This is a genomic window from Billgrantia gudaonensis, from assembly GCF_900100195.1.
GTDB classification, from domain to species: domain Bacteria; phylum Pseudomonadota; class Gammaproteobacteria; order Pseudomonadales; family Halomonadaceae; genus Halomonas; species Halomonas gudaonensis.
Genome location: NZ_FNES01000006.1, coordinates 1 through 114,229, shown reverse-complemented (window position 1 = coordinate 114,229; position 114,229 = coordinate 1). Strand labels below are relative to the sequence as shown.

The following is a 114,229-nucleotide window of genomic DNA, read 5'->3' as shown; positions in this document are numbered from 1 at the left end:
GCCAGCAGATCGTGACGGCTGCCGAACCACACCTTGCCGGTGTCGGGGCGCGTCTTGCCGGTGATGATGTCCATCATGGTGGTCTTGCCGGCACCGTTGGGGCCGATGATGCAGCGCAGCTCACCGTCGTCGATGGTCAGGTCGAGGCCGTCGATGGCCTTGAAGCCATCGAAGCTGACGGTCACGTCCTCCAGATAGAGGATCGGCCCATGGCGCACGTCCACGGGAGACGCCGCCGGCACCAGGAAGTCGAACACCCGGTCACGGTCGGCCAGAGAGCGTAGAAGACTCATGCGCTTGCCTCCTGGGGAGTCGCGGTATCGTCGGATGAGCGGCGCTGGCGCTTGAAGCGATAGGCGAGCAGCCCCGCCACACCCCTGGGAAGGAACACGGTGACCAGCACGAACAGGGCCCCCAAGGCGAACAGCCAGGCATCGGGCATCACCCCGGTGAACACCGTCTTGGCATAGTTGACGAGAATCGCCCCAATCACGGCGCCATAGAGGGTCGCCCGACCGCCCAGCGCCACCCACAGCACGATCTCGATGGAGAAGATCGGCTCGAACTCGCTGGGATTGATGATGCCCACCTGAGGCACGTAGAGCGCCCCGGCCACCCCGGCCAGCATCGCCGAGATCACGAAGACGAAGAGCTGGAAGCGTTCGACGCGGTAGCCGAGAAAGCGCGTGCGCGCCTCGGCATCGCGGGTCGCCACGCATACCCGTCCGAGCTTGCTGACGACGATGGCCCGGCAGATCACGTAGCCCAGCGCCAGGGCCACGCCAGTGGCGATGAACAAGCCCAGACGCGTGGCATCGTTGCGCAGGCTGAAACCGAGGATATCGCGGAAGTCGGTCAGACCGTTGTTGCCGCCAAAGCCCATTTCGTTGCGAAAGAAAGCCAGCATCAGAGCGAAGGTCATCGCCTGGGTGATGATGGAGAGATACACCCCGGTGACTCGCGAACGGAAGGCCAGCCAACCGAATACCAGTGCCAACGCCCCCGGAGCCAGCAGCACCATGGCGAACGCGAACCAAGCCATGTCGAAGCCCTGCCAGTACCAGGGCAGGCTCTCCCAGTTCAAGAACACCATGAAATCCGGCAGGACCGGATCGCCGTAGGTGCCCCGATCGCCGATCTGACGCATCAGGTACATGCCCATGGCATAGCCGCCCAGGGCGAAGAAGGCACCATGGCCCAGGCTGAGTATCCCCAGATAGCCCCACACCAGGTCCACCGCCACCGCCAGCAGCGCATAGCTCAGATACTTGCCGAACAGATTGACGGTATAGGCCGTGACATTCAGGGGATGACCGGCCGGTACGGCCAGGTGCAGCACGGTGACCAGCGCCAGAGCCGCGAGCAGCACTCCGATGAACAGCTGCGTCGAGCGCTCGCTGAATGGCCTCAGCAGCCAGGATCGCGATTGCATGATCAGCCCTCCGCCGCGCGGCCCTTCTGCGGAAAGAGTCCGCGGGGGCGTTTCTGGATGAACAGGATGATGAAGACCAGCACGATGATCTTGGCGAGCACGGCGCCGGCCCAGGGTTCGAGCACCTGATTGATCACCCCCAGTGACAGCCCCGCCACCAGGGTGCCCCACAGGTTCCCCACGCCACCGAAGACCACCACCATGAAGGAGTCGATGATGTAGTTCTGGCCGAGGTTGGGCCCCACGTTGGTGAGCTGAGAGAGCGCAACGCCAGCAAGCCCCGCAACCCCGGATCCCAGCGCGAAGGTCAGGATATCCACCCGGGTGGCGCGAATGCCCATCGAGCGCGCCATGGCACGGTTCTGGGTCACGGCGCGCACCTCCAGGCCGAGCCGCGTGCGACGCATCACCAGCATCAGGCCGACGAACACCAGCAGGGCGAAGCCGAGCACGGCCATCCGATTGAGAGTCAGTGACAGGGCATCGTTGACCGCCAGCGAACCGCTCATCCACTCCGGCGTCACCACGGTACGGTTCTGCGGCGAGATGACCGTGCGCACCAGTTGCTGAAGGATCAGGCTGACGCCGAAGGTGGCCAGCAGCGTTTCGAGTGGGCGCCCCTTGAGGAACTGGATCACCCCCCGCTCGATGGCCACGCCGGCCAGCGCCGACACCAGGAAACCGGCGGGAATCGAGAGGATCAACGCCAGCCCGGGCTGGCCGGGCAGCAGTTGCTGCACCGCCCAGGTGGTATAGGCGCCCAGCATGATCAGCTCACCGTGGGCCATGTTGATCACGCCCATGACCCCGAAGGTAATGGCCAGGCCGATGGCGGCGAGCACCAGCACCGAGCCCATGGAGAGGCCGAAGTAGAGGGTTTCGGCCGCGCGGTTGAGCTTGAGCGTCTGTTCGATGCCGCGCAACGCCTCACCGGCTGAGGTCGCCAGCACGGGGTCATCGCCTTGGGCAGCCCGGTTGAGTGCGACCCGCACCTCCGGATGCAGGCTGCCCTCGAGTTCGGCGACGGCTTCCAGCTCGCCCTGCTCGAGGCGATGGATCGCCAACGCCAGGCTAAGGCGCTCACGCACCCGGTCGTCAGTGGCCTCCTCGATCACCTCGGCCAACGGCCCCGACAGGTCGTCATCCACTTCGCCCAGCAAACGCTCGGCGGAGGCCCGTCGTCGCTCGAGATCCGGCGAATAGAGATCGACCACGGCCAATGCACTGCGCAGCTGGTTGCGCAATGCATTGTTGATGCCGATGCGCTCCAGCTCGCGACGCGACATCTCGCCCAGCGCCTCGCCCGTCAGGGCATTCTCCACTGGCCAGTCGCGGCCACGGTTGTCGAGCACCACCACGAAGCGGCCATCATCGGTGCGTTGCAGGCGCCCGTCGAGCAAGGCCTGCAGCCAGTCGCGGGCGCGTTCGTCGTCGCTGCTCACGATGGCGTCGATGGCCTCGCCCTTGGCGGCGTAATCGTCCACGTCCAGCGCCTCGAGCAACACGACGGCCTCGGCATCCTGAGCCAGGGTCGAAGGCGCATGGGCAAGGCCGAGCAACGACACGGCCAGGGCCATGAGCAGCACCCAGGGCGTACGAATCCGGACTTCATCGGCATGCACGGCACCGCCCTGGGCCGTGGTCGACCATGGCAAGGGGAAATTCCTCATCGGGCTTTCCTCTGAAATCGTCAGGAAGGCGTGCTCCCCCGCATCCCTGGCGGGATGCGGAGGCAGGCGTCACTCGGCCAGGGCAGCTTCGGCTTCTTCGGCCGCTGTACTGCCACCGCAGGAGCCTTCGGTGACGTCGAAATTGCCGCAGCGCATCGGCGCGCGCCAATCGGCGATGAGGTCGCGCGATCCGGGCAGGTAGTCCGACCAGGCATCGCCGGCCACCGTGGAAGGGGTCTGCCAGACGATGTCGAACTGGCCGTTGTCCTGGATCTCGCCGATCAGTACCGGCTTGGTGATGTGGTGATTGGGCATCATCGCCGCATAGCCACCGGACAGGTTGGGTACCGTCACGCCGATGATGGCATCCTTGACCGCATCGACATCGGTGGTACCCGCCTTGCGCGCCGCCTCGGCCCACATGTTGAAGCCGATGTAATGGGCTTCCATGGGATCGTTGGTCACCGCCATCTCGTCATCGGTGTACTCGATCCAGGCATCGATGAAATCGTAGTTGGCGTCGGTGTCGACGCTCATGAAGTAATTCCAGGCAGCCAAGTGACCCACCAGCGGGCCGGTGTCGATCCCCGTGAGCTCCTGTTCGCCCACCGAGAAGGCGACGACCGGAATGTCGGCGGCATCCACGCCCTGGTTGGCCAGTTCGGTGTAGAACGGCACGTTGGCATCGCCATTGATGGTGGAAACCACCGCGGTCTTCTTGCCTTCGCTGCCGAAGCGGCGAATGTCGGAAACGATGTTCTGCCAGTCCGAGTGGCCGAAGGGCGTGTAGTTGACCATGATGTCCTCTTCCGCCACGCCGAACTCATCCTGTAGATAGGCGGAGAGAATGCGATTGGTGGTCCGCGGGAACACATAGTCCGTGCCGGCCAGCACCCAGCGCTCCACGCCCACCTGGTCGTGGAGGTAGTTGACCGCAGGGATCGACTGCTGGTTGGGAGCGGCACCGGTGTAGAAGACGTTCTCGGAGGACTCCTCGCCCTCGTACTGCACCGGGTAGAAGAGCAGGCCGTTGAGCTCCTCAACCACCGGCAGCACCGACTTGCGCGACACCGAGGTCCAGTTGCCGAAGATGACGTCGACCTCTTCCTGGGCCAGCAGCTCGCGGGCCCGCTCGGCGAACAGCGGCCAGTCGGAAGCCGGATCGACCACTACCGCTTCCAACTGACGACCCAGCAGACCACCCTCGGCATTCTGCTGTTCGATCAGCATCTCCACGGTGTCCTTCAAGACCGTTTCGCTGATTGCCATGGTCCCGGACAGGGAGTGAAGAACGCCGACCTTGATCGGGTCGTCCTCCTGTGCCAGCGCAGGAGAAGCGACGCCGAGGCTCAGCAGGGAAGCGGCAAACCAGAGAGAAGGGTGTGTCTTGCGTTGGGAAGTGATCACTTGGACCTCCTTGCTCCCTCTCGAGTGAGGGCTTGTTGTAACGTGGCGGTGCCGCCCGCATGGACCGAGCGGCACTCAACCGTTTGCAACGACCGCGCCACTCACGTCGGAGGACGACTTTCGCTCGACATTTCATCGGCTTGAAAAAACGCCGTCGGTGAAAAAAGCGACGTCCTGCACCGCTGCGGTGCGGACGGCAGCGAAACCCCGCCCTCCACGCACCACCGCACTGCACCGCCGCCGGTCGTTGCACCGGGCTGGCAAGGCGGCCACGAACGACGACGGGGCGTCGATGGTTCGACGCCCCGTCGGGAAGGTCGGAATGAATGGATTTCGAGCGGTTCAGTCGCCCTCGGAGCCGGCAGCAGCCTCGGCCGCCCTCATGCGTCGACGCAGGATCGGACCGACGATATAGGGCAGGATCAGACCCAGTGCCGCAAAGACCCACAGACCAACGGCCAGGCCGCTGTTCCACAGGATGGTCCAGTCGCCGTCGGCGATGTCCAGGGCGTGACGCAGGTTCTTCTCCATCTCCGGCCCCAACAGCAGGCCGAGGATGATCGGCACCAGCGGGATCTCCAGCTTGCGCAGGATGTAACCGGCAATGCCGAAGGCCACCATGAAGTAGAGATCGAACGTCGTGTTGCTGATCGAATAGATGCCCACGAAGGCGATCATGGTGACGATCGGCAGCAGGTACATCGGCGGCACCGAGAGCAGCTTGACGAAGATGCCCACCAGCGGAATGTTGAGCACCAGCAGCAGGAAGTTGCCGATCAGCAGCGCTGCGATCACTCCCCACACCATGTCGGCGTTCTGGGTGAACATCAACGGGCCGGGCGTGATGTTGAGCGAGATGAGCAGCGCCAGCAGCACCGCCGTGGTGCCGCTGCCCGGCACGCCCAGCGTCAGCATGGGCACCAGGGCACCACTGGAGGCACCGTTGTTGCCCGCTTCGGGGCCCGCCACGCCGCGCGGGTCGCCCTTGCCGAAGTAGCCCTTCTTGCCGACCACCTTCTTCTCGAGGGTATAGCCGATGAAACTGCCCAGCGACGCTCCGGCTCCGGGCAGCACCCCGGCGATGAAACCGAGAATGCCGCCGCGAATGCTCGAGGGCATGATGCCGCGAATGTCGGCCCAGCTCAGCTCGAGCTTGTTGACGCTCATCTTCTCCTTGCCGCCGCCGGCCTTCTCCTCGATGAAGAACAGCAGTTCCGAGATGGCGAAGAGGCCCACGATGGCGAGGATGAAGTCGACCCCCTCATAGAGCTCGAGCACGCCGAAGGTGAAACGCTGCACACCGGTGTTGTCGATGCCCACGGTGGAGATCATCAGGCCGAGGCACGCCGCTACCACCGTCTTCATGGGATTCTTGCCGGTGATGCCGCCCAGGGTGGCAAAGGCCAGCAGAAAGAGCGCGAAGTACTCGGCCGGGCCGAAGGTGAGCGCGAAATCCGCCAGCAGCGGCGCCAGCAGGATCAGACCGATGGTGGCGATCAGGCTGCCCATGAAAGAGGCCACGGCGGAAATCGCCAGCGCCTCGGCGGCCTTGCCCTGCTGCGCCATGGGGTAGCCGTCCAGGCAGGTCATCATCGCCGGCTCGTCGCCGGGAATGTTGAGCAGGATCGACGAGATCCGCCCTCCGTACATGGCGCCGGCATATACCGCGGTCAGCATGATCAGCGCGGTTTCCGGGGCGAGCCCCAGGGTGAAGGCGAGCGGGATCAGGATCGCCACGCCGTTGGCCGGGCCCAGCCCCGGCAAGGCGCCGATGAGAGTGCCCAGAAAGGCCCCCATCAAGCCGAACATCAGGTTGTGTGGCGCCAGCGCAACGCCGAAGCCGTCGATCAGAAAGCCCAGGGTTTCCATCAGCTCACCTCCAGGAACGAGAGCAGGCCCAACGGCAACGACAGGTCGAGGGCGTAGCTGAACAACAGGAACACCACCACGCCGGATATCGCCCCGGTGGCGAAGGCCCTGAGCGGAGCCGCTCCCATTCGCCAGCACAAGGTTCCGACGGCGAGAGCGGTGCTGACGATGAAGCCCAGGGGTTCGAGCAGCGCGGCATAGAACACCAGCACCACCATGGCGATGAGCAGCTCGACGCCGGTGCGACTCCATGGCCAGGCATTATCGGGATCGGGACGCACGATCAGATAGAGGCTGGAGAGTCCCAGTACCGCGGCCAGCAGGTAGGGAAAGGTTTCGGGGCCGATGGCCTCGGCCCCACCGAACGGTTCCGGAAACTGGCTGGCGCCCCAGCCGTATGCAACGGCCAGGACGAGCAGCAGTATCCCGAAGATGCGATCATTGAAGGTCATCACTGGATCAGCCCGATGTCCTTGGAGAGAGTTTCGATATCGTCGATCTGGTTCTTGACGAAGGTCTCGAACTCACCGGCGCTCATGTGGAACGGCATCAGGCCGTTGTTGGTCATCACCTGCTGCCACTCATCGCTGGCGTAGATGGTGTCCATGGCGTCGACCCAGTAGTCGCGGGCGTCGTCGGAGATGTCCGCCGGCATGTAGAAACCGCGCCAGTTGGGCCCCAGCGCATCGATGCCCTGCTCGCGGGCAGTGGGAATGTCGTCGAACTCACCCGGCAGGCGCTCTTCGGAAAGCACGGCGAGCACGCGCAGATCGCCGGACTCCATGAAACCCTGCGCTTCCGAGATGTCGCCGGTGAAGGCATCCACATGGCCCCCCACCACCTGGGTCATGGCCTCGCCACCGTTGTTGTAGGAGAGATAGGGAATGCGCGGCAGGTTCTCGACACCGGCGGCGTCAGCGGCGATCAATACCTTGAGGTGATCCCAGCCACCCTTGGCACTTCCCCCGCCGAACTTGACGCTGCGCGGATCCTCTTCCAGCGCTGCCATGAGGTCGGGCAGATCTTCGTATTCGGAATCGTCGGCCACGGCGATGACGCCATAGTCGGCGCCGAGCGCCCCGATCCAGTTGACCATGTCGGCATCCATGCCCTGGAACTGGCCCTGCGCCAGTCGGGTGGTGGTGGCAGTCGAAGCGGCTACCAGCAGCTGTTCGTCCCCGGCACGCTTGCTCACGGTGTGAGCGTAGGCCACACCGCCGCCGGCACCGGCCATGTTGATGGTCTGCACGCTGCGCGGAACGATATCCAGATCCTCCATCACCTTGCCCACGCTGCGACAGGTGAAGTCCCAGCCGCCACCCGGATCGGCGGGCGCCAGGCACTCCACCTTGCCTTCCGGCTCGAAGCCCGCGGCCGTGCCGGCGGTGACGGAAAAGGCGGCGATGGCGAACAGTTTGAGCGGCGTTCTCGTGGACATTGTTGTTGTCCTCCTGATCGGACAGTGACTGGTGTCTTGAGTGGCTTGCAGAACGCTATCGACTCGCTTACAATTCTGTAAGGCAGAACAACGTTCTTCAGAATGGAAAGCTAGGCACCCGTCAGGGCGGCGTCAACGCTTCGCACGTGAATTGCGACGAAAGTTCAACGCCCCAGCCACCGGAGACACGACACCCATGGCACAGGACCGCGTCGAAGCCGTAGAGCGAGCACTGACGGTGCTCGAAACTTTCGACTCCTCCCAGGAGGCCTTCAGCCTGGCCGAGCTCGCCCAGACCACCGGTTTCTACAAGAGCACCCTGCTACGTCTGCTCGGCTCGCTCGCCCGCTTCGGCTACGTGCAGCGCTCCGCTGATGGCCGCTGGCAACTTGGCCCCACCCCACTGCGCTTGGCGCGCCGTCACCCACCCAGTCGTCACCTCGCTGCCCGCGTGCAGCCGCTGCTCAAGCAGTTGACCATCGAGACCGGCGAAACCGCCGCGCTGCTCGAGGCGCAAGGCAACCGCGTCGAGGTCCGCCTGGCCGCCCTGCCCGACACGGCCCTGCGCCACGACCTCCACCCAGGCAGCCGCTGGTGGCTGCGTGACGCAGAGAACCCCTGCCCCGAACTGCTCGGCGGCACCATGATCGTGCGGCGGCTCGCTTCGTCTCCCGGCGAGCCGCTGCGCTGGCTGGCACTCTCCGGCCCGGCCGGTCGTCTCTCCCCCGAGCGCGCCAGCGTGGCGCTGGCCGCCGCCGAACAGGCGCTGGCCGCTCGCCCGACCGAGACGCCGACTGCGGAGACCGCATCATGAACCTGCTGCTGGTGGAAGACGACCGGCTGCTCGCCGAAACGCTGGTCGACGCTCTGGCACTGGCCGGCTACGCCGTGACCCACCTGGCAGACGGCGACACGGCACGCACCCGACTGGCCATGCCCGATCACGACCACGCCCTGGTGCTGCTCGACCTCAACCTGCCCGGCGCCGGGGGCCTCGAGATTCTCGAGACGCTGCGCAGCCACGACCGCGACACCCCGGTGCTGATCCTCACCGCCCGCGGTGCCGTGGAAGACCGCGTGCGCGGTCTCGATCTGGGCGCCGACGACTACCTGGCCAAGCCTTTCGCCCTGGACGAACTGGAAGCCCGGGTGCGCGCCCTGCTGCGCCGTCGCGGCCGCGGTCAGACGCTGCAGGTCGGCCCGCTGGCCTTCGACGGCCTGGCCCAGCGCTTCACCCTCGACGGCAACGCCCTCGCCCTGCCGCCCCGCGAGCAGCGCTTGCTGGCCTGCTTGATGCGCCATGCCGGCGAGCCGGTGGACAAGGCACGCCTCGCCGAGGAAGCCTTTCAAGGCGAGCCCATGGGCGACAACGCCATCGAGGTCTACGTGCACCGCCTGCGCAAACGTCTGGCCGACAGCGCCGTGGCGCTGCGCACGGTGCGCGGTCTCGGCTACCTGCTGGAGGGCGTGTGAAGCACGGCGACAGCCTCTACCGCCGGCTGCTAACCTGGCTGCTGCTGCCCGCGCTGATCCTGGCCGGCCTGATGGTGGTACAGGCCTGGCTGGAGGCGCGGCGTACCGCCGACCGCGCCTTCGACCGACTGCTCGAAGCCGCCAGCCTGGCCATTGCCGAACAGGTGCAGTGGCAGGATGACCGGCTATGGCTGGACCTGCCCCCCGCCGCCCTGGAAATGCTCGCCACCGACGCCGAAGAACGGGTCTTCTACAGTCTGGTGGACCGCGAAGGACGTTTCATCACCGGCAATGCCGAATTGCCTGGCGACTCGCGCAGCAGCCGCGAGAGTGGCGACACCCTGTTCTTTCGCAACCTGGAGTGGCAAGGCCTGGCCCTGCGTCAGGGCGTACGGCGCTCGCAGTTGGAGGACTGGCGGCAAAGCGAACCTTACGAGGTTCGCGTGGCACACAGCCGTGAAGGTCGCGATGCCCTCGCCCGCGAGCTGCTGCGCGGCAATCTCGCCTACATCCTGGTCATGGCCGCCCTGACCGTGACGGTGCTGCTGCTGGCCATTCGCGCCGCCCTGGCACCGCTCACGCGGCTGCGGCGTGCCATCCGGGCGCGTGACCCACGCACGCTGGCCCCTCTGGAACTGCCCCTGCCCCGCGAGCTCGCCGAACTGCGCGAGACGCTCAACGACCTCCTGGCACGCATGCGTCGGGTGCGCGCCAACCAGGAGCGCTTCATCGGCGATGCCTCCCATCAACTGCGCACGCCACTGGCCGGGCTCTCGGCCCATGCCGAGTTGGCGCTACGCCACGACGATCCGCAACGCTGGCGTGACGCGCTCGTCGCCATGCAGGCCACCAGCGCACGAACCGCGCGGCTCGCCATGCAGCTGCTGTCATTGACACGCCTCGACAATCCCGAGTACGCCCCGGAATTCGACGAACTCGACCTCGCTGCCGTGGCCCGTCAGGCGGTACGCGACCATTGGGCGCACTGCCACCGCGACGGCATCGACCTGGGCGTGGAAGACCCCGGCTCGCCGGCGACGATCCGCGGCGTGACGTGGCAACTCGACGAAGCCCTCGGCAACCTGATCGACAACGCGCGGCGCTACGGCGCCCGACGCATCACCGTTCGGGCCCGGGCCCAGCCGCCCGCACTGGAGGTCGAGGACGATGGACCGGGCATCCCCGAATCGCGCCACCTGCTGGTGCTACGTCCGTTCCATCGCGGCCAGGACGACGGCGAAGGTTCAGGCCTGGGCCTGGCCATCGTCGACGGCATCGCACGCACCCATGGTGCCCGGCTGCGGCTCGGCGAAGGCACCGGCGGGCGGGGGCTGATCGTATCGCTGACCTTTCCCCGGGAGGACCCATGATGCCAACGGCCCTGAAACGCCTGACGAGCGCTCTGTTGCTGGCCTTGTGGAGTCTCGCTGCCAGCGGTGAGGAAACGCTGCACCTGCACGCCGAGTCCGGGACGGGGCAGACCCCGCTGGTCATCGGTGCAGCCCTGGATTTGCACCAGGCGCGACCGCTGCTGGAGGATTTCCACCGTCGGCACCCACATCTCGACATCACCTATCGCAACCTGACCACACTCGAGCTTCACCAGCGCTTCCTCGACGCACCGGATGCCGCCGACGTGGTGCTATCTTCGGCCATGCCCTGGCAGTATCGCCTGGCCAACGACGGCCACGCCCAGCCGCTCGACAGCGACATCGCCCACGCCTGGCCAGCCTGGGCGCGCTGGCGGCACGAGCTCTTCGCCTTCACCTTCGAACCCATCGTCATGGTGGTACACCGTGACTTCACCGAACGCTTCGGCGAGCTCGAAAGCCATGGCGACCTGCTCGAGCGCCTCGCCGACCATCCACGCGCCCTGGCCGGCCGCGTGGTCACCTACGACCCACAGCGCAGCGGAGCGGGCTACACCTACGCCATCGAGGAATCGCGCCTTTCGCCGCGCTACTGGGATCTCGTGGCCGTGCTGGGCCAGGCGCGCACGGCGCTCGCCGAGACCACCGGCGAAATGCTCGAAGGGCTCGCATCGGGACGCTACCTGGTGGGCTACAATCTGCTGGGCAGCTACGTGCGCGATGCGGTCGCCGACCACCCCGAGCTGACCATTGTGGTGCCCGAAGATTATGCGCTGGTCGTACAACGGCTGGCATTCATTCCCCGCCAGGCGCCCCACCCCGAAGCGGCCCGGCTGTTTCTCGACTATCTTCTCGGCGAGACCGGTCAGCGCACCATCGCCGAGCGCACCCAACTGGGCGCAGTGCATCCCGACCTAGAGGGACCCGGCACAGCCGCCGCCCTGCGCGAAAAGCTGGGCGACGCCCTGCGTCCCATCGCTCTCGGCCCGGGCCTGCTCGCCACCCTGGACGACCTCAAGCGAGAGGCACTGCTCACACGCTGGCAGCGTGAGTTCGACCGCGAAGGACCGGCGTTTCGCTGAACCGCATCTCGCAACGGGAAACGCCTCGCCCCGCGCATCGACAAGGGCGAAGCTGCCGGACATGGAGAAATCAGCCAGCCAAGGCGCGACGCAAACCGGGGCTGGCCCACTCGCCGACCACGACGACCGCCACCAACAGTGACGCCAGCCCCGGCCACTGCACCGCGAAATCGATGCGCGCCATGCCCAGCGCATCGACGAAGATCACCAGGATCCCGAGCGGGCTCACGTAACGCACCATGAACAGCCACAGGGCATGCCAGCGCGGCGAGAGCCCCAGCTCCCCGCGAAGATTCTCGGCGTTGAGCACGAAACCGGCCAGCAGCACCATGCCCAGGCCGCCGAGCGGCATCATCCAGCGCGAGGTGAGGTAGTCGAGCCAGTCGAAGAAGTGGCGCCCGGCCAGCGTCCAGTCGGCGCCGACGTTGAACGAGAGCATCGCCAAGCTGCTGACCAGCCACAGCACCACACCGGTTCCCCAGGCCGCGGCAGGCCGCGAGAAGCCCTTGTTGTCGACGAGCCAGGAGACGGTGGCCTCGACCATAGAGATCGAGGAAGTGAGCGCTGCCATGGAGAGCATGGCGAAGAACAGGATCGCGAAGAGAAAGCCCAGCGGCATCGCCTGAAAGGCCAGCGGCAGGCTCATGAAGAGCAACCCCGGCCCCCCCTCGGGGCTCATGCCGTTGGCGAAGATCACCGGAAAGATGGCCAACCCCGCCATCAGCGCCACCAGGGTGTCGGCCACGGCGACCATCAGCGTGGTCCGCGCGATGGAGGCCCGCGCCGGCAGATAACTGCCATAGGTGAGGATCGCCCCCGAGGCGAGCGACAAGGTGAAGAAGGCGTGGCCCAGCGCCGCCAGCATGCCCTCGCTGGAGAGGCTGCCGGCATCGAACACGAACAGGAAGCGCAGCGCCTCGACGAAACCGCCGGAGAACGCCCCGTAACCGATCAGGATCGCCAGCATGACCACCATACCCGGCATCATCCAACTGACGCTTCTCTCGATGCCAGCCTGCACCCCCTTGCCGACGATCAGCATGGTGGCCAGCGTCACCAGGGTGCTCCAGAAACCCAGATTCAGCGGGTTCTCGTTGTTGGCGGCGAAGATCGCCGCCATGTCGTCGACGCCGGCGCCGACCAACCCCCCACTGAGCGCTTTCCATAGATAAGCGAAGGACCAGCCGGCCACCACCACGTAGAACGACAGGATCAAAAAGCCGCACAGCATCGCCATCCAGCCCAGCAGCGACCAGATGCCGCTACGCCCCGACTCGATGGTCACCCGGCGCACTGCGTCGATGGGGCTGCCACGCCCGCGACGTCCCAGGGCGATCTCGGTCATCATCACCGGCACCCCCACCATCAGGATGCAGGCCAGGTAGACCAGCACGAAGGCGCCACCGCCGTGCTCGCCCGTCATGTAGGGAAACTTCCAGATGTTGCCCAGGCCGACGGCGGAGCCGGTGGCCGCCAGCACGAAGCCCCAGCGGCCGAGCCACTGGGTGCGCGGGGAATGGGGAGTCATCATGTATCACCGTGAAAATGCTGTTGGATAGCCAAAAGACGTGCGATCCGACCACAAAAGAGTGCGTAGTGTGCCGGATTTCTCCGTCGAATGGCAGCAGCACGATATGCCCGGCATTCACTGCGAGTCGCGCAGCTTCGCTTCGACGCTTTCCACCTTGTCGTCCATGGACTGCTCGCGGTCGGTGCGCGTACCCAGCTTGATCGTGGTGGTGATGCGCGGTGCGCCCATCTCGTGCACGACTTCATGGCAACGCTTGACCACCGCCATGACGTCGTCCCAGGGCCCTTCGATGTTGGTGCCGTAGGCGTGCATCCGGTGCTCGAGACCGGACGCCTCGATCACCCGCTGGCAGGCGGCGATCTCCTTGGAGACCGAGACGCCGATGCCCAGCGGCACCACGCAGAGATCGATGATGACGTGCATGCTTTAACCCTCTCGGTTGGACACTGCTCTCGACTTGGCCGCATCATCCCTGCAAGCGGGACGACAACGCCTCCTGCATGGTGGGCTCGAGCGATTTTCCTGCCAGAAGCATGAGTTGGCTCTCCTCGAGCCACTCCTGGTCGAGCCCATGCTGCCAATCCCCGCTGGTGCGCAGCCCACCTTGCCGGTCAATGCATCGAGGGAGTGACGGGCACCCATCTCGAAGGCCGTTTGCATGGGACCGAACGAGGCGGAAAGCGTCGAGTCTCGGCCGGCTGGAAGCCAGACCAAGGCTTTCCCGTCCGCCTCGCTCAGCATGAGAGCCGGATCGCTCATGGCCTACTCCTGAGTCGCCGGCTCGCTGACATGAATGCCGAACAGGCTAGCCTCGCCCTGGCTGCGGCCAAGGCTCTCCGGCGACGCAACGCGACCGTCGCGCACCATGACATGGCCGCCCTGCCCCTGCACGCCGCCGATCACGCTGCCCACCAGGTAGGTGGGGAAGATCTCCGGGTCGTTCTCGTAGTTGGGATTGTGGATCAGGCCGATCATCTGGAAGCGCCCACGGGTGTTGCGCAGCGACTCCAGCGAGTCCTGGATCAGGCGGCGGTGCGAAAGCTTGGAGAAGAGCCCGTCGAGCAGGATCACGCTCTCGCGACTCGCGCGAGCGCGGCGCTTGTGATGTCCCGGAAGCTCGCGCAGCTCGCGTTCGATGGCGAATTCCGAGAGCTTGACCAGCCACATCAGCGACACCGCCTCACGCTGGCCCTCCGACATCTCCTCGTTGAGCGAGAAGAGCCGACCATGGGGACGAATGGCGTCGTGCTTGAGGCGGATCGAGACGTCATGGAAGAGGCCACGGTAGATGCGGCGGCGGATTTGGCGCAGTAGATCGTCGTCGCGCCGGCGCACCTCACCGTCAGCCACTCCACCGTCGCGTTCGGCACGTCGGCGCATCGCCGCCTGATGCTCGTCGATGTCGGCCAGCAGAGTGGCGATGAGTTCGCGCAGTTGCTCGGTGCCGATCAGCGCGGCCTTGACCTCGAAGAAGGCCCCGCCGGCACCATGGCTCTTCGCCACCCGCTTGAGAATGTCGAGATTGCCGGCGGCGTCCGAGATGATCGAACTCAGACGCTCCACCAGGGTGCCCTCTATCTGCTCGCGGGTGGCCTGCAATCGCCCGACCCGCTCGCGGTGTGCCTCGAGTTGGCCGGCCAGTTGGGAATGCAGGGCAGCGAGATCGTCGAGACCGGCCTGGCTGACCCCGGCCAGCGCCCCCAGACGGGCCCGTTCGGTATCGCTGAACAGGCGGCTGTGAGCGGCCTCCTCCAGCGATGCCGTCAGCTGCCGCTCGGCCTCCGCCACGCGCTTCGCCAGGCGTTCGCGATGGCGGGCCCGCTCGCCGAGGTTGAGCTCGGCCAGAGCGTCCAGCAGGGTCTGCTGGCACGCCTCCAGAGCCTCCAGATCGAGGGCGCCATCGGCCACCAACTCGCCAGCCAGCCGCTGCCACTCGGTCAGGGCCTGGGTGCGCGGGGCGTCTTCGTCGTCATCGCCGGGCCAGATTGCCGGTGCCGACTCGGCCAGCCGCCGATCCCAGCCGGCCGGCAACTCGCGTAGGGCGCGCAGCCACTCCACGGCCAACTGGTCCACCCACTCCAGAGCACGCCGATGATCGGCAAGACGCTGCGCCACGGCATCGCGTTCGCGCTGCTTTGCCTTGCGCGCCTCACGCAACGCCGCAATCTCGCGCTTGACCCGCGCGATCTCGCGCTCGAGCTGCTGGCTACCGCCGCTGGCATCGCGCACGTCGAGATAGGCGCGTATGCGTGAGAAGTCGAAATCCGCACGCTTGGTGGCCAACGCCAGTTCCGCCTCGCGTGTCTCCTGGACCTCCGTGGCCGTGGCCATGAATGCCTCGCCGCCCTGAGCCTCGAAGTCGGCCAGGGCGCGCAGACGTTCACGCTCGCCCTCGGCGAAGAGCTGGCGCAGACGTACCTCGACCTCAGCATGCTGGCGGGTCAAGGCCTCGCGGCGCCGCTCCGCTTCGCCAAGCCGCTCATCCGCTTCGCCAAGCCACCTCTCCAGTTCGGTGAGGCGTTCATCCAGGGCTGCGAGGCGCTCGACGCCGCCGGCATCGTTGAACTGCTCGGCAGCCAGCCAAGTACTGCCGTGGGCCTCGAGTTCCCGAGCCGCCTGCTCGCGCTGCGGCCTCAGCTCGGCCAGGGTCTCGTCCGCCTCGGCGCGGGTCTCGGCCGCTCGTTCCAGGGCCAGGTCGCCGCCCTCCTGCAGATAGCGCTGATAGTCGTCGATGCAGGCCAGCGCCGCCTCGCTCAAGCGCGGCGCGAGTCTCTCCTGCTGCTCGCCCAGGCGCGACTGCGTCTCGGCCAAGCGTTCCAGCGCACGCTCCACGTCGCTGTCATCGGCTTCGCGGGCCTCCAGAGCCAAGGCGAAGGTTTCGCCATGAGGGTCGAGGTGCTGGCACTCGGCTTCCAGCGCCTGCTGACGTGCGCGATCCGCGGCCAGACGCGTCTCGGTCGCCTCGCGCAGAGCCTCCAGATAGCTCGGATCCAGGGCCGCCTTCACCGCCAGCGTCTCCACGCCCTGCACGGCGCCCAGGGGCGGCTCGCCGCGCTCCAGGAGTGCCTCCAGCCGCTGTGCCTCGAACACCGGCACGGCCAGGCCCGCATCGATCAGTACCTCAGCGGCATGTCGCGCCGCCTCGCTCCCCGCTACCACCGGTGCGAAGAGCAGACCGGCTGCCTGGGCCAACCGCTCACGGCGCCGGGCCTCGGCCACGTCCTTGGCATTGAGCACGACGTGCAGCGGCTGCCAGGCAATGCCAGCTTCCTCGAGGAGACGATGCGCCTCGGCTTCCGCAGCGCGGCGTTCCAGCGGGTCGCCGGCCAACTGCGCCAGGTAGGCCTCACGGGCGGCGATGTCCGCCGCCAGCGTTTCGGCTTCGCGCAGCAGCCGCGGATAGCGACGCCGTGCATCGGCCAGCCACGCCTCGGGGGAGAGCTCTCTAGCGCCATTCAGTTCCGCAAAGGAGAGCCGGGCCGCATGCAGTTGGCGCAAGTGCGCCTCTTCGGTCTCCAGTCGATGCGACTCGTCGGCCAGCTCACGCTCCCGGTCGCGCAAGCGCACCCGCAGGTGCACCGGGTCATCGTCGCCGTGCAGTTCGGCGTAGCGGGCCGCCGCTTCGGCCAGCGGAGCGAGACGGGCCTGTGTACGCTCGGCCTCCTGGCGGCGCTGTTCGGCCTCGCGACAGCGGCTCTCGAGCTCGGCCAGCGCCGTCTTGCGCCGCCCCCAGAAGCCCTGCACCGACTCGCCGGGCCAGCCCTCGAGGAAGGCACGCCACGGCGCCTGGCCGTGGGCCAGAGGGCCGCGTTCCCCGGTCAGACGCTCGCGCTCGGCATTGAGCCGCTCGCGCTCGGCACGCGCCTGCTCGTAGGCGGTGATGCTCTCGTCGCGCTCGCCGCTAAGACGGTCGAGGGTTTCACTCAGTTCGGCTTCGGTTGCCTGCTTCTCGGCCAGCCGTTCGGCCGGCCTCTCGTCGGGGCGTTCTCGCCGAAAATCCGCATGCCAGCCGGCCACCTGTTTGAGTTCGCCGACACGTCCCAGGTGCTCGTTGAGCGCAGTGCGCGCCGCAGCGGCCTCGTCACGGGCCACGGCGGCAGTGGTCTCTGGCGACTCCAGCTCCGCCTCGCTGAACAGACCATCGGCGATGGCCTGGGTGTAGAAACTCTGGTTGTCGACGAAGTCGCGCTGCTGGGACTCGAGGCGCTCGCGCTCCTGATCGAGCGCTTCCTGGCGCGCCTCCTGATCGCTCAGTTCGTGCTTCAATTCATCCAGGTAGACCGTATCGCCGATCACCTCTTCGCGGAAACGGTTGCCGTCCTGCGCCTCGAACGCTTCGGCGCCCTCGTCCAGTGCCGCTAGAGCGCGATAGCGCGCCGCATCGTCGTCGAAGGCCAAGCTCTCGGCTAGCCACTGGCGGGCCGCGGCAAAGCTCACGTGGCCCACCTCGCGCGCCGCCGGCCAGTCTGCCCCGGGCAGGTGAACGAGCCGCCGATGGCTCTCGACCCGGTCGCCGCGCTCGACCAGGGCGCCGCGCACGGCGCGCTCCTTCACCCCTGCCAGCCGGGCCAACAGCCAGGTGGAGACCCGTGGCCGGTCGGTGTCGCCCACCGCCCAGGCCAGACCTGCGGCGGCGTCGCCAGCGGCTTGATCCGACAATCGGGGGACGCCGGGCAAACCGGCCAGCGCCTGTCCGCCCAGCAGCGCCTCGCTCTGGGCCAGCTCGCGGTCGCTCTCGGCGAGTTCATGACGAGCGGCGAGCAGGGCCTCGCCTTCGCCCTCGAGCGCCGCCAGACGTTCGACCTTGTCCCGGGCGCGGCGCTGGTCGTGCTCTGCCTCTTCGAGCCGATGACGCAGTTCGGTGATGTTGGTGCCCGAGTTGAGGATCACCTCCTCGATCAGTTCCTCGCTCTCGTCGGTCTCGCCGCGCGTGGCGCCAGAGAGGATCTCCGGCGCCAGCACCTCGAAGAAGAACGCCTGGTCGGCCTTCTCGCCGGGACGCGGCTTGATGGCGTTGAAGATCTGGCTCTTGTCGGCGCCCCCCTCCTTCTGGAAGGCGGCAAGTTGAACGAGTTCGCGCCGCGATACGTGAGCCCCCACGGCCTCCAGCCACTCGTCGCGATTGTGGGTCAATCGCACCCCGCGTTCGGCCATCATCGCCTTGACGTCGCTATTGGCGTAGAGCGCCAGCTTGCCGTCCCGCGTCAGGTGGTGGACCGGAATGTCCTCGAGCCGCCCGGGATAGTGGTAGAAGGAGAGCCCGCTGCCGTCGCTGTAGCCGTAGAAGCCGAACACGAATGTCTCGCCGGCCACCTCCTCGCCGGCTGCGGCCAGCATGTCGTCCTGCCCGGGCGCGGCACTGCGCGAGCGGAACTCGACGCGCAAGTGGCTCCAACTGCGCCCTTCCCCCGACACCGTGGAGGGGGAACACTTGCGCCGCGTGCGCGAGAGCAGGCTGCGATCCCGCGACAGCAAGCCGATCAATGCCTCGGCCAGGGTGGTCTTGCCGAAACCGTTTTCCATGCTGATGGCACTCGACTGGCCGCGCAGATCGAGCAGCAGGTGGCGCATCTTGGCATCCCAGGGCGAGGCCACGTCGCCGTGCTTGTTGAGCAGGTTGGCGACCTCGATGCGGTGGATCACGCTCATGGGGCGACCTCCTCGTCTCCTTCGCCGGCGGACATCCCACCGAACGTATCATCGCCGGCCTCAGCGGCTGTCTGGCCGACGCCACCTTGGGCCAGGACCTGGAGATGGGCGAGCTGGTGCACGCCCACCTGCTCGCTCTCCAGGGCGCCGAGCAGCGTCTGCTGCCAGATCTCTCCCTCCGCTTCGCGGTCGTCGCTACGCACGGCCTCGAGCAGACCGGCCCGCGCCTGCAGATCGATGAAGGCACGAACCCGGCGACTGACGTCCTCGCCACGCTCCTCACACAGGGCGCGGCTCGTCTCTGGCGCCGCCTCACCCAGCTCGCGCAGCGCCTCGAGCTGCTCGCGCAGCAGCTCGGCGAGCTCCGCCGTGGTGAAGGTGGCTTCCTGATAGCGGCTGACATCGGAGAGCGCCCGGTTGTAGCGGGTGTAAAGCAGGGTATGCATCAGCAGCCACAGCTGCAGGTACCACTGGGCCAGCTCCGCGCGGCTCTCCTGGCGCAGCTTGAGGGCCTCGAACACCGGGTCGCGGGTATAGAGTGGCGGTTGCTCGAGCTCGGGGTCCGGCAGCAGGGCATAGTAGCGCGAGCCAGGCGCGATCCCCGGATAGTCCCCGGCCTCGAAGACCTTGAGGCGTAGCCCCTGACCGGCCAGGAAATCGCGCAGCGCCTCTCGTTCGAGGTCGCTGGCATCGTCGATCAGTGCGCAGACATCGCGCTCGGCGAGCTGTCCCTCGCGGGCGGCGCGGCGCTTGCGTCCACTGCCAGGCGCCCGTTCGGCGCTGCGGTAACGCAGCAGGTAGGCGACGACCTCGCCCATTTCGGTCATGTTCATGCGCGTTCTTCCTCAAAGAAGCCGAGTGACGGGGTCACGGCCCCTTCGACACGTCGCCCGTCGTCGAGACGTAGCGCGAACGGCTGGGGCTCGATGCCCACGGTCAACCCAGGAGCGAGCAGCTCGGTGTCGACGAACGTATTGAGCAGTTGGGCCAGGCAGTCGCCGTCCTCGAAGCGGTGCCAGCCCTCGGCGAGCGCCTCGGGCAACGGCAGCGGACCGCCACGCAGGCGCTCGCGCAGCGCCGGACCGCGCGCCTCCAGGAAACGGGCCAGCAGCGGATCCTCGGGGTCGGCATCGTTCGTCTCGTCGAACACCAGAGCGGCGTGACTGGCCTCGGCGCGACGGCTTTCCAGCAGCGGAATCAGCGGCACGACTCGCGGGAAGGCGGGCTGAGCGTACAGCGGCATCAGTCGAGCCACCACGGCCTGCTGTAGACTCGACTCGCCGGGCGCTTCGAGCAGGTGGCGTGCCAGAGCCTGGAAGTCGACCACGCCCATGGACTGGATGCGACCCTCGGCGATGTCGGCCAGCAGCTCGGAGAGGCGCCGCGACAGGTTCTCGATGGCAGTGAGCACCCGGCCAATGGCGCTGGAGAGCATGCGCAGATCCCACTCCTCGGTCTGCATCTCCCGCCAGGCATCGAAGCGCTCCATCAGCCGCGCCGTCGACAGCTGTGCCCGGGCATCCAGCAGGGTCTGCTGGATGCTGGTCAAGGCATTGTGGTAGTGACGTTCGTTGTCGAGCAGCGCCGAGAGCTTGCCTTCTCGGGTGGGATTCTCGCGCACTCGACGCAGCTCCTGGGTCAGGGCGCGGATCGCCAACAGGATCTGGTTGGTGATGTCGGGAATGCACGCGAAGTCGCCCCGTGCCAGGGCTGCCAACACCTTGGCAGCATCGTATTCGGAATAGAGCAGATCCTCCACCTGGCCGGCGAGCGTCACCGCCTGGCGGCCGCTGGGGGTGAGACGCACCTGCCCTGTCTGGCCCTGCTTCTCGATCAGTGCCGTACGCTTGGTGCTGCGCGCAGCGCGGCCCGCCGCTTCACCGTCCTGGTCCCCCCGGGGCTGGCGAAAGTGGATCTCACTGGGGGTGGCCAGCAGATTGATGACGTAGACGAGGTCGTCATGGGGCAGCGCGGCATAGGACTCGGGGTAGCTCTCGCGCAGGTGTGTCAGGCAGCGAGTCTGGGAAACGAAAGCGCTGTTGGTGGCAAAGTCGACGTCGAGCAGGTAGTCGAGCAGCAGGCAGCCGAGGTCCAGCCAGTAGCCGTCGCGCCAGCCACGACGCTGCTCCTGGCTGACCTGCACGAAGGGCGAGCCCGGCTCGTGGCCGCTGTCGTGCAGGTCGATCAGCCGCGTGGTGGCGACGAGCAGCTTGCTCCAGGCGGTCATGGGTCTTCCCTGTGGGCAAAAGGCGCATTATGCCAAGGGGAATCCCAGCCGTCATGGAACGCGACTCACAGGTGCGCAAGGAAGAAACGCGCGGCGCGCTCCTGGACTTCCTCCAGCTTGCCGGGTTCCTCGAAGAGGTGGGTGGCCCCGGGCACGATGGCAAGCTCGCAAGGCGCGGACATCTGTGCCCGGGCCTGCTCGTTGAGCTCGATCACCGGGCCGTCCTGGCCGCCCACCAGCAGCAGCGTCGGGGCCGCCACTCGGGCGAGCGCCTCGCCGGCGAGGTCCGGGCGTCCGCCACGCGACACCACGGCGACCACCGTATCGGGACGTTCGGCGGCGGCGATCAGCGCGGCCGCCGCCCCGGTGCTGGCACCGAACAGCCCGATGTGCAGCGCGCAGGTCGGCTCGGCGCGGGCCACCCAATCCACCGCCCCGGTCATGCGTCGCCCGATCAGCGGGATGTCGAAGCGCAGCTCGCGAGTGCGCTCGTCGATGACGTTCTCCTCGGGCGTGAGCAGGTCGAAGAGCAGCGTGGCGAGCCCCTGCTCGCTGAGATAGCGGGCCACCTGCCGGTTGCGGGTGCTGAAACGGCTGCTGCCACTGCCATGGGCGAAGACCACGATGCCGCTTGCCCCTTCGGGCAGCAGCAGGTCGCCTTCCAGCGTCGCTTCGGCCACCTCGATGGCGACGCCGCGCTCGGCGATTGCCATGTCGTACCTCCCGATCGCCCGTGCGATCTTTCTCTCTACACCAGTGTAGAGACCCGGCGGCGTGCCTCTCCAGTTCAGGTGCGTCCGCGGCTCTCGCCGGTGGCCAGGGCGCCGGCGATCAGGTGGGCCGTGCGCAAGGGCTCGGGAATGGCGCCGTGGATCGCGGTCTCGCGCAACACCCTGAACGCTTCGTCACGGGAGAGCCCGCAGCGCTGCACGTAAACCCCGCCCAGCGGCTCCATGGGCCCCAGCGCCTCGATCGACGCCCACTTGCGCTCACCATCGGCGATGTGGGCCAGCAGCGCCGCACGCAGGGCCTCGCGGCGCGGCGCCCGGCGCGCCACCACCAGCACCGGCAGGCCCAGCGCAGCGGCGAGCCTCGGCACGTCGATGACGTTGAAGCCGGCCAGCGCGATGCCCTGCAGCAGCACCAGCTGCAGGTGGGCGGCGAACTTCGAATCGCGCACCAGCCGCACCAGTTCCCCCGTGCCGTCGTCGCCGTCGCGGCACACTCGCCCGGTGAGCACGCCCTCCAGGCGCCGCCCCGAATAGACCGCGCCGACTACGGACACCCCGCCACGGTGGTCGCGGGGGAAGGGAGCGTCGTCGAAGCCGACGATATGCGAGAATGTGCGGGAAAGGGAGTTCCATTTCATGATTCAACAGACACTACAGCAGGTCTTCGGGGGTATCCGGATTAAATGGTTGATGGAGCCTCCCTGCTCCCTGAACCCTTAATCCTTCCAGAAGGTTGATAGATCGACACCGTAGTTCTTCTCGGCCTCGCGCCGGCTGGTGCAGTCCCAGATGTGGAAGAACCGCTCTTTGTGCTCATAGGCCTCCAGGTGAAGAATGAAAATAAAACCTGATTACTCATGTTGATCAGCCACCACCCCGTCAGTCTCCCCTATACTGATGTTATGTCCAGTAGATGAGGTGACCTCATGGCACGCAATCCTATCCAGTTCCAGCCCGGCCTGTCGTTGCCGGCGTTTCTCGAGCAGTACGGCACGGAAGCGCAATGCCAGGCAGCCCTCTTCCAGCATCGCTGGCCCAAGGGGTTCGTGTGCCCCGACTGTCGCGGGGGCTCTACCAGTGCCATCGCTGCTATCATCAGACCTCGCTGACTGCCGGTACCATCTTCCATGCCACGCACCTGCCGTTGACCATCTGGTTTCTGGCCATCTATTTGCTGACCCAGCGCAAGAGCGGTATCTCAGCGCTGCAGCTGTCCCGGGAGCTCGGCGTCAGCTACAACACCGCCTGGAAGCTCAAGCACAAGCTGCTGCAGGTCATGCACGAGCGCAACCAAGGAGAGCGGCTCTCCGGCCGCATCGAGCTGGATGATGCCTACCTGGGAGGTGAACGACCGGGAAAGCGCGGGCGCGGCGCTGAGCACAAGTTCCCATTCGTGGCGGCCGATGAGGAAGGCCACCCACTGCGTGTTCAGCTTCTCCGCGTGAGCGGCTTCACCCTCACCGAGATCCGTCGCTACGCCCACCAGGCTATTGCCCCTGGGAGCCATGTCATCAGCGACGGCCTCGGGTGTTTCCGAGCCTTCGACACACCCCTCTACGTCCATGACTGCCACATCACCGGGGGTGGGCGTGCCAGTGTGGAGAACCCCGAGTTCAACTGGGGTCAACACCCTGCTGGGCAACGTCAAGAACGCGATCACCGGCACTTACCATGCCATCCGCGGGCAGCATGCCCATGCTACCTGGCCGAGTTCGAGTACCGATTCAATAGACGCTATGACCCCTGAATTCAAGCAATAAGCGCAGCACCTGCGGTATCCAGGGCTCCTGAGTATTCCCCCAGAAACACCTGTGCCAGTGTTCGATAGCCGAGCCGTTTTCGCGGGCGGTCATTCAGCTTCTTGACCACCCGGCGCAACTCGACATCGGTGACCTGGCGGAAGTCTGTTCCCTTGGGAAAGTACTGCCGTATCAGGCCATTCGTGTTCTCGTTGGTCCCACGCTGCCCGGAACAATAGGGCTTACAGAAGAACGTCGCTGCCGTCACTGCCTTGGCTACGGCTTGGTGCTCGGCGAATTCAGAGCCATTGTCCAGCGTGATGGTCTGGACCGCTCCCCGACGAGGCTTCAGTAGGCGGATCATGGCCGCTTTCGTCAGCCCCGCCGAGACCTTGGGCAGCCGTGCCGCCAGAAGATAGCCGCTACGCCGCTCCACCAGCGTGACCAGGCCTGATTGCTTGTGCCCCTGAATCACGGTGTCGCCCTCCCAGTGACCGATGAAGCGCCGGTCATCGACCTCAGCCGGTCGGTGCTCGATGCCAACCCGGTTAGGGATCTTGCCCAGACCAGCGCTCTTGGCCTGGGCACGGTGCTTGCTGCGACGCTTGGGCTGACGAAGATGGCGCCAGAGGTCGCCACCCAGTGCCTTGTCGTCCCAGATCAAGGAATAGATCCACTGATGACTGACGCCTACGCCCGCCAGGGGCGCGATGAAGCCGCTGATCTGCTGTGGGCTCCACTCTTCACGCAGCCGGCCGACAACGGCGGTGATCATGCTCGGTAAGCGCTTCGTCCACTTCCAAGAGGTACGGCGCCGGTGATCACTGACGGCCTGGGCCTGCTCGGGATCGTAGCCACCGGAGGTGGCGTTGCGGCGCAGCTCACGACTGATCGTGCTGCTGTGGATACCCAGCTCCCTGCCGATCTGTCGCTGGCTGATGCCCAGGTCATAGCGGGCGTGTGGATCTGGTATCGTTGGGTCTGGGTCAGCTGTCGGTATCCCATGCTCTGCATCACTTTGGCCGGTGAGCCGAGAAGGGTACCGGCGCTGGCCCTCCTGCTTCCACCGTGGTGACCAAAGTGCTGCGGTTATTCTATGAATCCAGGACCCTCAAGGCCATGATACCGCGTTTTTCACGGTGGCGTCGAAAACACCGCCAATGCCGTATCGGTTCCTGAAGATAGCTGACTGTTATGCGTAATCAGGAAATAAAATATCATCCTAAATCCATGCAAAAGCATGCAGATTTTTTTCACTTTCTGACCAACTCTCTCAATAAAGAATCATCCTAATTCAAAGGAAACTAACTCGATAATCACCAATTAATGAAAATAAAGTTTCATCCCAAAACCCTCTCAACGATTCAATGCTAGGGAAACGGTGCATAAACCCTGCTGTAGCTGTATGGCAGCCGTCGGCGAGGAAAAAACTGGTCTCCCTCTTATCCATTGACTAGGCCACCCTATGAAGCAGATCTCGTATTGCTGAGACTGATGGTCTTCGACTGCGCCATCGGGGGTGGTCTCCAGTCGCAAGATTCAGCGAGCTATCTATGACTCGGCGGCCTTACGCTAACAGGCCGCCAACACCCACCCGGCCCATGACATACTGGCTACCTTTCGCCGCCGCTTACTACCGGAACTGGAACAGCTTTTCGTACAGGTGCTGCTGGCCCGCGAAATGAAGCGACTCAAGTTCGGCACCATCGCCTTGGACGGGACTGAGTTCAAGGCTGACGCCAGCAAGCACAAGGGGCTAACGTATGGTCACACCAAGAAGCTGGAGGCGCAGTTCAGGGCGGAGGTGAAAGCGCTGACAGAGAAGGCCGCGTTAGCGGACAGGGAAGACACAGCGACGGCATGCTTGCTGGCCTGGCGATCAGCCCCAAACTGATTGTAGCGTCCGCCGTACCGCACCTGCTGTTTGTAACTGGAACACTGAGGAGGGCGCTTGCCCATGCGCGACTGGATGGAACGGCAGCAATCCTGGATTTATCTGATCTTCATCCTGGCGGGTCTGGCCATCGGGTTGGATCAGCCTGATGTGACATCCCGGCTGGAAGCCTTCCTCTGGCCACTGCTCGGCGGTCTGCTCTATGCCACCTTTACCCAGGTGCCGCTGACGCGAATCGGCCAGGGCATGAAGGATTGGCGCTTCCTGGCGGCCCTTCTGCTCGGCAACTTCGTGGTGATCCCCCTCGTCCTGGGCGGGCTGATGGCCTTCCTGCCCGTGTCGTCCGCTTTGCAAGCCGGCGTGCTGTTGGTGCTGCTCGTTCCTTGTACCGACTGGTTCATCAGCTTCACCCACCTCGGCAAAGGCGATGCCGGCAGGGCCATTGCCGCCGCGCCGGTGCTCCTGCTCGCGCAGCTGCTGGCCTTGCCCGCCTATCTCTGGCTCTTTCTGGGCGCGGAGTGGCTTCAGGCCGCGATCAGCACCCACCTCCTCGGCGCGTTTGCGGGGCTGATTCTCACCCCCTTGGTCCTGGCCTGGGTGACCGAGCGTTTGGCCGAGCGTCATCTCAATGCCAGACAGTGGGTGCATGGCTTGGGCATGCTGCCCGTGCCGCTGCTGGCACTGGTGGTCTTCGTCATCGCGGCATCACAGGTGGCGGCCGTGACCGGCCTCAGCGGGGTGTTGCTGCAAGTGCTGTTGATCTTCGTCGCCTACTTGATCTTCGCCGCTTTCCTGGGCAAGACCCTCGGTAGACTGTTCCAGCTCCCCACGCGCTCGGCCAGAACCTTGACCTTCAGCTTCGGCACCCGCAACTCCTTCGTGGTGCTGCCCATCGCCTTGGCGCTGCCCGAGGCCTGGCAAGCCGCCGTGGTGGTCATCGTCTTCCAGTCGCTGGTCGAACTTTTCGGCATGGTGGCCTACCTGAGATGGGTGCCGGGCAAGTTGATCCCGGAGCCCTCTCACACATAGCCCTTGCAGCTATCTGACCCAATTTCCAGGAGTGAAAGGTGATCGAACGTGGTGTTCAGCTGCCTCAAGGCGCAACGACGAACCTTGCACCGTACTCCTAGGCAAGCCCCCATCCCGATCCCCGACGGAAGATAGGGGCGATGGACGGTGACTACTCAGGCACCGCTGGCAAGCCTTTCGAGGTCAGCAACCACGGCCTCCATGGGGTCGCTATCGCGGATCAGCAGGCGCGCCTCTCCCTGGGCATTGAAGGCGAAGACAGCGCTGGAATGCGACACATCATAGTTGCCGTCGCTGTCTTCTTCGCCATACCCGTAGGTCACTCGATAGCGGCGTGTCAGCTTATCGAGTGCCGCTTTATCCCCCGTGAGGCCGATGAACCGGGGGCCGAAGGCGTCGGTGTAGCTATCCAGCGTCTCGGCGTCATCGCGGCGAGGATCCACCGAGACGAAGAGCACCTGGATTTCATCGCGCGCGGTCTCATCCATGCGTTGAGTGGCCGCGTCGAGACGCGAAAGGGTGGTCGGACAGACATCGGGGCAATGGGTGAAGCCGAAGAACAGCAGCGTCGTCTTGCCGAGGAACTGATCGGCGCTCACCGTACTCCCGTTCTCGTCGATGAGTTCGAACGCCAGGGAAGGCATCAGCCCCGAGATATCCTTGGTCTGCCAGTCTGGATCGCTGCAGCCCGCAATCCATAGCGTCACGAATAGTGCCATGATGCATCGGCGCATCCTGCTCCCCCTACTGTGTTGTCGGCGCCACGGCGCGGAACGTGGCACGCTGTCGCTGATCGCCGGCGAAATGAAGAGTCACCTCGACGTCGTCACCAACGGCGAGGGGGCGAGCCCGCTTCATGAGCATGAGATGGTAGCCACCCGGGGCAAATTCGACCTGCTCCCCCGCCGCCAGCACCAGCTGGGCGACGGGCTCCATGCGGGTGACGCCATCCTGATTGACACTGCGGTGCATCATGACATTACCGAAAGCGGGACTATCCGCTCCTGTCAGGGTGACGCCCTTTTCGCTGGTATTGATGAGGGTGAAGTAGCCTGCCGCGGGCAGGTCCCCGGGCAGGAGCCTAAGACGCGCCTCGCTGACCTCCAGTTCGGCAGCCGCCAGCGTGCCGGACGTCGCGATCAGCAGCAGGAAGGTCGAGCACCAGGGTTTCGCTAGTCGCGGCAGACTAGGGTGTGGCGTGAGAGACATCAGCGGCATCCTCCTTGCGGGCATCACGGAACAGAAAGCTGAGAATGATCAGAACCCCGATGGCACTCATCATCGTGGCCGGTACCCAAGTCAACAGGCCACCGAGGAGCTGGTCAGTCAGAGGGTCCAGCGGCCAGGCGCGCCCGCACACCTCATAGACATCGAAAATGACATTTTTGCTAAAGACGATATAGGCCCCCAGCACGATCTGCGGCGGAATCACCACCAGCAGGATGGCGATGCGTTTGCCGTAACCGAGGCCGCCCTGCTGCGGCGTGCGGCGATCCAGGATCAACCACCAGAACAGCAACCCATCCAGCGCCATGCTCCAGTTCATCACTTGATACAGGTCGGTACTCAGCATCGCATCGAAGTGGACCTCGGGAATCAACCAGAAATAGATCAGCCCGACGAACAGTACGGGAGCGATCAGTGGATGCTGAAGCGTCCGGTATACGGGGCGCAGCAGGCGCGCGACCGGCCTCCATCCTGAAAAGTGCCTGATTCGGGTCGGCAAGCCGTCTGTCAGTACCGGCAGGGGGGCGGCCAGGGCAATCAGGAAGGGACCGGCGTGATGCAATACCAGATGCTGTGCCCGGTGGGTAAAGAACATGTACTGGGCGAGGTAGTCGTAATGGGTCTGGGTGACGCCATAGATGGTGGCGACACCCAGCAGGTAGGCAAGGACTCGGCCTGCGCCGGTGGCCTCGCCTCGCCGTCGGCGCTGCCGGAGGCCACGCAGGTAGAGCGCGATGGCCAGCAGGCAGGCCCCCGACCAGGCCAGCGAGAACTCCCACGGCAGCAGGTAGCCCAGAGCAACGTCGAGGTCGATAGCCCTTCCCTCCCCAGAATCGGCATGCCAACGGTGAGACTAGGAGCCCAACGTGGCATGCGGCAAGGTGGGACTATAAACGCAGATGAAGCCAGAGCCCGCACCTCGGTGCCTGGGAGGCGAGGAAGGCCGCGCCCCAAGGCACGGCACCAGTTCAGTAGTTGGGTATACCGCCAACGCGCCGCCAGTGACCCTGCACAGGGCGATAGGTCCTGTATCAGCCACGCCTGAAGTCAACATCACGAGACTGACAGGACCCGCCATGTTGTCGTCGTCATGGCCTGCGCAGCGCAATTTCTGCGTAGATACCCTGGTAGTCAGGGTCAGGTGTTTTATCTGGCTCCGGCTCCGGCTTGGGATTCAGGGCTACCATGCGACCGCTGGGGTCATCCAACAGGCCACGAAGCTGTTCATAATCGAAGCTCCAGCCCTCGGCCTTGCGCTGGTTGAGGCGTGTGACGGTCTCTACCAACGTGGACATGCTGTGCCCCTCCCCCTCCAGAGGCGGGAATGCCTGAACCAGCGGTTGCCCTTCATGCCAGCCGATCTTGATGGGCTGGTTGACGATTCGGACCTGGGTGCCGGCGGGCACGCGGTCGAAGATCGACTCGATGTCCCCAGGGAACATGCGAATACAGCCACGACTGGCACGCATGCCGATACCATCCGGCTGGTTGGTCCCATGGATCAAGTAGCCATCGAAACCCAGGATAATGGCATGGTCTCCCAGCGGATTGTCCGGGCCTGGTGGCACCACGCTGGGCGCCTCTTCACCGCGTGCCCTGGCTTCGCGCTGAACCGACTCGGGTGGGTACCAGGCGGGGTTCTTAATGTTCATGGTGGTCTTGGTCACACCGAGGGGAGTATCGAAGCCCTCGCGACCGATGCCGATAGGATAGGTCTCGACACGTGATGTCTCGTCGTCATCCACCTCGGGATAGTAATAAAGGCGCAGCTCGGCGATGTTGATGACGATGCCAGTGCGCTCTGTGGCGGGCAGGATGAAGCGCCCGGGTATGGTCACCTCGGTACCCTCGCCGGGAATCCAGATGCTCACGTCCGGGTTGGCGCGCACGATCTCCCTGTACCCCAGGTTGTGTCGCCTGGCGATATCGAGCAGGGTATCTTCTCGATCCTCCACCGTTATGCGGTAGGTGTCGCCGATCACATTGCCTTCTTCAGGCAGCGGATAGTGACCGCGGGGCCACTTGTTCTCCTCCTGGGCCTGAGCAACGCCGATGAGCGCGAGCCAACCGGCCATCACAGCGATCAGTATGCTGGTTCGACGTTGCCCCAACAGTGGTTTCTCCAGAGCACCTGAATGAAATGTCGACAAGGCCATTACGCTCTTCCTTTTTCGCCGGGTGTGTTGTCAATCGACCGATGTAGGTTGCGTTTCCACCCAAGTAGAGTCAGCAGTGCGGCCAACAGCCAAGCGGGCCAGCTACCGGTTCGGGTGAAGGGGGTGAGGCCCTGCATGGGCAGTACCTCGCCGCGAAGGCTCGTCGCCTGGAACTGTGGTGCGCGGGCCGTGACACGGCCCTGAGGATCGACGATGGCGGTCACGCCGTTGCTGGTGGCGCGGATCAGGTATCGGCCATTCTCCAGCGCACGCAGGCGGGCCATCTGCAGATGCTGCAGGGGGCCGATGGAGCGGCCGAACCAGGTGTCGTTGGAGACCGTCAACAGTAGCTCGGCATCGCGCGCCTGCTCGGCGACCCGGTCGGCATAGATAATCTCGTAGCAGATGGCGTTACCGATGGTGGTTCCGGCGGCGTGGATCGGCCCCTGAGCCGCGGCCCCGGGGGTCATGGTCGGCATGGGCAGGTCGAAGAAGGCGATAGTGCCGGCGAGCAGGCGCTTCAGCGGCAGGTACTCGCCGAAAGGCACCAGACGCACCTTACGATAATGGCCCTCGGCGTTACCCAGGCCGATCACGCCGTTGTAGTTGTTGCCGCCGTCGCGCTGCAGGATGCCTGTGAGCAGGGCGGTGTCGGGCGACAGTTTGGACTGCACCCGCTCCAGTATGGGCCGCGCGTTCTCCTCGAACATCGGCAAGGCCGCCTCGGGCCAGACAATCAGGTCGAGGTCGTTGGACTGGGCAAGGGTCAACACCGTGTAGATACTGGCCGCCTCACGCTGGCCCTCGGGCGTCCACTTGATCGACTGGTCCAGGTTGCCCTGCAGCAGGGCGACTCCCAGCGGCTCGCCGGCCGGGAAGGTCCACTGGGCCGGCAGGGCCAGGGGAGTCAGCCAGAGAGCGGCGATGGGCGCCGCGGCCCACCAGCGGCGGCGCAGGAGCTCCACGCCCAGGGTGCCGGTCAGGGCGGTGATCAGCGACAGGAGATAGACGCCGCCTACCGGGGCCCAGGCCGCCAGCGGCGAGTCCACCTGAGAGGTGCCCAGCAGCAGCCAGGGAAACCCGGTAAACAGCCAGGTGCGCAGCCACTCGCTGAGTACCCAGGCGCCGGCGAAGCTGAGGAAGGCCAGGCGTGGGCCCGTGACGCGGCGATAGAGCCAGAAGGGCACGGCATAGAACAGCGCCAGGCTGGCCACGAACACACCGGTGAGGAAGAGCGCCAGGAGCGCCCCCGTATCGCCATAGTCGTGGATCGCGACGAAGACCCAGGAGGTACCGGAGCCGAACAGGCCCACGCCATAGCACCAACCGCGGAGGGCGGCTTGAGCGGGTGTCAGGGCATGGATGCCGACATAGACCAGGGCCACCGCCACCGGGCCCAGCCACCACAGCGTGAAGGGCGCGGCACTAAGGGTGGTCAACCCTCCGGCGGTCAGGGCCAGCAAACAGCCGAGGACCGGAGAGAGCCGTCCGAAAAGCGTCATGTCCCGGACTGGCGGGTTCTGTGCATCCATGCCGTCACTCGGACAACCTGGGGGAGGGACGTTCATGCAAGGCCGCCATCGCAAAGGTAATGACACCCAGGAACAGGGCGATATCCGCCAGGTTGAAGGCGGGCCAGTGCCACTCTCGCCAGTAGATGTCCAGGTAGTCCACCACATACCCTCGCGCCAGGCGGTCGATGCCATTACCCAGCGCGCCACCCAGCATCAAGCTGTACCCCAGCGCCTCCAGGCGGGGCCTGGGCCTGCACAACAGGAACGTCAGCACGATAGCCGCTATTCCTGTCAGGCAGAGGAAGAGGTAGCGCTGCCAGCCACCTGAATCGGCGAGGAAGCTGAAGGCTGCCCCCGTGTTCCACCAGTGGCCCCAGTTGAAGAATGGGGTCAGCGGGTTGGCCTGGCCATACGGCATCAGCGCCTGTACCAGCCCCTTGATGGCCTGGTCGGCCAGGCCGACCAGGCCCGCCAGTGCCAACCAGTACCGACTCTGCGGCGCCATCGCTATCCGTTTCGTTCTCATGACGTGGCTGCCTGGTAGCGCGGGCTTGCCGAGCCGCTCATGGCGGTCCCTGGTGAGAAGCGATAGCCCAGCAGCCGCATGGCGTTCAGGGTCACCAGCACGGTGGCACCGGTATCCGCCATCACCGCGATCCACATGCCGGTGATGCCCAGCGCCGTGGTCACCAGGAAGATAGCCTTCAGGCCCAGCGCCAGGGCGACGTTGGTCTTGACGTTGCGCAGCGTGGCCCTAGACAGGTCGATCAGCTCGGCGATGCCGGTGACGCGGTTCTTGAGCAGGGCCGCATCCGCCGTTTCCAGTGCCACGTCGGTGCCGCCGCCCATGGCGATGCCGACATCGGCCGCCGCCAGTGCCGGGGCATCGTTGATCCCGTCGCCCACCTTGCCGACCGGCCCGCGTCCGGTGGCCTGCCATTGCTGCACGCGCCGGGCCTTGTCCTCGGGCATCAGCTCGCCATGGGCCTCGATGCCCAGCGAGCCACCGATGGCAGCGGCGGTACGCGCATTGTCACCACTGAGCATGACGGCCTCGACGCCGAGACGTGACAGGGCGGCGAGCCCCTCCCGGGCGTCCCCACGCGGCTCATCGCGAACGGCGATCAGCCCCAGCGGACGCTCACTCTCGACCAGCAGGGCGAGACTCTTGCCGGCATGTTCCAGCTCGGCAATTCGGGCACGCAGACCGTCATCGAGAGCGGTCGGCGCTGTCAGGTGACGGGGGGAGACCAGGCTCAGCTCACGCCCCTCGATCCAGCCGGTGACGCCACGTCCCGAAAGGGCGCGGTTACCGTTCGCCTGGGGGATGGAAAGGCCCAGCTTCTGCGCGTGCGAAAAGATGGCCGTGGCGATGGGATGACTGGAGTCCCGCTCCATCGCCGCTGCCAGCCTCAGTACCTCGTGCTCGCCTTGGTCGGTGGCCCAGTTCTCCACGTCGGTGACCTGGGGAGTGCCGGCGGTGAGGGTGCCAGTCTTGTCCAACGCCACCGTTCGGAGCTTGCCCAGCTGTTCGAGTACCGCGCCGCCCTTGATCAGCAGGCCCCGCCGGGCGCCCGTCGAGAGGCCGGCAGCAATCGCCGCGGGGGTCGAGATCACCAAGGCACAGGGGCAGGCGATCAACAGCAGGGCCAGGGCGCGATAGACCGATTCCGACCAGGCCATGGTCGAGACCAGCGGCGGCACCACCGCCATCAGCAGGGCGAGCCCCACCACCGCCGGCATGTAGTAGAAAGCGAAGCGATCGATGAAGCGGGCCACCGGTGCCTTGGCGGCCTGGGCCTCCTCCACCAGGCGGATGACCCGCGCGATGGTGTTGTCCTCGGCGCCGCGGGTTACCTCCACCTCCAGGGCGGCATCGAGGTTGACCGTGCCGGCGAAGACGTCGTCACCCGGGGCACGCGAGCGGGGCACCGACTCTCCGTTGATCGGTGACTCATCCACATCGGACTCACCAGCCAGGATACGCCCATCGCAGGGGACACGGTCGCCCGGCCTTACCAGTACCCGCTGGCCAGGTGTGAGCGTGGCGGCCGAGACCTCCCGGGCATCCCCATTCTCCATCAATCTCGCGGTAGACGGCGTCAGATCGGCCAGGGCCGAGATGCTGCGTCGCGCCCGTGAGGCGGCCACGCCCTCCAGCAGTTCGCCCACGGCGAACAGGAAGACCACCACTGCCGCCTCGGCCGCGGCATCGATGGCCAGGGCGCCCAGGGCGGCGATACTCATCAGCATCTCGATGGTGAAGGGGTTGCGCATTTTCAGTGCGCCCCAGGCGCCCTGGGCGATGGGCATCAGGCCCACCAGGGTGGCGGCGACAAAAGGCCAGCCCCCCAGGACCGGCCAGGTCATGCGAAGGACCAAGGCCAGAGCCAGCAGCCCCCCCGTGACGAGCACCAGGCGCCCCTTGGCGGTCTGCCACCAGGAGTCCGGCGTGGTAGTGGATTCACTTTCCTCATCCTGGTCGACGAGGCGGTAGCCAAGCTCAATGAGAGTCTCCTCGATCGACTCATGCGAGGGCGTCGAGTGCTCATGAAGCTGGATCGTGACCGAGCCGGTAACCGAGCTGGCCGACACCTCCTTGATGCCCTCCAGGCGGCCCAGGGCGGCCTCGGCCTTACGCTCGCAGCCGCCGCAGTCCATGCCCTCGACGCGGAGCTTCAAGGCAGGCGAATCCTCAAAGTGTGTCGATTTCTCCATGGTGTGACTCCGTGGGATGATGTATTATTCGACAGCATAAACCCTGTAGCAACTACAGCTTCAAGCTCCATCGGTTACAGCCTGAAGGGCTGTTCTTTGGGAGGGCACGTTGGAATCCTTGTCGTCCATTGGCTTGCTGGGCGCCTTCGCGGGTGGCCTTGTCTCATTCTTTTCCCCCTGTACCCTGCCCTTGCTCCCGGCATACCTGTCGGTGGTTACGGGAGGAAGCGCCGGGAAAAAGGACAAGCGCTTGGAAGCCCTGATTCTCAGCTCTTTCTTCATCTTGGGATTCACCATGGTTTTTATCATGCTGGGCTTGGGGGCCAGCAGCATTGGTCAGTTGCTTCGAGGCTATCGGAACGAGTTCAACTGGATTACGGGAGGCGTGGTCATCCTCCTAGGCGTCTTCATGACCGGTATACTTCGCTTGCCACTGCTGCAACGAACGCTGCAGTTTTCACCCAATGTCCAGGGTGGCTCACCGCTATCGGCAACTATCTTTGGCGTGTCCTTCGCCATTGGCTGGACACCCTGTATCGGTCCCATCCTGGGAGCCATCCTGATGGCGACCGGCAGTGCTGTCAGCGCCCAGGCCGGCATGGTCTATCTGACAAGCTATTCTCTTGGTCTGGCACTTCCTTTCTTGGCTAGCACCATCTTTCTGAACGTCATGACGCAAAACAGCCGGAAGCTCGGTAGGTGGAGTGCCTATACAAGACCTGTGGCGGGCACGATCGTGATCGTCATGGGGATTGCGATCGCGACAGGCACCATGACCCAGCTTTCAAGTTTCATGCTGGGACTCTTTCCTTCCCTTGCAACTCTGGGGTAGTTCAGACGCTGATCGTTTTTACGGAGATGCCACCATGACCAACTCTGTCGACACGTCCCACGTCCCGGAGAGGAATATCGGCATCGGCGAACTGGCCCGGCGTGCCGGCTGCAAGCCCGAAACGGTTCGCTATTACGAGAGCATCGGGCTGGTGAGCGACGCGACACGTACCGAGGGCGGTCAACGCCGCTACGGAGAGGAAGCCGTCAGGCGGCTAACCTTCATTCGCCATGCTCGGGACTTCGGCTTCTCGGTGGAAGCGGTGCGTGAACTGCTGGCCATGTCAGACCAGCCCGACATGCCGTGTCAGGAGGTCGACGCCATTGCCAAGCACCACCTGGAGGAGGTCGAGTCGCGGTTGCAGCGGCTCTCCGCACTGCGTGACGAGCTCAAACGGATGGTCAGCCAGTGTGCCGGGGGGAAGGTCGAAAGCTGCCGGATCATCGAAGTGTTGAGCGATCATCAGCTTTGTATCAGCGACCAGGCCCACGGAGGCGCTCACGACCTGGGGTAGGCGCCTGGAAGGGTCGGCAAGCTAGCCCAGCGAGACATCCAGGAACAGCATGAGTACCAACCCCACCGAGAGCCCCAACGTCGCCTTGTTCTGGTGGCCACTTCGGTGGGTCTCGGGAATGATCTCATGGCTGATGACATAGAGCATGGCGCCGGCGGCGAAGGCCAGCCCCCAGGGGAGCAGCACTTGTGACATGCTGACGACTCCCGCACCTAGCAGGCCACCCAGCGGCTCTACCAGCCCGGTGAGGGAGGCAATGGTCCAGGATCGCCAGCGTGAATAGCCTTCACCCAGCAGTGCCACTGCCACCGCCAGGCCTTCCGGCGCATTCTGCAGGCCGATACCGATGGCAAGGGGAAGTCCCCCTTCGCTTCCCCCTGCTCCAAAAGCCACACCAACCGCCAGACCCTCTGGCAGGTTGTGGATCGTGATGGCAATGATGAACAGCCAGATTCGGCGAAGCGATGCTGCCTGTGGCCCTTCACGCCCCTGCTCGAAATGCTCGTGGGGGAGTCGCTCATTCAGCAGGGCGACCAGCCCCATCCCCATCAGTATCGACGCGCAGGCAATGACGGCAGGCAAGACGCTACCGCCATAGCGCAGTCCAGAGGCTTCCAGGGAGGGAATGATCAGTGAAAAGAAGGACGCCGCCAGCATGACACCGGCGGCGAATCCGAGTGCCAGGTCGCGAACGGCACGATCGGGCGCCTTGCTGATCAGGATAGGTAGCGCTCCGATCGCGGTCATCGAACCGGCGGCAAGACTACCCAAAAACCCCAGCGTGACTGGAGAGACACCTTCCATAGACCCTTCCCCTTTGGAGGGTTGGTACTGCAGGGAATGTTGAGTCACACGACGATAGCCATTACATGGCCACCGCTGCGTCTCATACAACAAGCCAGCCTGGCGGCCTATCGATTATCCAAGGCGACCAGACCAGACGTACCGATGGCTTTTTTCAGACGACCACGAGCCTCGAAGAGCGCGCTTCGATAATCCTGGGGTGTCGGTGACTCCCCCAGAATGATGCGCTGCCCCTCCTCCAGGGGATCGACAGGTCGGTCACCCACTCTCACTTCGTAGTGCAGGTTGGGCCCCGTGGTGAGTCCGGAGGCCCCGACTTCACCCAGCGTGTCGCCGGCATTGATGGCGTCCCCGACCGACAGGCCGGAGGCGAAGCGACTGAGATGCGTATAGCGACTGAGAGTGCCCCTCTCGTGCTCTACCTCCACGACACGACCATAACCTCCCCGGCGACCGACGAAGGAGACCCGCCCCGGCGCCGTCGCCATGACTGGGGTGCCGCGAGGGGCGGCAAGGTCGACGCCGTCATGACGACGTACCCCACCGTAAACGGGATGGCGTCGATTGCCGAAGGCGGACGTCAGGCGTGCGCCGAGCACCGGGAACCGCTTCGTCTCCACAAGGCTACCGTCCTTGAAGAGCATCACGGTGGCTCTCTGGTCCGTCGGCCATACCATCTCCAGTCGTGCCGACGGGTCAGCCAATCCCATATAGGTCAGACGGGGAGGCCCGACTCGCGTGCCATCCTCTCGGCGATCCTCTTCCCACAGTAACTGCAGGCGCTCCGCGCCCGAGATATCTCGGGCTGTGTCCATGAGTCCGCCTAGCAGCACCTCGAGGTCCATGGCGAAACGCGTGGGTATCCCCTCTGCCGCCAAGGCGGCATAAAGTGACGTTTCGATGTCCACTTCACGGCCCAGAGTCAGGGTGTCGAGACGAGGCGGGACAATCCGCGTCGACGGCCGCTCCCCCAGTGTAACGACGTATTGAATACCCGAGTCACGCTCGATGGCCACCGACACCGGCTGTCCGGTCGTCAGAGAGGTGACAGTGAGACGGTCTCCAGGCCGCAAGCCTCTTGGGTCGAACCTCCCCGCCAGCGATGTCAACGCTTGGGTGCGCGTCTCGGCATTCACGCCAAGCTGCAACAGCAGTGCGTTCAGGGTATCCCCTGGTGCCACGGTGAGCTCTTGGGCGACGATCTCGGGCGGCTGAACGGCCAAGGGCGCTGAGCCCCTCTGCGCGAGAGCTTGTGCCCTGGCCGATGCCGGTTCGCTCGGTGATAGCAAGGTGTTCTCTTGCCAATGGGCCTCGGCCAGCAGAGGGCCCAGACCCACCAACCCTAGCAGCAACCAGCGCCGTGTCATGACGCATCGTCCTCGCCAGCGACCTCGGTCACCTCACGATTGACGGCGTCGACCAGTTCCTGCATGCCGAAGGGGTCCAACAGCTCACCATTGACGAAAAAGGTCGGCGTCTGGCGGATCTGGTTGGCCTTGACGTCTTCCTTGTCCTGGTCAATGACCGCTTGTACCTCGGGGGAATCAAGTTGTTCCTCTGCTGCAGCCCTGTCCAGACCGGCCTCGCTGGCGATATCCAGAATAGCGGCCTCATCGAAGCTGCCATGAGCCGCCCACTGGCTCTGCCGGGCCAGCAACGCTTCCAGCACCGGCTGGAAGACGTCCTGGCGCCTGGCGACTTCCAGCACGCGAATGGCGGTATCGGACACGTCTCCGTGGAAGGGCGTGTAGCGCACCACCAACCGCACCTGGTCGGGATACTCTTCCTGGATGCGCTTGGTCAGCGGATAGAAGGCACGGCAGGCCTCACAGGCCGGGTCGAAGAACTCCACGATGGTCACCGGCGCTTCTTCCGGCCCCAGAATAGGCGAGTGTGAGCGCACCAGAGAGTTTTCGGCCTGAGCGCCATCCTGGCTGGCCGCCTCGGCGCCCATGCCCAACAACGAGGGTCTCGCTACGATCACGATGAGGGCGGTCAGCATCAACGCGCCAACCAGGATAAACGTCGCTTTTTTGTACATTGACTTCTCCAATTCAAGTGGTTAAGCGGAAAGCAAGACCAGAGAGCTGCTGAGTAGATCTCAACCGCTGTTGGGTGCCTAAGTCGGCGAATAGTGACGTGTCATCCATGCCCATAAAGATTGGCTCTCTGATGCGCATGATCAATATGCTCGAATTCCAAGCTGGAGTGGCCAATGTCAAAGCGCGCTTTTAGCTGAGCCTTGATATCCGCCTTGATCGCCTCAAGCTGCTGCCAGCCGGCTTCCGTGAGCACCACGTGACAGTCAAGCGCGGCAGTGCTTTCCTGCATTTGCCATAGGTGGACATGATGTACATCCTGGACACCCTCGACGTCACGCAGCGCATCAATGACTGATTGGCCGTCGATATCGGGTGGCGATCCCAACATCAGTGTCCGGATAGGGCCACCAATCTCCGTAAAGGCGAGATAAAGAATATAGAGCGCAATGCCGATCGTAATCGCGGGGTCTACCCAGCGCATGTCGTATAGCAGAATCAGCGAGCCCCCAATGATCACGGCGAGGGACGCAAGCGCATCAGATAGGTTGTGCAGAAACAGGGCCCGAATATTGACGCTATGCTTTTGCATCGACCAGGTAAGCAAGGCCGTGAGCGCGTCGACTGCTAAGGCGACGGCACCGATGACAACGATGATCCAGCCCTGAACCGCTGGCGGGTCGATCATGCGCATGGCGCCTTCGTAAATCAGGTAGACGCCGACGAGAATGAGCGTGGTGTAGTTGATCAGCGCCGCCACAATCTCGATTCGTCCATAGCCAAACGTCATCTGTGAGTCTGGCGGTCGTCTTGCTATCTTGCGGGCCGCAAAGGCAATGACGAGCGCCGCCATGTCGGAAAAATTATGCAGCGCATCCGCGATCAGCGAGAGGCTTCCCGCCAGGATACCCCCAACAATCTGAGCAACGGTCAATATCCCGTTGGCCCAGATGGCGATGCTCACCCGACGGTCACCAGAGGTGGGGTCAAGATGGGGATGATCGTGATGATGTCCCATGCGTCGTCCTTGTGGTGTCACCTGATGACGCGACAGTATAAAACCTATACCAACTCGAGCTTCAAGCCCGAATTATAATGAATACCGAGCCAAGGCTAGGCGTGGTGGAACTTTGCATAGTGGGCGCTGTAACAGACATGGTTACCATGTCCCATGCCCCGGAAGGAGCCCATTGTGATACCCAAGCCTCACTCGCACACCTGGCTGATGAGCCTAGCTTTACTCTTGATGCTGGCGACGCCAGTCCTCGCCGAGCCACGGCTGCCAGACTTCACGGCGCTGGTCGACAAGGCCGCGCCGGCCGTCGTCAACATCTCCACCTCACGGGAGGTTGAGAGGTCCATGACGTCCTCTCGGCAGTTTGGGGGGCAGGAGGTGCCGGAGATCTTTCGAGAGTTCTTCGGCGACCGTCTCCCGATGCCACCCGGCGGGGCGCCCAATCGCAATGAGGACCCACGTCAGTCACTGGGATCGGGCTTCATCTTCGATGAAGACGGCTACATCATGACCAACGCCCACGTGGTCAAGGGCGCCGACAAGATCCTGGTGCGCTTCAACGACCGTCGCGAACTCGAGGCCAAGCTGGTGGGGGCCGACGAGAAGACCGATGTGGCGGTGCTCAAGGTCGACACCGACAACCTGCCTACCCTGGAGCTGGGCAACTCCGACGACCTTCAAGTCGGCCAATGGGTCGCTGCCATCGGCTCCCCCTTCGGCTTCGACCACTCGGTGACGTCTGGGATCATCAGTGCCATCAACCGCACGCTGCCCCAGGACGTCTACGTTCCCTTCATCCAGACCGATGTGGCGATCAATCCGGGCAATTCCGGTGGTCCGCTGTTCAACCTCGACGGTGAGGTCGTGGGCATCAACTCCCAGATCCTGACCCGCAGCGGGGGCTACATGGGCCTCTCCTTCGCCATTCCCATCGATGTGGCGCTGGACGTGGCCAACCAGCTGCGCGAAGAGGGCTACGTGAGCCGCGGTTGGCTGGGCGTCAGCATACAGCCGGTGTCCAAGGACCTGGCGGAGTCCTTCGGCATGGAACAGGCCGAGGGTGCCCTGATCGCCCAGGTCGAGCCCGGCAGCCCTGCGGAGAAAGACGGGATTAAGGCAGGTGATGTCATTCTCGAGGTCAACAGTCAGGTAGTAGACCACTCCACCACGCTGCCGCGCCTGGTCGGTCAGACGAGTCCGGGGGAAGAGGTCGAGCTCATGGTGCTGCGCGATGGTCAGCAGGAGACCATCTCTGTGGAAGTTGGCGAGTGGCCGGATGCCGGTGCCGATCAGGCCGAGGGCGACCCGGTGCGCCTCGGGATCGTGGTTCAGCCGCTGAGTAGCATGGAGAAGCGCCGGCTTGGCATTGATCATGGGGTACGCATCGCCAAGGTCGATCCGACCGGTCACGCCGCTGCCGCCGGCATTCGCCCCGGCGATGTGCTGGTCAGCCTGGGCCAGCAACCGATAGAGAGCCCGGAACAGCTGACGGAGTTGCTGACCAACCTGCCGGACGACCAAACGGCGCCGGTTCTGCTCAACCGCGACGGCCGTGCCTATTTCGTGGCCCTGCGAGTGGGCAATGGTGGCTGACCGCGACTGAGTAGCGTTCAATACATCAGTACAGCGGCGCCCTGGCGAGTAGGATCGCTGGGGCGCTTCTTCAGACTCTCGTGCATTCTAATGCGCAGCTAGGTTGCCTACTAATTAAAAGATTGCCGCCAAATATCCGGCGGTTTTTTAGTCCAATCCGTTGTGTTCCAATGGCTGAGTTATTGTCAAATGCCCACGCCACCTGGCACGTTCCCGCGAAGCCATGGTTAAAGCAACATCGAGGCCCTATCAAAGCCCAGTGTAGGCAGGATTTTGCTATGTTGTTGCCGGTGTGCTTTTTCCCTTGTTGACGAAGCTCCACCTCCACTATGTGCTGGATGAGTGGTAAAAAAAACGGAGGTATCCGGATTAAATGGTTTATAGAGCCTCCCTGCTCCCTGAACCCTTAATCCTCCCAGAAGGTTGAGAGATCGACGCCGTAGTTCTTCTCGGCCTCGGGGAGACCCATGTTGTAGGTCATGGTGGCTCTGCCTAGGAACGGGGATTCCTTGGCCTGCGGCGCTTTCTTCTTATGCTTGGTGGTGTAGAGCATCCGGGCTCGCATCACCTCGAACGAATAGCCTCGGCCATCGCGGTTCTTGTCCTTGGCCAAGCGGTTGATCGACTCCGTGAAGGCGTTGGTGATCGGGATGTCGGTCTCGAAGTAGGTCAGCATCTCCTCTCGCCAGCCACTGACGGCAATGACGAGATCCTTCCAGACCTCCTTCTGCCCTTGCGGAATGTCGTCAATCCAGCGTGCCAGCGCCTTCTCGGCATCGCGCCGGCTGGTGCAGTCCCAGATGTGGAAGAACCGCTCTTTGTGCTCATAGGCCTCCAGGAGTTGGGGGAAGGCTCCCTGATCTTGCCCAGCAACAGTGGACACCCCGTTAAGGTATTACACTCAACGAGGTGACCCATGGCAAAGCAAGCAACGTCGATGAAGAAGACCCGCGCCCGTTACTCCGATGCCTATCGTGAGGAGGCTCTTGCCCTCGCTGACCGAGTGGGGGCTGCAGCCGCCGCCCGTGAGCTGGGCCTGCAGACCAGCCAGCTCTATCAATGGCGCGCCAAGGCCCAGCAGAAGAAGAACACGTCCGATCGCGAGCAATCACTGGCTGATGAGAACGCCCGACTTAAGCGGCAACTCGCTGAAATGTCGGAGGAATTGGCCATAACAAAAAAGGCCGCGGTGTACTTTGCGAAGAGCCTGAAGTGAAGTACGCCTTCATCCAGCAGCATCGCCAGGCATTCAGCACCCAGCGTATGTGCGCTGTGCTCGGTGTGGCACGCAGCGGCTACTACGCCTGGCGACAGCGTGGTGGCAAACCGTCCCCGCGGCGCCGCCAGCAGGCCATTACCGACCAGCGTGTGGCTGAGGCCTTTGAGCACGGCAAGGGGCGCTCAGGCGCCCCTAGGCTGACTCACGACCTCAACGGGGCCGGTGTATCGGTCTGCCGGAATACGGTCGCCGCCAGCCTCCGGCGGCAGAATCTGCGGGCGAAAGCGGCTCGCAAGTACAAGGCCACCACAAACTCACGGCATGGACTGCCGGTGGCCCCCAACCTACTGAAGCAGGACTTTACCGCCGATGCGCCGAACCAGAAATGGGTCGGCGACATCACCTACCTGGCGACCGGTGAAGGCTGGCTCTACCTGGCGGTGCTGATCGACTTGTACTCACGCAAGGTCATCGGCTGGGCGATGAGCGACCGCATGACGGCTGACCTGGTCGGTGACGCCCTCAAGATGGCGTTGTGGCGCCGTAAGATGCCCAAGCAGGTGATCGTACATTCGGATCGCGGCAGCCAGTATTGTTCGACCCTGTACCAGTCACTGGTGATCCAGCACGAGCTGAAGTGCAGCATGAGTGCCAAGGGCAATTGCTACGACAATGCGTGCGCCGAGAGCTTCTTCCACAGCCTCAAGGTCGAGGCCATACATGGCGAGCGATTCGAGACGCGGAACGCGATGCGGCGACAGGTATTCGAGTACATTGAGTTGGACTACAACCGGCAACGGCGGCACAGTGCAATCGGGATGATCAGCCCAGAGGCCTTCGAGGCTCGAATGATCGCTTAGGCTGGTGTCCACTATTGCTGGGTAAGATCACCCGTCCAGGTTTCCATGATGAGATGTTCGCGGTCTGTGAGGTCGTGAGCCCGCTTCAGCAAGATCTTCCGGTCACCTTTGAGAGTTCGCCGTTGATTGGCTGTCAGGTCTTTCCTGAGGCCCTTGCGAATCTTCTCTAGCGCCTCGTTGGCCATGCGCACCACATGGAACTTATCGACCACGATACGAGCCTGTGGCAATACCGCCTGAACGGCGCGACGGTAGGGCTTCCACATGTCCATGCTGACGATCTCTACCTTGTGGCGGTCGGTCATGTTCATGAGTCGCCTTGTTACTGCGTCCTGCTGTCGGCCGGGCAGTAGGTCCAGCAGGGTGCGTTCCTCCAGATTGGTCAGGATGCAGCGGTAGCGACGGTTCAGGTACAGCTCATCGATGCCCAAAAAACGGGGCGTCTCAAAGCGGTGCCAAGCCGCCAAGAACTCGGCCTTCTTCCTAAAGATCTCGCGGATGGTCTTCTCGTCGAGCCCCGTGGTATCGGCAACGTAGGCGTAGGGGTGGTTAAAGGCTTCCTTCTCGACGTGGTTGTATAACCTCCGGGTCATGCGCTGGTTGTCCATCATCTCGGGAAGCGCTGGGCGAAATGTCTTTCCGCAGGCCCGGCAAGTGTAGCGACGACGGACCACCCATAGAGTGACACGCTTGCCGTGGATGGGTAGATCTCGGTAAGCCACATCGCGCTTGCCGAACCTGACGAACTCTCCCTCTACGCCGCACTCCTTGCAGGCCACCGGGACCGGAGCTTCAAGCTGAAAGTGGAGATCATGCTCTTCCGTCTTTGTACCCAGGATGCGGTATTCCGGTAGGTGAAGAATGTTGTCGGCCAAAATGGTCATACAAACGTTCCTTGTGCCTCTTTGTCATGTCACGACGGCCATTTCGTGTGGTGGCCATCGATGACAAAGATGTGCCGATGCCTGCCCCTCGGGTGATGGTGAGGATGGCGATGCGGTTCAGGCCCCTCCCAGCCCTCATGTTCATGCTGGTGGTGGTCGTCATGGTAATGCAGGTGGGAGTGCTCCACAGGAGCATGGTCATGCTCGAGCGCCACCGGGTCCCGTGACGGCCAGACACGGGTCGCGAGCGCCGTAGACACCAGAGCAATCGTCCCCAGCAGGGCGAAGGTCTCGATCAGGCCCGCCTGCGACCCGAACCAGCCGGCCAGCGGATAGGCCACCAGCCAGCAGCCATGCGACAGAGAGAACTGCGCGGCGAACAACGCCGGCCGGTCCTCTGAGTGACACGATTGCTTGAGCAGGCGACCGGTGGGCGTCATGACCAGCGAGGCGCCGGCGCCTAGCAGAAACCACAGCCCCATCAGGCCGATAAATCCGGGAGCGAGCAGCCCAAGGAACAGGCTCACCGTCATCAACGTACCGCCCGCGAGCATGACCGGGCGCTCACGCACGCGCTCCAGAACCTTCGGCAGTAGCAGGGCCACCAGCATCGAACCGCCCCCCACCGCCGCGAAGGCCATGGCGACCGCCTGCTCGCCCAGGCCAAGGGTGGAGCGGACGTAGACCACGGTATTGACGATCTGCATGGCCCCTGCGGCCGAAACTGCCATGTTCAGGGCCAGCAGCCCGCGCAGCCGAGGCGTCTTCAGGTAGATTCTCATGCCGTGGGAGACCTTGCGCCACACGCTCGGCGACTCGTCCTCCGCCGCCTGGGGCGACGGCAGCACCACCGAGACGACCAGGCCGGCCGAGATCAGGAAGGCCAGGCCGTTGAGCAGGAACAGCACATCGAAGCTCATCACCATCAGCAGCACCGCGGCTGCCATGGGGCTTAGCAGGTTCTCGAGGTCATAGGCGAGTCGCGACAGCGACAGCGCCCGGGTGTACTGCCTCTCGTCCTCGAGGAGATCTGGGATCGTCGCCTGAAAGACCGGGGTGAAGCCTGCCGAGGCGGCGTTGAGCAGGAAAATCAGCACATAAATCTGCCAGACTTCGGCGACGAAGGGCAACGCACAGACCACGGAGGCCCGCAGCAGGTCCAGGCCGACCAGCAGCGTGCGGCGCGGCAGACGGGAGGCGTAGGCCCCGGCTAGTGGTGCGATGCACACATAGGCCACCATCTTGATGGCCAGTGCCGTGCCCAGAACGACACCCGCCTGTCCCGCCGCCAGGTCATGAGCCAGCAGCGCTAGGGCGACCGTCGTCAGCCCGGTGCCGGCGAGGGCGGTGACCTGGGCCAGGAACAGGTGGCGGTAGCGACGGTGACTCAGCACTTCGAGCATGCGGTTCTCCTTGCGACGAGAGAGCGGTTACAGGTAGCGAACGATCGCCTTGAAGTCGTCGACGTGGGCGCTCTGCGCCGGGTCCTGGGGGGCGATCGCTGCGTCCAGGCAGTGGTCGATATGATCCTGAATGAGGGTCCGCTTGGCCTGCTGAATCGCCTTCTCCACGGCGTGAAGCTGCTGGGCCAACTCCAGGCAAGGGCGCCCGTCCTCGATCATCCGGGTCACGCTCTCCAAGTGCCCGCCCGCACGCTTCAGGCGCTTGATAATGTCGGGATGCGACTGGTGGGTGTGTGATGTCATGGTCCGTTCCTTGTTGGTATTCCTATCCCCCTGGGGGGGATGTTAAGCTCCCGGGCGCTGTCGTGCCAATGCCCCATGGGGAAACGGCCCGATAGCGCCTAACTCCCGGTTTTCCGCTCTGGTGCTGATCTGTCCCTATGCTCAACCGCCTGTGCCATCGCCTCGGTCACCTGATCCTGCTGCTGCTGATCGCGCAGGGGCTGGTCATGTCCGGCATCGGCGAGATACGCGCGCATGGGCTGGTCGACTCGGCAGCGGTCGAGCACTCGCTTCAGGGAGAACTCCAGGCAGTGCATGGCCATGCGCACGGCCACGCGCATGTGTCGACCGACCACCAGCCGCTGCCGCATGACAGCGGTAGCCACTTCCACGAGACGGCGGGTCGGGTCACGGACGGGATCGTCGTGGCGCCCCTGATCCCCAGCACCATCCGGAGGCAGCAGCGGGATGGCCGCCCGCTTCGCCGTGCCTTCCGGCTCGAGCGTCCTCCACGGCCGGTCATCGCGGCATGACCGGGGTCGCCCGCTGGGTGACCATGATTCGATACCTAAACCGTGGAGAGTTTCATGTTTCCCTCATCGATGAGGGGCGTGTGCGGCGTGCCTGACAAGGCCCGACACTTCGCCCTGACCCTGTTCGCCCTGCTGGTATTGCTCCTAGGAGCCAGCGGCGATGCCCTGGCCCATGCCGTCGCGGAAGGCGACAAGGGCTATATCCAGGAGATCTACGGCATCCACCTGATGTCGTTCATCTACCTCGGCGCCAAGCACATGGTGACGGGGTACGACCACATCTTGTTTCTGCTAGGGGTGATCTTCTTCCTCTACCGGATGCAGCACATCGCCATCTACGTCAGCCTCTTCGCCCTGGGGCATTCCACAACGATGCTGGTCGGGGTGTACTTCAACATCGGCATCAACAGCTACCTGATCGATGCCATCATCGGGCTGTCGGTCGTCTACAAGGCGCTGGACAATCTCGGCGCCTACCAGCGCTGGTTCGGCTTCCAGCCCAACACCAAGGCGGCGACGCTGGTCTTCGGCTTCTTCCACGGCTTCGGCCTCTCGACCAAGATCATCGAGTACGAGATCTCCCCGAACGGCCTGGTCCCCAACCTGCTGGCGTTCAACATCGGCGTGGAGATCGGCCAGCTGCTGGCCCTGGGGGCCATCCTCATCGTGATGGGGTTCTGGCGGCGCACCGCCGGCTTCCTGCGCCATGCCTACACCGCCAATGTCGCCATGATGTGCGCCGGCTTCGTGCTGATCGGCTATCAGCTCACCGGCCTGTTCACCGCCTGATTTCAAGGAGTCCGAGATGTACAACACCGATATGCCTAACCGCGCCGAACTGCCCTCTACCGGGAAACTGATCCGCTCGACCCTGCTGGCCGCCGTGGCCGCCACCGTGCTGTTAGTCACCGTGGTCCTGCCGGCGGAGTACGCCATCGATCCCACCGGCGCAGGACGCCTCCTGGGGCTGACCGACATGGGGGAGATCAAGCAACAGCTGGCCGAGGAGGCCGAACTCGACCGGGCGAATACCGCGGCTGCGTCCCAGCCAAAGGCGCCGGCCGCGACCACGCCGGAGCGCTCCGAGGCCCAGGAGGTCGTCGCCGAAACCAGCGCCGAGCCGACCGACACCGCGCCTGACGCCTCCGAGGAGGAGGCCCCGGCGCCCGAGCCGGCCGCTACCTGGCGCGATGAGGTGCAGTTCACCCTGACACCGGGAGAAGGGACGGAATACAAGCTGACCATGGAGGAAGGCGCCGTGGCCCGCTTCGCCTGGGAATCCGAGGGCGGCCCGATCAACTTCGACACCCATGGCGACGGTGGTGGCAACGCCATTAGCTACGAGAAGGGACGGGGCGTGCCAGAGGATGAGGGCGACCTGGAAGCGGCCTTCACCGGTAACCACGGCTGGTTCTTCCGCAACCGCAACGATAACGACGTGACCGTCGTGCTGCGCCTCGACGGCGACTACGGCGAACTGAAGCGTATGCTTTGACCGCCATCCACTGGCCCTCACGGAGGGCCAGGGGCTCTATACCCACGAGGCCCTTCACCATCCCTACCAACCAAGAAATCCGTTGAGGACTAGAGCAAGAACCTTTCTGTGATAGCCAAATATCAACCAGATATTCCGGATACCCGTCTTCGGTTACCCCGACTTCCGCCCTGGCCAGCGCCCGGTGATCGAGGCGGTGGTGGAAGGCCGTTCGGCGGCGGCGATCTTTCCCACCGGCTCGGGCAAGTCGCTGTGCTACCAGCTGCCGGCCCTCCATCTGCCCCACCTGACGCTGGTGATCTCGCCGCTGCTGGCGCTGATGCAGGATCAACTGGCCTTTCTCGACCGCCACGGCATCGCCGCCGCCAGCCTCGACTCCAGCCAGAGCCGCGAGGAGGCTGCACGGGTGATGGCAGGGGTGACCCGCGGCGAGATCCGCATTCTGATGGTCTCGGTTGAGCGGCTCAAGAACGAGCGCTTTCGCGCCTTCATCCGCCGCGTGCCGATCTCGCTGATGGTGGTGGACGAGGCGCACTGCATCTCCGAGTGGGGGCACAACTTCCGTCCCGACTACCTCAAGCTGCCCGACTACCGCCACGACTTCGCCATCCCCCAGGTGCTGCTGCTCACTGCCACGGCCACCCCCAGGGTGATCGCCGACATGCGCGAGCGCTTCGCCATCGAATCCGGTGACGTCGCCGCCACCGGCTTCTACCGCGACAACCTGAACCTGGAGGTCGACCCGGCGCCGGCCGCGGCACGCCCACGGGCCCTGGTGGAGTGGTTGCGCCCGCGGCTGGCAACCGACCCGCCCCAACCCACCATCGTCTACGTCACCCTGCAGCAGACCGCCGAGCGCCTGGCCACCTACCTCGGCAAGGCAGGCCTGCCCGCCACCGCCTACCACGCCGGCCTCGACGGCGAGCGCCGCGACGCCATCCAGCGCGCCTTCATGGCCGGCGAGACGCCCTGCATCGTTGCCACCATCGCCTTCGGCATGGGCATCGACAAGGCCGATATCCGCAACGTGGTGCACTTCGACCTGCCCAAGTCGATCGAGAACTACAGCCAGGAGATCGGCCGCGCCGGGCGCGACGGTCAGCCGTCCGACTGTCTGATGCTGGCCGGCCGCGACCACCTCCACGTGCTCGAGAACTTCGTCTACGGCGACACCCCGGAGCCCCACGGCATCCGCCGGGTGATCGACGAACTGCAGAGCGCCGGCGGCGAATGGGAGCTCACGCTCAACCGTCTCTCGCAGGCCAGCGACATCCGCCCGCTGCCGCTCAAGACGCTGCTCGTCCAGTTGGAGCTGCGCGGCGTCATCGCGCCGCGCTACAGCTACTTCGCCGACTACCGCTTCCGCCTCGAGGGCGATCCCGAAGCGCTGATGGCCCGCTTCCAGGGCGAGCGGCGCGCCTTCGTGCAGGCGATCCTCGACGCGGCCAGCAAGGCGCGCACCTGGTACGCACTCGACTTCGCCGCCCTCGAACGGCTGGGCGCCGAACGCGGCCTGGACACGTCCCGCAGCCGCGTGCTCACCGCCCTGGACTACTTCGTCGACAAGGGCTGGATGACGCTGGAAAGCAAACAGATGACCGACGTCTACGCGGTGCTGCACAACGACCTAGACGCCGCCGAGCTGACCGACGAACTGCATGGCTACTTCCGCAGCAAGGAGCGCGCCGAAATCGAACGGCTGCACGCCATGCTGGCGCTGTTCGAATCCGACACCTGCCTCTCCCGGCGGCTGGCCGACTGGTTCGGCGACGCGCGCGCCCCGATGCAGTGCGGCCACTGTTCGGCCTGCCGCGGCCGGGTGGCCGTACTGCCTGCGGCCACGCCGAGCGAACCCTTGGCGCACCACGACCTCGCAGCGCTGTGCCGGCCACTGAAACAACGCCTGGTCGAGCACGGCGACGACCACCCCGCCACGCCCGACCGGCTGGCGCGCTTCCTGTGCGGCCTGACGAGCCCCCTGCTCACCCGCCTGAAGGCGCGGCAGCTGCCCGGCTTCGCCGCGCTGGAGGCCTACCCCTATGCCGAGGTTCGGGCGCGACTGGCCGCCGGCGCGGCCCCGAGAGTCAGCGGTCGTCATCGGTAGGCGGGGTCAGCGTCTGCAGGCTCGCTGGCAGCCGCGACTCGCCCATCAGGTAGCGGTCGATGTGGCGGGCGGCGTCGCGCCCCTCACCGATCGCCCACACCACCAGAGAGGCACCGCGCCGCGCATCGCCACAGGCGAAAACGCCGTCGAGTTCGGTCATCAGGGTCGCGTCGGCAGCCAGTACGCCGCGCTCGCTCAGGCCGACGCCCGCCTCGGCCAAGGCGTCGGCCTCGGTGCCGGCGAAGCCGATGGCGATCAGCACCAGATCGGCAGGCAGCCGGATGTCCGCCTCGAGGACCGTCTTGTCGACGCGCCGGCCGCGTTCGTCGAGGCTCCAGCGGACGCGCTCGGCGGTGAGCGCATCCACGGCGCCGTCGCCGTTCTCGTCGACGCAGGCGGTCACGTCCAGAGCATAGAGCGCACGGCCACCCTCCTCCAGCGCATAGGTCTGCTCGAAGGTGCGCGGCTGCCAGGGCCAAGGGTTGTCGGCGGGGCGCTCGAGCGGCGGCTGGTCGCGCACGCTGATCTGCGCCACGTCCGCCGCCCCCTGGCGGTGCGCCGTGGCCACGCAATCGGCACCGGTATCGCCGCCGCCGAGCACCACCACCCGCTTGCCCCGCGCGTCGATCACGGCCCCTTCCCGCCCCGCCTGGCGGCGATTCTCGGCGGTGAGGTAGGCCATGCCGAAGTGGATGCCGGCCAGCTCGCGACCGGGAATCGCCACGTCGCGGTGGCGCTGGGCGCCGGTCGCCAGGCATACCGCATCGTAGCGCCCGCGCAGCGCGGCGAGCGCGAGATCGCGGCCCACCTCGACGCCGGTGCGAAAGGCGATGCCCTCGCCGTGCAGCTGCTCGAGCCGCCGTTCGACCTGGTGCTTGGCGAACTTGAAGTCGGGAATGCCCAGGGTCATCAGGCCGCCCAGCGCCTCGTCGCGCTCGAACACCGTCACCGCGTGGCCGGCGCGGTTGAGCTGCTGGGCGCAGGCCAGTCCCGCCGGGCCGCTGCCCACCACGGCGACCTGCTTGCCGGTGCGCCGCGCCGGTGGCTCGGGGCGGATCCAGCCGCGCTCCCAGCCGCGGTCGACGATCGCCCGCTCGAGGCTCTTGATGGCCACGGCGTCGGCATTGTAGGCCAGCGTGCAGGCCGGCTCGCAGGGCGCCGGACAGGTATAGCCGGTGAATTCGGGAAAGTTGTTGGTGGCATGCAGGCGGTCGAGCGCCTCGCGCCAGCGGTCGCGGTAGACCAGATCGTTCCAGTCCGGAATCAGATTACCGATGGGACAGCCACCCATGCAGGCGGGCACGCCGCAGTCCATGCAGCGCTCGCCCTGCTCGCGAAGGTGCTCCTCGCGCCAGCTCGGCGCGTAGATCTCGCGGTAGTCGCCGATGCGCTCGCGGGGGGCGCGCTTGCCGATGGGCTCGCGCGGGTGCTTGAGATAACCGTCGGGATGGTTCTCGTCCATCAGGCCACCTCCCGGGCCGGCGCCGGCGGGCCGACGCGAATGTCGCGCCCGCGAGCGAGTTCGCGATCGACCACCTCGGCATAGGCCTCGGGCACCACCTTGACCAACCGCGCCACGGCGGTGGGCCAGTCGTCGAGCAGCGCCGCTGCACGCGCGCTTCCCGTATAGGCCAAGTGGTTCTCCAGCAGGCGCCGGATCAGGGCGATGTCGCGGGGTTCGCTCACGGCCTCGAGGGCGACGCGCTCGGGGTTGACCCGCTCCGCCAGGTCGCCCGTGTCATCGAGCAGGTAGGCTTCGCCACCGCTCATTCCCGCGGCGAAGTTCTTGCCGCAGGGGCCGAGGATCAATGCCACGCCGCCGGTCATGTACTCGCAACCGTGGTCGCCGATCCCCTCCACCACGGCAAGCGCCCCGGAGTTGCGCACGCAGAAGCGTTCGCCGGCCAGGCCGTTGACGTAAGCCTCGCCGCCGGTGGCCCCGAACAGCGCCACGTTGCCGACGATCACGTTGTCGCCGGCAGCAAAGCCGGCCGCTGGCGGGGTACGCACGCTGAGCCGCCCGCCCGAGAGCCCCTTGCCGACGTAGTCGTTGGCCTCGCCGGTGAGGTGCAGGCTGATGCCGCGGGCGACGAAAGCGCCGAAGCTCTGGCCGGCGGTGCCGGTCAGTCGCACCTCCAAGGTATCGTCGGGTGGCAGTTGGGCGCCGTAGCGCTTGACCAGCGCCGACGACAGCAACGTGCCGACGCTGCGGTCGCGGTTGCACACCGGCGCCTCGAGGCGCACCGCTTCGCCGCGCTCGAACGCCGGCGCCGACTCGGCGATCAGGCGCCGATCGAGCTTGTCGCCGAGCTGGTGGTTCTGCTCGCGCACCTTGTAGGGCGTGTCGCTCGATGCCACGCCAGCGAGCAACTCGCCGACATCGATGTCGATACCGCGTGAGTGGCTCACTTCGCGTTGGCGCAGCCGGTCGACCCGCCCGATCATCTCGCGGAGCGTGGCGAAACCCAGCGTGGCCATGATCTCGCGCAGCTCCTCGGCGACGAAACGCAGGTAGGTGACGATGTGCTCGGGGGCGCCGTCGAAACGCGCGCGCAGCTCGGGATCCTGGGTCGCCACTCCCACCGAGCAGGTGTTGCAGTGGCATTTGCGCAGCAGCAAGCAGCCCACCACCACCATGGGAGCGGTGCCGAAGCCGAACTCCTCGGCGCCCAGCAGCGCGGCGATCGCCACGTCGCGACCGGTCTTCATTCCACCGTCGACGCGCAAGCTGATGCGCGAGCGCAGGTCGTTGGCCATCAGCACGCGGTGGGTCTCGGCCAGCCCCAGCTCCCAAGGCGTGCCGGTGTGCTTGATCGAGGTCTTCTTGGCCGCCCCGGTGCCGCCGGCGTCGCCGGAGATCAGCACCGCATCGGCCCGCGCCTTGGCCACGCCGGCGGCGATGGTGCCGACGTTGGCCTTGGAGACCAGCTTGACGTGGATCTCGGCGTCGGGGTTGGCGCACTTGAGGTCGTGGATCAGCTGGGCGAGATCCTCGATGGAGTAGATGTCGTGGTGAGGCGGCGGCGAGATCAGCCCCACCCCGGGCACCGTGAAGCGTACCTCGGCGATGGCCGCATCGACCTTGCCGCCCGGCAGTTCGCCGCCCTCACCCGGTTTGGCGCCCTGGGCCATCTTGATCTCGATCTGACGGGCATTGGCCAGATAGTGGGCGGTGACGCCGAAGCGCCCCGAAGCGCACTGCTTCATGGAGTTTTCCGCCTCGGTGCCGAAACGCTCGACTTGCTCGCCCCCCTCGCCGCTGCCGGCCTTGCCGCCGATGCGGTTCATGGCGATCGCCATCGCCTCGTGGGCCTCGCGGGACAGCGCACCGAAAGACATCGAGCCGGTGCCGAAGCGCGGCAGAATCGCCTCCACCGGCTCGACCTCATCGAGGGGAATGGACCGGCTGGCGGTCACGTCGCCCTCGACATCGAAGGCGAGCAGGCCGCGCAGCGTCTGCAGGCTGGGCGCCGGGGCGTTGGCCAGCTCGGCGAAGCGGCGGTAGCTCTCCGCATCGCCGTGACGCGCCGCCTGCTGTAGGTAGCCGATGGTTCGAGGGTTCCACTGGTGCCACTCACCGTCGCGACGCCAGTAGAAATCGCCGCCCTGTGTCAGTTGCAGGCTGCCCACGATGCGCTCGCCGTAGGCTTCTGCGTGGGCCTTGACGACCTCCGCCTCGAGGGTAGCGAGCCCCACCCCGGACAGGTGCGCCGGGGTGCCGGCGAAGCAGTCGTCGACCAGTTCGCGGTCCAGGCCGATGCACTCGAAGACCTGCGCCCCCTTGTAGCTCTCCAGGGTGGAGATGCCCATCTTGGCCATCGTCTTGAGCAGACCATCCTCGAGGGCCGCTCGGTAGGCGCGGCACGCCGCGCCGGCATCGGTGACGTCGGCCAGCGCCCCGTCCGCCTGCAACCGCTCCAGGCTGCGGTAGGCGAGCCACGGATAGACGGCATCGGCGCCGTAGCCTACCAGGGTACAGAAATGATGCACGGCGTAGGGCTCGCCGCTGGCCAGTACCAGCGAGGCGCGGGTGCGCTTGCCGGCGCGGATCAGGCCGTGGTGGACGGCCCCTACGGCGAGCAGCGAGGGCATCGCCGCCCGTGCGGGCCCCACGCGCCGGTCGTCGAGTACCAACAGAGTGGAACCGGCATCCACGGCGGCCTCGGCCTCGTCGCGCAACCGGTCGATGCCATCGGCCAGGGACTCACCGGGCGGCTGGGTGGCGTCGAGGGTGTGCACCACCAGCCCGTCGCGGTCGAGAGCGGCCAGGGTGACGAACTCGCGGTCGTCGAGGATGGGACTGTCGAGGCGCAGGCGCCGACAGTGCTCGGGCGTCTCGGCGAGCAGGTTCTGCTGCGCGCCGAGGTGCGCGGAGAGCGAGGTGACCAGCGCTTCGCGCAGGTAGTCCAGTGGCGGGTTGGTCACTTGGGCGAAGAGCTGGTGGAAATAGGCGAAGAGCGGCTTGCGCTGCGCCGAGAGAACCGCCAACGGCGCGTCGTTGCCCATGGCGCCCAGTGGATCCTTGCCGGACTCGGCCATGGGGCCGAGCAGCACGCGCAGCCCCTCCAGGGTGTAACCGAAGGCGCATTGGTGGGCGGTGAGCGTCGCTGGGTCGAGAGGCTCTATGGCGGGCTGGGGAGCGACCGCGGCGAGATCGTCGAGCGCCACCCGGTGCCGGGCCAGCCATTCGCCGTAGGGAGCGGCACGAGTCAGACGGTCGAAGACCTCCGCTTCGGGCACCAGCCGCCCTTCGCGAGTGTCGGCGAGCAACAGTTGGCCGGGATGCAGCCGCCCCTGGGTGACGATGTCACCGACCGGGGTGTCCAGAGTCCCGCTCTCGCTGGCCATGATCAGAGTATCGTCGCGGGTCACGCAGTAGCGACAGGGGCGAAGACCGTTGCGGTCGATGACCGCGCCCACGCTCTCGCCGTCAGTGGCCACCACCAGCGCCGGCCCGTCCCAGGGTTCCATCAGCGTGGCGTGGTAGTCGTAGAAGGCGCGGCGTTGCGGCGCCATCTGCGCGTCCTTCTCCCAGGCCTCGGGAATCAGCAGGCGCAGCGCATGGGGCAGCGAACGTCCGCCGGCCAGCAACAGCTCCAGCACGTGGTCGAAGTCGGCGGAGTCGCTCTGCTCGTTCTCGGCGAGCACGGGCTTGATGCGCTCGATGGCCTCGCCCAAGCGCGGACTCGCCAACCGCGCTTCCCGCGCCCGCATCCAGTTGACGTTGCCGCGCAGGGTATTGAACTCACCGTTGTGCACCAAGGTGCGGTAGGGGTGGGCCAGCTCCCAGGCCCCCAGGGTGTTGGTGGAGAAGCGCGAATGAACCAGTACCAGGGCGCTTTCCAGCCGGTCGTCGCGCAGATCGGGATAATAGGTACCCAACTGGTCGCAGGTCAAAAGCCCCTTGTAGACGATCCGGCGCCGATCGAGGCTGCACAGATAGAAGAGCTCGGCGCCTTCACCGCACAGCCCGCGGTCGCGCACGCGGTTCTGGATCTCGCAGCGCAGCACGTAGAGGGCGACGTCCAGTGCCTCGGAGGCGAGGGCTGTCTCGGGGGCGAAAAAGGCCTGCATCACCACCGGTTCGGAGTCGAGCGCCGTACGCCCCAGGCCGCGGTTGTCGGTGGGCACCCGTCGCCAGGCCAGCAGGCGATGGCCGAGATCGGTGGCGGCCTCTTCCATCAGGCGCTGGATGGCGTGGCGATGCGAGGCGTCGCGGGGCAGAAAGCACTGGGCGACGCCATAGCTGCCGGCCGCGGGCAGCCCGGGCACCTCGTCGGCGAAGAAGCGGTGCGGCACCTGCAGCAGCAGGCCCGCGCCGTCGCCGGTGTTCTCCTCGGCCCCGCGCGCGCCGCGATGGTCGAGGTGGCGCAGCATGCGCAGGGCATCGGCGACCAGGCCATGGCTCGCCGCGCCACGCAGGCTGACCAGGGCCCCCACGCCGCAGTGGGCGTGGCCGTATCTCAGCTCGGGGAGGGTCTTGCCAGTCTTGCCTGCCGGGTATCGCATCAGCGTCGTTACCCCTGCCGGTGGCTTTGCGCCTATCCCATACTAGGTCAGTTTCGCGCTGCTGACAGGGGGGCGACCCCACCCGGCCGGCATGACGCTGCCGATCTTGACGAGCCCGCGCTCCATGCACGACCTTAACTGACGGGAGGCTTCACTCTCTCAGGCAATGAGGAAACACCATGGCTCAACTGGCACGGCAATCCTGCGAGGCTTGCAGCATCGACGCACCCCGCGTCACCGATGAGGAAGTCGCCACCTATCGTCGCGACATCCCCGATTGGAGCCTGGTCGAGCGCGACGGCGTTCAACAGCTGGAGCGCGTCTTCACGTTCGACGATTTCCAGCAGGCGCTCGACTTCACCAATCGCGTGGGCGCCCTGGCCGAGGAAGTCGGCCACCATCCGGCACTGCTCACCGAATGGGGCAAGGTCACGGTCACCTGGTGGTCGCACAAGATCAAGGGACTGCACAAGAACGACTTCGTGATGGCAGCCCGTACCGACGAGGTCGCCGACTGATCGCGCCGAGATTCCCGCCCCTGCACGTCTCGACTCCGCCCCGACCATGACGACTTCATGGTCGGGGCGTGTCGTTGGACACCACCAATGGACGAAAGCCAGCGCAACGATAAGAGATGTCTTACATAACGGAGCGTTCTGGGACTCGACTCGACAAGGCCCGCCTCGGCTAGGTTGAAGCAGGACACCAGCCGGGTGTCACTTTCGCCGCCGTTACCACAGGGAGGAGTCATGCAAGGATCATCGACCACGAAACGCAAGGGGCAGGCGCTGGTGGGGGGCTTGTTGCTCGGTATGCTGCTGACCTTTGCTACGCCGGGCATCGCCCAGGATCTGGCCCCCATCAACGTCAATACCGCCGACGCGGAGCTGCTGGCCGAGCTACCAGGCATTGGCCCCACCCGCGCGGCGGCGATCATCGAAGATCGCGATGCCAACGGCGACTTCGAAAGCCCCGAAGACCTGACTCGGGTCAACGGAATCGGCTCAGCCACCGTGGAGGGAATCGCCGACCAGATCGAATTCTGACATTGCGCGACTCAAGCGCTCCGTACGCGGGTCAAAACCACGACGCCGTCAGCCAGGGCTGACGGCGTCGCTGCGTCCGGAACCGCCTTACAGTCGCAGGCCGCCGTCGCACTCGATCACACGCCCGGTGAAGTAGTCGTTGGCGAAGATGAAAGCCACGCTCTCGGCGATGTCTTCCGGCTGCCCCAACCGCTTCAACGGCACCCCGGCGGTGAGTTTGTCGAGCATGTCCTGGCGCATCGAGGCGGTCATGTCGGTCTCGATGAAACCCGGTGCCACCGCACCCGCCCGAATGCCGTAGCGCGCCAGTTCCTTGGCCCAGGTAGTGGTCAACGAAACCACGGCCGCCTTGGCGGCGGCGTAATTGCTCTGCCCCATGTTGCCGGCCCGCGAGATGCTGGAGATGTTGACGATCACCCCTTGATGGCCCGCCTCGATCATCTGCGTGGCCGCCTCGCGCCCGCAAAGGAAGACGCCGGTCAGGTTGACGTCGATCACCTGCTGCCAGTGCGAGAGCGACATCCGCTTCTCGACCTTGCCGTCCCGCGCCTTGACCAGCAACGCATCGCGCAGGATGCCGGCGTTGTTGACCAGCCCGCTGACCGGTCCCAGGGTCTCGGCAACGTCGGCAAACGCCTGCTGCACCGACGCTTCGTCGGCGACGTCCACCACGAAGGCTCTCGCCTCGATGTCCGCCTGGTGCAGCCGTGTCACCGCCTCGTCGAGTGCCTCGCGATCGACATCGAGCAGTGCCAGCCGAGCGCCTTGGCGCCCCAGCCGCACGGCCATGGCAAAACCGAGTCCACGGGCCCCCCCGGTAATGGCGATCACGCGATTGTCGAGTTGCATGTTTCCCCCCAGTCCTTGAAATTCGCTACGAAAATGGATTGCCGGCGCCCAGTGAGACGAGATGCATGGCAATGAGAACGGAACACCGCTGCCATCGGCATCATTCATCGGCAGCCAAGGCAGCGAGCTTGAGTCACAGCCTAGCATTTATTGTGCGCTGCATCATTTGCTCGCCACCCCATGTCGACGCCCAGCGCTGATTTCGCACCTTGAATTTCCCAGGGTTACCCCCACGTCGAGGGGAACCGACAGTCAGGAGCCCTCATGCCTTTCCTGCTCTTCTTCACCCTGTTCGCCCTGCTCGATTTCGTCATCCTCTTTTCCGTCGGCGGCCAGATCGGCCTGCTGACGACATTGGGGCTGATACTGGCCACCGGCTTTCTCGGCCTGCACCTGGTCCGCCGCGAAGGCGCCGCCACCTTCGCCCGCGCCCGCCAGCGGCTGGAGCTTGGCGAAGTGCCTTCCAGTGAACTGCTGACCGGCGCCGCCCTGATCTTCGGCGGTGCGCTGCTGATGGCCCCCGGGTTCGTTTCCGATGCGCTCGGCTTCATATGCGTCATCCCCGGAGCACGACGCCTGGTAGGACGCGTATTGGCCCGCCTCAACCTCGGCGTACGGGGCATGGCCCATGCCCGCCGCTCCACGTACGCGAACGGTGAAGCCGGCTGGCAGAGCGACGACTCAAGGCCAGGGAGCGAGCGTTCGGAATCCCGAGCTCGAGATGACCGGCACGAGGGGCCGCTGGAAGGCGATTTCATCGGCCGCGACGAACCACGTCGTTGACGCGGCCTTCTTGATGCAGGAGGGCGCAATTTTTTTCATGGCGCCCCCTTGAAAGGGTTCGGCCCGTCCCCATTTCACGGTCAGCAAGCGATTTTGGTGTCGACACCGCTCGACACTTTCGACAGGGAAGGCGATCTTCGCCTCCCCCTTCCAGGGATCCTGGAAGGGTTGATGATGAACCGCCGGAATGCTTCCCGGCACAGCAAACCATCAGGAGAACGTGAGCAATGAACATCCGTCCCTTGCACGATCGCGTCGTCGTCCGTCGCGTTGAGGAAGAACAGAAGACCGCTGGCGGCATCGTGCTCCCGGGCAATGCCCAGGAAAAGCCGACACGTGGTGAAGTCCTCGCCGTCGGTAACGGCCGGATTCTCGACAGCGGCGACGTCCGTCCGCTGGACGTCAAGGTCGGTGACACCGTGATCTTCAAGGAAGGCTTCGGCGTCGAGAAGCAGAAGATCGATGGCGAAGAAGTCCTGATCATGAGCGAGTCCGACATCCTCGCCGTCGTCGAAGGCTAAACCGCCACGGCTCCCAATCCGTTTCCCAAGACGTTCACGAACTCACAGGAAGACACGAAAAATGGCAGCGAAACAAGTCAAGTTCTCCGATGATGCACGCAAGCGCATGGCCCGCGGGGTCGACCTCCTGGCCAACGCCGTCAAGGCCACCCTGGGCCCGAAAGGCCGCAATGTGGTGCTCGAGAAGTCCTTCGGTGCGCCGACCGTCACCAAGGACGGCGTCTCCGTGGCCAAGGAGATCGAACTGAAGGACAAGTTCGAAAACATGGGCGCGCAAATGGTCAAGGAAGTCGCCTCGCGCACTTCCGATGACGCGGGTGACGGCACCACCACCGCCACCGTGCTGGCCCAGGCCATCATCACCGAAGGCATGAAGGGCGTGACCGCGGGCATGAACCCGATGGATCTCAAGCGCGGCATCGACAAGGCCATCACTACGGCCGTCAAGGAAATCCGCGCGCTTTCCGTGCCCTGCACCGACTCCAAGGCCATCGCCCAGGTGGGCACCATCTCCGCCAACGGCGATGCCAACATCGGCGAGATCATCGCCGACGCCATGCAGAAGGTCGGCAAGGAAGGCGTGATCACCGTCGATGAAGGTCGCGGCCTGGAAGACGAGCTGGAAGTCGTCGAAGGCATGCAGTTCGACCGCGGCTACCTGTCGCCCTACTTCGTGACCAACCAGGACACCATGCAGGTCGAGCTGGAAGACCCGTACATCCTGCTGGTCGACAAGAAGATCTCCAACATTCGCGAGCTGCTGCCGACGCTGGAAGCCGTCGCCAAGGCCGGCAAGCCGCTGGCGATCATCGCCGAGGACATCGAGGGCGAAGCCCTGGCCACCCTGGTGGTGAACACCATGCGCGGCATCGTCAAGGTCGCCGCCGCCAAGGCGCCCGGCTTCGGTGACCGTCGCAAGGCCATGCTGCAGGACATCGCCATCCTGACCAGCGGCACCGTGATCTCCGAAGAGGTCGGTCTGACCCTCGAGCAGGCCACTCTGGACCACCTGGGCACCGCCAAGCGCGTGACCATGTCCAAGGAGAACACCACCATCATCGACGGTAGCGGTGCAGAGGCCGACATCGAGGCACGCGTCAACCAGATCCGCGCCCAGATCGAGGAGACTTCCTCCGACTACGATCGCGAGAAGCTCCAGGAGCGCGTGGCCAAGCTGGCTGGCGGCGTGGCCGTCATCCGCGTCGGTGCCGCCACCGAAGTGGAGATGAAGGAGAAGAAGGCTCGCGTCGAGGACGCCCTGCACTCCACCCGTGCCGCCGTCGAGGAAGGCGTGGTGCCCGGTGGCGGTACCGCCCTGGTGCGCATCCTGGCCAAGGTCGCCGCAACCAAGGGCGACAACGAAGACCAGAACCATGGCATCGCCCTGGCCGTGCGTGCTCTCGAGGCCCCGCTGCGCCAGATCGTGACCAACGCCGGTGAAGAAGCCTCCGTGATCATCAACAAGGTCAAGGAAGGCGAAGGCAACTACGGCTACAACGCCCAGACCGGCGAGTTCGGCGACCTGTTCGAGATGGGTGTGCTGGACCCGGCCAAGGTGACCCGTACTGCCCTGCAGTCCGCCGGCTCCGTGGCAGGTCTCATGATCACCACCGAAGCCATGATCGCCGAGGATCCGGACGAGAAGGAATCCGCTCCGGACATGGGCGGCATGGGCGGCATGGGTGGCATGGGCGGCATGATGTAAGCCAGCCCCCACTGCCCCAGGCTTTGCCTGAGACAAGCCCCGCCGGCGACAGCCGGCGGGGTTTTTTCGTGCCGCCGCGGGCTGCGGGCAGCGAGTCGCGAGCGTTCTTGGTTTCGGCGCCTAGCCCGTAGCCCGTAGCCCGTAGCCCGTAGCCCGTAGCCCAAGTACACTACGGCCTGATTTTCGGTAACGCACGGCTACGAGATGCTCTCGAACATCCGCATCGTCCTCGTCCAGACCTACCACCCGGGCAACATCGGCCAGGCCGCCCGCGCCATGAAGACCATGGGCCTGACCGACCTGGCACTGGTCAACCCGCGCCAGTTTCCCGACTCGGAAGCCTCGCGGCTTGCCGCCGGCGCCGAGGACATCGTCGATGCCGCTCGGGTGGTGACATCGCTCGACGCTGCCATCGACGACTGCGTACAGGTAGTGGGCGCCAGCGCCCGCCTGCGAAGCCTTCCTCTACCCCACTACGACGAACCCGAAACGCTGGCACGGACCTTGGTCGAGCACGCCGAGAACGATCCGGTGGCACTGGTGTTCGGTCGCGAGCGATTCGGGCTCACCAACGACGAGATTCGCCGCTGCACGCATCAGGTGAGCATTCCCGCCAACCCCGACTACGGCATTCTCAACCTCGCCCAGGCGGTACAGGTGCTGGCCTACGAGACCTTCAAGGCGTGGCGCCAGCGCCCGGAGAGCGGCTACCGCCCCCCGCGCCCCCGCGGCGAACGTGCGCCCACTCGCGAGCAGCTCGATCACTTCCATGCCCACTTGTCACGAGTGCTGGCCGACAGCGGCTTTCTCACCCAGCCCCACGCCCGCACAGAGGCGCAGCTCCAGGCACTGTTCGCCCGGGCACAACCGAGTCGAAAGGAGCTGTCACTGTTGCGGGGGCTGCTCAGGGCGCTGGAACCCGCTAGCGACGAATAGCTCATGCGAACCGCCTGTCGCCGAAACGTCATTCCCTCGTCACTCGATCGTCATGCGTATCGGCGATAAAGGAATCGTTCCTTCGGGGACGGGCAACGGACACTGCCGCACCAAGCGACACGGATGCAGCCGGGCAAGGAGTTCGGCAGGGAGACAGGGCACCGGGACGGTGCCGATGGAGCGCTCACGCCACGGGAATCCCGTGGCGTTCTCTTTGCTTCAAGCCCCAGGCGCCGAATCCGCTTCCCTTTCTTCTCCGCTCAACGCTTCCCAGCCGGGTACGCCCTCTCGAATGCGCCGGGAAAACGCCGGATCGCTATCCGCAGCCAGCGCTCGTTCGACGATGCTGCCCCGATGATGCAGCGTCTTCAGAGTATGGCCCGGCCACAACCCTCCCACGCGATAGGCGTACTCCGGCAGTTTGCCGGTGAGCAGCAGGCGGTGATCGAGCGGCAGCACGGCACCCAGACGGCGAGCCATGGCGAACACCAGGGTCGTACAGTTGGCGGTGATGGTGTTGTAGAAACGCGGTTCGTGCGCCAGGCGGTTGGCCTCATCCACATACGCCAGCAGCAGCGAACGGATGGCGTGGCGCGACATGTCGAGGCGGTAGAGCCGTACCGTCTCGCCGCGCACGTTGCTGCGCAGGCGTACCGCATCGCGTTCGTCGGCGGCAACGATGGCCAGTTCGTACTGACGAAAGAAGCCACCGAGCTCTGAAAAACGCTCGCCCTTCTGGCGCCTCACCTCCACCGAAAAGACCACGAAGGCCTCGCCGCCGAAACCGAATGAGACCATCACGTGGGCGATGCCCGGCCGACCCCAGCTCGATACGATCAAGTCCGCCGAGTCGAGGCGTGCCAGGTCATACTCGCGCGCCTCCCAATGGACCCGCGCCCGGTTGCGGGTTTGCCAGTCGAAATGGCGCACGCGATCGAGCGTCAGCCGTTCGTCGGTGACGCGCCCCGTCGCCAGGTGCAGTACGTCGTCGGCCCAGGGGCGGTCATGGGTAGGACGCAGCCGAAACCACCACAGCGACAGGACCGCCAGCAGCGCGATTTGCCCGCCCAGCGCCGAGACGCGATGTCCCTGGAACCCCAGCGTCACCAGTCCAACCGCCATCACGGCCCACAGCGCCAAGGTCAGTCGACGCCAGGGGGACGGCAGGGAAAGCCGAAACCACAACGCCGCCGCTCCCCAGGCCATGCCCAGCGTCAGCAGCGTGAAAAGCGTACTCCATGCGAGTGCCAGTGCCATCGTCACTCATGCCTGCCCGAAACTGCCGGCAGGCTAGCACGTTTGATGAGGCCACGGCTCAACGGGATGACGCCCTTCACTCGGTGGGTGCGCACGAAACGGCAGGCGTCAGCCAATGACTGAACCCAGCCAACTCATCGCCCAGCTCGCCGCGAGTCACGCGTCGGTAGAGACGCTGCAGGCTGGCAGTCACGGAATCGTCGGCGATGGGCTCGCCCACGGCTGGTGCCCCCGCCCGCGCGCCGACATGGCGGCCGTCGAGCTCGCGCAGCGGCAGGATCTCCGCCGCCGTACCGGTGACGAAGGCCTCATCGGCCGTGTAGAGCTCGTCGCGGGTGATGCGCCGCTCGCACACCTCCAGGCCCAGCACGTCGCGCGCCAGGCGAATCACGCTGTCGCGGGTGATGCCCTGCAGGCAGGAGGTCACCTCGGGGGTATGCAACACGCCGTCGCGCACCAGAAAGACGTTGGCCGCCGAGGCCTCTGCAACGTATCCCTCCGGATCGAGCATCAGCGCCTCGTCGAAGCCGGCCTTGACCGCGGTGTTGAGCGCCAGCATGGAGTTGACGTAATGGCCGTTGGTCTTGGCGCGGCACAGACTGATATTGACATGGTGGCGCGCCCAGGAAGAGGTAAGGGCCCGAATGCCCACGGAAGCGGCCTCCGGCGACAGGTAATCGCCGAGATCCCAGGCGGCGATCATCACGTGAGTGGTGAGTCCTTTCGCTCGCAGTCCCAAGCCTTCGGCGCCCAGGAATACCGTGGGCTTGAGGTAAGCGTTGGTCAGACGGTTGCGTGCCAGACACTCCCGCTGCGCCTGGATCAGGGTGTCGGCACTGAAAGATAACGGTATATCTAGAGCGTGGGCGCTATCCAGCAAGCGTCGGGTGTGCTCGGCCACCCGAAAGAGGTGGCTGCCTCGAGCGCCTTCATAAGCGCGCACGCCTTCGAAGCAGCCCATACCGTAGTGCAGAGTGTGGGTCACCAGGTGGGTGCGTGCCTCGCGCCACGGCAGCCAGTCGCCGTCGTGCCACAACCAGCCGTCGCGATCGTAGAGTGGTGTCATGCGTTCTTCCCGAAAAGCTGTTGTTGCCAGCCATCGATCAGCTCACGCTGATGCGGCTGGAGCGCCTGATAGGCCCAGGCAGCGATCTCGTCGTTCTGCGGGTCGGGGACTTCGATGGCGCTGCCGGCCAGGGCCTGAATAACGGCATGCCCGCACAGCGGGGCATAGCCCTCGGAGTAGCCGCCCTCGTGGATCATGACCAGGCGGCCATCGCAGAGGCGTTCGGCCAGGGACTTGAGCTGTCGCGTCATGTCGCCGAAGGCGCGGCTGTTGAGCAGCATCTTGCCCAGCGGGTCCTTGGCGCAGGCGTCGTAGCCGCAGGCCACTACGATCAGTTCGGGAGCGAAGGCCTCGATGGCCGGTAACACCAGCTCGCCCATGGCGTATTCGTAGGCGCCGAGCCCACAGCCCGGCGGCAGCGGTAGGTTCACGTTGGCCCCTTCGCCCGCCCCACTGCCGCGCTCCGCGAACTCCCCGGTCTCCAGGGGAAAGTTGCCGGCCTGATGAATGGAGACGGTCAACACTTCGGGCTCTGCGTAGAAAGCCGTCTGCTGGCCGTTGCCGTGGTGCACGTCCCAGTCGAGGATCGCCACGCGCCCCACCTGGCCCAGCGCTCGGGCACGCATCACCGCCAGCGGCACGTTGCCGAGCAGGCAGAAGCCGCGCCCGCGATCCGCCTCGGCATGGTGACCCGGCGGGCGGCACAGAGCATAGGCGTTGGCCAGTTCGCCGGTGGCCACCGCTTCCACCGCGGCCATGGCCAACCCCGCCGACTGGCGCGCCGCAGCGAGGCTGCCGGGCGTATAAGGCGCACAATCGCCGCCGTCACCGCCGCGCTCACGGTCGCCGGCTTCCAGGGCATCGAGATAGCGTGCGGTATGGAAGCGCTCGAGATCCTCGCGGCCGGCCGGCGGCGCCTTGCGTACCGCCAGCTCGTCGATCAGCCCCGACACTTCCAGCAGGTTCTTGAGCCGCCGCTTGCTCTCGGGGCTCTCCGAGGCGGGTTGAGGCTGGAGAAACTCGCCCGGTGCGGAAAAGACGCCGATGGCGCCAGGATCGTGCCAGAAGCAGCGCTCGTGCCAATAGAAACCGGTCGGCTCGCTCATCCGCGTGCCTCGCGCTGCTCCCACACCTCGATGGCGGCGGCCAGGTCCTCCAGCGAGGCCCCCACCGACTTGAACAGCGTGATCGCGTCATCCGAAGACCGTCCGGGTTTCTGTCCCTTCAGCAGCTCGGCGAGATCGGCGCGAATGGCCTCGAAACTGAAGAGCCCTTCGTCGATGGCTTGGTGAATGTCTCCCGCCTCGCCCCGGGCGCCGGCATAGGTGTCGACGAACACCTCGCTGCGGACCAGGCACTCGCCGTCGGTCTCGCGCATGGAGGGACGGAAGGCACCAATCAGATCGAGATGCGTGCCGGGACGCAGCCATTCGCCACGAACCAGCGGCTCGGTAGAGAGCGTCACGCAACTGATCACGTCGGCTTCGGCGCTCGCCGCGGGCAGGTCGGTCACCGCCACGCTGTCGAAGCGATCGCGGTAAGCGTCAGCCAGGCGCTCGGCCTTTTCCGGGTTGCGCCCCCAGACGAGGACGCGCCGGATGCGTCGCACGGCGGCATGCGCCTCGATCACCATGGGCGCCAGCTTGCCGGTGCCCACCACCAGCAGAGTCTCGGCATCGGTGCGCGCCAGCTCGCGCGCCGCCAGCGCCGAGGCCGCCGCAGTACGGCGTCGCGTCAGCTCGCTGCCGTCCAGGCAGGCCAGGGGCCGGCCATGTTTTCCTTCGCTGAGCACATAGAGGCCGGAAATGGCCGGCACCCCGTGCTCCGCATTCTGAGGAAAGACATTGACCATCTTGACGCCGATGTAGCCGGCCGGCTCCCAGGCCGGCATCAACAGCATGGTGGCCTCTCCGTCAGGGCGATGCATGGCGTGGTGGTGGCGCGGCGGCGACTCCACGCCCTCACGGAAGGTGGCGGCCAGCCGCTCGATGAGCGCCGGCCAGGGCAACGCTGCCGCCACCTGTTCGCCGGTGATGATCTGCATCTCAACCCTCCGGCAGTGCGGCAGTGACCATGATTTCCACCTTCCACTCCGGCTTGGCCAGCTTCGCTTCCACGGCGGCACGAACCGGCGGCCGACCGGGCACCACCCAAGCATCCCAAGCAGCGTTCATGGCATCGAACTCGGCCATGCTGGTCACCCAGATCTGCGCGGCCAGCAGATGCTCCTTGGAAGTGCCCGCCTTTGCCAGCAGCGCATCGATGCGGGCCAGCACCTGTTCGGTCTGGCCACGCATGTCGGCCGTGGCATCGTCGGGCACCTGCCCGGCCAGATAGACGGTGCCGTTGTGAATGGTGATCTGGCTCATGCGAGCATTGCTGTCGTGATGGCTCACGCTCATGGTCGTCTCCTTGGGTAGACAGGCGGCCCCGCCGGACCGGGGGGTTACAATGCGTAATAGCCGCGCAGGAAGGCGGCCAGGTTGTCGCCCAGCGCGTCGGTGGGATAGCCCCCCTCCTGCACCAGAACGGTCGGCAACGAAAGCGTAGCCAGGCGCTCGCCGATGGCGGTGAAATCCGGAGTCGTCAACGTCATGCCCGCCAGCGGATCGTCCTTGTGGGTGTCCAGGCCCAGGGCGATGACCACGGCCTGCGGCTTGAACTCGGCCAGCCGCTCGAGCAGCTCATCCAGGGTCGCCAGCACGGCGTCGATGTCGCTGCCCAGGGGCAGAGGTCGATTGACGTTGGCCCCCAGTCCCTCGCCCATGCCCTCTTCGTCGACACCGCCCCAGAAGAAGGGGTAGAAGTCGCTGGGGTCGACGTGCAGCGAGCCGGTCCAGACATCGCCGCGATAGTAGAAGATGTCCTGGGTGCCGTTGCCATGGTGGAGGTCGACATCCAGAATCGCCACCCGCTGGAACTGCTCGCGCAGCACGGTGGCGGCCAGCGCCGAATTGTTCAAGAAGCAGAAACCGCCGGCACGATCCGGCCCGGCATGGTGCCCAGGTGGGCGGCACAGCGCATAGGCACTGCCGTGCCCGCCGAGCACCGCCTCGGCCGCCGCCTGGGCGCTGGCCGCGCTGGCGAGGATGCCGGCGAAGCTGTCGGCACCGATCGGGCAGGCCATGTCGTGCAGATGCCAACCGGCCCGCCCCACGGGATGCCTCGGGTAGTGGTGGCCGCCGCCGCACGGGTGAATGTTGGGAAGCACCAGCTCCGAGGCGTCGGGCAATTCCCGCCATTGCGCATGGATGGTCTCGAGAAAGGTCAGGTAGCGATCGGTATGGATTCGCGACAAACGCTGTCGCAGCAAAGGGCTATCCACTTGCGTGGGCGCGCTCAGCGACAGGCCCACCTCGGCCAGGCCGGCGGCCAGCAGTTGGGCACGCACCGGCCCCTCCGGCGAGCTGGTGGTCTGGCCGCGCACCTGGAAGCTTCCCGGCGCATGACGTTCCTGGTCGGGGTGGTAATAGAACATCATCCTCTGGGTCCTTGTGGTTCGGTCTCGTCATCGCTGCGCCGATCGTCGACGACGGCATCGGTACCGGCACCGATGCGCCGGTGACCTCGCCGCTGCGTCGCGCCATGGCTGGCATGGGGGAGCCGTTCCACTGTAGCGCCGCCTACCGCGAACGCAACACCCCAGGGTGGCTGTCGGACTCAACGCCGGTCGACGACGATATCCGAATGTCCCCGCGACGATCGGTCGAGACTGACAGCCTCCAGGACCCGATACCGCCGGCTCAGCAACGCCCCTGCTTGTGCAGGCCGGGCGGACAGAAGCCGCGTTCGGCGCGATGGTGCCCGCGGCCGTGTCCATGATGGCCACGGTCATCATCGAAGATCACCAGCGGTTCGGACTGGATACGCGCCGGCTGATAGCTGCAGCCAGCCATCAGCAAGGTAGTCGACAAGACGACGAGCAAGAACGGAAGAGTGCGCAACATGCCAAGCTCCAGAATGGTGAGGTTCGACGCCCATTCTAGCCAAGGCAACCCGCTCTACCCATGTGGCACACCGGCGACGCGACCGTCTCTCAATGGAGACAGTGGCAGAGTGTCGCAACACGCGCCATAGTGCTGAATTCTTAGTCTGCAAACGGGTCTCGCCTAACATGGACGCCATTCGCCGTCACGCGCTGTTATTGACGCTGCTTGGCAGCCTCGTCATCTCGCTGGCCATGGGTCTGCGCCACGGGTTCGGGCTCTTCCTCGAGCCCATGAGCAGCGACCTGGGCTGGGGCCGCGGCGTCTTCGCCTTTGCCCTGGCCGTCCAGAATCTGGCATGGGGGCTGGCCCAGCCTTTCGCGGGCGCCCTGGCCGACCGCTTCGGCGCCGCTCGCGCCATCGTCGCCGGTGGCACGCTCTACGCGCTGGGCCTGGCCTTCATGAGCCTTTCGGAATCGGCCCTGGGGATGACGCTCTCCGCCGGACTGTTGATCGGCCTGGGCCTCTCCGGCACCACTTTCTCCGTCGTGCTGGGTGCCGTGGGACGCGCCGTGGCTCCCGAAAAGCGCAGCCTGGCCATGGGCATCGTCAGCGCCGCCGGCTCCTTCGGCCAGTTCGCCATGCTGCCCGGCACCCTGGGCCTGCTGGAATGGCTGGGCTGGTCATCGGCGCTGCTGGTGATGGGCGCCATCGCCGCGCTGATGCTGCCGCTGGGCGCCTGCCTGCGCGACCGCCCCAAGCCGGCCACCGGTGGAGACATCTCCTTGCGTGCGGCACTCGACGAGGCCACGGGGCACCGCGGCTTCTGGCTGCTCTGCCTGGGTTTCTTCGTGTGCGGTTTCCAGGTGGTGTTCATCGGCGTACACCTGCCCGGCTACCTGTTCGACAACGGCATCGCGGTTCACGTCGGCAGCACCGTGCTGGCTCTCGTGGGGTTGTTCAACATCGTCGGTACCTACACCGCCGGCTGGCTGGGCGGCAGCTACTCCAAGCCACGCCTGCTCACCTGGCTCTACCTGACCCGCGGCGTAGTGATCACCCTCTTTCTGGTGGTGCCGCTCAGCCCGATCAGCGCCTATGTCTTCGGCATCGCCATCGGCCTGCTGTGGCTCTCCACGGTACCGCTGACCAACGGCATCGTGGCCGCGGTATTCGGCGTGCGACACCTGTCGATGCTGGGCGGCATCGTCTTTCTCTTCCACCAGGTGGGATCGTTCATGGGCGTGTGGCTCGGCGGTTACCTCTACGATCTCACTGGCGACTATGCCGTGGTGTGGAAGCTCACCGTCATGCTCGCCGTGGTGGCCGCCGTCCTGCACTGGTTCATCGATGAAGCCCCCATCCACCGGCCCGCTCCGGAAGAGGCCAAGGCATGACGCGCCTCTTCCCGGCACGCCTCGCGACCTGCTGATTGTCGCTGAACGAGGCCGCGCAGCCGTGCGTTCCCGATCAAGGCTCGGGCACAGGCTCGACGGCGGCCGCAATGGGCCGCCCCGGAGTGAGGGCGCGGCGAAGCTCCGGCGCCATCGCCGCGAAGGCCGCGTCCGGCTCGGCACCCAGGCCGTCCAGCACCTTGGTGAAGAAGGCCCGTGCCGCGGCCACGGCCACGATGTCGAAGATCTCGGCATCGGTGAGGCCATGGCCGCGCAGCCGGTCGATGTCGACCTGCTCGACACTCGCCGCGTCCACGGCCACCTTGCGAGCAAAGGCCACCACCGCTCGCTCCGCGGCACTCAGCGACGTCGCCTCGCGCGCCTCGGCAATGGCCTGCACCGTCGTCGCGTCGACCAGTTCGGCCAGTGCCCGGCCGTGAGCCAACGCACAGTAGCTGTTGCCGAGCGCTGCGGCCGCAGCCAGGGTCACCAGCTCGAAGCGGCGCGGCTCGACGTGCCGCCGGATGCTCGCCAGCAGGCCCGCCCAGCTCGCCATCACCTCGGGGCGATGACTGAACAGCCGTGCGTAGTTGGGCAGAAAGCCGAAGTGGCGGCGCTGACGCTCGTACATCGCCTGCACTTCCGCCGAGGCCCGTTCGGGGTCCAGGGTTTCGATGAAAGCCATGGTCATCTCCTCCTATTGACTAGCGTCACTGGCGCTCAGGCTGTGGTCATCCGGGGATGCAACCATCCGGGCAGCAGGTCGTCGGGATCGATCTCGACGCTGCGGTCGAAGGCGATGCCCTGAGCCTCGAGCCGCCGGCGCAGCGAGCCGTTGCGCCAGGCGTCGAAGAGCGCCGTGCAACCGCCCATGGGCTCACCGCCGATGAAGACCTGCGGAATGGTGACGCTCCCGGTCCGCGCGGCCAGCACGGGGCGAATCCGGCCACCCAGATCGTCCGACTGGTAGGCGACCGAGTCGAGGTCGACGCTGTGGTAGGCGATGCCCAGGCGCGCGAAGAACTTGCGCACCGACCAGCAGAACTCGCACCACTCCAGCGCGAACATCACCACCGGCTCGCTGGCCAGAAGCGTCTCGACCAGGCGTTCGGCCTCGGCATCCTGCTCGTCGGCACGGAGCGGTACGCCTGGCGACGCAGGCTGGCCGGCCGCAGCAGCGCCGAACCGGTAGCCTGGCGTGGAGCGCGACAGGGCCAGCTCGGCATCGTCCATCGCCTCGCCGATGCCCTCGAAGAGGGGGGTGGAGAGGTAGCGCTCGCCGGTATCCGGCAGCATGCAGACGATGTTGCTGCCAGGCGGCGAACGGCGCGCCACCTGGAGGGCGGCGGCCAGGGTGGCGCCGCTCGTGGTACCGGCGAAGATCCCTTCGCGACGCGCCAACTCGCGGGTCAGGCGCAGCGCCTCGTCTCCCGCCACCGGCAACACCTCGTCGATCAGGCCGGCGGCCACGGCATCCTCGGTGAGCCGCGACAGGAAATCGGGGCTCCACCCCTGCATCAGGTGGGGACGGAAGCGCGGATGGCTGGCCGTGAGTTCTCCCGCGGCGTCGCGGGGCTGGCCCAGGCCGCTGCCGAGCATCGGCGCATTGTCCGGCTCGGCCACCACGATGCGCGTGGCCGGACTGGCCAGCTTCAGCACGCTGGCCACCCCCTTGAGGGTGCCACCGGTACCGAACCCCGAGACCCAGGCGTGCAGCGGTTCATCCGCGAAATCCGCCAGGATCTCGCGGGCGGTGGTGCGAACATGCGCATCGGCGTTGGCCTCGTTCTCGAACTGGCGACAGAGGTAGTAACCGTGGGCCTCGGCGAGCTCGATCGCCTTGTTGAGCATGCCGGTGCCCTTCTCCGCCGCCGGAGTCAGTACCACGCGAGCGCCCAGGTAGCGCAGCAGCTTGCGCCGCTCCACGCTGAAGTTCTCGGCCATGGTCACCACCAGCGGATAGCCCTTGCGGGCACAGACCATGGCCAGCCCGATACCGGTGTTGCCGCTGGTAGCCTCGATCACCGTCTGTCCGGGGCGCAGTTCGCCACTGCGCTCGGCGGCCTCGATCACCGCCAGCGCCATGCGGTCCTTCACCGATCCCATGGGATTGAACGCCTCGACCTTGACGTAGAGATTCACCCCGGCGGGCGCCAGGGCGTCAAGGCGCACCAGTGGCGTGTTGCCGATGGTCTCCAGAATGCTGTCGTAACGGGCCATGATGCCTCCCTCAGTGTGTCGTGCCGGAATGGTCGTCCCAGCATCGACTCGCTCCGGGAGAGCGGGCGTGGAAATCAGCGTGGTTTTTGCCGTTTCCGGCGTGTGAATGCAGTAGTCTGGAACGGTACATGGAGCGGCTATACTCAGGAAGGGTCCCTCACCGAGGCGCGAGCCATGAGCGCGCTGACCCTCAACCTGCTGGGCGATCTCGAAGTGATTCGAGACGGCCAGGCCGTGCCGTTGCCACCCTCGAAGAAGACCCGTGCGCTGCTCGCCTACCTCGCCCTGCACGCGCGCCCGTTCAGTCGCGAGCACCTCTGCGACCTGTTGTGGGAGTTGCCCGACGACCCGCGTGGCTCGTTGCGCTGGAGCCTCTCCAAACTGCGCCGTCTGGTGGACGACCCAGGCCACCCCCGCTTGATCGCCGACCGCCTCAGCGTGAGCCTCGACACCCGGGCCATGGACATCGACGTGAACGCCCTGCATGCGGCGCTCGACACCCACGCCGAAACCAGCGACCCGGCTACCCTCGAGGCCATCGCCGCCCGTTACCGTGGCCCCTTCCTGGAAGGGCTCGATCTGGCGAACCTGCACGACTTTCACAGCTGGTGCCTGGCCGAGCGCGAGCGCGCCCTGCGCGCCCAGACCACCCTGCTCGCCGCGCTGGTCGAGCGGCTGGCGACATCATCGCCCGAGCGGGCCCTGCCCCATGCCTACGCCCTGGTGCGACTCTCGCCCTTCGACGAGAAGGCCCGGGCCAAGCTCATCGAGTTGCTGTTGACGCTGCGCCGCCCTCGGGCGGCCGACCATCACTTCCAGCAGGGGCTGCGCTTGCTCAAGCAAGCGGGCATTGCCTCCAGCGGCGCCCTGCTGCGCGCCCGTCGAGGCACCGCCGCCCAAGGCGTCACCGCCTCACCGTACCGCTCGGCCGAAGTTCCGCCGAGTGCGACCCAGCCAGCCACGACGGAGACGGTCCCGGATCTGCCATGGGAAGACCGGATGGAGGCCGCGCTGGAGCGCCTCGCCCCGGACGTTCGGGAGGTTCTGGACTGGGCCGCCGTGCTCAGCCCCCGCCTCGACGCCGCGACGCTCGGTCGGGTCAGCGGCCTGGACGACGCGCACATCGGGGCGGCGCTGGAAGTCGCCGAACGTCTGCAGTTCCTCGAGGCGACCGAGGGCGGACTGCGTTTCTCCCACGAGAGGGTGGCCCACCGCCTCTATGCGGGGATCTCGGTGGCACGGCGCCAGCTCATGCACCGTCACCTCGCCGAACGGCTGGCCCAGGACCCGGCGCTGGAGCTCGAGCACGCCGACGATCTGGCGCACCACGCCCGGCTCAGCGGCGACCCGGAGCTGGCGACCCGCGCCCTGGTCACTGCCGGCCGGCTGTGCCTGCGTTTCTGTGCCAACGAGCAGGCCCAGCGTCTTGCCCAGGAGGGGATCGCTCAGGCGGAACGGCTCTCCGGCGGCCGACGCCTCTGCCTGCTGCTGGAACTGCACGAGGTACTGCTCAGCGCCGCGCCCCTCGACGATTGGGAAGCCACCGCCGAGACGCTGGTCATGCTGGCCGAACGGGCACTGGAACATGGCGCCCTGGCCCACGCCCGACTCGGTTACCAGCTGGCCAGCCATCTGCGCTGGGCCCACGGCCAGTGGGCGAACGCCCGTGAAGAAGCGCTGCAATCGGAGCGCGTGACGCGCAGTGCCGACGACACGGAACAGATCATCGCCATGGCGGAAACGGCCAAATGCCTGGCCATGCTGGAGCGCGACCTGGACCAGGCCCGCGCCATGCTGGCAGACGCCCAGAAACTGGCCACCCAGCGCCGGCTGAGTCATCCGGCCCTGCCCATGGCCGAAGGCCTGCTGGCCTGGCACGCCGACCGCCAGGACGAAGCCGAGACCCACTTCAAGGAGGCCCGCACCCTGTGCAAGGCCGGTGGCGACCGACTCGGCGAGTTCCAGGCCAACGAGTCTCTGATGATGATGGCCGTCGAACACGGCCGGTTCGACGACGCCCAGGCCCGCTGCGCCGTTCTGGCGGCACTCGGCGAGCGGTTGCGTGACGGCAGCGAAGCCCCCTTCGCCCATGCCGCCCAGGGCCTGTGCCACTACGCCCTGACCGACGATGCCGCCCCGCTCGAGGCCGCCCTCGGCGCGCTGCGCGATGCCGATGCCAAGCACCGTCTTGCCTGGCTACTGAACCGCACCGCCCGCCTCGACCTGCAGCGAGCACGTCCGGCCGCCGCCGTGATGCATGCCCGGGAAGCCCTCGCCTGCGCACAGACCCTGGAGCGCGCCAGCGAACAATGGGTCGCCCATCGGCTCCTCGTCGAGGCCCATCGGGCACTGGACGAGCTCGCCGCCGCCCGCTCGCACGCCGCGGACATGGCCGCCCTCGACCAAGCACCGGTAGCGCTCTGGGCCCGACGCGGCCAGATTGCCGAATGACCGATCACGAAGTGGAGGAACGATGACCCACGTCTTTCTCGAACGACGCTTCACGACCCCGCTGACCGCCGAGGCCGTGCTGGCCATCTCCCTGCGCGCCGGCGACTGCTTCAGCCGTCATCGCGTGACCTGGCAGGGCAGCCTTGTGGCCCTGGACGGCCGACGGATGTTCTGCCACTTCCAAGCGCCGGACGCCGAATCGACACGTCTCGCTTTGCACCAGACGCTCTCGGACTCCACCCTGCAGCAGGCCATCGCGGCGTACGGCGCCGAAGTCCGCGGCCTTTGGCCGGGCACGGTGCACGACGCCGCGGACCTCGACACCACGACGGGTCCAGCCGCCAACGTGCTGGTGGAGCGTGACTTCGCGGCGCCGGTCACCGTCGAAGCGATCCAGCAGATCGAGGATGCCGGCGCCACCTGTCTCGACAACCACCGGGTGCGTTTCGTGCGCACTTTCTTCGCCCGAAACCGCCAGCGGATGGTCTGCCTCTATCGCGCCCCCGACGCCGAGTCGGTGCGCCTGGCTCAGCGCCAGGCCGGCATGCCGATGACCCGCGTGTGGGCTTTCCACGCCGTTCTCCCGCCCCAGCCCACCGGTTCCAACGCCACCACCTGAAAAACCACGGCCTCTCCCACGCTCGATCCCACGGCCCGGGCACAAGCTCGCTCGTGACAGGTGGCAACACCCGTCCGACGACGACAACCCCTGAGGCAAGAACGAGGAGAGACATCATGCAAACCGTAGAGCGCACCATCGACAACGGCGTCAACGTCACCGCCCTGCTCGACGCCCGCCAGGCCCTGGCTCAGGCCCCCGAGGCAGCCCGCTTCACCTGGCGCGCCCGCTGCGATTGGGTTCACGGCACCCACAGCCGCACCGTCATCGAAGGCTTCCATGGCCTCGGCGAAGAACAGGCGCACCGCTCACGCTTCGCCTTCGACATCGACCACCCCGAGGTCTTCGCCGCCGAGGACCACGGCCCCACCCCGGTGGAGTACGTGCTGATGGGGCTCGCCGGCTGTCTCACCGCAGGCATCGCCGCCGTGGCGCAGAACCGCGGCATCCAGCTGCGCTCGGTGAAGGCCACCGTCGAGGGCGACATGGACATCCAGGGCATCCTCGGCATGGACAGCGACGTTCGCAACGGCTTCGATGCGGTACGGGTCACCTACGCGATCGACGCCGACGCCAGCCGCGAGGATATCGAGGCGCTGGTCGCCCAATCGCAAAAGCGCTCGGCCGTCTTCGACGCCCTCACCAACCCCACCCAGGTCGAGGTACGCGTGAAATGAGGGACGGCCGCAGCCTACCGGCGCGCCGCGCGGCCCGCACCGTGACCGTCGTGGTCATCGGCGCGGGCCACGCCGGGCTCGCCATGAGCCACCACCTGGCGACGCGGGGCATCGATCACGTCATCCTGGAACGCGGCGAGGTGGCCAACAGCTGGCGGCACGAGCGCTGGGACTCGCTGCGCCTGCTCACGCCGAACTGGCAGTGTCGCCTGCCCGGCCTGGGCTACAACGGCCCGGACCCCGACGGCTTCATGAACGCCCAGGCACTCGCCGACCACCTGGGCCACTACGCCCGGGTGCTGGCCGCCCCGGTCCACACGCATACCACGGTGCGCTCGGTGCAGCCCACGGAGGGCGGCTACCGTGTCATCACCGATGGCGGCGACTGGCGGTGCCGGGCGGTGGTGCTCGCCAGCGGCGCCTGCAACCGGCCGGTGGTGCCCTCGCTCGACGCCGCCCTGCCGGCATCGCTGTGCCGGGTGACGGCGTTCGACTATCGCCACCCGGCACAACTGCCGCCGGGCGGCGTGCTGGTGGTGGGCGCCTCGGCGACGGGCGTGCAGCTCGCCGCGGAAATTCACGCCAGCGGCCGGCCGGTGACGCTCGCCGTGGGCGAGCACGTGCGCCTGCCGCGCCGCTACCGCGGCCGCGACATCCAATGGTGGCTGGAGGCCTCGGGCCTGCTCGACCAAGGACCCGAGGCCGTCGACGACCCGGAGCGCGTGCGCCGCCTGCCTTCCCCGCAGCTGGTGGGCAGCGACGACCACCACACCCTGGATCTCAATGCCTTGACCGTACGGGGCATTGAACTGGTCGGCCGCCTGGTGGGCCTTTCCGACACCCGGCTGCAGTTCTCCGGCTCGCTGTCGGCGCACGTCGCAGCAGCCGATCTCAAGCTCGGCCGGTTGCTCGACGGCCTGGACACCTGGGCCCGCGAATCGAGCATGGACAGCGCGGTCGGCCCGCCGGAACGGCCGGAACCCACCCACCTGCCGGTCGCTCCGCGCCTGGGCATCGATCTCGCCCGCGGCGAGATCCAAAGCGTCGTCTGGGCCACCGGCTTCCGGCCGGACTACGCCTGGCTGCACGTGCCGGTGCTCGACCGCAAGGGACGGCTGCGCCACCGCGGCGGCGTGGTCGAAGCGCCGGGCCTCTACGTACTGGGCCTGCCCTTCCTGCGGCGGCGCCGCTCGAGCTTCATCCATGGCGCTGATGACGACGCCCGGGAACTCGGCAACCACCTGGCCGCCTGGCTGGCCCGGGGCCAGCGCCACGGCACGGCCACCTCCTTTTCGGACCGCCTGGAAATGCTTTCCAATGAAATATGACGACCTGCAAGGCTGCGTGATACGCGGCAGATGACAAGCTTCGGCAACCGGCCTATACCCTGAAAGGTGAAGCGAACGCTGACACGACCACAACGAACGGAGCTCCCTCGATGACTACGCCCGATGCCCCCACCCTGCTGGACGCCCGCTGCGCCGGACACGACTGGCGAGTGCTGCCCGCCTTCCTGCCACTCCCCGGCATGGGCGGGCTCGCCATCAACGCCTTCCTGCACAAGGGCCGCGAGCCGGTACTGGTCGATACCGGCCTGGCCGCCCTAGGCGACGACTTTCTCGCCGCCCTCGAGGCGGAGATCGACCTTGCCGACCTGCGCTGGATATGGCTGAGCCACACCGATGCCGACCACATCGGCAATCTCGCTCGCGTGCTCGATCGCGCGCCCCAGGCAAAGGTGGTCACGAACTTCCTGGGGATGGGCAAGATGGGCCTGCTCGGCCTCGACGTGAGTCGTGTACACCTGCTGGAGCCCGGCGCACGCCTGAAGCTGCCCGACCGGGAGCTGGTGCCGCTGCGCCCGCCCTACTACGACGCCCCGGAGACACTCGGATTCCTCGACACCCGCTCACGCGCCTTCTTCGCCGCCGACAGCTTCGGCGCCCTGCTGCCGCAACCCGCCGAAAGCGTCGAGGCGATCGAACCGACTACGCTGCGTGACGGCCTGGTGACCTGGTCGGCACTCGATGCCCCCTGGCTGGCCACGGCCGACCGCGATGCCCTGGGCCGCACTCTCACCGCCCTCGAGCGCTTGGCCCCGGCCACCGTACTCTCCGGCCACCTGCCGGTAGCCGAGAACGGCGTCGCCACCCTCACCGCGCTGGTCCACGACGCCTGGTGCGCCGCACCCATGGCCGCGGTCGACCCGCACGCCATCGAGACCGTGGCGGAAGCGTTGGGGTAGGTACGTCTGCCGACCCTGACCCACCGCGCGAGGGCATACGCCCTCGCCCGACCAATGCCTCACGACCATCCAATGCCTCACGACCATCTACGCTGGAAGTGATTCCGCCTACCCGACACAGGGGGTCACGGTGTCGTCACACCCCATCGGGCATGCTGTACCGGCGTTATCCATTCACTCAAGAAGAAAAAGCGAGGCTTACATGAAAACCCCTTCCTCGATCGTCATTCTCGGCGGGCTGGCAACGCTGCTGTTCGCCCCCACCGTCATCGCCGCCCAGGACGTGACTGCCGCTGCCGACAACGTCACCCTCGGGCCCCGCCCGCTCTTCCTGGTCCAGGACATGGACGAAGACACCCAGCGCTCACGCGAGCTCAAGGCCGAACTGGAAAGTTGTGCGGCGAACACCGGCAATTGGCAGCGCAGCGACTTCAGCATCGGCCACCGCGGCGCGGCGCTGCAGTTTCCCGAGCACACCCGCGAGTCCTACCTTGCCGGTGCCCAGATGGGTGCCGGCATCCTCGAGTGCGACGTCACTTTCACCGCCGACCAGGAGCTCGTCTGCCGCCACTCGCAGTGCGATCTTCACACCACCACCAACATCGTCGACACCGAACTGGCCCAGAAATGCAGCGTCCCACCGGCCTTCAATGAAGCGGGCGAGCTGACCAACGCCGCAGACATCCAGTGCTGCACCAGCGACATCACCCTGGCGGAATTCCGTACGCTCCAGGGCAAGATGGAAGGCGCCGACACCGAGGCCACCAGCATCGAGGCGTACCTCGCCGGCACGCCCGGCTGGCGCACCGACCTCTACGCCACCCGCGGCACCCTGATGACTCACGCCGAAAGCATCGAACTGTTCAAGGCACTGGGCGTGAAGATGACTCCGGAGCTCAAGGCGCCCAGCGTCGAGATGCCGTTCGAGGGCATGAGCCAGGAAGATTACGCCCAGAAGATGATCGACGAGTACAAGGCTGCCGACGTACCGGCGAGCGACGTCTATGCCCAGTCGTTCGAGCTCGACGACGTACGCTACTGGATCGACAACGAACCCGAATTCGGCGAGCAAGCCGTGTACCTCGACGACCGCTATGGACTGGACGACTTCGACCACAGCGATCCGGCCACCTGGTCGCCGAGCATGGAGGAACTGGCCGAGCAAGGCGTGCAGATCCTCGCCCCGCCGATGTGGATGCTGCTGTCCTCCAACCCCGAAGCCGGCGACGACGAGAGCCGTATCGTGCCCTCGGTCTATGCCGAGCGGGCGAAAGCGGCAGGGCTCGACCTCATCGCCTGGACCTTCGAGCGCTCCGGCCCGCTCACCGAAGACGGCGAGTGGTACCACGGCACCACCGACGACGTGATCGACAACGAAGGCGACAAGCTGCTGACCCTCGACGTGCTGGCCCGCGACGTCGGCATCATCGGCCTGTTCAGCGACTGGCCAGCCACCGTCACCTTCTACGACAACTGCATGAACGCCGAGAGCTGACCCCCATCGGGGCCGCGCCCAGCGCGGCCCCTATTCCACCCCTTTCCAACTGCCGCACGCTTCGCCATCATCGGCCGAGGCTTCGGCATCGGTCGGACAGCAGGCAGAATCTGTGGTAGTGATTGCCAGGTATCGCAAGCCACTACGCCAAGGAAACGCGAGTCATGACCACCACGATCACCGGCCCCGACGGGCAGCCACGTTGCCTCTGGTGCGGAAGCGTGCCGGAACTGACCGATTACCACGACCGCGAATGGGGTTTTCCGGTCAGTGACGACCGGCGGTTGTTCGAGAAACTGTGCCTGGAGGGTTTCCAGGCCGGTCTCAACTGGCGCACCATCCTCAACAAGCGTGAGAACTTTCGCGCCGCCTTCCGCGATTTCGACGTCGAGGAAGTCGCGCACTTCGACGAGAACGACGTGGAACGCCTGCTGGCCGACCCCGGCATCATCCGTCACCGCGGCAAGATCGAAGCGGTGATCAACAACGCGCGGCGCGCTCGAGAACTCATCGAGCGGGAAGGCTCGTTAGCCGCCTTCCTGTGGCGCTACGAACCCGACCCCGAAGCCCTGCCGGCTCCGCAGACGCTCACTACCTGTGCGGAATCTCATGCACTATCCAAGGAGCTGAAACGCCGCGGCTGGCGATTCGTGGGTCCGACCACCCTGTACGCCTTCATGCAGTCGATGGGGTTGATCAACGATCATGCCGAGGACTGCTTCCTCAGAAACGACGTGGCCCACGCCCGCCGGGCGTTCACGCGTCCCGAGCGTTGACCGTCGCAGCGCCGTGCTGTTGGCCCAGCGGCCATGTCGAAGGGAAGAGGAATAGCGAAGGAGAGGTGCGCCGATGCACATTGCCATCCTGACCGTCTCGATTTCCCTGCCCGGCTGCCGCTCACTCAAGGAGAAGCGTCAGCGCATGGGTGGCATTCACGAGCGCTTCGGACGCAACCCCGCCGTCGCCGTGTGCGAGAGCGGCGAGCGGGACCGGCTGGATGCCAGCGAATGGACGTTCGTGGTGGTGGCGCAGGAGTCGCAAAAGGTCGAGTCACTGTGCAACGAAATAGAAGAGAGGCTGCTGCGCAGCGTCGATGGCCGCGTTGGCGAGATGACCAGGGAATGGCTGTAGCCCCATGACCGACCTCATCACACCGAGCCGCAAGCGGGCCATCCCTGGCCGATCCGTTCGGCGGCAAGCGCAGTCATCCCATGCGCTACGGTTTCTTCCCCAGCCGGAAGGAATGTCTTCCTGGCGTCACAGATGCATGATCTCGTCCTTGAGCGAGTAGGCGATGCCCAGCATCTCCTGGCGGGTCTGGGGATCCACGCCGTGGCGATCGAGCACCGCCAGAATGTCGTCCGTGACGGCCATGTACTCGGCCTCGCCGATGTTCATGCCACGATGCGCTTCGGGCATGCTCCTCCCCCGGTACTCCGCGGGCCCACCGCTGCCGGCGGAAAGGAAATCACGCAGATGACCTTTCAATTCCTCGAAATGCACCGGATCGTCTCGAGTCGGCAGGTAACGGGCCTGGATCGTCGGGTTCTGCATGTGCGCCTCGACGATATCGTCGACCAGAGCGGCAATGCCGCTCTCGCCGCCGAGACGCTCGTACAGGGTTGCACTGCTCATCTTGCACCTCCCGGACCGGATCGAACCGGCCCTAGTCGCTGGTGTCCGGACCGGGCGAAGGCCCGGCCTGCGAACAGACCAGTCGGTACAGACTTCGGCCCGGAAAAATGCCCTAACGTGCAGCGGCCGAAAAGTAGAAGTCGAGCATCGCATCCAAGGGATCGGGGGCCCCTCGCAGGCGGCTGCGCAGCGCGGCGCCTTCCCAGCAGTCCACCAGCAGGTTGGCCAGCTTTCGTGGGTCGCGATCGGGTGGCAAGTCCCCGCGTTGGCGAGCCTCCTCCAGGCATTCGGCGACACGTTCGGCAATGGCGTTGAAGCAGGTCTCGATCTTGCGCCGGAACACCTCGCTCACTCCCGAGAGTTCCTGACCGACCCCGCCCAGCAGGCACCCCAGATACCCCTCATCCCGATACTTGTCCCGCGATAGCTCGAAGAAGCGCCGCACCCGGTCCAGGGGCGGCAGCGACGAATTGCCCAGGGACAGGTCCAGGCCCTTGTGGACATCGACCATGTAGCGGTCGATGACCTGCAGCGCGAAGTCCTCCTTGCTCTTGAAATGGTGATAGAAGGAGCCCTTCGGCGTCTGCGTCTTCTCGAGCAGGGCCTGAATCCCCAGGTCGTTGTAGCCGTGCTGTAGAAGCATGCCGAGTCCCGCTTCCAGCAATCGCTCCTTGGTGCTTCGTGTCATGGGCACTCCGTGCAGACCGACCGGTCTATTCTTCATCATGACTCAGTCTTGTCCCCCGTCAAATGAAATCACGACACGATCGACGGGCCGAGAGCGAACATCGAATGCATGACATTCATGGTTCCGTGCCGAAGCTTCGGGTCGCATCGGCTCGCCATTTCGGACCGCTTCGGGCTCACCGCCGAACCGGCGCAAGTGGCCTCGTCGCCCGAGCCTCCTCGAGGCCTGCATGACACCGGGCCGCGGCCGGCGTCCGCCGTTTGACCCCATCACCTACCACCACTAGCTTCTATGGATGATGTAATGGCCCACACTCTTCCAACAATAACCCTTGGTGACCGCCATGCGCCCCCTCTCCTCATCGAACGGCGCGCCCCGGACCTGGCTGCTGCCCGGCGCCCTTGTGTTAACCCTATCCACCGCCTCTCTTTCCGCTCTCGCACAGTCGTCGGATGACGATCGACTGCCACGCCTCGAGTCTACCGAGTGCGCCACTGAGACGCTCAACGAACTGGATGCAGAGTGCTACACCTTCCACGGCGAGGAGAACTGGGACGAGCCCAACGGCAACAGCGTCGCCTTGCCCGTCGCGGTATTCCAGCCCGAGCATGCCGAGGGTGGCGAAGTGCCCGTATTCTTCTTCCCCGGTGGCCCCGGCTACTCATCGCTCGATAACCGCGGCTATCTCGAACAACTGCTCGACGACGTCGGAGAACGCACCCTGGTGACAATGGACCACCGTGGCTTCATCCATGCCGAGCCGACGCTGGAGTGCCCCGACTACGCAGCCGTCTCGCCCTATCACAACATCATTCACACGCCGGCAATCACCGCCTCGCTCGACCCCATGGAGCGCCTCGAGGCGATCGCCCCGCAGGTCACGGCATGCTACGACAAGCTCACCGACGAAGGCATCGACGTCACCCAGTACAACCAGTACAGCGTCTCGCGCGACGTCGACGAGATCCGTCGCCTCCTCGACTATGACACCCTCGATGCCTTCGGCTCCTCGACCGGCAGCGGCACGGCGCTCTCCTTCATCCAATATCACCCCGAGAGCGTGCGCGCGGCGATCTTCGGCTGGCCCTGGTTCAGCCACCTGCGCAACCGTCCACCGGTCGACGAGTTCTACACCGCCAAGCAGACCTTCACCGATGTGCTGGCACGCTGCGTAGCCGACGAGCCGGCATGCCGGGAGCTGCTGCCCGACTGGCTGCAGGCCATCGACCGCGCTCGCCGCACCCTGGACGGCCACCCCTACGTAGCCACCGTCGAGGAGCGCGACGGCAGCGAGAAGCGCCTCTACTTCGACGGCGCCGCCTTCCTCGACACCCTCTACCTGATGCTGCCCGCCGCTTATGCCGAGCTGCCGAGCCTGCTCGCGGACATCGAGGCGGGCGACTACTCGCGCCTGCACGACTTCTTCCTGCTCGATGACTACAACCCCGACCCCAGCGCGCCCAACTATGCGCTGGGCTACTTCCTGTCCCACGTGTGCAGCGACATGGGCAACAACCGCCCCACGCCGGAGGACTCCATCGCCGCGGTGCAGCGCGAACCGGCCGTGCTCGGCTTCGAGCCGCCGTGGCTATGCGCCTGGTGGGGCGAGGACGGCGACGTGCCCGCCGCACACAACGACCCGCCTCAAACCGAGACACCCGCGCTCGCCATCCACGGCCAGATGGACCCCTGCTGCGGCACGCGTTGGAGCGAGCACATCGCCAAGGGCATGCCCAACCTGCAGTTCGTCGAGTTCCAGGGCCTCGGCCACAGCCCGGTCAACGAGTGCCGCTCGACCATGATCGATGCCTTCCTGGCGGATCCCTACGCCCGCGTCGACGACAGCTGCAAGGACGAAGTCGCCCTGGAGTCCTGGGTGATCGAACCGCCACGGTAGGGTGGACGAAAACGGCCCGCCAGTTGCCTGGCGGGCCACTTCTCGTCGCCGCGGATCAGCCCGGGCGGGGCGAGCTCAGGCTTCCGGCTTGCGAGCGGTGATGGTCCACGAACTCGAGCCCATCACGATCTTGCCCTCCTGCTCATAGGGGGCCAGGGCATCGCGCAATGCCTCCTCGATCTGCGGACGCTGGCGTTCCGCTTCCTCGCCCGCCTCGCGGAACACCTCCCCCGCCGGTCCCAGGGCGAGCTGGAAGCGCATGGCATTCTCCACCGAGTCGCCAACCTCCACGGGACCGTCGTTGCGCTCGAATTCGATCGCCTCGAAGCCGGCGATCTCCAGCTGCTGGCCGACCACGTCCGGGTTGGCCATGGAGAAGGGCCCCGGGCCGCAGGTGCGGGCGTCTTCGCCGGGAGGCGGCAGAAAGTCCAGCACCACCTGTTTGGGCAGCCCCAGCCAGGGGTTGTCCTCGATGTCGCGCCACACGATGAACATCAGCTCGCCGCCCGGCCGCAACGCCTTGTTGATGTTGCGCATGGCCACCACGGGGTGCTCGAAGAACATCATGCCGAAGCGCGAGAAACACAGGTCATAGCGTGGCTCGAAGGGGTATCGCTCCACGTCGGCGGCCACGAACCGCACATTGCCCAAGCCGTTCTGCGCCGCCCGATAACGACCTTCCTCGAGAAACGGTTCGACGCAGTCCATCCCCAGCACCTGCCCCTGGGGACCGGTCTTGCACGCCAGTTCGATGGCGGTATCGCCCCAGCCGCAACCCACATCGAGGATGCGCGAACCCGCCGGGACATCGAGTTTCTCCAAGGGAACCCGACTGTGGTAGCTAAGGCCATTCATCAGAATCTCCTGGAAACGCTCGAACTTCTCCGCCAGGGTATCGTTCCAGAAGGCCACGTATTCGCTGACATGCTGGTCTGTTGTTGTATTCATGGCGGTACCTCCCAGTGCTATGTCAGGGGAAGCGCCGCAGCCACTGATCGCGGCGCCCACAGACAGCATCCACCCAACTCACTGGCCGAGACGCTGTCACTATCAGTTCTAGCAGTTACCGTGCACTCATGGTCGCTAGACGACTAGCGACCACCCAGGACGACGCACCTCATCACCCAAAGGTTCCTCATCATGCAGAACGTACTGCTATTGGTGGACGTGCAGAACCTGTATTACACCGCTCGCCATGCCTACGGTCGGCATATCGACTACAACACCCTCTGGGCCCGGGCGACCGAAGGGCGCCGGGCGACCGGAGCGTTCGCCTACGCCATCGACCGCGGCGACGAGAAGCAGCGCCAGTTCCAGAACATCCTTCGGGCCATCGGCTTCGAGGTGAAGCTAAAGCCCTTCATCCAACGGGCCGACGGCTCGGCCAAGGGCGACTGGGACGTGGGCATCACCCTGGATGCGGTGAAACACGCCGGACGAGCCGACGTGGTGGTACTGGCCTCAGGCGATGGCGACTTCGCGCTGCTGGCCGAGACCCTGCGTCTCGAGCACGGCGTGGAGGTCGAGGTCTATGGCGTCCCTGCGCTCACCGCCGGGGCCCTGATCCAATCGGCCACGCGCTTCGTGCCCCTGGAGGGTGACCTGCTGCTGTGAGCGGATGGCCGAGACGATCACGACCTCGCCTCTCCCCTATCGCCAGTGACTGGCTGCACTCCATGAGCATGAGGTGTAGCCACCAGCCGCTCGAGCAACTCCGGCAGCGCGGCCTCCGGAGCGAGGTCGGGCAATGCCTGGCTCAGCGCGACGTGGCTACCTGCCGCAAAGCGCTGCGGGTCGCCGACGGTCGCCTGGTAGGCATTGACCACCGCGACCAGCGCCTCGGGGGTATCGCCCACCTGCATGGCGCCGTGGGCGAGCATGGCCATATCGCGGCTGCCGCGAACCCGTCGCCAGCGCTGGGCGGTGCCGACCAGCTTGCGTCCGCCGATGCGCACGTTGAAGCGCCCGTCGCAGTAGGCCCCCGGGGCCGAGCCCAGATCGACGTACCGGACGCCCAGCGCCGCGAGCCAGGCGCACCAGGGATCGCCAAGGCGGTGATAGCCCCATTCCAGGTGGGCCGCTGAGCTGCCCACCTGACAGCGCAGCGCCAACGCCACGTTGACCACCGCCGGCGACTGGGGCACCGGCGTGCCGCCGGTGGCGCGAAAGCGGATCGGCCAGCCCCTCTCGCTCAGGGCGCGGCGCGCCTCGGGAAAGCCCGCCACGCGCTCGTGGCGGCGCGGCATCACTAGCGCCCGATCGGTGGGCGACCAGGCCACCAGGCCGAAGCGGCTCTCGCCCTGGCAGATCGATTCCAGCAGCGTCTCCTCGAGCGCGAGGCCGGTTTCGACCGTAAGTCGCTGTAGCTCGAAAGTCTCCATGCTGGCGCTCATCACCGCCTCATCGCGAGCGCCGACCCGACACTCCAGGGACGAGGCAAGCGAGGCGAGTCGTCATCTCGATCTTCATGGGCTTTCAGGTCTCCACAGTAGCGATGACGGCTCCCTTGGCTACCACCTCATCTTCTTCCTTGGCGATGACGAGCCGCCCCGAGACCGGCGCTTCGATCTCGTACTGCGCTTTCTCAACCATCATTTCAGCGATCAGGTCCCCCTGAGCCACCGTAGCGCCGTCATCGACCAGCCAGGCGGTGATCACGCCTTCCGTGTCGCCTTCCCACAGATCTTCCGGCACACGGATATCGGACGTCATGAATTCTCTCCTCGGTTCTCTTTCATCATCTCGTGAAAGGCGGCAACGACCTTGTCTGCATTGGGCAGCGCCCACTGCTCCATCGTCGGCGCGAAGGGGATCGGAATGTCCGGATAGGCCACGCGCTGGGGGGCGGCCTTGAGCCGGCAGCCGGAGTACTCGGCTACGCTGGCGATGATCTCGCCGCTGACGCCATAGCTGTGGTAGTCCTCATCGACCACGATCAGGCGGCCGGTCTTGGCCACCGATTCACGCAACGTCTCGCGGTCGAGCGGTACCAGGCTGCGCAGGTCGACCACCTCGGCGGAGAAGCCCCCTTCCTCCAGAATCTTGGCCGCACGCAAGCAGTGATGCACCCCAGCGGCGAGGCTAGCCAACGTCACGTCGTGGCCCTCACGCACCACGGCGGCCTTGCCGATCTCTACCGTATAGCTCTCCTCGGGCACCGGAACGGTGGCACCCTTCTCGGTGCCCAGCCAGCCCATTCCCTGAAGCGACTTGTGATACATGAACACCACCGGGTTGTCGTCGCGTATCGCTGCCGTCATCAGCCCTTTGGCGTCATAGGCGTTGCTGGGCGCCACCACCTTCATGCCCGGCAAGTGGGCGAAGGTGCCATAGAGGCACTGGGAGTGCTGGCCGGCGTCGGAATAGCCGCCGCCGGTGGAGGTCATCAGCACCAGCGGTACCTTGACCTTGCCGCCGGAGAAGTAGGTGTTCTTGGCCATCAGGTTGTAGATGGCGTCCATGCACACGCCGAAGAAGTCGACGAACATCAGCTCGACGATGGGACGCATGCCGTCGGAGGCGGCCCCCACGGCGGCGCCGATGAAGGCGGTCTCGGAGATCGGCGTGTCGCGCACGCGCTCGGCGCCGAACTCCTCGAACAGGCCACGGGTGTTACCGAAAACTCCACCCAGGGGGCCCACGTCCTCGCCCATCACGAAGACCCGCGGGTCGAGGCGCATTTCCTGGGCCATGGCCTCGGCCATGGCCCGGGCGATGGTCAGCTTGCGGCTGGTGCTCTTGCTAGTAGTCGTCATCACGGTTCTCCTGGCGTTAGGCGAAGACTTCCTCGAGCGCCGCTTCGGGCGGCAGGAATTCGCTCTGCTGGGCAAAGCGAATGGCGGCTTCGATACGTGTCTGCGCCCGCTCGACCAGTTCGGCATCCGAGGTTTCGTCGAGCGCGCCGATGTCGAGCAACTGCTGGCGATAGCGGGGAATGGGGTCACGCTGTTCGAGCCTTTCCTTCTCGCCCTTGGGCCGGTACTCCTCGCCATCGCCCATGAAGTGGCCGGCGAGCCGCGACGTCTCGATCTCGATCAGGCTCGGCCCTTGACCTTCGCGGGCGCGGGCGATGGCCTCGCCCGCCATGGCGAACACGCCCTCCACATCGTTGTCGGCCACGTGCATGCCAGGTATGTCGTAACCACTGGCGCGCCGGTCATTGCGCGGCACGGCAGTGGAAGCCTGCTTGGGCACCGAGATGCCCCAGCCGTTGTCTTCGATCACGAACACCACCGGCAGCCGCCACACCGCGGCAAGATTGAGCGATTCGTGGAAGGCGCCCTGGTTGGCCGCACCATCGCCCAGGAAGGCCACGGCAACGCCCGGCTTGCCCTGCATCTTCCTGGACAGAGCCGCACCGACCGCCGGCCCGAGGCCCTCGCCGATGATTCCCGAACAGGAGAAGTTCACGGCGGCATCGAACAGATGCATGTGCCCACCGCGCCCACCGGATAGCCCGGTGGCCTTGCCGAATATTTCCGCGACCATGGCATCGAGATCGACGCCCTTGGCCACGGCGATATGGTGTGGCCGATGGGTGGCAGTGACGATGTCATCCGGCGTGAGGTGCGCGCAGACGCCCACCGCACAGGGTTCTTGGCCATTGGAGAGGTGCATCTCGCCGGGAATCGGCCCCTTGGCCATGTTGAAGACTGGCGTCTTGCCTTCCATGTAGAGTTCCTCGATGCGCTCTTCGAGGTAGCGGCTGAGCACCATGTGGCGGTACATCCAGAGGCGCTGTTCGGTTGTCGGTTGCATGGGTTGGCTCCTATCGAGACTCGCCGCACGACATTCGCGCAGCGATGCGGTCGACCTGGCAGGACGCCAGGGACAACGATAGTCAGGGAGGGGAGGGATCTTCAGGGCGCAGGCTCATGCGCTTGGTGCCGATTCCGTACGGAGCATGGCCCGCTCGGCATTCTCGATGTCTTCTTAGCGTAGTGCCCAGCAGCCACCCAAGCCATGCTCTCGATGCCTTTGTTGATCCAGCGCATCGCAAACGCGATACAACCGGATCGTACGGCCACGCGCGCTCTTCTACCGAGCGTTCAGGCGTTGTACCTCACGGCGCCCAGTTCGCCGATGTCGTAGCCGCCCAACGCTTCGGCCCGCTCGGCGAAGCGCGCTTCGCGGGCGAAAGCGAGCAGCCGCTGCACGGGCGGTTCGAAGTAGCTGCGCCGGCGCAGGGCCAGTTCGAATCTCTCCTCGTGCAGGGGCACGAATGCCAGACCCTGGCGCCGTGCGGCAGCCTCGACGCCGAGCCCTGCATCCGCCGTGCCGTGACGAATCGCCAGCGCCAGGTCGTCCTCGGAGAGCGCCGGATGTGCAGCCCACGTCAGCGCGTCCGGTGCCACGCCCGCCGACGCCAGCAGGTGGTGCAGCAATCGCTCGGCCCCGGCTCCCGACTGACGGTGAGCCACCACCAGACCGCTGCCGGCGAGTTGGGCCAGCGAGCCCACCCCGGCAGGGTTGCCCGGTGCCAGCAACAGCCCCTGACGACGCACCGCCCAGTGCACGATCACCAGGTCGCGCATGCCGCCGAGCCCCAGCGCCTGGGGCACGTTGTAGCGACCGCTCGTCGGGTCCAGCAGGTGCAGACCGGCCAGCATCGCCTCGCCGCCCAACAGGCGCTGCACGCCGTCGCCGCTGCCGTGACAGAGTTGGGCCAGATCCGAGCCGCTTTCACGCACCGCCCACTCGAGCAGCGGATCCTGGCTGCCGGCCAGCACCCTGGGCACCGGCCGCTGACTCGGCTGGTCTCCCTCCAGATGGTTCATCAGCCACAGGTCGACGCTGTGACGCGGGAAGAGCAGCTTGCCGGTCACCTTGGTGCAGGGAATCTGTCCCTGGCGAACCAGGTCGTAGACCTTGCGCTCCTTCAATCGCAGGTAGTCGGCCACTTCCGTCGTGGTCAGGTAGGCATAAGTCGTGGATGGGGTCATGGCGCCGGCGGCTCCGCATTAGCCTGTCTATGACTGCACGGATTTCAGCATAGCGTGCAGGCAACGCTTTTTCCGCACATGCTGCAGACAATCATCCACGACCCCGACGAAGCCGACTGTGCGGCTTTGCCCGGTAAAGTCGGCGAGCGCGGCTCAAACAACGCGAAAAAACGGTGACCATGACCGCCAGCGACAACGCCTTCTCCACCGCCCTCGCCCTGATTCTGGGGCTGGACGATACCCTCTTGGGCATCGTCTCCCTGTCGCTGCAGGTCTCGCTCACCGCCGTACTGCTCGCCGCACTGGTCGCCCTGCCGCTGGGCGCCGCCCTGGCGCTGTGGCGCTTCCCGGGGCGCAGCGCCATCATCGTCGTGCTCAACGCTTTCATGGGCCTGCCGCCGGTGGTGGCCGGCCTCACCGTCTACCTGCTGCTCTCCAGAGCCGGGCCACTCGGGCAGTTCGGCCTGCTGTTCACGCCGTCCGCCATGGTGGTGGCCCAGGTACTGCTGATCCTGCCGATCATCGCCGCGCTGACCCGTCAGCAGGTGGAGGAGCTCCATGGCGAATACCGCGAGCAGCTGCAGTCGCTGGGAGTTTCGCGGTTGCGTCGTATACCGACCCTGCTGTGGGATGCCCGCTTCGGCCTGCTGACGGTGATCCTCGCCGGCTTCGGACGCGCCAGCGCCGAGGTGGGCGCGGTGATGATCGTGGGTGGCAACATCGACGGCGTCACCCGGGTGATGACCACCGCCATCGTGCTGGAAACCAGCAAGGGCAATCTGCCGCTGGCACTGGGGCTCGGTCTCGTGCTGCTGGCCCTGGTCACCCTGATCAACGCCGGCGCCTACCTGGTGGGCGAGACGGCGCGGAGGCGGCTGGGATGAACGACATGTCGCACCAGGTGCCAACCGTAGCCACGCTGCACTTCGAGGGTGCCAGCGTCGTTCACCGCGGCCAAGTCCTGCTCCGCCCCTTGACCCTGTCGCTGAGCGACGAGCGCTGCACCCTGGTCATGGGCCCCAACGGAGCCGGCAAGAGCTTGCTGCTGCGCCTCGCCCACGGCCTGCTGACACCCAGCGCCGGGCGCGTTCACTGGCAAGGAGGCGCGCCACGCCAGGCGATGGTCTTCCAGCGCCCCGTGCTGCTCAAACGCTCCGCCCTGGACAACCTCACCTACGCCCTGGCCGTCAACGGCACGCCTTGGCAGTCGCGAAAGAATCTAGCACGCAAAGCACTTGAGCACTTTGGTCTGGCGCACCTCGAAAAACGCCCGGCACGGGTGCTCTCCGGCGGCGAGCAGCAGCGCCTGGCGCTGGCTCGGGCCTGGCTGCTCGATCCCGAGGTCCTGTTTCTCGACGAGCCGACTGCCGCCCTGGACCCGGCCTCGATCCGAGCGGTGGAGGAGGCCGTTCGGGACTTCCACCGGCGAGGCACCCGCATCGTGATGACCACCCACGATCTTCACCAGGCACGGCGCCTGGCCGACGACGTGGTGCTCCTCCACGAGGGCAGTCTCGTGGAGCACAGCGCGGCCGCCACCTTCTTCACGACGCCTTCGTCACCCACCGCAAGGGCGTTCATCGAAGGCGAGCTGGTCTGGTAGACCGGCCGCCCCTGCCGTTCGAGCGGCACGCCTCCCACGACACTGAGTACGACAGAAGGAAGACGACATGCATAAACTAGGACTCGCACTTGCCACGCTGAGCCTGATGGGGTGGTCAATGAGCGCCGTGGCTCAGGACGACGAGCGGTTCATTACCCTCGCCTCCACCACCTCCACCGAACAGTCGGGGCTCTTCGACGCCATTCTTCCCCAGTTCACCGAAGCCACCGACATCGAGGTCCGCGTCGTCGCCGTGGGCACCGGCCAGGCCTTCGAGATCGCCCGGCGCGGCGATGCCGACAGCCTGCTGGTTCACGACACGGCCGGCGAAGAACGGTTCGTCGCCGAGGGCTACGCCACCGAACGCGCCAACGTGATGTACAACGACTTCGTGGTCATCGGCCCCGGTGACGACCCCGCCGGCATCGGCGATGCCGAAACGGTCGAAGACGCCTTCTCGCGTATCGCCGAGGCCGCAGCCCCCTTTGCTTCGCGCGGCGACGACAGCGGCACCAATCGCGCCGAGCGGCGCCTATGGGAAGCGGCCGGTGTGGAGCCCGGCGGAGAGTGGTATCGCGAGCTGGGCAGCGGCATGGGCCCCACGCTCAACACCGCCGCCGGCATGGACGCCTACGTGATGGCCGACCGCGCCACCTGGGTCGCCTTCGACAACCGCCAGAACCTGGAAATCCTCTTCGAAGGTGACGAGGCACTGTTCAACCAATACGGCAGCCTGCTGCTAAGCGAAGAACGCCACCCTCACCTCGAGCACGACCTGGCCCAACAGTGGCACGAATGGCTGCTCTCCGAAGACGGCCAGCAAGCCATTGCCGACTTCGAACTCAAAGGGCAGCAGTTGTTCTTCCCCAACGCTAAGTGACCGGCCGGCAAGGGCCGTTCAAGCCCTTGCCACGCCTTCTGCGGCCAACCCCACCAGCAGATCGCCGATCTCATTGGCCAGGAAGCGCGGCTCGACGCACTCGCCGAGATGCCCCTCGGCAAAGCGCAGAAAACCCAGCGCTGCGTGCGGGAGGCGTCGGTCACGGCGCACGATGAACTGCCAGTGGCTCTCGATGGGCAGGCCCGTCACCGGCAGGATCACCAGGTCGGGATGTTCCGGCGGCAACACGTGCTCGGAGAGCACGGCCAGCCCCAGTCCCGACGCCACGCCGACACGGATCGCCTCGTTGCTGGCCATCTGCAGGGTCGCCCCCAGCGACAGCCCCTGCTCCTGTAGCCAGCTCTCGAAGAGCATGCGCGTCGCCGAGCCCGGCTCGCGCAGCAGGAAGCGCTCGCCCAGCAGCTCGCTCATCGCCACCCGCTCGCGACCCACCAACGGGTGCCCGTGCGGCGCCACCGCCACCAGCGGGTTGCGCAGGAAGCGACCGGCCACGGCATGGGCCAGCGACGGCGGATGGCTGAACACGTAGAGGTCGTCGTCCTGACGTTCGAATCGCGTCAGCATCTGGCGCCGATTGCCGATGTGCACCGTGACGTCCACCTCGGGATGGGCCTGGCTGAAGGGGCCGAGCAAGCGCGGCAACACGTATTGGGCGGTGTTGACCAGGGCGATGGAAAAGCGCCCTCGCTCGCCGCCGCGCAGCGCCGAGAGATAATCGTCGAAGTCGGCGAAGCGCCCCAGCACCTCGCGGCTGGCGCGGTAGAGCTCGCTGCCTGCCTCGGTGGGAATCAACCGACCGTGACGTCCCTCCAGCAGCGGTTCGCCCACCGCTTCGGTCAGCCGCTTGAGCTGCTGGGAGACGGTGGGCTGGGTCAGGTGCAGCTGGCGCGCCGCCTCGCTCATGGAGCCTGCTTGCACCACGGTCACGTAGACCTGCAGCAGACGAAAGGTCAGATGGCGGATATTCATGCGCGATCACGCTTAGTATGGATGATCGTCTATTCAAGCATGGAGCGAATGTTATTGGTATCAATGCACGGCCATCCGCACAATCCGCAGCACCTTCAATGCTGCAACGAGCTGACGCTATGCCCGATATCGTGGTGATGTTCTTCCTGCTCGGTCTGCTGGCCGGGCTGGTGAAATCCGACCTGACCATTCCCAAGGCCGCCTACGACACCCTGAGCCTGCTGCTGATGCTGACCATCGGCCTCAAGGGCGGCATGGCGCTCTACGGCAACCTGAGCTGGTCGCTGGTACCGGAACTCGCTGCCGTGGCTGCGCTGGGCGGGCTGATTCCGCTGGCCCTGATGCCGGTGCTGCGCCGACTGATACGCCTTTCCGCCGCCGACAGCGCCAGCCTCGCCGCCCACTACGGCTCGGTGAGTGCCGGCACCTTTGCCGTGGCCCTGGCGTTCGCCGAAGGGCGCGGCCTGCCCATCGGCGCCGAGGTCACCCTCTACCTGGTGATGATGGAGCTGCCGGCGATCATGGTGGCCATCGCGCTGTACCGCCGCTATCGCGGTGCCGAATCCCGCGAGGCGATGAGCGGCCTATGCCACGAGACCCTGACCAACCGCGGCGTCATCCTGCTCGCCGGCGGGGTGGTGATCGGCGCCATGTACGGCCCGGGCCAGGGCGCCAACGTGACCGACCTGCTCACCGGCGCCTTCCACGCCGTGCTGGCCCTCTTCCTGCTGGAGATGGGCCTGACCGCCGCCGAAACCCTGCGCCCCGTTCCCTGGCGCCACTGGCGGCTGCTCGCCTTCGCTCTGCTCGCTCCGCCGCTGCTGTCCCTGGCCGGACTCGCCGTGGGCCTCGCTCTGGGCCTGCCCACCGGCTCGCTGCTGATCCTGACGGCACTCGCCGCCAGCGCCTCCTACATCGCCGCGCCGGCTGCCATGCGCACCGCCATTCCCGAGGCCAACATCGGCCTGGCGATGCTCGCCTCGCTGGGCTTCACCTTCCCGCTCAACGTGATCCTGGGCATCCCGCTCTATCATCAGTTGGTCCAGTGGCTCAGCGGCTAGAGCCATCCGGCCGGCCACCCAACGGTGGCCGGCCTCTCTCCCCCCTCCCGCTCTCGCCTTCCTCCTGACGTCTTTCCCCTGATTCCTGACGTCTTCCCTCTACCTTCTCATTGCTGTTTTCTTCCCTCCGATGCCTTCCTTCCGCCCTTCCCCTTCGACATTCGTCGCACCCCTGAAGACCTGCACTTTACGTTAACGTCAACCTCGCCTAATCTTGTGGCATCGACCACTGACGTGACACACCACGGAGTTCCGCCATGCAAACGCCGTACAAGCCCCTCGATTTCGGCCTCGACGAAACCCTGGACATGCTGCGCGACCAGGTGAACGCCTTCGCTCGCGACGAGATCGCCCCGCGTGCCGCCGAGATCGACGAGAAGAACGAATTCCCCAACGATCTTTGGCGCAAGTTCGGCGACATGGGCCTGCTCGGCATCACCGTGCCCGACGAGGACGGCGGCAGCGGCATGGACTACCTGGCCCACTGCATCGCCATGGAAGAGATCTCCCGCGCCAGCGCCTCGGTGGGCCTCTCCTACGGCGCTCACTCCAACCTGTGCGTCAACCAGCTCAAGATCAACGCCAACGCGGAGCAGAAAGCCAGGTACCTGCCCAAGCTGATCAGCGGCGAACACGTCGGTGCGCTGGCCATGTCGGAGCCGGGCGCCGGCTCCGACGTGGTCTCCATGAAGCTGCGCGCGCGCCGCGAAGGCGACCACTACGTGCTCAACGGCAACAAGATGTGGATCACCAACGGCCCCGACGCCGACGTACTGGTGGTCTACGCCAAGACCGATCCGGATGCCGGTTCCAAGGGCATCACCGCTTTCATCATCGAGAAGGGCATGGCCGGCTTCTCCACCGCCCAGAAGCTCGACAAGCTGGGCATGCGCGGCTCCAACACCTGCGAGCTGGTCTTCGAAGACTGCGAAGTGCCGGTCGAGAACGTGCTGGGCGAAGTGAACCGCGGCGTCAAGGTGCTGATGAGCGGCCTCGACTATGAGCGCACCGTGCTCGCCGCCGGCCCCATCGGCATCATGCAGGCGGCGCTGGACGTGGTGGTGCCCTACGTTCACGAGCGCAAGCAGTTCGACCAGCCCATCGGCGAGTTCCAGCTGGTGCAGGGCAAGATCGCCGACATGTACACCACCCTGAACGCCTGCCGCGCCTACCTCTACAGCGTCGCCGCCGCCTGCGACCGCGGCCGGACCTCCCGAAAGGACGCCGCCGGCGTGATACTCTACTGCGCCGAGAAGGCCACCCAGGTGGCGCTGGACGCCATCCAGCTGCTCGGCGGCAACGGCTACATCAACGAGTACCCCACCGGGCGCCTGCTGCGCGACGCCAAGCTCTACGAGATCGGCGCCGGCACCAGCGAAATCCGCCGCATGCTGATCGGCCGCGAGATCTTCAACGAATCGGCTTAACCCCAGCTCCGGGCTTCGGGCCACGAGCCGCTCGAAGCTCGAAGCTCGAAGCTCGAAGCTCGAAGCTCGAAGCTCGAAGCTCGAAGCTCGAAGCTCGAAGCTCGAAGCTCGAAGCTCGAAGCTCGAAGCTCGTCAGAGGATATTTCATGGCAGTGCTAACTACCCAAATCAACCCGCGCAGCGAGGGCTTCCAGGCCAACGAGGCGTCGATGCGCCACGAGGTGATGAAGCTGCGCGAGCTGACCGCCGCCATCAGCCAGGGCGGCGGTGAGAAGGCCCGCGCCCGTCACGAGAGCCGCGGCAAGCTGTTCGTGCGCGACCGCATCGACCACCTGATCGACGAAGGCTCGCCGTTCCTCGAGTTCTCGGCGCTGGCCGCCCATGAGGTCTACGAGAGCGAGGTACCCGCCGCCGGCGTGGTCACCGGCATCGGCCGCGTCTCGGGCGTGGAGTGCGTGATCGTCGCCAACGACGCCACCGTCAAGGGCGGCACCTACTACCCGCTCACGGTCAAGAAGCACATCCGCGCCCAGGAGATCGCCCGCAAGCATCGCCTGCCGTGCATCTATCTGGTCGACTCCGGCGGCGCCTTCCTGCCCCGCCAGGACGAGGTCTTCCCCGACCGTGACCATTTCGGGCGCATCTTCTACAACCAAGCCACCCTCTCCGCCGAGGGCATCCCGCAGATCGCCGTGGTGATGGGCTCGTGCACCGCCGGCGGCGCCTACGTGCCGGCCATGGCCGACGAGTCGATCATCGTCAAGGAGCAGGGCACCATCTTCCTGGGCGGCCCACCGCTGGTGAAGGCCGCCACCGGCGAGAGCATCAGCGCCGAGGACCTGGGCGGCGCCGACGTGCACGCCAAGGTGAGCGGCGTGGCCGACCATTACGCCGAGAACGACGCCCACGCCTTGCAGCTGGCGCGCGCCTGCGTGTCGCGGCTGAACTGGCAGAAGCGCGGCGAGCTCAAGATGCAGGCGCCCAAGCCCCCGCGGCTCGATCCCAGCGAGCTCTACGGGATCGTCGGCACCGACCTCAAGAAGCCGTTCGACGTGCGCGAGGTGATCGGCCGCATCGTCGACGACTCCGCCTTCGACGAATTCAAGCGCTACTACGGCGACACCCTGGTTACCGGCTTCGCGCACATCCACGGCTATCCGGTAGGCATCGTCGCCAACAACGGCGTGCTGTTCTCCGAATCCGCGGTGAAAGGGGCGCATTTCATCGAGTTGTGCGCCCAGCGCAAGATCCCCCTGGTGTTCCTGCAGAACATCACCGGCTTCATGGTCGGCTCCAAGTACGAGCACGAAGGCATCGCCAAGCACGGCGCCAAGCTCGTCACCGCGGTGGCCTGCGCCAAGGTGCCCAAGTTCACCGTGCTGATCGGCGGCAGCTTCGGCGCCGGCAACTACGGCATGTGCGGCCGCGCCTACGACCCCAACCTGCTGTTCATGTGGCCGAATGCACGAATTTCCGTCATGGGTGGCGAACAGGCCGCCGGCGTGCTGGCCCAGGTCAAGCGCGAGCAGTACGAGCGCGAAGGCCGCGAGTGGAGCAAGGAGGAGGAAGAAGCCTTCAAGCAGCCCACCCGCGAGCAGTACGAGCACCAGGGCCACCCCTACTACGCCAGCGCGCGGCTATGGGACGACGGCGTGATCGACCCGGCCCAGACCCGCGACGTGCTCGGCCTCTCGCTCGCCGCGGCCATGAACGCCGAGGTGGAAGAGACCCGGTTCGGCGTGTTCCGGATGTAGTCCCACGCTTCGCGTGGAGCCGTAAGCTGTAAGCCGTAAGCCATAAGCTCTGGATGATTAGCGCCAGCGCCTGGACTCGAGGGGTTTCTTACAGCTCGCAGCTTATAGCTTACAGCTATTTGAAAGAGGTCCGAGATGTCAGATAACACCGCCTACTCAAGACTCGAGATCGATGATCGCGGCATCGCCTGGCTGACGCTGGATCGCCCCGAGGTGCACAACGCCTTCGACGACAGCCTGATCGCCGAGCTCAATGCCCACCTCGAGCGCTTGCACGATGCCGCCGGCCACGGCGAGGTGCGCGCCGTTGTGCTGGGCTCCGAGGGCAAGAGCTTCTCCGCCGGGGCCGATCTCGGCTGGATGAAGCGCATGGTCGAGTACGACTTCGACGGCAACCTGGCCGATTCGCACAAGCTCGCCCAGCTGATGCACGGCCTGGACACCCTGCCCTGCCCCACCGTGTGCCGCGTGCAGGGCGCCGCCTTCGGCGGCGCCGTGGGCCTGGCCGCCTGCTGCGACATCGTGATCGCCTCCGAGAAGGCCAGGTTCTGCCTCTCCGAGGTGAAGATCGGCCTCTCGCCGGCGGTGATCAGCCCCTACGTGCAGCGCGCCCTGGGCTCGCGCCAGACCCGCCGCTACGCGCTCACCGCCGAGGTCATGGATGCCAACACCGCCTGGACCCTGGGGCTGGTGCACCAGGTGGTCGAGCACGAGGTGCTGGATGCCGCGGTGATCGCCATGCTCCATAACCTGCTGGCCGGCTCGCCCCAGGCCCAGCGCGCCACCAAGGGACTGCTCGCCGAGGTCGCCCGCGAGCCCGACAGCCAGGCTACCCGCGAGCACACCTGCCGGGTGATCGCGGAACTGCGCGTGAGCGCCGAAGGCCAGGAGGGCCTGGCCAGCTTCTTCGAGAAGCGCCGCCCGGCCTGGACTCCCGACCCCGACGACGACACGACTTCCGCCACGGAGCGCCGCTCATGAGCCACTCCCCCGCTACCCGCACCACCCCGTTCGACACCCTGCTGGTCGCCAACCGCGGCGAGATCGCCTGCCGGGTGATGCGCACCGCCCGCCGAATGGGCCTGCGCACCGTGGCCGTCTACTCCGACGCCGATGCCACCGCCCGCCACGTGCGCGAGGCCGACGAGGCCGTACGCCTGGGCCCGGCCGCCGCGCGCGAGAGCTACCTCGACATCGCGGCGGTGGTGGAAGCCGCCCAGCGCACCGGCGCCGGCGCCATCCACCCCGGCTACGGCTTCCTCTCCGAGAACGGCGCCTTCGTCGAAGCGCTGGACGCTGCCGGCATCACCTTCGTCGGTCCGCCCGCCTCGGCGATTGCTGCCATGGGCGACAAGTCCGCCGCCAAGGCGCGCATGGCCAACGCCGGCGTGCCCCTGGTGCCGGGCTACCACGGCGACGATCAGGACGACGCCCTGCTCAAGGCCGAGGCCGACGAGATCGGCTACCCGGTGCTGCTCAAGGCCAGCGCCGGCGGCGGCGGCAAGGGCATGCGCGTGGTGGAGAGCGGTGAACAGTTCCAGGCCGCGCTGGATGGCTGCCGCCGCGAATCCCAGGCCGCCTTCGGCGACACCCGCATGCTGATCGAGAAGTACCTGACCCAGCCTCGCCACGTCGAGGTGCAGGTGTTCTGCGACAGCCACGGCAACGGCGTCTACCTGTTCGAGCGCGACTGCTCCGTGCAGCGCCGCCACCAGAAGGTGCTCGAGGAAGCCCCCGCCCCCGGCATGACCGCAGCGCTGCGCCGCGAGATGGGCGAGGCTGCGGTGCGCGCCGCCAAGGAGATCGGCTACGTGGGCGCCGGCACCGTCGAGTTCCTGCTGGATGCCGACGGCTCGTTCTACTTCATGGAGATGAACACCCGCCTGCAGGTGGAACACCCCGTCACCGAGATGATCACCGGCCAGGACCTGGTCGAGTGGCAGCTGCGCGTGGCCATGGGCGAGGCACTGCCGCTGGCCCAGGAAGCACTCACCATCACCGGCCACAGCTTCGAGGCACGCCTGTATGCCGAGGATCCGGAACAGGACTTCCTGCCCGCCACCGGCACGCTCACGCGCTTCGCCATGGACCTCGCAGGCGCCGGGCTCGACCCCGAGCGGGTACGCCTGGACAGCGGCGTGGAAACCGGTGATGCCGTCTCCATGCACTACGACCCCATGCTCGCCAAGCTGATCGTCCATGGCGACGACCGCGAGCAGGCGCTGGCCACTCTCAACCGGGCGCTGGCGGCGCTGGACGTGCAGGGCGTGGTCACCAACCGCGCCTTCCTGCAGCGCCTGGCCACCCACCCGGCGTTCCAGAGCGCCGAGCTCGACACCCGCTTCATCGAGAAGAACGAGGCGACGCTCTTCGCCCCGCGCCAGTATCGCATCGAAGAGTATGCCGGCGCGGCGCTGGTCGGCCTCAACCAGTTGGCCCGCGAATGCGAGAGCGACTCCCCGTGGGACCGCCACGACGGCTTCCGCCTCAACGCCCCGCACACCATCCGCATCGCCCTGTGCGACCCCACCCACGTGCAGGACGACGAGAGCTCCGACAACGTGGTGGTGGTCGAAGGCCGGCGCGAGCGCGGCACCGACACCGGCTGGCAGCTGGCCATTCGTGGCGAAACGCTCACCGCCAGCCTGCAACCGCTGGAAGGCGATGCCGTGGCGGTGACGCTGAACGGCCACCGCCGCCGCCTGCAGGCCCGCCGCGACGGCAACGTGGTGGTGATGGTCGACCCCAGCGGCGAAACGCGCCTGTTCTGGCGGCGCATCGACGCCATCGATCACGGCCACCACGAGGCGGAATCGACCCTCACCGCGCCCATGCACGGCACCGTGGTCGCCCTGCTGGTGGAAGCCGGCCAGAAGGTGGAGAAAGGCATGCCGCTGATGGTCATGGAAGCCATGAAGATGGAACACACCATGACCGCCCCCGCCGACGGCCACGTGGCGAGCTTCCACTTCCAGGCCGGCGAAACGGTAGGTCAGGGGGACGTGCTGCTCGAGTTCGCGCCGGAAGAATAACCGGCCAACCAAAGCGAGCGGCGCCGGGGACAGGGCGAAGCGGAGGTCATTTGTCATGGATGACAAATGTAGCGCCCAAGGAGGGGTTCACAGCGCCTCCGTATAGCCCTGTCGACGGCTAAGCCGCATAGACAGTACCTGCTGTGCGGAAACGAGTGGAGAACTACGATGGCATTTCCTAAACGCGTGCGCCTGGTCGAGGTCGGCCCCCGCGACGGGCTGCAGAACGAACCCGAACCGATCGAGACGCCAACCAAGCTGGAACTGATCGACCGCCTGGGCGCGGCCGGCCTCGCCTACATCGAAGCGGCCAGCTTCGTCTCGCCCAAGTGGGTACCGCAGATGGCCGACCACCGCGAAGTGATGACCGGCCTCACCCGCCGCGACGGCGTCACCTACGCCTCCCTCACCCCCAACCTCAAAGGCCTGGAGGGTGCGCTGGCGTGCGGCGTGGAAGAAGTCGCCGTGTTCGGTGCCGCCAGCGAGGCCTTCTCACAGAAGAACATCAACTGCTCCGTCGCCGAATCCCTGGAGCGCTTCGCCCCGGTGCTAGAGCGCGCCCGCGAGGCCAAGGTGCGCGTGCGCGGCTACGTCTCCTGCGTGCTCGGCTGCCCCTACGAAGGCGAGATCGCCCCGGCCAAGGTCGCCGAGGTGAGCAAGGCGCTCTTCGAGATGGGCTGCTACGAAGTCTCGCTGGGCGACACCATCGGCGTGGGCACGCCGCTCAAGGCCAAGCGCATGCTCGAGGCCGTGAGCCGCGAGATCCCCATGGACAAGCTCGCCGCCCACTTCCACGACACCTACGGCCAAGCGCTTACCAACCTCTACGCCGTGCTGGAAGAAGGCATTGCCGTGGTCGACAGCTCCGTCGCCGGCCTCGGCGGCTGCCCCTACGCCAAGGGCGCCTCCGGCAACGTGGCCAGCGAAGACGTGGTCTACCTGCTCGACGGCCTCGGCATCGAGACCGGCATCGACCTCGACGCGCTCGCCGCCACCGGCACCTGGATCACCCAGACCATCGGGCGGCCCAACCGCTCCAAGGTGGGCGTGGCGCTCGCCGCCAAGTAATCGCGCAGCGGAAACGACAAGCCCCCGAGTCAGTGCACTGGCTCGGGGGCTTCATGGCAGCTCGTCGGTTTTCCGGGCAACGTGGCACGGTTCACGGCGGCGCTATACGGAAGAACAACATAGGCATTTGACCTCAATCAAAACGAAGCCCACGCAACGATTGTATGGTCTGCGGCCAAGTTCCCGGTGCTACCGTGCTCCGGCAACCTCTGCCTTTCGAGGCAATGAGGCTGCGATCCTTTTTGCATAAAGCGGTTTGGTTGCATGAGTATTTGCGGCGGCGATGGCTTGCCCCGCAAACATACAGAAGAGAACGCAGCCCGTCATGAGACCGCCTTGGAATATGACGTGCTAAAATCCAAGCTCTTTCTCAAGACGTATGCTGGCATTATCGTCTGCGTACTGGCGTTCACCGGCGTCAGTTACCTGTCGTCGGTGCCCTGGCTTCGGAATCTTCTCGAGCGGCAGGAAGAGCGCACCGGCAGGGTCGTCCTCGACAACGTTTACGAGCTTGCCTCCAGCGCGCATCAAGAAATCCAAGCGTGGCAAGAATCCGCCTTGCGCACTCGCCGCCACGAACGGCGCAACCTTCTCCAACTCGTCGAGGCAGGCATTCACCGCCTGGAGGCGAAAATCGCGGCCCAAAACCTCAACGCCGGGGTGGCCACGACAAAGCTGCTGGAGAGCATACGCCATACTGGATACGATCAGGACAACGACTACGTTGACAACCTAGAGGAAGAGGTTGCGGCCCGGAAGGCCATCTTCACCGAACGCCTGCGCCGCCACTTGCACGAAACACGCATCGCCGATTCCGGTTACCTGTTCGTATTCGATAGCGACCATGAGATGGTCATCCATCCAAACCCGAACATCGAGGGCACCAACGTCCGTGATTTGCTGAACCCGATCAGCAACCGCTCGCTCTCGAGCGAACTGATGACGGCAGCGGAAACTCCGGATGGTCGGGTCGTCTACAAGTGGGACAAGCCAAGCGATCCGGGAAACTACATCTACGATAAGGTTTCCTGGGTCCGTTATCTGCCCGAATTCGACTGGTACATCGCCTCCTCGGTCTACCGCGACGAGCTACAGCGTACCGGGGACCAACTGACTGCGAGAATCTTGTTCATCGCCGGCCTGATCCTGATCGTTACTTTCATCGGCGCCTACTTCTTTCTGCGCCGAATCATCACGCCGATCAGCCGGCTCGCCGAAACCGCAACCCGAGTCGGCGACGGCGAGCTCTCAGCGAGTTCGGACATCGACCGCAACGACGAGATCGGCATTCTCGCCAAGGCCATCAACACCATGATCGCCCGCCTCCGGGACCAGTTTCACAACTTGGAGCACCGCGTGGCGGAGCGTACCACCGCACTGGCCCAAACGGTCCGGAGCCTAGAAGACCGCAGCCGAGAGAACGCCGAACTCACCAGCATGGGCGAACGACTCCTGTCCTGCTCCAGCGAAAAGCAGGTTTTCGCTGCCGTGACTCGAACTAGCCAGGCGCTTTTTCCGCATGACGCAGGCCGCGCCTACCTAGCGGACTCAAACGGCCAGTTGCAACTGTCAGCTCAATGGGGCGATAACTATCACCACTCCCCAGATGATGGACCCGACCCGTCGTGCTCGGCGTTTCGACTCGGCAAGGCCCAACGCCACGTTCCCACCACCGACCACGCCCCTTGCCGTCATTGCCAAGACGAAGGGGTAGCGACCCTATGTATGCCGCTACAGACGGAAGACGCCATGATCGGAATCATCAAATTGATCCCGGCCACCGAGCGCGACAAAGACATGAATCGAGTGCTCGGCAACCGTCAGCCGCTGATGACGACGGTCGTCGAACATGCCGCTCTCACCGTCACCAACCTGCGGCTCCGCGAGCGCCTACGCGAACAGTCCATCAAGGACTCGCTGACCGGCTTGTTCAACCGTAGACGGCTGGAGGAGGTACTCGCCAGCGAGATTTCCCGAGTGCAACGCCATGGCGGCCAGGTCGGCATCGTCATGCTGGACGTAGACCACTTCAAACGATTCAACGACTGCTACGGCCACGATATCGGCGATAAGGTACTAAGCAAAGTCGGCGAACTGCTCAGGAGCACTGTCCGACGCGAGGACATCGCCTGCCGCTACGGCGGCGAGGAGTTCACCCTGATCATCCCCGAAGCCAATAAAAAAGGCCTGCGCACCCTGGCCGAACTGGTGCGCAGCCGTATCGAGGCGCTGGATCTGCCCGAGCTGGCCGAGAAAGTCACCGTTTCCGCCGGCACTGCCCTTTACCCTTCGCACGGACATGACGTGCACAGCTTGCTCAAGGCAGCCGACATCGCGCTCTATGAAGCCAAGCAAACAGGCCGGAACCGGATCATCGACGCTGACGAAGTTCCGCCGGGACTGACGCCAAACGAACCGAGCTGATAGATTAGGGTGAGAATCAGGCGTAGTACCTACATTGCCTGTGCAGCTTTGGTGGGGAGCACTTCATGGCCTCACCGCTCCGACAGAGCGAGCTGCGCCCCGAGCCCGGCGAACGCCGCGGCGAAGCTACGCCGCAACCACCCCTGAACCCTTGGGGACTCGATGACGATGGCTCGGAACGCATGGGCGAGTTGCCCATAGATGGCGAAGACGACGAAGGTCATGACCATGAAAATGGCGCTCAAGCCCAGCAACTGAGCCATCGGCGCCACCGCCTCGGCCGCCACGAACTGCGGCAAGAACGCCAGAAAGAAAATGGTGAGCTTGGGATTGAGGATGTTCAGCAGGAATGCCTTGATCACCAACGAAACAGCGCCCGCCTTCCCCTGCACCTCCTGAACGGAGAAAGCACTCCGGTCGCGCCACGTGGCGAGAGCAAGGTAGAGAAGATACGCCACACCGGCATACTTGAGTACCTGAAAGGCGACCGCGCTCGTATGCAGGATGGCCGCCAGCCCCAGGACGGTGGCCAACAGGTGCGGAACGATGCCCAGCGTGCAGCCGAGCGATGCGTAGAGACTGGCCCTACGCCCCTGCATGAGACCGGTGGAAACGGTGAATACCACACCGGTACCAGGAATGAGCACGACGACCAATGAGGTAAGCAGGAATTCGGCAGAGAACATGAACGGTGACTCTCCTATGAGATCCAACGCCGCCATCAACGGTGCAAGATCACCAGCGTTCAGCGACCGTGGGTAGTGACTGGCATGGCTCGATCATGCCTTCGTCACCTGCACGAGCACAAGCTTGTTCCCATACAAGTCCGAAAAGTGAACGGAAATCGCCCCCTCACCGTTGACCGGCCGCTCCAGAAACTCGATACCCGCTTCTTGAAGCCGCTCGTATTCCGCGTCGAAATCGTCCGTATAGATCACCCCAAAAGGCTGGTCACCCGCCTGCCGACCAACGGTAGTCAAGTCCCTTTCGGTTTCCGCCTTCAATAGCCAGAATCCGGCACTTTCCTGACCCGGAAACGTCAGGTGAACGAAACGACGATCGCCGGCATCGATATCGACTTCCACGTCAAGACCAAGCTTTCCGGCATAAAAGCCAAGAGCCTTCTCATAGTCCTTGACGAGGATGACCATCCTTCCAAAACCGATCACGCTTTTCCTCCTAGACTAAAGCTTCTCACTGCATCAATATCACAGGGTAAGTACCTATATAATAGAGAAGAAAAAATACAAATAGCGCCACGCCATCTCGGGCATTCTCCCAACACTCTCACCACAGCCATGCACCTGCTGCCGTAAACAAAATGAACAATCTGCCCAGCCGCAACTGAACATCATCTTTTCTCTACAACATTGAGCTTCTTTCCATAGTGCCAGCTCATGACTGCAGGTACGATGAGTAACAGCGGCGCGAATGCAAATAGCATAGTCAACGCAGGATGACCCTCAAACTCGACGAAAAAGGCGACCAGCCCAACCAAAGCGAGAATCATCGACCAAAGGATGAACTGCTTTCCTCCATACGCGTTGATCTCGTACCAAGCTTCATCGGAATGGTATGAGTATTTTGTTCTGACTCCGTAGATTCCATTCATGCGAACCTTTCGTCTAACGAGCGGGATAGAAAGCAATATGGTTAAAGCGGAGACTGAAATATTGACGACTCCCAAAACTATGTTTTCCATGCTCACACCTTTGCTCAAAAAACCGCTAACAACAGGCAACCCCAAATGGGCCATTCAACCGATGTGGCTCGCGCGCCCTCACTGACCTGGGGCACAGCATGGCTCTGCAGATAATACCAGTCATGCAAATTTCTTCCCGATCATTTGAGTTCGCGATCTCCACTCGGTTCTCACGAAGAGTAATTCCATATACATAGGGTCAAACCGGAAGACCGACCCTGTGCTCCTGCATAATGAAGTGATCATCCTTTTCGATGTTTCTCCACCACATCAAGCCGCCCCAAGGCAGAGGCCTTGTTGGGTTCTTCGTTTGTCAGCAGATCCACGTACGCCCCAGCGATTAAATCTGACGGCTCGATTCCAAGCTCTAACATCAGTCTATCCGCAATCATGCGACCTTCCACCTCGGTCTGCCCAGGCCGAAGCACAACCTCAAGCTCGATGAACCGTCCAAGCCCTGCTACTTCGTCAAAATGGATTCTTGTTTGTGCCACCAGGAACAGCCTGCGCTTCTTCTTAACCACTGCACGAACACCAAGCGCCGCCTCCAACGCTGCCTTGAGAGAATCGGGCTCGTCGGTAGCGGAGCGGCTATAGGTTGATTGCTTGGGCCCAGAAGCATCCGGTCGATCATACGCAATCAACTCCCCTGTGCCGTCGCCAAATTCCCGGAGCTTGAGCCGCCCCCGCTGCACATGGAAGAAGGTGTCCACCTGCTCTATCAGCACGGACGGGCCGTCCGAAAGGCGAGCGGCTATGCGTTCTTGCGACTCGATGTCTCTCGGCCACGCCTTGATCTCGATATTGCTTGCCACTGATCCTCCTATCTATTCAACCGCCCAACGCCGCCCAGCACGCGCGGTTACGGAATGGGAGCGGAGCCGCAATGCAGTAACCGTCGCCGTGACTATGATGGTTACATGGTAATCACGACATGTTTTTGAAATTTGGCAATGAAGCCACCCTATCCAGCCATGCCCGAATGGCCGGATAGGCTGCCAAAACGAAGCCACCCTCGTGAGCCACATGCGTGTATGCATAAAGCGAAATGTCAGCAGTGGTAAAGTTCTCACCGGCTATGTATGGCGTTCTTTCAAGCTGCTGCTCCATTACTTTCAATGCCTTGTGCCCGCCCGCTTGCTTTGAGGCATACTCATCGATCCTATCCTCAGGCAGCCCCAGATACTTGTTGATAAAGCGGGCTACTGCAATGAGCGGCTCATGACTGTATTGCTCAAAAAACTGCCATTGCAAGACACGTGCCTGAGCCAGGCTGTCGTCTGGATAAAAAGCCGTACCGCTCGCCAAATAGTTGATGATCGCGTTTGACTCAGCAAGGGTTTCGCCCCCATCGAGCTCCAGCAAAGGTATTTTTCCGTTTGGATTCTTACCCAAGAATTCGTCCGAGCGTGTATCGCCAGAAAGAATATCGACATCAATCCATTCGTGCTCGATATTCAGAAGACTGCAAATAATCTGAACCTTGTAGCAATTACCTGACTTGGCATCACCATAAATTTTCATGCACTCTCCTTTGCCATTTAACGCCGCAATCACGCGCCTGACGCGTGCATTCTTCGGTTAGCAAGTTTCTTCACGCTAGCGCTTCCGCTATGCGTGTCCACTGGAGTGGGGGAACTCCAGGTCCGACTGCCGCCACTAGTTAGGCTCACGCCGCGCTACGAACAACTAAACCACACACCTGTTACGAAGCCCACAAAGATACCAACAAGTAAAGCACCAATAATTTGCGCGCTCACTTGTTGAGCCAAGCCTCTCCACCATTCGGCCCGCCCTTCTCTGCGTGCTTTTTCCTGCTGCAGCCTATTAGCTCTTTTCTGATAGACCTGTGCCATAACAGCTCTAGCCGGACCTTCATACTTTCCTTCAGGGGAAGAGAGGAAAAGCTCTAGTGCCTCAAAAGGAGCAGCTGCAGCTTCTTCTCTGAAAAAATCATGCTCCTCTTGAATGCTATTCCCGTCGTTATGGCACGCCATCATGAGGCGTTCATGCCATTGTTCATCATCACTGTTACTGGGATCACTCATATTATTCCTTCAAGGGCCTAACGCCGCCAACGCGCGCAGTTTTGAAGTGGAGGCGCAGCTGCAATGGAAAAGCTGTCGCCGTGCTTGGCTTTGTTAGCGCCAGCATCTTCCCCAGCAAACATTGAGAATAAGCCATACGAATGATGGTCATAAATCTATACAGGTAAAATGGCAAACGTTTCATTAGGCTCCGCAGTGTGAGTGAAATCACGTCTGTCAATACAAATCATCTTGGCAATGAGATAGTAGTTACCACCAGTGTGTGCTCTGAACTTTTCAAAAAACTCTTTGGAAACTACAAAATACGTTCCGAAAGAGTTTCCTACACCTCCGTGATGGACTGGATACCATTGGTTGACCCAGTACCTCCAAACGCCATTACTTATACTACCACCGAAATACTCTACACTAGAATCACTTTTACTTACGGTGTTAACTGGCAAATCTCCAACGGAATAAGTAGGTTGAAAATAGCCTCTTGATAACCAGTCAATCTCCCATCTGCCAAAGGAAATAGGACAAGTCCACTTAACCAAAGGAAATATGCCTTGTTCAGAATTCCTCATATGATCTATTGAATCAAACATCATCTTTGGATCGTCAATTTCAGAATTCTGAAGAGAAATTAGAATGACCTTTAGATCAATGCATACGCCAGAGTGATTTCTTAGCACCGGGCCGTCGGCACGTAACAATATTTCATCAGTAGATGCGGCAAAATCTGCTAAATATTGCTCAACCTCCTTCTCGCCAGGTAAAGGATCGTCTTTGTTTAAGTCGTCCATTATGGGCCAATTGCATGGTGGGTCAGAAGGAGATAAATTTATTGCAATAGAACCGAATGGTAATACCTCTTGGGCATGGGACAAGCAAACCTCGGCAGGAATGCAGTGCTTGTTCATAGCATAAGCTAATGTTCTGACATAAGCAGATAGAATGGACACTTCTGCTCGCCATGAGAAACTACAGCCAATCTTGTCTTGAGGATAAAACTGATCACTTGAAAAGTTGTGAGGTCTAAAAATATAACAAGAACACCTTTGTTGGATTTGTTCCCATTCAAGAAAAAAGTGTCTCACCAGTTGGACTTGGTGCTCATCTTCAAGCGTCTTGATAACGCCTATAAACCTCAATGCAAGACCATTAGCATACTTTTCATATTTGGCATCATTTGGTTCTAAGTCATCTGAAAAATCAGAATACAGAGTCGACAAGTCCTTCCGTTCTTCATTTACCAAATCCAACGACAGTAGAAGAGCATCAGAAATAAGCGAAGGGTAGTGAATAGATTTGGTAATCTCTTCTTCAGTAAAAGGGGGTGCTTCGATAAGCAACAAAACAGATAAAAAATCAACGATATCAACCTCGTAGGGTTGGTTATTCAAAAAATGCAAATATAAGGCGCGAAATTCGATACTGGAGTCCTCTTTTAAGAGGGCTGCTATTTGCTTCGCTGTTAGAAATCTGGCGTATCTATCCGGCCACTTGAAGTGCAATAGAATTAGATGCAATGGAATATTTTGGAATGATACGGGGTCGTCATACCAATACAGTTTGGTCAAAGGAAGATGTGCTATATCACCTTCAAGGCTAGTGACTATTGTTTCAGTAATCTCCGCCGCCAGGGCGACCTGTCCAGCCGAAGCCAAATAGGTAACAAGCTGAGTAGAGGGAATGACTATATTCTCATCCCTCTGTAGACTAGAAGATCCTGGTGCCATTGTGTCGCGAAGGAGGTTTTCCCAATGCTTGCTGTAAGTATTGCCATACTCCCTTAATGCCTCTTTTGATCCAGAAGAAAAATAAGGATTCCAGCAATTGTTTAGTTTGATATTTCTGACAGCCCATTTATAAGCTGCTGTCTTGCCCTCGGTTTTTTTGCTTAGCAAGAAAATATGGTGTAAGCATCTATCCAGTTCGTAGTCTGATTTGCTTTCATCATAGTAGTCGCTGAAAGCAGTGAGAATTATGCTCGCTTGGCCGTGATCAACCCAATAGTCAATCCAATTCGAAATAAACGTTTCACGAATCTGGTATGAAACTGAATGTAAGGCTGCCGCAAAATCAGTAAGGTTGGTGGGGTGTATAGTGGATACTTCAGGACATTCAGTGTTGACCTCTTCGTTAGTAGAAAATCGCTCTCGTGGGGGTGGAGGCATGCCTCCAAGAACGTTGCACTGGTCTTCGTAAATACCCTTCAGAACATCACTATCTTTGCTTCTTTCATCTAATGCTGTCATTGCATCAAATGTTGTCATGCATCTTAGAAAGGAATGCTCTGGCTGCGAAGAAAGAGGAAATGATCTTACGACATTTTCGAGAATAAGATGTGTTCTATGCCAATTTTCTTCCGATAGATGATAGTCAAATTCGTCTACTAGGCGCTCTGGGTTGTGCTTTGCCAATAACTTTGTGAACCATCCGGGAATATGTCGAATTTCTCGCTCTGAAAAATCAAAGACATCGGTTGTGAAGGTTGTTACTCGTTCTAGCCAATCAGAAACTTGAGAGCAGTTAGAATCAGAGCATTCCTGTATGGCTTCAAAAACCTCATGTAAAGTAATGTCTTTTCTATGGCCATATCCGACTATATTGAGCGCGGTACGCTCAAGAAACTTCCTTGCTTCGTTATGCAGACCTAGACTGGTTGCTAATTTTGCTAGATCAAGGCTGTCGTTAGCCAGCGTTGCAGTATCATCTCTGCGTAGTAGTTCGGCATTAAAAAGTCTGACGAATTCCTGGGAAGAAGATTCTTTAGGAAAGTTGAAAATTGCATTTCTAGAGGCAACATCAAAAAACACTCTAGAATCCCACCAAATGCTCTTTGAAAGTATGTCGAGTTGATCTTTATCAAGATTTGAAAATACATCAATCGAGTTGCATAAGATATTTAGGTGAATGGATATTTTTACTAAAGACTTTCGAATACTGAACAAGACAGCGTCAATTTGATAGCCCATCAAGAATTTGTCTGGTTGTTCGAGTATGGCAAAGGATTCATACAAATCAGATGGGTAAAACTTGCCCTGTTCCTTAAGGGTTTTTGCAATTCTTGAGGAGGCAAAATAGAATGTTGACCAGGCGTTCTTGAGGAATCCCTGAATATCTGTGGGGGCGGCTAGTTCTGGAGCGTCAATTTCGGCTGAGATATTGAAGTTTGATATAAGTGTTCTAAAGAAGTGCTCATAAAAAGGAAGATGGCGTCTGTGTTCATACTCAACAGGACACTCAATTTCTTGAAGTTGATCTCTTTGGATATCGTTTCCAGCTAAAAGCTGTTGAAGTAGATATATGCTAGATTCAGTGCCGCTAAATATGGGGCTATTCTCATCGAGTGTAACGCCTTCGATGCTTGCAGCCAAAACGATTTCGTCGCAGACTGCCGAAGCAATATTATCTGGAATATCAAACCGAGATAGATCAACTAGTAAGTGTCTATGGCCATATTGAATGAGCAATTCGACAATTCGAGTGAAAGAGGAATCCTTGTCACTTAGCCTTTCATAGAACCCATTTATGGCATCTAAATCGGGATTGCTGTAGCTAGCGAGCGTATGAAGATAATCATCTACAAGGCTGTTTAATGTTTGGTAGTGATTAGAGTCTTCTAGTCGGGCATAGAATCGAATTCTACGATAGATTTCATTGGCACATGCATCGCCAATTCTTTCATCTCTCCCCTGAAAATGCTTCGCAATAATAACAATTTCATTGTCCGGGATAATTCTCAGATTGTCCGCTCTCCAAAGAAGGCCAAAATTGTCATGTGAGATGCTTAACGAGCAGTCCAGGAAATCGCTAAACCTCTGTATTTGAAACTCTGGACCATTTAATAGTCTTGTTTTCAGAATTCGCAATTTTATTAACTCAGGATACTGACTTAGATCAAATGCGATATGTTCGGCAACGCTGAAGATGTGCTCTATATGATCTAATGGATAACCATTGCAGAGAGATTGAACAAGCCAGCCCCTATTTAGGCCTTGAAACAGAGGCGTAGTATTTCCGAGATTGGCTTCAATAATCCATTCCCAGCCCCATCTCCAATACTCTGGAGCATGTGTATTGATCCAGGTTTTAGAAATTCTATTTAGCCTATCTCTTGATTGAACGAAGGTGTCTTTGCGTCTTAGGTATACAAATAGGCTGTTATGGAATGGATATATCCCACTTAATCTTTGTTCTATGAGGTGTTGAATTTCTGAAAAACTGTTCTGGAAAGTAAGACTATCCTCAAAACAGTAACTGATGTGCGTTTTATCAGGCCATGAAAAATCTGCATTCGCTATAAGAAGAAGAATTTCTTTTGCTCCTTCAGATAGTGATACCCATAAATTCTCGTAATATTCGTGAATGTCGCCATCAAGACATGTGGGGAGTCGTTCTACATCATATTTGCTGATATTCTTATCTGCTGACTGCAAACTATTAAGAGAATAAATAATATGTAGGGGATATCCATGTGAAATGTCGAGTAGGGCCTGTGAAATTTCTACCACTTCACTACGCTGGTGATCTTCATTGCCTAATAATTTTATTTCTTCGCTCGATACTATGAAGTCTAGCCTCGACTTTATGGCATCAAGACCCATAGGGGGAATATCGATCCAGGAGCGTTCTCTTGGCGCAGAGCGTAACAGAGAATTGGGAATATGCTCGTCGCTTATTGGCTGCGTTCCGAACAGCAAACAAACCTTATTTTTGAATGGGGTAATCCGATTAACTAAATGTTCGAGTTGGCTTATATCCGACCTTTCGCGATAAACATGGTCTAACCCATCAATAATGACAACTAGAGTTTTGTCGCTTTCTGCAGCCGTATCTGCCGCCTTGCTTATCCAAGTCTCTAGCTGATGAGGGTCAATTTTGTCACTATCGAATTCATTGGGATAAAGGGTTTTTATCTGACTTTGCAATGACTGAGCTGCATTATTAAAAGCAATTCTGTCACCAATAAATTGAGGAGATAAGTAGTAATGATGTCGTATAACGGGAGTTTTTGTTTCTATTAGGTGGTCGGTTAAGAAGGATAGAAAGGTGCTTTTCCCCATTCCTGGCAATCCAGAGATGACATGGCAGCCCGGGTTAGAGATTTTGATAAGAGTTTCTTTATAAAATTCTTCTGTTGGTGGCTTGTAACCGCCAGGTATTTCAAAAAACTGAGAGATAGTTCTCTTATCGCTAAGCGATAAAATGTCGTGTATCTGCTTAAGGTAGATTCTGCCATCTGGTGCCGGTTCATTTTTTCGAGAAGCCCAGCGTTCAACAGCTTTTAATAGCTGAAACCAACTTTCGGGGTTAGCATGGTCTGGTACAAGTGACTCACGTAACTGTATCTCTAAATCGTCAATTTCCTTTTGACTATGTTCAAAAATAAGATTCTTGAAGAAAGCTATGGCCTTCTCTTCACTGCCGAGCTGAGCAGTTATTCTTGATTTGATATATTCTGGAACTAGGGTGTAATCAACCTTTTTATCTTTTAGACATTTTGATAGAACCTGGTCAGGTATTCTGTTTGTAATAAGCTTAGCAATGGATATTGTGCTGGAAGCACCGAACTTCTCGATGTCAGCTGACCATTTTTCGATAAGTGATGTGCCCTTGCCCTTCTTCTTGAGTATCCAGTCAAAATCTAAACGCAAATCGTCACGTTCAGAATCAATTGTGAATTTGACTTGGTAGAGCTCATATTCTCCGCTTGCTGTAAAGCAAATAACATCATCAAGGCTCTTAACATGGCCAAGACCTTGATTGCCCTCAATGCTCATCCATTGGTATTTCTCTGGGTCGTGAAACCAATTTATCAGCGTGCGAATACACATAAGATCTTGGTATGTGTATCCAACGCGAGGTAGTTGTGATGGTTTAATTTTTGAAGATGTGACCAAAAGAAAAATCCTATTTGTAACTTAGGCTCGCTAAACGCCACAATCACTGAAGTGACCCCCTCCAGAGCTGCACAGGCTATAGTGCAGCGACCAGGAGGACAGGATGAACGACGACAATCCGATCAAGCGATGGACCGCGAAGCGCAAGGCCGCCGTGGTCATGGACATCTTCAAGGGCAAGACCACCGTCGCTGAAGTGGCTCGCCAGTATGACCTCACCGTCTCCGAGGTCGAAGGCTGGATCGATGAGGCCCAACGCAACATGGAGAACGGGTTCAAAGCCCGCCCCAAGGACATCCGTGAGCAGTACGAGTCCGAGCTCCGGGAGACCAAGGAGGCACTGGGCGAAGCCCATCTGCAGATCTATGCACTAAAAAAATTCAAGCGCCTGCTCGACGAGGACGAGAACTCGTAAGGTCGCTGCAGGCGCAACTGGCCGAGGAAGGTCATGTGGTATCGCTCGTCAAGCTCTGCCGCTGGTTGGGACTCCCCCGGCGAAGCCTGTATTACCGGCCCAAGCCGCGGCGCCGTGTGATCAATACCGAGCTGGCTAGCAGGGTGAAGCTGACTCTGGAACGGTTCCCTACCTATGGTTATCGTCGTCTGGCGTGCGTGTTGGGAGAGAACCGCAAGCCTATCCAACGCATCCTGCAGTTGAAGGGCTGGCAGGTGCGCAAACGCCCCCAAGGCTTCCGGCCACGTGCCAGGAGCTTGCCGTCAGTCGCTTCAAGACCTGATGAGCGATGGGCAACTGATCTGACTCACGTATGGTGTGGAAAGGATCGACGAGCCAGCTTGGCGGTGATAATCGACTGTTGCACTCGGGAGATCCTCGGCTGGCGATTATCGGACAACGGCAGTAGCAAGACCGCCGAGGCCGCGTTGGAAGAGGCCCTGGTGCATCGATTCGGCGCCTTGGGCCGAATTCATCAGCCCTTGGCACTGCGGTCCGATAACGGCCTGGTCTTCAGCAGTCGCCACTACACGGGCACGGTGAAGGCCTACGGACTGACGCAGGAGTTCACGACACCGTACACGCCGGAACAGAACGGGCTCGTAGAGCGCTTCTTCCGCTCCCTGAAGGAGGAGTGTATCTGGCTGCATCGGTTCGAGTCGCTGGGACAAGCCAGGGCAGTGATCAACCACTGGATCCGGTACTACAACGAAGAACGGCCACATCAGTCTCTGGGCTATGTGGCACCCCGAGCACACCCGGCATTAGCGGCGTAGGGTGTGCAGAAACTAGGGGGTCATTACA

99 protein-coding genes and 4 pseudogenes (1 of these 103 cut by a window edge) are annotated in these 114,229 nt (G+C 64.0%); 45 read left to right on the top strand and 58 right to left on the bottom strand.

The window, feature by feature from the left end; all coding sequences use genetic code 11:
• The 7 genes from urtD to BLP96_RS09080 all read right to left on the bottom strand — a co-directional run.
• Positions 1–293 carry the 5' portion of an urea ABC transporter ATP-binding protein UrtD gene (gene urtD / locus BLP96_RS09110; protein ID WP_089685341.1) on the bottom strand. 544 nt of this gene lie to the left of the window's left edge, so only the first 293 of its 837 coding nucleotides appear in the window; its start codon is at positions 291–293; the stop codon falls past the left edge of the window.
• Entirely contained in the window at positions 290–1,432 is a 1,143-nt protein-coding gene (gene urtC / locus BLP96_RS09105) for an urea ABC transporter permease subunit UrtC (RefSeq protein ID WP_089685339.1), read from the bottom strand. Before urtC ends, urtD begins: the two co-directional genes overlap by 4 nt.
• A gap of 2 nt (positions 1,433–1,434) precedes the next feature.
• The gene (gene urtB, locus BLP96_RS09100; RefSeq protein WP_089685545.1) at positions 1,435–3,009 is read right to left on the bottom strand and encodes an urea ABC transporter permease subunit UrtB; all 1,575 of its coding nucleotides are present in this window, start codon (positions 3,007–3,009) and stop codon (positions 1,435–1,437) included.
• A gap of 162 nt (positions 3,010–3,171) precedes the next feature.
• Positions 3,172–4,509, bottom strand: a complete 1,338-nt coding sequence (gene urtA / locus BLP96_RS09095; protein WP_089685337.1) for an urea ABC transporter substrate-binding protein — start codon at positions 4,507–4,509, stop codon at positions 3,172–3,174.
• A 342-nt stretch (positions 4,510–4,851) separates the two neighbouring features.
• On the bottom strand, positions 4,852–6,378 hold the full coding sequence (locus BLP96_RS09090) for a tripartite tricarboxylate transporter permease (RefSeq protein ID WP_089685336.1): 1,527 nt from the start codon (positions 6,376–6,378) through the stop codon (positions 4,852–4,854).
• Positions 6,378–6,830: a tripartite tricarboxylate transporter TctB family protein gene (locus tag BLP96_RS09085; protein ID WP_089685334.1), complete on the bottom strand. Its 453-nt coding sequence runs from the start codon at positions 6,828–6,830 to the stop codon at positions 6,378–6,380. Before BLP96_RS09085 ends, BLP96_RS09090 begins: the two co-directional genes overlap by 1 nt.
• Positions 6,830–7,816 carry a Bug family tripartite tricarboxylate transporter substrate binding protein gene (locus BLP96_RS09080; protein WP_089685332.1) on the bottom strand — a complete coding sequence of 329 codons (987 nt, stop codon included), beginning with the start codon at positions 7,814–7,816 and terminating at the stop codon, positions 6,830–6,832. Before BLP96_RS09080 ends, BLP96_RS09085 begins: the two co-directional genes overlap by 1 nt.
• Before the next feature lie 196 nt (positions 7,817–8,012).
• Between BLP96_RS09080 and BLP96_RS09075 the strand changes: the two genes are divergently transcribed.
• The 4 genes from BLP96_RS09075 to BLP96_RS09060 are packed head-to-tail and all read left to right on the top strand — an operon-like array spanning position 8,013 to position 11,741.
• Positions 8,013–8,630 (top strand): helix-turn-helix domain-containing protein, encoded by a 618-nt coding sequence (locus BLP96_RS09075; RefSeq protein ID WP_089685329.1) that lies wholly within the window; start codon positions 8,013–8,015, stop codon positions 8,628–8,630.
• A complete protein-coding gene (locus tag BLP96_RS09070; protein WP_089685327.1) occupies positions 8,627–9,289 on the top strand; it encodes a response regulator transcription factor in 663 nt (220 codons plus the stop codon). The genes BLP96_RS09075 and BLP96_RS09070 overlap by 4 nt, the downstream gene beginning before the upstream one ends.
• Positions 9,286–10,659: a sensor histidine kinase gene (locus BLP96_RS09065; protein ID WP_089685326.1), complete on the top strand. Its 1,374-nt coding sequence runs from the start codon at positions 9,286–9,288 to the stop codon at positions 10,657–10,659. The genes BLP96_RS09070 and BLP96_RS09065 overlap by 4 nt, the downstream gene beginning before the upstream one ends.
• Positions 10,656–11,741, top strand: coding sequence for an ABC transporter substrate-binding protein (locus tag BLP96_RS09060; RefSeq protein WP_176761497.1), 1,086 nt, complete (start codon positions 10,656–10,658; stop codon positions 11,739–11,741). The genes BLP96_RS09065 and BLP96_RS09060 overlap by 4 nt, the downstream gene beginning before the upstream one ends.
• 70 nt (positions 11,742–11,811) lie before the next feature.
• Here the strand turns inward: BLP96_RS09060 and BLP96_RS09055 are convergent, their stop codons facing one another.
• The 7 genes from BLP96_RS09055 to BLP96_RS09025 all read right to left on the bottom strand — a co-directional run bounded on the left by BLP96_RS09055 (position 11,812) and on the right by BLP96_RS09025 (position 22,517).
• Positions 11,812–13,272 (bottom strand): sodium-dependent transporter, encoded by a 1,461-nt coding sequence (locus tag BLP96_RS09055; RefSeq protein ID WP_089685324.1) that lies wholly within the window; start codon positions 13,270–13,272, stop codon positions 11,812–11,814.
• A 114-nt stretch (positions 13,273–13,386) separates the two neighbouring features.
• On the bottom strand, positions 13,387–13,695 hold the full coding sequence (locus BLP96_RS09050; RefSeq protein ID WP_089685322.1) for an MTH1187 family thiamine-binding protein: 309 nt from the start codon (positions 13,693–13,695) through the stop codon (positions 13,387–13,389).
• A 339-nt stretch (positions 13,696–14,034) separates the two neighbouring features.
• The gene (locus BLP96_RS09045) at positions 14,035–18,921 is read right to left on the bottom strand and encodes a coiled-coil domain-containing protein (protein WP_089685320.1); all 4,887 of its coding nucleotides are present in this window, start codon (positions 18,919–18,921) and stop codon (positions 14,035–14,037) included.
• Positions 18,918–19,754 carry a hypothetical protein gene (locus BLP96_RS09040; RefSeq protein ID WP_245682210.1) on the bottom strand — a complete coding sequence of 279 codons (837 nt, stop codon included), beginning with the start codon at positions 19,752–19,754 and terminating at the stop codon, positions 18,918–18,920. The genes BLP96_RS09045 and BLP96_RS09040 overlap by 4 nt, the downstream gene beginning before the upstream one ends.
• Entirely contained in the window at positions 19,751–21,148 is a 1,398-nt protein-coding gene (locus BLP96_RS09035) for a hypothetical protein (protein WP_089685318.1), read from the bottom strand. The genes BLP96_RS09040 and BLP96_RS09035 overlap by 4 nt, the downstream gene beginning before the upstream one ends.
• A gap of 65 nt (positions 21,149–21,213) precedes the next feature.
• Complete coding sequence (locus BLP96_RS09030) at positions 21,214–21,861, bottom strand: dienelactone hydrolase family protein (RefSeq protein ID WP_089685316.1); 648 nt, start codon at positions 21,859–21,861, stop codon at positions 21,214–21,216.
• A 74-nt stretch (positions 21,862–21,935) separates the two neighbouring features.
• Complete coding sequence (locus BLP96_RS09025) at positions 21,936–22,517, bottom strand: endonuclease dU (RefSeq protein WP_089685315.1); 582 nt, start codon at positions 22,515–22,517, stop codon at positions 21,936–21,938.
• A gap of 288 nt (positions 22,518–22,805) precedes the next feature.
• On the opposite strand from BLP96_RS09025, the gene BLP96_RS20335 reads away from it, so the two are divergent.
• Both BLP96_RS20335 and BLP96_RS09020 read left to right on the top strand, forming a co-directional pair.
• Entirely contained in the window at positions 22,806–22,988 is a 183-nt protein-coding gene (locus BLP96_RS20335; protein ID WP_245682209.1) for a transposase, read from the top strand.
• On the top strand, positions 22,928–23,626 hold the full coding sequence (locus BLP96_RS09020) for an IS1595 family transposase (protein WP_245682208.1): 699 nt from the start codon (positions 22,928–22,930) through the stop codon (positions 23,624–23,626). The genes BLP96_RS20335 and BLP96_RS09020 overlap by 61 nt, the downstream gene beginning before the upstream one ends.
• 2 nt (positions 23,627–23,628) lie before the next feature.
• On the opposite strand, the pseudogene BLP96_RS09015 reads toward BLP96_RS09020, so the two are convergent.
• A pseudogene (locus BLP96_RS09015) lies at positions 23,629–24,623 on the bottom strand (IS30 family transposase).
• A gap of 508 nt (positions 24,624–25,131) precedes the next feature.
• On the opposite strand from BLP96_RS09015, the pseudogene BLP96_RS20330 reads away from it, so the two are divergent.
• Positions 25,132–25,476, top strand: a pseudogene (locus tag BLP96_RS20330) (transposase); the annotation flags it as partial.
• A 99-nt stretch (positions 25,477–25,575) separates the two neighbouring features.
• Positions 25,576–26,541: an arsenic resistance protein gene (locus BLP96_RS09005; protein ID WP_089685313.1), complete on the top strand. Its 966-nt coding sequence runs from the start codon at positions 25,576–25,578 to the stop codon at positions 26,539–26,541.
• Positions 26,542–26,696: 155 nt separating this feature from the next.
• On the opposite strand, the gene BLP96_RS09000 is transcribed toward BLP96_RS09005, so the two are convergent.
• From BLP96_RS09000 to BLP96_RS08970, 7 genes are all read right to left on the bottom strand, one after another.
• Entirely contained in the window at positions 26,697–27,260 is a 564-nt protein-coding gene (locus BLP96_RS09000) for an SCO family protein (RefSeq protein WP_245682207.1), read from the bottom strand.
• Between the two features lie 25 nt (positions 27,261–27,285).
• Positions 27,286–27,750 (bottom strand): copper chaperone PCu(A)C, encoded by a 465-nt coding sequence (locus tag BLP96_RS08995; RefSeq protein WP_089685309.1) that lies wholly within the window; start codon positions 27,748–27,750, stop codon positions 27,286–27,288.
• Positions 27,728–28,492, bottom strand: a complete 765-nt coding sequence (locus BLP96_RS08990) for a cytochrome c oxidase assembly protein (RefSeq protein ID WP_240894221.1) — start codon at positions 28,490–28,492, stop codon at positions 27,728–27,730. Before BLP96_RS08990 ends, BLP96_RS08995 begins: the two co-directional genes overlap by 23 nt.
• Before the next feature lie 364 nt (positions 28,493–28,856).
• Positions 28,857–29,843: a L,D-transpeptidase family protein gene (locus tag BLP96_RS08985; RefSeq protein ID WP_170293783.1), complete on the bottom strand. Its 987-nt coding sequence runs from the start codon at positions 29,841–29,843 to the stop codon at positions 28,857–28,859.
• Between the two features lie 80 nt (positions 29,844–29,923).
• Positions 29,924–31,456, bottom strand: a complete 1,533-nt coding sequence (gene lnt, locus BLP96_RS08980; RefSeq protein WP_245682206.1) for an apolipoprotein N-acyltransferase — start codon at positions 31,454–31,456, stop codon at positions 29,924–29,926.
• Positions 31,457–31,460: 4 nt separating this feature from the next.
• The gene (gene lspA, locus BLP96_RS08975; protein ID WP_240894127.1) at positions 31,461–31,943 is read right to left on the bottom strand and encodes a signal peptidase II; all 483 of its coding nucleotides are present in this window, start codon (positions 31,941–31,943) and stop codon (positions 31,461–31,463) included.
• 17 nt (positions 31,944–31,960) lie between these two features.
• Entirely contained in the window at positions 31,961–34,156 is a 2,196-nt protein-coding gene (locus BLP96_RS08970) for a heavy metal translocating P-type ATPase (protein WP_089685299.1), read from the bottom strand.
• Positions 34,157–34,265: 109 nt separating this feature from the next.
• Here BLP96_RS08970 and BLP96_RS08965 point away from each other — a divergent pair, with 109 nt between their 5' ends.
• On the top strand, positions 34,266–34,988 hold the full coding sequence (locus BLP96_RS08965) for a cytochrome c biogenesis CcdA family protein (protein ID WP_089685297.1): 723 nt from the start codon (positions 34,266–34,268) through the stop codon (positions 34,986–34,988).
• Positions 34,989–35,022: 34 nt separating this feature from the next.
• Positions 35,023–35,502, top strand: coding sequence for a MerR family transcriptional regulator (locus tag BLP96_RS08960; protein WP_089685295.1), 480 nt, complete (start codon positions 35,023–35,025; stop codon positions 35,500–35,502).
• A 21-nt stretch (positions 35,503–35,523) separates the two neighbouring features.
• Here the strand turns inward: BLP96_RS08960 and BLP96_RS08955 are convergent, their stop codons facing one another.
• The 4 genes from BLP96_RS08955 to BLP96_RS08940 all read right to left on the bottom strand — a co-directional run bounded on the left by BLP96_RS08955 (position 35,524) and on the right by BLP96_RS08940 (position 39,363).
• Positions 35,524–36,306, bottom strand: coding sequence for a ZIP family metal transporter (locus tag BLP96_RS08955; RefSeq protein WP_023007116.1), 783 nt, complete (start codon positions 36,304–36,306; stop codon positions 35,524–35,526).
• Positions 36,307–36,413: 107 nt separating this feature from the next.
• Complete coding sequence (locus tag BLP96_RS08950) at positions 36,414–37,673, bottom strand: M23 family metallopeptidase (protein WP_089685294.1); 1,260 nt, start codon at positions 37,671–37,673, stop codon at positions 36,414–36,416.
• A complete protein-coding gene (locus BLP96_RS08945; RefSeq protein WP_023007114.1) occupies positions 37,670–38,347 on the bottom strand; it encodes a DsbA family protein in 678 nt (225 codons plus the stop codon). The genes BLP96_RS08950 and BLP96_RS08945 overlap by 4 nt, the downstream gene beginning before the upstream one ends.
• A 101-nt stretch (positions 38,348–38,448) precedes the next feature.
• Positions 38,449–39,363 (bottom strand): cation diffusion facilitator family transporter, encoded by a 915-nt coding sequence (locus BLP96_RS08940; protein ID WP_089685292.1) that lies wholly within the window; start codon positions 39,361–39,363, stop codon positions 38,449–38,451.
• Between the two features lie 153 nt (positions 39,364–39,516).
• Between BLP96_RS08940 and BLP96_RS08935 the strand changes: the two genes are divergently transcribed.
• Entirely contained in the window at positions 39,517–40,953 is a 1,437-nt protein-coding gene (locus BLP96_RS08935) for a DegQ family serine endoprotease (RefSeq protein WP_422666815.1), read from the top strand.
• Between the two features lie 406 nt (positions 40,954–41,359).
• Here the strand turns inward: BLP96_RS08935 and BLP96_RS08930 are convergent.
• Positions 41,360–41,809 (bottom strand): annotated as a pseudogene (locus BLP96_RS08930) (ISL3 family transposase); the annotation flags it as partial.
• Positions 41,810–41,869: 60 nt separating this feature from the next.
• Here BLP96_RS08930 and BLP96_RS08925 point away from each other — a divergent pair.
• Positions 41,870–43,032, top strand: a protein-coding gene (locus BLP96_RS08925) for an IS3 family transposase (RefSeq protein WP_089685290.1) whose coding sequence is annotated in 2 segments (ribosomal slippage) — positions 41,870–42,128 and positions 42,128–43,032 — 1,164 coding nt in all. Because the reading frame shifts where the segments join, the coding sequence is not laid out codon by codon here.
• Positions 43,033–43,049: 17 nt separating this feature from the next.
• Here the strand turns inward: BLP96_RS08925 and BLP96_RS08920 are convergent.
• The 3 genes and pseudogenes from BLP96_RS08920 to BLP96_RS08910 all read right to left on the bottom strand — a co-directional run.
• Positions 43,050–43,916, bottom strand: a pseudogene (locus tag BLP96_RS08920) (ISL3 family transposase); the annotation flags it as partial.
• A 29-nt stretch (positions 43,917–43,945) separates the two neighbouring features.
• On the bottom strand, positions 43,946–45,319 hold the full coding sequence (locus BLP96_RS08915) for an MFS transporter (RefSeq protein WP_023007108.1): 1,374 nt from the start codon (positions 45,317–45,319) through the stop codon (positions 43,946–43,948).
• A gap of 27 nt (positions 45,320–45,346) precedes the next feature.
• Positions 45,347–45,622 carry a metal-sensing transcriptional repressor gene (locus BLP96_RS08910; RefSeq protein WP_023007107.1) on the bottom strand — a complete coding sequence of 92 codons (276 nt, stop codon included), beginning with the start codon at positions 45,620–45,622 and terminating at the stop codon, positions 45,347–45,349.
• Positions 45,623–45,759: 137 nt separating this feature from the next.
• Here BLP96_RS08910 and BLP96_RS08905 point away from each other — a divergent pair, with 137 nt between their 5' ends.
• The 4 genes from BLP96_RS08905 (at position 45,760) to BLP96_RS08890 (ending at position 49,733) form a co-directional block, all read left to right on the top strand.
• Complete coding sequence (locus BLP96_RS08905) at positions 45,760–46,134, top strand: hypothetical protein (protein WP_023007106.1); 375 nt, start codon at positions 45,760–45,762, stop codon at positions 46,132–46,134.
• A 54-nt stretch (positions 46,135–46,188) separates the two neighbouring features.
• Positions 46,189–46,923 (top strand): HupE/UreJ family protein, encoded by a 735-nt coding sequence (locus tag BLP96_RS08900; RefSeq protein ID WP_089685288.1) that lies wholly within the window; start codon positions 46,189–46,191, stop codon positions 46,921–46,923.
• A 16-nt stretch (positions 46,924–46,939) separates the two neighbouring features.
• A complete protein-coding gene (locus BLP96_RS08895; protein ID WP_023007330.1) occupies positions 46,940–47,629 on the top strand; it encodes a hypothetical protein in 690 nt (229 codons plus the stop codon).
• A gap of 121 nt (positions 47,630–47,750) precedes the next feature.
• Positions 47,751–49,733: a RecQ family ATP-dependent DNA helicase gene (locus BLP96_RS08890; RefSeq protein ID WP_089685286.1), complete on the top strand. Its 1,983-nt coding sequence runs from the start codon at positions 47,751–47,753 to the stop codon at positions 49,731–49,733.
• Here BLP96_RS08890 and BLP96_RS08885 read toward each other — a convergent pair.
• The gene (locus BLP96_RS08885) at positions 49,714–51,195 is read right to left on the bottom strand and encodes a glutamate synthase subunit beta (protein ID WP_089685284.1); all 1,482 of its coding nucleotides are present in this window, start codon (positions 51,193–51,195) and stop codon (positions 49,714–49,716) included. The two genes, BLP96_RS08890 and BLP96_RS08885, sit on opposite strands and share 20 nt — an antisense overlap.
• On the bottom strand, positions 51,195–55,742 hold the full coding sequence (gene gltB, locus BLP96_RS08880; protein ID WP_089685282.1) for a glutamate synthase large subunit: 4,548 nt from the start codon (positions 55,740–55,742) through the stop codon (positions 51,195–51,197). Before gltB ends, BLP96_RS08885 begins: the two co-directional genes overlap by 1 nt.
• A gap of 179 nt (positions 55,743–55,921) precedes the next feature.
• Between gltB and BLP96_RS08875 the strand changes: the two genes are divergently transcribed.
• Positions 55,922–56,260, top strand: coding sequence for a 4a-hydroxytetrahydrobiopterin dehydratase (locus BLP96_RS08875; RefSeq protein WP_089685280.1), 339 nt, complete (start codon positions 55,922–55,924; stop codon positions 56,258–56,260).
• 231 nt (positions 56,261–56,491) lie between these two features.
• Positions 56,492–56,788, top strand: coding sequence for a ComEA family DNA-binding protein (locus tag BLP96_RS08870; RefSeq protein WP_089685278.1), 297 nt, complete (start codon positions 56,492–56,494; stop codon positions 56,786–56,788).
• Positions 56,789–56,875: 87 nt separating this feature from the next.
• Here BLP96_RS08870 and BLP96_RS08865 read toward each other — a convergent pair whose 3' ends face one another.
• A complete protein-coding gene (locus tag BLP96_RS08865; protein ID WP_089685276.1) occupies positions 56,876–57,637 on the bottom strand; it encodes an SDR family oxidoreductase in 762 nt (253 codons plus the stop codon).
• A 264-nt stretch (positions 57,638–57,901) separates the two neighbouring features.
• On the opposite strand from BLP96_RS08865, the gene BLP96_RS08860 reads away from it, so the two are divergent.
• The 4 genes from BLP96_RS08860 (at position 57,902) to BLP96_RS08845 (ending at position 61,582) form a co-directional block, all read left to right on the top strand.
• A complete protein-coding gene (locus BLP96_RS08860) occupies positions 57,902–58,420 on the top strand; it encodes an FxsA family protein (protein WP_089685274.1) in 519 nt (172 codons plus the stop codon).
• A gap of 227 nt (positions 58,421–58,647) precedes the next feature.
• Complete coding sequence (locus tag BLP96_RS08855; protein WP_043518768.1) at positions 58,648–58,941, top strand: co-chaperone GroES; 294 nt, start codon at positions 58,648–58,650, stop codon at positions 58,939–58,941.
• A gap of 61 nt (positions 58,942–59,002) precedes the next feature.
• Positions 59,003–60,646, top strand: coding sequence for a chaperonin GroEL (gene groL, locus BLP96_RS08850; protein WP_089685272.1), 1,644 nt, complete (start codon positions 59,003–59,005; stop codon positions 60,644–60,646).
• A gap of 204 nt (positions 60,647–60,850) precedes the next feature.
• Positions 60,851–61,582, top strand: a complete 732-nt coding sequence (locus BLP96_RS08845; protein WP_089685270.1) for an RNA methyltransferase — start codon at positions 60,851–60,853, stop codon at positions 61,580–61,582.
• 219 nt (positions 61,583–61,801) lie between these two features.
• On the opposite strand, the gene BLP96_RS08840 is transcribed toward BLP96_RS08845, so the two are convergent.
• The 7 genes from BLP96_RS08840 to BLP96_RS08810 form a co-directional block, all read right to left on the bottom strand.
• Positions 61,802–62,839, bottom strand: a complete 1,038-nt coding sequence (locus tag BLP96_RS08840) for an Lnb N-terminal periplasmic domain-containing protein (protein ID WP_089685268.1) — start codon at positions 62,837–62,839, stop codon at positions 61,802–61,804.
• 76 nt (positions 62,840–62,915) lie between these two features.
• Positions 62,916–63,905, bottom strand: a complete 990-nt coding sequence (locus tag BLP96_RS08835; protein ID WP_089685266.1) for a branched-chain amino acid transaminase — start codon at positions 63,903–63,905, stop codon at positions 62,916–62,918.
• Positions 63,902–65,011 (bottom strand): class II histone deacetylase, encoded by a 1,110-nt coding sequence (locus BLP96_RS08830; RefSeq protein WP_089685264.1) that lies wholly within the window; start codon positions 65,009–65,011, stop codon positions 63,902–63,904. Before BLP96_RS08830 ends, BLP96_RS08835 begins: the two co-directional genes overlap by 4 nt.
• Positions 65,008–65,949 carry a bifunctional Delta(1)-pyrroline-2-carboxylate/Delta(1)-piperideine-2-carboxylate reductase gene (gene lhpI / locus BLP96_RS08825; protein WP_089685263.1) on the bottom strand — a complete coding sequence of 314 codons (942 nt, stop codon included), beginning with the start codon at positions 65,947–65,949 and terminating at the stop codon, positions 65,008–65,010. The genes BLP96_RS08830 and lhpI overlap by 4 nt, the downstream gene beginning before the upstream one ends.
• A 1-nt stretch (position 65,950) precedes the next feature.
• Positions 65,951–66,307: a RidA family protein gene (locus BLP96_RS08820; RefSeq protein WP_089685261.1), complete on the bottom strand. Its 357-nt coding sequence runs from the start codon at positions 66,305–66,307 to the stop codon at positions 65,951–65,953.
• A gap of 44 nt (positions 66,308–66,351) precedes the next feature.
• Positions 66,352–67,386, bottom strand: coding sequence for a histone deacetylase family protein (locus BLP96_RS08815; protein ID WP_089685259.1), 1,035 nt, complete (start codon positions 67,384–67,386; stop codon positions 66,352–66,354).
• A gap of 262 nt (positions 67,387–67,648) precedes the next feature.
• Positions 67,649–67,852: a hypothetical protein gene (locus BLP96_RS08810; protein WP_089685258.1), complete on the bottom strand. Its 204-nt coding sequence runs from the start codon at positions 67,850–67,852 to the stop codon at positions 67,649–67,651.
• Positions 67,853–68,019: 167 nt separating this feature from the next.
• Between BLP96_RS08810 and BLP96_RS08805 the strand changes: the two genes are divergently transcribed.
• Positions 68,020–69,228 (top strand): MFS transporter, encoded by a 1,209-nt coding sequence (locus BLP96_RS08805; protein WP_089685256.1) that lies wholly within the window; start codon positions 68,020–68,022, stop codon positions 69,226–69,228.
• 73 nt (positions 69,229–69,301) lie between these two features.
• Here BLP96_RS08805 and BLP96_RS08800 read toward each other — a convergent pair whose 3' ends face one another.
• Both BLP96_RS08800 and BLP96_RS08795 read right to left on the bottom strand, forming a co-directional pair.
• Positions 69,302–69,910: a peroxidase-related enzyme gene (locus BLP96_RS08800; protein WP_089685254.1), complete on the bottom strand. Its 609-nt coding sequence runs from the start codon at positions 69,908–69,910 to the stop codon at positions 69,302–69,304.
• A 35-nt stretch (positions 69,911–69,945) separates the two neighbouring features.
• Positions 69,946–71,445: a pyridoxal-phosphate dependent enzyme gene (locus tag BLP96_RS08795; protein WP_218118593.1), complete on the bottom strand. Its 1,500-nt coding sequence runs from the start codon at positions 71,443–71,445 to the stop codon at positions 69,946–69,948.
• Positions 71,446–71,619: 174 nt separating this feature from the next.
• On the opposite strand from BLP96_RS08795, the gene BLP96_RS08790 reads away from it, so the two are divergent.
• The 8 genes from BLP96_RS08790 to BLP96_RS08755 all read left to right on the top strand — a co-directional run bounded on the left by BLP96_RS08790 (position 71,620) and on the right by BLP96_RS08755 (position 80,063).
• Positions 71,620–73,896 carry an ATP-binding protein gene (locus BLP96_RS08790; protein WP_143005091.1) on the top strand — a complete coding sequence of 759 codons (2,277 nt, stop codon included), beginning with the start codon at positions 71,620–71,622 and terminating at the stop codon, positions 73,894–73,896.
• 22 nt (positions 73,897–73,918) lie between these two features.
• Positions 73,919–74,515, top strand: a complete 597-nt coding sequence (locus BLP96_RS08785; RefSeq protein WP_089685250.1) for a DUF4242 domain-containing protein — start codon at positions 73,919–73,921, stop codon at positions 74,513–74,515.
• Positions 74,516–74,631: 116 nt separating this feature from the next.
• Positions 74,632–75,192 carry an OsmC family protein gene (locus BLP96_RS08780; protein ID WP_089685248.1) on the top strand — a complete coding sequence of 187 codons (561 nt, stop codon included), beginning with the start codon at positions 74,632–74,634 and terminating at the stop codon, positions 75,190–75,192.
• A complete protein-coding gene (locus BLP96_RS08775; RefSeq protein ID WP_089685246.1) occupies positions 75,189–76,520 on the top strand; it encodes an NAD(P)-binding domain-containing protein in 1,332 nt (443 codons plus the stop codon). Before BLP96_RS08780 ends, BLP96_RS08775 begins: the two co-directional genes overlap by 4 nt.
• Before the next feature lie 110 nt (positions 76,521–76,630).
• Positions 76,631–77,437: an oxygen-binding di-iron domain-containing protein gene (locus tag BLP96_RS08770; RefSeq protein WP_089685244.1), complete on the top strand. Its 807-nt coding sequence runs from the start codon at positions 76,631–76,633 to the stop codon at positions 77,435–77,437.
• 202 nt (positions 77,438–77,639) lie between these two features.
• A complete protein-coding gene (locus BLP96_RS08765; protein WP_089685241.1) occupies positions 77,640–78,932 on the top strand; it encodes a glycerophosphodiester phosphodiesterase family protein in 1,293 nt (430 codons plus the stop codon).
• Positions 78,933–79,096: 164 nt separating this feature from the next.
• Positions 79,097–79,708 carry a DNA-3-methyladenine glycosylase I gene (locus BLP96_RS08760; protein ID WP_089685239.1) on the top strand — a complete coding sequence of 204 codons (612 nt, stop codon included), beginning with the start codon at positions 79,097–79,099 and terminating at the stop codon, positions 79,706–79,708.
• Positions 79,709–79,781: 73 nt separating this feature from the next.
• Positions 79,782–80,063: a DUF503 domain-containing protein gene (locus BLP96_RS08755; protein ID WP_089685237.1), complete on the top strand. Its 282-nt coding sequence runs from the start codon at positions 79,782–79,784 to the stop codon at positions 80,061–80,063.
• Between the two features lie 126 nt (positions 80,064–80,189).
• On the opposite strand, the gene BLP96_RS08750 is transcribed toward BLP96_RS08755, so the two are convergent.
• Positions 80,190–80,567 carry a group I truncated hemoglobin gene (locus BLP96_RS08750; protein WP_089685235.1) on the bottom strand — a complete coding sequence of 126 codons (378 nt, stop codon included), beginning with the start codon at positions 80,565–80,567 and terminating at the stop codon, positions 80,190–80,192.
• A 112-nt stretch (positions 80,568–80,679) separates the two neighbouring features.
• A complete protein-coding gene (locus BLP96_RS08745) occupies positions 80,680–81,255 on the bottom strand; it encodes a TetR/AcrR family transcriptional regulator (protein ID WP_089685233.1) in 576 nt (191 codons plus the stop codon).
• A gap of 343 nt (positions 81,256–81,598) precedes the next feature.
• Between BLP96_RS08745 and BLP96_RS08740 the strand changes: the two genes are divergently transcribed.
• Positions 81,599–83,152, top strand: a complete 1,554-nt coding sequence (locus BLP96_RS08740; RefSeq protein ID WP_089685232.1) for an alpha/beta fold hydrolase — start codon at positions 81,599–81,601, stop codon at positions 83,150–83,152.
• Between the two features lie 75 nt (positions 83,153–83,227).
• Here the strand turns inward: BLP96_RS08740 and BLP96_RS08735 are convergent, their stop codons facing one another.
• Entirely contained in the window at positions 83,228–84,100 is an 873-nt protein-coding gene (locus BLP96_RS08735) for a class I SAM-dependent methyltransferase (RefSeq protein WP_089685230.1), read from the bottom strand.
• A 192-nt stretch (positions 84,101–84,292) separates the two neighbouring features.
• Here BLP96_RS08735 and BLP96_RS08730 point away from each other — a divergent pair, with 192 nt between their 5' ends.
• Entirely contained in the window at positions 84,293–84,766 is a 474-nt protein-coding gene (locus BLP96_RS08730; protein ID WP_089685228.1) for a LabA-like NYN domain-containing protein, read from the top strand.
• A gap of 17 nt (positions 84,767–84,783) precedes the next feature.
• On the opposite strand, the gene BLP96_RS08725 is transcribed toward BLP96_RS08730, so the two are convergent.
• The 5 genes from BLP96_RS08725 to BLP96_RS08705 all read right to left on the bottom strand — a co-directional run bounded on the left by BLP96_RS08725 (position 84,784) and on the right by BLP96_RS08705 (position 89,094).
• Positions 84,784–85,545, bottom strand: coding sequence for a lipoyl protein ligase domain-containing protein (locus BLP96_RS08725; protein ID WP_218118592.1), 762 nt, complete (start codon positions 85,543–85,545; stop codon positions 84,784–84,786).
• 82 nt (positions 85,546–85,627) lie between these two features.
• A complete protein-coding gene (locus tag BLP96_RS08720; RefSeq protein ID WP_089685226.1) occupies positions 85,628–85,864 on the bottom strand; it encodes a lipoyl domain-containing protein in 237 nt (78 codons plus the stop codon).
• Positions 85,861–86,907, bottom strand: a complete 1,047-nt coding sequence (locus BLP96_RS08715) for an alpha-ketoacid dehydrogenase subunit beta (RefSeq protein ID WP_089685224.1) — start codon at positions 86,905–86,907, stop codon at positions 85,861–85,863. Before BLP96_RS08715 ends, BLP96_RS08720 begins: the two co-directional genes overlap by 4 nt.
• A gap of 16 nt (positions 86,908–86,923) precedes the next feature.
• The gene (locus BLP96_RS08710; protein ID WP_089685222.1) at positions 86,924–87,910 is read right to left on the bottom strand and encodes a thiamine pyrophosphate-dependent dehydrogenase E1 component subunit alpha; all 987 of its coding nucleotides are present in this window, start codon (positions 87,908–87,910) and stop codon (positions 86,924–86,926) included.
• A gap of 290 nt (positions 87,911–88,200) precedes the next feature.
• Positions 88,201–89,094: a helix-turn-helix transcriptional regulator gene (locus tag BLP96_RS08705; RefSeq protein WP_089685220.1), complete on the bottom strand. Its 894-nt coding sequence runs from the start codon at positions 89,092–89,094 to the stop codon at positions 88,201–88,203.
• A gap of 179 nt (positions 89,095–89,273) precedes the next feature.
• On the opposite strand from BLP96_RS08705, the gene BLP96_RS08700 reads away from it, so the two are divergent.
• The 3 genes from BLP96_RS08700 (at position 89,274) to BLP96_RS08690 (ending at position 91,577) form a co-directional block, all read left to right on the top strand.
• A complete protein-coding gene (locus tag BLP96_RS08700; RefSeq protein ID WP_089685218.1) occupies positions 89,274–89,978 on the top strand; it encodes an ABC transporter permease in 705 nt (234 codons plus the stop codon).
• Positions 89,975–90,697, top strand: coding sequence for an ATP-binding cassette domain-containing protein (locus BLP96_RS08695; RefSeq protein ID WP_089685216.1), 723 nt, complete (start codon positions 89,975–89,977; stop codon positions 90,695–90,697). The genes BLP96_RS08700 and BLP96_RS08695 overlap by 4 nt, the downstream gene beginning before the upstream one ends.
• Before the next feature lie 67 nt (positions 90,698–90,764).
• Positions 90,765–91,577 (top strand): ABC transporter substrate-binding protein, encoded by an 813-nt coding sequence (locus BLP96_RS08690; RefSeq protein ID WP_089685214.1) that lies wholly within the window; start codon positions 90,765–90,767, stop codon positions 91,575–91,577.
• An 18-nt stretch (positions 91,578–91,595) separates the two neighbouring features.
• On the opposite strand, the gene BLP96_RS08685 is transcribed toward BLP96_RS08690, so the two are convergent.
• Positions 91,596–92,567, bottom strand: a complete 972-nt coding sequence (locus tag BLP96_RS08685) for a LysR family transcriptional regulator (RefSeq protein WP_089685212.1) — start codon at positions 92,565–92,567, stop codon at positions 91,596–91,598.
• A gap of 119 nt (positions 92,568–92,686) precedes the next feature.
• Between BLP96_RS08685 and BLP96_RS08680 the strand changes: the two genes are divergently transcribed.
• The 7 genes from BLP96_RS08680 to BLP96_RS08645 all read left to right on the top strand — a co-directional run bounded on the left by BLP96_RS08680 (position 92,687) and on the right by BLP96_RS08645 (position 103,333).
• Complete coding sequence (locus BLP96_RS08680; RefSeq protein WP_089685210.1) at positions 92,687–93,628, top strand: sodium-dependent bicarbonate transport family permease; 942 nt, start codon at positions 92,687–92,689, stop codon at positions 93,626–93,628.
• 257 nt (positions 93,629–93,885) lie between these two features.
• Entirely contained in the window at positions 93,886–95,055 is a 1,170-nt protein-coding gene (locus tag BLP96_RS08675; RefSeq protein WP_089685208.1) for an isovaleryl-CoA dehydrogenase, read from the top strand.
• Between the two features lie 146 nt (positions 95,056–95,201).
• The gene (locus BLP96_RS08665; protein ID WP_089685206.1) at positions 95,202–96,809 is read left to right on the top strand and encodes a carboxyl transferase domain-containing protein; all 1,608 of its coding nucleotides are present in this window, start codon (positions 95,202–95,204) and stop codon (positions 96,807–96,809) included.
• A 135-nt stretch (positions 96,810–96,944) separates the two neighbouring features.
• Positions 96,945–97,790 (top strand): enoyl-CoA hydratase/isomerase family protein, encoded by an 846-nt coding sequence (locus tag BLP96_RS08660; protein WP_089685205.1) that lies wholly within the window; start codon positions 96,945–96,947, stop codon positions 97,788–97,790.
• Positions 97,787–99,841, top strand: a complete 2,055-nt coding sequence (locus BLP96_RS08655) for an acetyl/propionyl/methylcrotonyl-CoA carboxylase subunit alpha (RefSeq protein WP_089685203.1) — start codon at positions 97,787–97,789, stop codon at positions 99,839–99,841. Before BLP96_RS08660 ends, BLP96_RS08655 begins: the two co-directional genes overlap by 4 nt.
• A gap of 168 nt (positions 99,842–100,009) precedes the next feature.
• Positions 100,010–100,909 (top strand): hydroxymethylglutaryl-CoA lyase, encoded by a 900-nt coding sequence (locus tag BLP96_RS08650; RefSeq protein ID WP_089685201.1) that lies wholly within the window; start codon positions 100,010–100,012, stop codon positions 100,907–100,909.
• A gap of 336 nt (positions 100,910–101,245) precedes the next feature.
• Positions 101,246–103,333, top strand: a complete 2,088-nt coding sequence (locus BLP96_RS08645; protein ID WP_176761496.1) for a diguanylate cyclase — start codon at positions 101,246–101,248, stop codon at positions 103,331–103,333.
• Positions 103,334–103,404: 71 nt separating this feature from the next.
• Here BLP96_RS08645 and BLP96_RS08640 read toward each other — a convergent pair whose 3' ends face one another.
• The 7 genes from BLP96_RS08640 to BLP96_RS19830 all read right to left on the bottom strand — a co-directional run bounded on the left by BLP96_RS08640 (position 103,405) and on the right by BLP96_RS19830 (position 112,851).
• Entirely contained in the window at positions 103,405–104,019 is a 615-nt protein-coding gene (locus BLP96_RS08640; protein WP_089685197.1) for a LysE family translocator, read from the bottom strand.
• 93 nt (positions 104,020–104,112) lie between these two features.
• Complete coding sequence (locus tag BLP96_RS08635) at positions 104,113–104,502, bottom strand: VOC family protein (protein WP_143005090.1); 390 nt, start codon at positions 104,500–104,502, stop codon at positions 104,113–104,115.
• 182 nt (positions 104,503–104,684) lie between these two features.
• Positions 104,685–104,945, bottom strand: coding sequence for an SdpI family protein (locus tag BLP96_RS20110; protein ID WP_176761495.1), 261 nt, complete (start codon positions 104,943–104,945; stop codon positions 104,685–104,687).
• A gap of 332 nt (positions 104,946–105,277) precedes the next feature.
• A complete protein-coding gene (locus tag BLP96_RS08625; RefSeq protein WP_089685191.1) occupies positions 105,278–105,850 on the bottom strand; it encodes a class IV adenylate cyclase in 573 nt (190 codons plus the stop codon).
• A gap of 112 nt (positions 105,851–105,962) precedes the next feature.
• The gene (locus BLP96_RS08620) at positions 105,963–106,559 is read right to left on the bottom strand and encodes a glutathione S-transferase family protein (protein ID WP_089685189.1); all 597 of its coding nucleotides are present in this window, start codon (positions 106,557–106,559) and stop codon (positions 105,963–105,965) included.
• A gap of 155 nt (positions 106,560–106,714) precedes the next feature.
• On the bottom strand, positions 106,715–107,083 hold the full coding sequence (locus BLP96_RS19840) for a hypothetical protein (RefSeq protein ID WP_143005089.1): 369 nt from the start codon (positions 107,081–107,083) through the stop codon (positions 106,715–106,717).
• A gap of 155 nt (positions 107,084–107,238) precedes the next feature.
• Positions 107,239–112,851 carry a P-loop domain-containing protein gene (locus BLP96_RS19830; RefSeq protein WP_143005088.1) on the bottom strand — a complete coding sequence of 1,871 codons (5,613 nt, stop codon included), beginning with the start codon at positions 112,849–112,851 and terminating at the stop codon, positions 107,239–107,241.
• Positions 112,852–113,074: 223 nt separating this feature from the next.
• On the opposite strand from BLP96_RS19830, the gene BLP96_RS08615 reads away from it, so the two are divergent.
• Positions 113,075–113,386 (top strand): DUF1153 domain-containing protein, encoded by a 312-nt coding sequence (locus BLP96_RS08615; RefSeq protein WP_045995248.1) that lies wholly within the window; start codon positions 113,075–113,077, stop codon positions 113,384–113,386.
• On the top strand, positions 113,350–114,201 hold the full coding sequence (locus BLP96_RS08610) for an IS3 family transposase (protein ID WP_340147964.1): 852 nt from the start codon (positions 113,350–113,352) through the stop codon (positions 114,199–114,201). The genes BLP96_RS08615 and BLP96_RS08610 overlap by 37 nt, the downstream gene beginning before the upstream one ends.
• The last annotated feature ends 28 nt before the right edge of the window (positions 114,202–114,229 follow it).

Excerpts from the sequence above, each read along its gene's own strand:
- BLP96_RS08760 (WP_089685239.1), top strand. The coding sequence starts at position 79,097 with ATGACCACCACGATCACCGGCCCCGACGGGCAGCCACGTTGCCTCTGG.
- BLP96_RS09035 (WP_089685318.1), bottom strand. The coding sequence starts at position 21,148 with ATGACCGCCTGGAGCAAGCTGCTCGTCGCCACCACGCGGCTGATCGAC.
- BLP96_RS09040 (WP_245682210.1), bottom strand. The coding sequence starts at position 19,754 with ATGAACATGACCGAAATGGGCGAGGTCGTCGCCTACCTGCTGCGTTAC.
- BLP96_RS08765 (WP_089685241.1), top strand. The coding sequence starts at position 77,640 with ATGAAAACCCCTTCCTCGATCGTCATTCTCGGCGGGCTGGCAACGCTG.
- BLP96_RS08785 (WP_089685250.1), top strand. The coding sequence starts at position 73,919 with ATGACCCACGTCTTTCTCGAACGACGCTTCACGACCCCGCTGACCGCC.
- BLP96_RS08710 (WP_089685222.1), bottom strand. The coding sequence starts at position 87,910 with ATGCAACCGACAACCGAACAGCGCCTCTGGATGTACCGCCACATGGTG.
- BLP96_RS09070 (WP_089685327.1), top strand. The coding sequence starts at position 8,627 with ATGAACCTGCTGCTGGTGGAAGACGACCGGCTGCTCGCCGAAACGCTG.
- BLP96_RS08885 (WP_089685284.1), bottom strand. The coding sequence starts at position 51,195 with ATGGACGAGAACCATCCCGACGGTTATCTCAAGCACCCGCGCGAGCCC.
- BLP96_RS08835 (WP_089685266.1), bottom strand. The coding sequence starts at position 63,905 with ATGACACCACTCTACGATCGCGACGGCTGGTTGTGGCACGACGGCGAC.
- BLP96_RS19840 (WP_143005089.1), bottom strand. The coding sequence starts at position 107,083 with ATGAGTGATCCCAGTAACAGTGATGATGAACAATGGCATGAACGCCTC.
- BLP96_RS08960 (WP_089685295.1), top strand. The coding sequence starts at position 35,023 with ATGACCAACTCTGTCGACACGTCCCACGTCCCGGAGAGGAATATCGGC.
- BLP96_RS08905 (WP_023007106.1), top strand. The coding sequence starts at position 45,760 with ATGCTCAACCGCCTGTGCCATCGCCTCGGTCACCTGATCCTGCTGCTG.
- BLP96_RS08690 (WP_089685214.1), top strand. The coding sequence starts at position 90,765 with ATGCATAAACTAGGACTCGCACTTGCCACGCTGAGCCTGATGGGGTGG.
- BLP96_RS08640 (WP_089685197.1), bottom strand. The coding sequence starts at position 104,019 with ATGTTCTCTGCCGAATTCCTGCTTACCTCATTGGTCGTCGTGCTCATT.
- BLP96_RS08995 (WP_089685309.1), bottom strand. The coding sequence starts at position 27,750 with ATGTCTCTCACGCCACACCCTAGTCTGCCGCGACTAGCGAAACCCTGG.
- BLP96_RS09075 (WP_089685329.1), top strand. The coding sequence starts at position 8,013 with ATGGCACAGGACCGCGTCGAAGCCGTAGAGCGAGCACTGACGGTGCTC.
- BLP96_RS08615 (WP_045995248.1), top strand. The coding sequence starts at position 113,075 with ATGAACGACGACAATCCGATCAAGCGATGGACCGCGAAGCGCAAGGCC.
- BLP96_RS09030 (WP_089685316.1), bottom strand. The coding sequence starts at position 21,861 with ATGGCAATCGCCGAGCGCGGCGTCGCCATCGAGGTGGCCGAAGCGACG.
- BLP96_RS09025 (WP_089685315.1), bottom strand. The coding sequence starts at position 22,517 with ATGAAATGGAACTCCCTTTCCCGCACATTCTCGCATATCGTCGGCTTC.
- BLP96_RS08940 (WP_089685292.1), bottom strand. The coding sequence starts at position 39,363 with ATGGGACATCATCACGATCATCCCCATCTTGACCCCACCTCTGGTGAC.
- BLP96_RS08780 (WP_089685248.1), top strand. The coding sequence starts at position 74,632 with ATGCAAACCGTAGAGCGCACCATCGACAACGGCGTCAACGTCACCGCC.
- urtB (WP_089685545.1), bottom strand. The coding sequence starts at position 3,009 with ATGGCCCTGGCCGTGTCGTTGCTCGGCCTTGCCCATGCGCCTTCGACC.
- BLP96_RS08945 (WP_023007114.1), bottom strand. The coding sequence starts at position 38,347 with ATGTACAAAAAAGCGACGTTTATCCTGGTTGGCGCGTTGATGCTGACC.
- BLP96_RS20335 (WP_245682209.1), top strand. The coding sequence starts at position 22,806 with ATGGCACGCAATCCTATCCAGTTCCAGCCCGGCCTGTCGTTGCCGGCG.
- BLP96_RS08680 (WP_089685210.1), top strand. The coding sequence starts at position 92,687 with ATGCCCGATATCGTGGTGATGTTCTTCCTGCTCGGTCTGCTGGCCGGG.
- BLP96_RS08830 (WP_089685264.1), bottom strand. The coding sequence starts at position 65,011 with ATGAGCGAGCCGACCGGTTTCTATTGGCACGAGCGCTGCTTCTGGCAC.
- BLP96_RS09005 (WP_089685313.1), top strand. The coding sequence starts at position 25,576 with ATGCGCGACTGGATGGAACGGCAGCAATCCTGGATTTATCTGATCTTC.
- BLP96_RS08775 (WP_089685246.1), top strand. The coding sequence starts at position 75,189 with ATGAGGGACGGCCGCAGCCTACCGGCGCGCCGCGCGGCCCGCACCGTG.
- BLP96_RS08650 (WP_089685201.1), top strand. The coding sequence starts at position 100,010 with ATGGCATTTCCTAAACGCGTGCGCCTGGTCGAGGTCGGCCCCCGCGAC.
- BLP96_RS08735 (WP_089685230.1), bottom strand. The coding sequence starts at position 84,100 with ATGAATACAACAACAGACCAGCATGTCAGCGAATACGTGGCCTTCTGG.
- BLP96_RS08730 (WP_089685228.1), top strand. The coding sequence starts at position 84,293 with ATGCAGAACGTACTGCTATTGGTGGACGTGCAGAACCTGTATTACACC.
- BLP96_RS08740 (WP_089685232.1), top strand. The coding sequence starts at position 81,599 with ATGCGCCCCCTCTCCTCATCGAACGGCGCGCCCCGGACCTGGCTGCTG.
- BLP96_RS20110 (WP_176761495.1), bottom strand. The coding sequence starts at position 104,945 with ATGAATGGAATCTACGGAGTCAGAACAAAATACTCATACCATTCCGAT.
- lhpI (WP_089685263.1), bottom strand. The coding sequence starts at position 65,949 with ATGCAGATCATCACCGGCGAACAGGTGGCGGCAGCGTTGCCCTGGCCG.
- urtC (WP_089685339.1), bottom strand. The coding sequence starts at position 1,432 with ATGCAATCGCGATCCTGGCTGCTGAGGCCATTCAGCGAGCGCTCGACG.
- BLP96_RS08815 (WP_089685259.1), bottom strand. The coding sequence starts at position 67,386 with ATGATGTTCTATTACCACCCCGACCAGGAACGTCATGCGCCGGGAAGC.
- BLP96_RS08910 (WP_023007107.1), bottom strand. The coding sequence starts at position 45,622 with ATGACATCACACACCCACCAGTCGCATCCCGACATTATCAAGCGCCTG.
- BLP96_RS08935 (WP_422666815.1), top strand. The coding sequence starts at position 39,517 with ATGCCCCGGAAGGAGCCCATTGTGATACCCAAGCCTCACTCGCACACC.
- BLP96_RS08675 (WP_089685208.1), top strand. The coding sequence starts at position 93,886 with ATGCAAACGCCGTACAAGCCCCTCGATTTCGGCCTCGACGAAACCCTG.
- BLP96_RS08725 (WP_218118592.1), bottom strand. The coding sequence starts at position 85,545 with ATGAGCGCCAGCATGGAGACTTTCGAGCTACAGCGACTTACGGTCGAA.
- BLP96_RS09090 (WP_089685336.1), bottom strand. The coding sequence starts at position 6,378 with ATGGAAACCCTGGGCTTTCTGATCGACGGCTTCGGCGTTGCGCTGGCG.
- BLP96_RS08840 (WP_089685268.1), bottom strand. The coding sequence starts at position 62,839 with ATGGCACTGGCACTCGCATGGAGTACGCTTTTCACGCTGCTGACGCTG.
- BLP96_RS08875 (WP_089685280.1), top strand. The coding sequence starts at position 55,922 with ATGGCTCAACTGGCACGGCAATCCTGCGAGGCTTGCAGCATCGACGCA.
- BLP96_RS08865 (WP_089685276.1), bottom strand. The coding sequence starts at position 57,637 with ATGCAACTCGACAATCGCGTGATCGCCATTACCGGGGGGGCCCGTGGA.
- BLP96_RS09055 (WP_089685324.1), bottom strand. The coding sequence starts at position 13,272 with ATGATGACTCCCCATTCCCCGCGCACCCAGTGGCTCGGCCGCTGGGGC.
- BLP96_RS08795 (WP_218118593.1), bottom strand. The coding sequence starts at position 71,445 with ATGGCCCGTTACGACAGCATTCTGGAGACCATCGGCAACACGCCACTG.
- BLP96_RS09080 (WP_089685332.1), bottom strand. The coding sequence starts at position 7,816 with ATGTCCACGAGAACGCCGCTCAAACTGTTCGCCATCGCCGCCTTTTCC.
- BLP96_RS08685 (WP_089685212.1), bottom strand. The coding sequence starts at position 92,567 with ATGAATATCCGCCATCTGACCTTTCGTCTGCTGCAGGTCTACGTGACC.
- BLP96_RS08700 (WP_089685218.1), top strand. The coding sequence starts at position 89,274 with ATGACCGCCAGCGACAACGCCTTCTCCACCGCCCTCGCCCTGATTCTG.
- BLP96_RS08870 (WP_089685278.1), top strand. The coding sequence starts at position 56,492 with ATGCAAGGATCATCGACCACGAAACGCAAGGGGCAGGCGCTGGTGGGG.
- BLP96_RS08900 (WP_089685288.1), top strand. The coding sequence starts at position 46,189 with ATGTTTCCCTCATCGATGAGGGGCGTGTGCGGCGTGCCTGACAAGGCC.
- BLP96_RS08955 (WP_023007116.1), bottom strand. The coding sequence starts at position 36,306 with ATGGAAGGTGTCTCTCCAGTCACGCTGGGGTTTTTGGGTAGTCTTGCC.
- gltB (WP_089685282.1), bottom strand. The coding sequence starts at position 55,742 with ATGCGATACCCGGCAGGCAAGACTGGCAAGACCCTCCCCGAGCTGAGA.
- BLP96_RS08750 (WP_089685235.1), bottom strand. The coding sequence starts at position 80,567 with ATGAGCAGTGCAACCCTGTACGAGCGTCTCGGCGGCGAGAGCGGCATT.
- BLP96_RS08855 (WP_043518768.1), top strand. The coding sequence starts at position 58,648 with ATGAACATCCGTCCCTTGCACGATCGCGTCGTCGTCCGTCGCGTTGAG.
- BLP96_RS08655 (WP_089685203.1), top strand. The coding sequence starts at position 97,787 with ATGAGCCACTCCCCCGCTACCCGCACCACCCCGTTCGACACCCTGCTG.
- BLP96_RS08800 (WP_089685254.1), bottom strand. The coding sequence starts at position 69,910 with ATGGCTTTCATCGAAACCCTGGACCCCGAACGGGCCTCGGCGGAAGTG.
- BLP96_RS08755 (WP_089685237.1), top strand. The coding sequence starts at position 79,782 with ATGCACATTGCCATCCTGACCGTCTCGATTTCCCTGCCCGGCTGCCGC.
- BLP96_RS09060 (WP_176761497.1), top strand. The coding sequence starts at position 10,656 with ATGATGCCAACGGCCCTGAAACGCCTGACGAGCGCTCTGTTGCTGGCC.
- lspA (WP_240894127.1), bottom strand. The coding sequence starts at position 31,943 with ATGGCGCCGCAGAGTCGGTACTGGTTGGCACTGGCGGGCCTGGTCGGC.
- BLP96_RS08720 (WP_089685226.1), bottom strand. The coding sequence starts at position 85,864 with ATGACGTCCGATATCCGTGTGCCGGAAGATCTGTGGGAAGGCGACACG.
- BLP96_RS08660 (WP_089685205.1), top strand. The coding sequence starts at position 96,945 with ATGTCAGATAACACCGCCTACTCAAGACTCGAGATCGATGATCGCGGC.
- BLP96_RS08915 (WP_023007108.1), bottom strand. The coding sequence starts at position 45,319 with ATGCTCGAAGTGCTGAGTCACCGTCGCTACCGCCACCTGTTCCTGGCC.
- BLP96_RS08770 (WP_089685244.1), top strand. The coding sequence starts at position 76,631 with ATGACTACGCCCGATGCCCCCACCCTGCTGGACGCCCGCTGCGCCGGA.
- BLP96_RS09050 (WP_089685322.1), bottom strand. The coding sequence starts at position 13,695 with ATGCACGTCATCATCGATCTCTGCGTGGTGCCGCTGGGCATCGGCGTC.
- groL (WP_089685272.1), top strand. The coding sequence starts at position 59,003 with ATGGCAGCGAAACAAGTCAAGTTCTCCGATGATGCACGCAAGCGCATG.
- lnt (WP_245682206.1), bottom strand. The coding sequence starts at position 31,456 with ATGGATGCACAGAACCCGCCAGTCCGGGACATGACGCTTTTCGGACGG.
- BLP96_RS08895 (WP_023007330.1), top strand. The coding sequence starts at position 46,940 with ATGTACAACACCGATATGCCTAACCGCGCCGAACTGCCCTCTACCGGG.
- BLP96_RS08715 (WP_089685224.1), bottom strand. The coding sequence starts at position 86,907 with ATGACGACTACTAGCAAGAGCACCAGCCGCAAGCTGACCATCGCCCGG.
- BLP96_RS08845 (WP_089685270.1), top strand. The coding sequence starts at position 60,851 with ATGCTCTCGAACATCCGCATCGTCCTCGTCCAGACCTACCACCCGGGC.
- BLP96_RS08970 (WP_089685299.1), bottom strand. The coding sequence starts at position 34,156 with ATGGAGAAATCGACACACTTTGAGGATTCGCCTGCCTTGAAGCTCCGC.
- BLP96_RS08985 (WP_170293783.1), bottom strand. The coding sequence starts at position 29,843 with ATGGCCGGTTGGCTCGCGCTCATCGGCGTTGCTCAGGCCCAGGAGGAG.
- BLP96_RS09085 (WP_089685334.1), bottom strand. The coding sequence starts at position 6,830 with ATGACCTTCAATGATCGCATCTTCGGGATACTGCTGCTCGTCCTGGCC.
- BLP96_RS08820 (WP_089685261.1), bottom strand. The coding sequence starts at position 66,307 with ATGAGCGTGAGCCATCACGACAGCAATGCTCGCATGAGCCAGATCACC.
- BLP96_RS08745 (WP_089685233.1), bottom strand. The coding sequence starts at position 81,255 with ATGACACGAAGCACCAAGGAGCGATTGCTGGAAGCGGGACTCGGCATG.
- BLP96_RS08810 (WP_089685258.1), bottom strand. The coding sequence starts at position 67,852 with ATGTTGCGCACTCTTCCGTTCTTGCTCGTCGTCTTGTCGACTACCTTG.
- BLP96_RS08950 (WP_089685294.1), bottom strand. The coding sequence starts at position 37,673 with ATGACACGGCGCTGGTTGCTGCTAGGGTTGGTGGGTCTGGGCCCTCTG.
- BLP96_RS09045 (WP_089685320.1), bottom strand. The coding sequence starts at position 18,921 with ATGAGCGTGATCCACCGCATCGAGGTCGCCAACCTGCTCAACAAGCAC.
- BLP96_RS08805 (WP_089685256.1), top strand. The coding sequence starts at position 68,020 with ATGGACGCCATTCGCCGTCACGCGCTGTTATTGACGCTGCTTGGCAGC.
- BLP96_RS08620 (WP_089685189.1), bottom strand. The coding sequence starts at position 106,559 with ATGAAAATTTATGGTGATGCCAAGTCAGGTAATTGCTACAAGGTTCAG.
- BLP96_RS08695 (WP_089685216.1), top strand. The coding sequence starts at position 89,975 with ATGAACGACATGTCGCACCAGGTGCCAACCGTAGCCACGCTGCACTTC.
- BLP96_RS08665 (WP_089685206.1), top strand. The coding sequence starts at position 95,202 with ATGGCAGTGCTAACTACCCAAATCAACCCGCGCAGCGAGGGCTTCCAG.
- BLP96_RS19830 (WP_143005088.1), bottom strand. The coding sequence starts at position 112,851 with ATGAGCATTGAGGGCAATCAAGGTCTTGGCCATGTTAAGAGCCTTGAT.
- BLP96_RS08790 (WP_143005091.1), top strand. The coding sequence starts at position 71,620 with ATGAGCGCGCTGACCCTCAACCTGCTGGGCGATCTCGAAGTGATTCGA.
- BLP96_RS08705 (WP_089685220.1), bottom strand. The coding sequence starts at position 89,094 with ATGACCCCATCCACGACTTATGCCTACCTGACCACGACGGAAGTGGCC.
- BLP96_RS08860 (WP_089685274.1), top strand. The coding sequence starts at position 57,902 with ATGCCTTTCCTGCTCTTCTTCACCCTGTTCGCCCTGCTCGATTTCGTC.
- BLP96_RS09000 (WP_245682207.1), bottom strand. The coding sequence starts at position 27,260 with ATGGCACTATTCGTGACGCTATGGATTGCGGGCTGCAGCGATCCAGAC.